98 protein-coding genes (2 of these 98 only partly in view) are annotated in these 115,343 nt (G+C 59.1%); 55 read left to right on the top strand and 43 right to left on the bottom strand.

Going from position 1 to position 115,343, the window contains the following annotated elements; genetic code table 11:
• From AB4O05_RS04770 to AB4O05_RS04670, 21 genes are all read left to right on the top strand, one after another.
• Positions 1 to 839 carry the 3' portion of a hypothetical protein gene (locus tag AB4O05_RS04770; protein ID WP_460132609.1) on the top strand. It extends 391 nt beyond the left edge of the window, so the window shows 839 of its 1,230 coding nt (coding positions 392-1,230); its start codon lies off the left edge, out of view; it ends in the stop codon at positions 837 to 839.
• A gap of 11 nt (positions 840 to 850) precedes the next feature.
• Positions 851 to 1,840 carry a pyridoxal phosphate-dependent aminotransferase gene (locus AB4O05_RS04765; protein ID WP_460132611.1) on the top strand — a complete coding sequence of 330 codons (990 nt, stop codon included), beginning with the start codon at positions 851 to 853 and terminating at the stop codon, positions 1,838 to 1,840.
• Positions 1,837 to 3,693 (top strand): alpha/beta hydrolase family protein, encoded by a 1,857-nt coding sequence (locus tag AB4O05_RS04760; protein ID WP_460132612.1) that lies wholly within the window; start codon positions 1,837 to 1,839, stop codon positions 3,691 to 3,693. Before AB4O05_RS04765 ends, AB4O05_RS04760 begins: the two co-directional genes overlap by 4 nt.
• 20 nt (positions 3,694 to 3,713) lie before the next feature.
• Positions 3,714 to 4,868 carry a phosphonopyruvate decarboxylase gene (gene aepY / locus AB4O05_RS04755; protein WP_460137669.1) on the top strand — a complete coding sequence of 385 codons (1,155 nt, stop codon included), beginning with the start codon at positions 3,714 to 3,716 and terminating at the stop codon, positions 4,866 to 4,868.
• Positions 4,868 to 5,986 (top strand): sulfotransferase family protein, encoded by a 1,119-nt coding sequence (locus tag AB4O05_RS04750; protein WP_460132614.1) that lies wholly within the window; start codon positions 4,868 to 4,870, stop codon positions 5,984 to 5,986. The genes aepY and AB4O05_RS04750 overlap by 1 nt, the downstream gene beginning before the upstream one ends.
• Positions 5,986 to 6,846, top strand: coding sequence for a TauD/TfdA family dioxygenase (locus AB4O05_RS04745; RefSeq protein ID WP_460132616.1), 861 nt, complete (start codon positions 5,986 to 5,988; stop codon positions 6,844 to 6,846). The genes AB4O05_RS04750 and AB4O05_RS04745 overlap by 1 nt, the downstream gene beginning before the upstream one ends.
• A gap of 33 nt (positions 6,847 to 6,879) precedes the next feature.
• Positions 6,880 to 7,068 carry a hypothetical protein gene (locus tag AB4O05_RS04740; protein WP_460132617.1) on the top strand — a complete coding sequence of 63 codons (189 nt, stop codon included), beginning with the start codon at positions 6,880 to 6,882 and terminating at the stop codon, positions 7,066 to 7,068.
• Between the two features lie 208 nt (positions 7,069 to 7,276).
• Positions 7,277 to 8,329, top strand: a complete 1,053-nt coding sequence (locus AB4O05_RS04735) for a hypothetical protein (protein ID WP_460132619.1) — start codon at positions 7,277 to 7,279, stop codon at positions 8,327 to 8,329.
• Positions 8,330 to 8,346: 17 nt separating this feature from the next.
• Positions 8,347 to 8,946 (top strand): adenylyl-sulfate kinase, encoded by a 600-nt coding sequence (cysC, locus tag AB4O05_RS04730; protein WP_460132620.1) that lies wholly within the window; start codon positions 8,347 to 8,349, stop codon positions 8,944 to 8,946.
• Entirely contained in the window at positions 8,940 to 9,677 is a 738-nt protein-coding gene (locus AB4O05_RS04725; protein ID WP_460132622.1) for a TSUP family transporter, read from the top strand. The genes cysC and AB4O05_RS04725 overlap by 7 nt, the downstream gene beginning before the upstream one ends.
• 7 nt (positions 9,678 to 9,684) lie before the next feature.
• Positions 9,685 to 10,758, top strand: coding sequence for an aldehyde dehydrogenase family protein (locus tag AB4O05_RS04720; RefSeq protein WP_460164841.1), 1,074 nt, complete (start codon positions 9,685 to 9,687; stop codon positions 10,756 to 10,758).
• Between the two features lie 35 nt (positions 10,759 to 10,793).
• Positions 10,794 to 11,123 (top strand): aldehyde dehydrogenase family protein, encoded by a 330-nt coding sequence (locus tag AB4O05_RS04715; protein ID WP_460132626.1) that lies wholly within the window; start codon positions 10,794 to 10,796, stop codon positions 11,121 to 11,123.
• 31 nt (positions 11,124 to 11,154) lie between these two features.
• Positions 11,155 to 12,372: an MFS transporter gene (locus tag AB4O05_RS04710; RefSeq protein WP_460164840.1), complete on the top strand. Its 1,218-nt coding sequence runs from the start codon at positions 11,155 to 11,157 to the stop codon at positions 12,370 to 12,372.
• The gene (locus AB4O05_RS04705) at positions 12,350 to 13,534 is read left to right on the top strand and encodes an ATP-grasp domain-containing protein (protein ID WP_460132629.1); all 1,185 of its coding nucleotides are present in this window, start codon (positions 12,350 to 12,352) and stop codon (positions 13,532 to 13,534) included. The genes AB4O05_RS04710 and AB4O05_RS04705 overlap by 23 nt, the downstream gene beginning before the upstream one ends.
• A gap of 284 nt (positions 13,535 to 13,818) precedes the next feature.
• Entirely contained in the window at positions 13,819 to 15,246 is a 1,428-nt protein-coding gene (locus tag AB4O05_RS04700) for a 4-hydroxyphenylacetate 3-hydroxylase family protein (protein WP_460132631.1), read from the top strand.
• Positions 15,247 to 15,430: 184 nt separating this feature from the next.
• Positions 15,431 to 16,639, top strand: coding sequence for a M24 family metallopeptidase (locus tag AB4O05_RS04695; protein WP_460132632.1), 1,209 nt, complete (start codon positions 15,431 to 15,433; stop codon positions 16,637 to 16,639).
• A gap of 25 nt (positions 16,640 to 16,664) precedes the next feature.
• On the top strand, positions 16,665 to 17,672 hold the full coding sequence (locus AB4O05_RS04690) for a pyridoxal-phosphate dependent enzyme (RefSeq protein ID WP_460132634.1): 1,008 nt from the start codon (positions 16,665 to 16,667) through the stop codon (positions 17,670 to 17,672).
• 63 nt (positions 17,673 to 17,735) lie between these two features.
• Positions 17,736 to 18,413 carry an orotate phosphoribosyltransferase gene (pyrE, locus tag AB4O05_RS04685; protein WP_460132635.1) on the top strand — a complete coding sequence of 226 codons (678 nt, stop codon included), beginning with the start codon at positions 17,736 to 17,738 and terminating at the stop codon, positions 18,411 to 18,413.
• Complete coding sequence (locus AB4O05_RS04680) at positions 18,410 to 18,973, top strand: LOG family protein (protein WP_460132637.1); 564 nt, start codon at positions 18,410 to 18,412, stop codon at positions 18,971 to 18,973. The genes pyrE and AB4O05_RS04680 overlap by 4 nt, the downstream gene beginning before the upstream one ends.
• Positions 18,964 to 19,500, top strand: coding sequence for a flavin reductase family protein (locus tag AB4O05_RS04675; protein WP_460132639.1), 537 nt, complete (start codon positions 18,964 to 18,966; stop codon positions 19,498 to 19,500). The genes AB4O05_RS04680 and AB4O05_RS04675 overlap by 10 nt, the downstream gene beginning before the upstream one ends.
• 69 nt (positions 19,501 to 19,569) lie before the next feature.
• Positions 19,570 to 20,595: a quinone-dependent dihydroorotate dehydrogenase gene (locus AB4O05_RS04670; protein WP_460132641.1), complete on the top strand. Its 1,026-nt coding sequence runs from the start codon at positions 19,570 to 19,572 to the stop codon at positions 20,593 to 20,595.
• Positions 20,596 to 20,699: 104 nt separating this feature from the next.
• Here the strand turns inward: AB4O05_RS04670 and pbpC are convergent, their stop codons facing one another.
• The 3 genes from pbpC to AB4O05_RS04655 form a co-directional block, all read right to left on the bottom strand.
• Positions 20,700 to 22,997 carry a penicillin-binding protein 1C gene (gene pbpC, locus AB4O05_RS04665; RefSeq protein WP_460132643.1) on the bottom strand — a complete coding sequence of 766 codons (2,298 nt, stop codon included), beginning with the start codon at positions 22,995 to 22,997 and terminating at the stop codon, positions 20,700 to 20,702.
• Complete coding sequence (locus AB4O05_RS04660; RefSeq protein ID WP_460132645.1) at positions 22,978 to 28,788, bottom strand: alpha-2-macroglobulin; 5,811 nt, start codon at positions 28,786 to 28,788, stop codon at positions 22,978 to 22,980. Before AB4O05_RS04660 ends, pbpC begins: the two co-directional genes overlap by 20 nt.
• 77 nt (positions 28,789 to 28,865) lie before the next feature.
• Positions 28,866 to 29,495 (bottom strand): LysE family translocator, encoded by a 630-nt coding sequence (locus tag AB4O05_RS04655; protein WP_460132646.1) that lies wholly within the window; start codon positions 29,493 to 29,495, stop codon positions 28,866 to 28,868.
• 136 nt (positions 29,496 to 29,631) lie between these two features.
• Here AB4O05_RS04655 and AB4O05_RS04650 point away from each other — a divergent pair, with 136 nt between their 5' ends.
• A complete protein-coding gene (locus tag AB4O05_RS04650; protein WP_460137671.1) occupies positions 29,632 to 30,105 on the top strand; it encodes an Lrp/AsnC family transcriptional regulator in 474 nt (157 codons plus the stop codon).
• Between the two features lie 10 nt (positions 30,106 to 30,115).
• Here the strand turns inward: AB4O05_RS04650 and AB4O05_RS04645 are convergent, their stop codons facing one another.
• The 9 genes from AB4O05_RS04645 to AB4O05_RS04605 all read right to left on the bottom strand — a co-directional run bounded on the left by AB4O05_RS04645 (position 30,116) and on the right by AB4O05_RS04605 (position 37,155).
• Positions 30,116 to 30,262, bottom strand: a complete 147-nt coding sequence (locus AB4O05_RS04645) for a hypothetical protein (protein ID WP_460132648.1) — start codon at positions 30,260 to 30,262, stop codon at positions 30,116 to 30,118.
• Complete coding sequence (locus tag AB4O05_RS04640; RefSeq protein ID WP_460132650.1) at positions 30,263 to 30,850, bottom strand: mobile mystery protein B; 588 nt, start codon at positions 30,848 to 30,850, stop codon at positions 30,263 to 30,265.
• Positions 30,841 to 31,305, bottom strand: a complete 465-nt coding sequence (locus AB4O05_RS04635) for a helix-turn-helix domain-containing protein (RefSeq protein WP_460132652.1) — start codon at positions 31,303 to 31,305, stop codon at positions 30,841 to 30,843. Before AB4O05_RS04635 ends, AB4O05_RS04640 begins: the two co-directional genes overlap by 10 nt.
• Positions 31,306 to 31,468: 163 nt before the next feature.
• Positions 31,469 to 32,401 carry a phosphatidate cytidylyltransferase gene (locus AB4O05_RS04630; RefSeq protein ID WP_017528659.1) on the bottom strand — a complete coding sequence of 311 codons (933 nt, stop codon included), beginning with the start codon at positions 32,399 to 32,401 and terminating at the stop codon, positions 31,469 to 31,471.
• Position 32,402: 1 nt separating this feature from the next.
• A complete protein-coding gene (locus AB4O05_RS04625; protein ID WP_460132654.1) occupies positions 32,403 to 33,023 on the bottom strand; it encodes a lysophospholipid acyltransferase family protein in 621 nt (206 codons plus the stop codon).
• Positions 33,024 to 33,032: 9 nt separating this feature from the next.
• A complete protein-coding gene (locus AB4O05_RS04620; RefSeq protein WP_460132655.1) occupies positions 33,033 to 33,476 on the bottom strand; it encodes a hypothetical protein in 444 nt (147 codons plus the stop codon).
• Positions 33,466 to 34,764 (bottom strand): phosphatase PAP2/dual specificity phosphatase family protein, encoded by a 1,299-nt coding sequence (locus AB4O05_RS04615; RefSeq protein ID WP_460132657.1) that lies wholly within the window; start codon positions 34,762 to 34,764, stop codon positions 33,466 to 33,468. The genes AB4O05_RS04620 and AB4O05_RS04615 overlap by 11 nt, the downstream gene beginning before the upstream one ends.
• Before the next feature lie 2 nt (positions 34,765 to 34,766).
• Positions 34,767 to 36,521: a bifunctional alpha/beta hydrolase/class I SAM-dependent methyltransferase gene (locus tag AB4O05_RS04610; protein ID WP_460132659.1), complete on the bottom strand. Its 1,755-nt coding sequence runs from the start codon at positions 36,519 to 36,521 to the stop codon at positions 34,767 to 34,769.
• 10 nt (positions 36,522 to 36,531) lie between these two features.
• Complete coding sequence (locus tag AB4O05_RS04605; RefSeq protein ID WP_460132660.1) at positions 36,532 to 37,155, bottom strand: CDP-alcohol phosphatidyltransferase family protein; 624 nt, start codon at positions 37,153 to 37,155, stop codon at positions 36,532 to 36,534.
• 276 nt (positions 37,156 to 37,431) lie between these two features.
• On the opposite strand from AB4O05_RS04605, the gene hflK (AB4O05_RS04600) reads away from it, so the two are divergent.
• The 8 genes from hflK (AB4O05_RS04600) (at position 37,432) to cfaB (ending at position 46,590) form a co-directional block, all read left to right on the top strand.
• The gene (hflK, locus tag AB4O05_RS04600; RefSeq protein ID WP_460132661.1) at positions 37,432 to 39,363 is read left to right on the top strand and encodes a protease modulator HflK; all 1,932 of its coding nucleotides are present in this window, start codon (positions 37,432 to 37,434) and stop codon (positions 39,361 to 39,363) included.
• Positions 39,364 to 39,372: 9 nt separating this feature from the next.
• Complete coding sequence (hflC, locus tag AB4O05_RS04595; protein WP_460137673.1) at positions 39,373 to 40,353, top strand: protease modulator HflC; 981 nt, start codon at positions 39,373 to 39,375, stop codon at positions 40,351 to 40,353.
• Complete coding sequence (hflK, locus tag AB4O05_RS04590; protein WP_460132663.1) at positions 40,350 to 41,384, top strand: protease modulator HflK; 1,035 nt, start codon at positions 40,350 to 40,352, stop codon at positions 41,382 to 41,384. Before hflC ends, hflK (AB4O05_RS04590) begins: the two co-directional genes overlap by 4 nt.
• On the top strand, positions 41,381 to 43,267 hold the full coding sequence (locus AB4O05_RS04585; RefSeq protein WP_460132685.1) for a cation-translocating P-type ATPase: 1,887 nt from the start codon (positions 41,381 to 41,383) through the stop codon (positions 43,265 to 43,267). The genes hflK (AB4O05_RS04590) and AB4O05_RS04585 overlap by 4 nt, the downstream gene beginning before the upstream one ends.
• 117 nt (positions 43,268 to 43,384) lie before the next feature.
• On the top strand, positions 43,385 to 43,636 hold the full coding sequence (gene bufA2, locus AB4O05_RS04580) for a BufA2 family periplasmic bufferin-type metallophore (RefSeq protein ID WP_027608195.1): 252 nt from the start codon (positions 43,385 to 43,387) through the stop codon (positions 43,634 to 43,636).
• A gap of 59 nt (positions 43,637 to 43,695) precedes the next feature.
• Entirely contained in the window at positions 43,696 to 44,541 is an 846-nt protein-coding gene (gene bufB / locus AB4O05_RS04575; RefSeq protein WP_460132688.1) for an MNIO family bufferin maturase, read from the top strand.
• Positions 44,532 to 45,320, top strand: a complete 789-nt coding sequence (locus AB4O05_RS04570) for an HvfC/BufC family peptide modification chaperone (RefSeq protein ID WP_460132689.1) — start codon at positions 44,532 to 44,534, stop codon at positions 45,318 to 45,320. Before bufB ends, AB4O05_RS04570 begins: the two co-directional genes overlap by 10 nt.
• Positions 45,321 to 45,405: 85 nt before the next feature.
• Positions 45,406 to 46,590 carry a C17 cyclopropane fatty acid synthase CfaB gene (gene cfaB, locus AB4O05_RS04565; RefSeq protein ID WP_460132690.1) on the top strand — a complete coding sequence of 395 codons (1,185 nt, stop codon included), beginning with the start codon at positions 45,406 to 45,408 and terminating at the stop codon, positions 46,588 to 46,590.
• Positions 46,591 to 46,654: 64 nt separating this feature from the next.
• Here cfaB and cls read toward each other — a convergent pair whose 3' ends face one another.
• Positions 46,655 to 48,094, bottom strand: coding sequence for a cardiolipin synthase (cls, locus tag AB4O05_RS04560; RefSeq protein WP_460132692.1), 1,440 nt, complete (start codon positions 48,092 to 48,094; stop codon positions 46,655 to 46,657).
• A 130-nt stretch (positions 48,095 to 48,224) separates the two neighbouring features.
• Here cls and AB4O05_RS04555 point away from each other — a divergent pair, with 130 nt between their 5' ends.
• Entirely contained in the window at positions 48,225 to 48,746 is a 522-nt protein-coding gene (locus AB4O05_RS04555; protein WP_460132694.1) for a DUF3617 domain-containing protein, read from the top strand.
• Between the two features lie 89 nt (positions 48,747 to 48,835).
• Here AB4O05_RS04555 and AB4O05_RS04550 read toward each other — a convergent pair whose 3' ends face one another.
• The 6 genes from AB4O05_RS04550 to folE2 are packed head-to-tail and all read right to left on the bottom strand — an operon-like array spanning position 48,836 to position 53,126.
• Positions 48,836 to 49,396, bottom strand: a complete 561-nt coding sequence (locus tag AB4O05_RS04550) for a gamma carbonic anhydrase family protein (RefSeq protein WP_460132695.1) — start codon at positions 49,394 to 49,396, stop codon at positions 48,836 to 48,838.
• On the bottom strand, positions 49,393 to 49,818 hold the full coding sequence (gene hisI, locus AB4O05_RS04545; protein ID WP_460132697.1) for a phosphoribosyl-AMP cyclohydrolase: 426 nt from the start codon (positions 49,816 to 49,818) through the stop codon (positions 49,393 to 49,395). The genes AB4O05_RS04550 and hisI overlap by 4 nt, the downstream gene beginning before the upstream one ends.
• Positions 49,815 to 50,693, bottom strand: a complete 879-nt coding sequence (locus tag AB4O05_RS04540; RefSeq protein ID WP_460132698.1) for a metal ABC transporter substrate-binding protein — start codon at positions 50,691 to 50,693, stop codon at positions 49,815 to 49,817. Before AB4O05_RS04540 ends, hisI begins: the two co-directional genes overlap by 4 nt.
• Before the next feature lie 11 nt (positions 50,694 to 50,704).
• Positions 50,705 to 51,571, bottom strand: coding sequence for a metal ABC transporter permease (locus AB4O05_RS04535; RefSeq protein ID WP_460132699.1), 867 nt, complete (start codon positions 51,569 to 51,571; stop codon positions 50,705 to 50,707).
• Entirely contained in the window at positions 51,571 to 52,239 is a 669-nt protein-coding gene (locus tag AB4O05_RS04530; protein ID WP_460164839.1) for a metal ABC transporter ATP-binding protein, read from the bottom strand. Before AB4O05_RS04530 ends, AB4O05_RS04535 begins: the two co-directional genes overlap by 1 nt.
• Positions 52,236 to 53,126, bottom strand: coding sequence for a GTP cyclohydrolase FolE2 (gene folE2 / locus AB4O05_RS04525; protein ID WP_460132701.1), 891 nt, complete (start codon positions 53,124 to 53,126; stop codon positions 52,236 to 52,238). The genes AB4O05_RS04530 and folE2 overlap by 4 nt, the downstream gene beginning before the upstream one ends.
• Positions 53,127 to 53,254: 128 nt before the next feature.
• On the opposite strand from folE2, the gene AB4O05_RS04520 reads away from it, so the two are divergent.
• Positions 53,255 to 54,466, top strand: coding sequence for an N-acetylmuramoyl-L-alanine amidase (locus AB4O05_RS04520; RefSeq protein WP_460132703.1), 1,212 nt, complete (start codon positions 53,255 to 53,257; stop codon positions 54,464 to 54,466).
• Here AB4O05_RS04520 and AB4O05_RS04515 read toward each other — a convergent pair.
• Positions 54,463 to 54,831: a glutamine synthetase gene (locus AB4O05_RS04515; RefSeq protein ID WP_460132704.1), complete on the bottom strand. Its 369-nt coding sequence runs from the start codon at positions 54,829 to 54,831 to the stop codon at positions 54,463 to 54,465. The genes AB4O05_RS04520 and AB4O05_RS04515 overlap by 4 nt on opposite strands.
• Positions 54,832 to 54,958: 127 nt before the next feature.
• Between AB4O05_RS04515 and dksA the strand changes: the two genes are divergently transcribed.
• The 4 genes from dksA to AB4O05_RS04495 are packed head-to-tail and all read left to right on the top strand — an operon-like array spanning position 54,959 to position 58,247.
• Positions 54,959 to 55,363, top strand: a complete 405-nt coding sequence (gene dksA, locus AB4O05_RS04510; RefSeq protein ID WP_460132706.1) for an RNA polymerase-binding protein DksA — start codon at positions 54,959 to 54,961, stop codon at positions 55,361 to 55,363.
• 27 nt (positions 55,364 to 55,390) lie between these two features.
• Positions 55,391 to 56,596, top strand: a complete 1,206-nt coding sequence (gene zigA / locus AB4O05_RS04505) for a zinc metallochaperone GTPase ZigA (protein WP_460132707.1) — start codon at positions 55,391 to 55,393, stop codon at positions 56,594 to 56,596.
• Positions 56,596 to 57,240: a DUF1826 domain-containing protein gene (locus AB4O05_RS04500; RefSeq protein WP_460132709.1), complete on the top strand. Its 645-nt coding sequence runs from the start codon at positions 56,596 to 56,598 to the stop codon at positions 57,238 to 57,240. The genes zigA and AB4O05_RS04500 overlap by 1 nt, the downstream gene beginning before the upstream one ends.
• 44 nt (positions 57,241 to 57,284) lie before the next feature.
• Positions 57,285 to 58,247: a CobW family GTP-binding protein gene (locus AB4O05_RS04495; RefSeq protein WP_460132711.1), complete on the top strand. Its 963-nt coding sequence runs from the start codon at positions 57,285 to 57,287 to the stop codon at positions 58,245 to 58,247.
• Here AB4O05_RS04495 and AB4O05_RS04490 read toward each other — a convergent pair.
• Positions 58,241 to 58,636: a DUF3301 domain-containing protein gene (locus AB4O05_RS04490; protein WP_460132712.1), complete on the bottom strand. Its 396-nt coding sequence runs from the start codon at positions 58,634 to 58,636 to the stop codon at positions 58,241 to 58,243. The genes AB4O05_RS04495 and AB4O05_RS04490 overlap by 7 nt on opposite strands.
• A gap of 116 nt (positions 58,637 to 58,752) precedes the next feature.
• Between AB4O05_RS04490 and pdxY the strand changes: the two genes are divergently transcribed.
• Complete coding sequence (gene pdxY, locus AB4O05_RS04485) at positions 58,753 to 59,625, top strand: pyridoxal kinase PdxY (protein WP_460132714.1); 873 nt, start codon at positions 58,753 to 58,755, stop codon at positions 59,623 to 59,625.
• Positions 59,626 to 59,655: 30 nt separating this feature from the next.
• Here the strand turns inward: pdxY and AB4O05_RS04480 are convergent, their stop codons facing one another.
• Positions 59,656 to 60,141, bottom strand: coding sequence for an acyl-CoA thioesterase (locus AB4O05_RS04480; RefSeq protein WP_003177014.1), 486 nt, complete (start codon positions 60,139 to 60,141; stop codon positions 59,656 to 59,658).
• 291 nt (positions 60,142 to 60,432) lie between these two features.
• Here AB4O05_RS04480 and AB4O05_RS04475 point away from each other — a divergent pair, with 291 nt between their 5' ends.
• Entirely contained in the window at positions 60,433 to 62,196 is a 1,764-nt protein-coding gene (locus AB4O05_RS04475) for a cation:proton antiporter (protein ID WP_460132716.1), read from the top strand.
• Positions 62,197 to 62,212: 16 nt separating this feature from the next.
• On the opposite strand, the gene AB4O05_RS04470 is transcribed toward AB4O05_RS04475, so the two are convergent.
• From AB4O05_RS04470 to uvrD, 3 genes are all read right to left on the bottom strand, one after another.
• Complete coding sequence (locus tag AB4O05_RS04470) at positions 62,213 to 62,620, bottom strand: SMI1/KNR4 family protein (RefSeq protein ID WP_460132718.1); 408 nt, start codon at positions 62,618 to 62,620, stop codon at positions 62,213 to 62,215.
• Between the two features lie 134 nt (positions 62,621 to 62,754).
• On the bottom strand, positions 62,755 to 63,624 hold the full coding sequence (locus AB4O05_RS04465) for a Tim44 domain-containing protein (protein ID WP_460132719.1): 870 nt from the start codon (positions 63,622 to 63,624) through the stop codon (positions 62,755 to 62,757).
• Between the two features lie 302 nt (positions 63,625 to 63,926).
• On the bottom strand, positions 63,927 to 66,110 hold the full coding sequence (gene uvrD / locus AB4O05_RS04460) for a DNA helicase II (protein ID WP_460132721.1): 2,184 nt from the start codon (positions 66,108 to 66,110) through the stop codon (positions 63,927 to 63,929).
• 279 nt (positions 66,111 to 66,389) lie between these two features.
• Here uvrD and AB4O05_RS04455 point away from each other — a divergent pair, with 279 nt between their 5' ends.
• From AB4O05_RS04455 to AB4O05_RS04445, 3 genes are all read left to right on the top strand, one after another.
• Complete coding sequence (locus tag AB4O05_RS04455) at positions 66,390 to 69,263, top strand: putative bifunctional diguanylate cyclase/phosphodiesterase (protein WP_460132723.1); 2,874 nt, start codon at positions 66,390 to 66,392, stop codon at positions 69,261 to 69,263.
• A 160-nt stretch (positions 69,264 to 69,423) separates the two neighbouring features.
• A complete protein-coding gene (gene hexR, locus AB4O05_RS04450) occupies positions 69,424 to 70,290 on the top strand; it encodes a transcriptional regulator HexR (RefSeq protein WP_003187110.1) in 867 nt (288 codons plus the stop codon).
• Between the two features lie 164 nt (positions 70,291 to 70,454).
• Positions 70,455 to 70,652, top strand: a complete 198-nt coding sequence (locus AB4O05_RS04445) for a PA3496 family putative envelope integrity protein (protein WP_460132725.1) — start codon at positions 70,455 to 70,457, stop codon at positions 70,650 to 70,652.
• Here AB4O05_RS04445 and AB4O05_RS04440 read toward each other — a convergent pair.
• Positions 70,582 to 71,556: a LysR family transcriptional regulator gene (locus tag AB4O05_RS04440; RefSeq protein ID WP_460132727.1), complete on the bottom strand. Its 975-nt coding sequence runs from the start codon at positions 71,554 to 71,556 to the stop codon at positions 70,582 to 70,584. The two genes, AB4O05_RS04445 and AB4O05_RS04440, sit on opposite strands and share 71 nt — an antisense overlap.
• Positions 71,557 to 71,751: 195 nt before the next feature.
• Between AB4O05_RS04440 and AB4O05_RS04435 the strand changes: the two genes are divergently transcribed.
• Positions 71,752 to 73,167, top strand: coding sequence for an acetyl-CoA carboxylase biotin carboxylase subunit (locus tag AB4O05_RS04435; protein ID WP_010565910.1), 1,416 nt, complete (start codon positions 71,752 to 71,754; stop codon positions 73,165 to 73,167).
• A gap of 102 nt (positions 73,168 to 73,269) precedes the next feature.
• A complete protein-coding gene (gene oadA / locus AB4O05_RS04430; RefSeq protein WP_460132729.1) occupies positions 73,270 to 75,078 on the top strand; it encodes a sodium-extruding oxaloacetate decarboxylase subunit alpha in 1,809 nt (602 codons plus the stop codon).
• An 81-nt stretch (positions 75,079 to 75,159) separates the two neighbouring features.
• Here oadA and AB4O05_RS04425 read toward each other — a convergent pair whose 3' ends face one another.
• The 3 genes from AB4O05_RS04425 to AB4O05_RS04415 form a co-directional block, all read right to left on the bottom strand.
• Entirely contained in the window at positions 75,160 to 76,470 is a 1,311-nt protein-coding gene (locus tag AB4O05_RS04425) for an autotransporter outer membrane beta-barrel domain-containing protein (protein ID WP_460132730.1), read from the bottom strand.
• A gap of 168 nt (positions 76,471 to 76,638) precedes the next feature.
• Positions 76,639 to 77,409 carry an amino acid ABC transporter permease gene (locus AB4O05_RS04420; protein ID WP_460137675.1) on the bottom strand — a complete coding sequence of 257 codons (771 nt, stop codon included), beginning with the start codon at positions 77,407 to 77,409 and terminating at the stop codon, positions 76,639 to 76,641.
• 31 nt (positions 77,410 to 77,440) lie between these two features.
• Positions 77,441 to 78,262 (bottom strand): ABC transporter substrate-binding protein, encoded by an 822-nt coding sequence (locus AB4O05_RS04415; RefSeq protein WP_460132732.1) that lies wholly within the window; start codon positions 78,260 to 78,262, stop codon positions 77,441 to 77,443.
• Between the two features lie 112 nt (positions 78,263 to 78,374).
• Between AB4O05_RS04415 and AB4O05_RS04410 the strand changes: the two genes are divergently transcribed.
• Positions 78,375 to 79,274 (top strand): homocysteine S-methyltransferase family protein, encoded by a 900-nt coding sequence (locus AB4O05_RS04410; protein ID WP_460132734.1) that lies wholly within the window; start codon positions 78,375 to 78,377, stop codon positions 79,272 to 79,274.
• A 128-nt stretch (positions 79,275 to 79,402) separates the two neighbouring features.
• Here AB4O05_RS04410 and AB4O05_RS04405 read toward each other — a convergent pair whose 3' ends face one another.
• From AB4O05_RS04405 to AB4O05_RS04395, 3 genes are read right to left on the bottom strand one after another with little or no spacing between them, the layout of a single operon-like run.
• Entirely contained in the window at positions 79,403 to 80,074 is a 672-nt protein-coding gene (locus tag AB4O05_RS04405; RefSeq protein ID WP_460132736.1) for a GNAT family N-acetyltransferase, read from the bottom strand.
• Between the two features lie 10 nt (positions 80,075 to 80,084).
• The gene (locus tag AB4O05_RS04400) at positions 80,085 to 80,531 is read right to left on the bottom strand and encodes an N-acetyltransferase family protein (RefSeq protein WP_460132738.1); all 447 of its coding nucleotides are present in this window, start codon (positions 80,529 to 80,531) and stop codon (positions 80,085 to 80,087) included.
• On the bottom strand, positions 80,528 to 81,166 hold the full coding sequence (locus AB4O05_RS04395) for an FMN-binding negative transcriptional regulator (protein ID WP_460132740.1): 639 nt from the start codon (positions 81,164 to 81,166) through the stop codon (positions 80,528 to 80,530). Before AB4O05_RS04395 ends, AB4O05_RS04400 begins: the two co-directional genes overlap by 4 nt.
• A 90-nt stretch (positions 81,167 to 81,256) precedes the next feature.
• On the opposite strand from AB4O05_RS04395, the gene pdxR reads away from it, so the two are divergent.
• A complete protein-coding gene (gene pdxR / locus AB4O05_RS04390) occupies positions 81,257 to 82,813 on the top strand; it encodes a MocR-like pyridoxine biosynthesis transcription factor PdxR (RefSeq protein WP_460132742.1) in 1,557 nt (518 codons plus the stop codon).
• A 9-nt stretch (positions 82,814 to 82,822) separates the two neighbouring features.
• Here the strand turns inward: pdxR and AB4O05_RS04385 are convergent, their stop codons facing one another.
• The 8 genes from AB4O05_RS04385 to aspA all read right to left on the bottom strand — a co-directional run bounded on the left by AB4O05_RS04385 (position 82,823) and on the right by aspA (position 99,816).
• Positions 82,823 to 87,355: a hypothetical protein gene (locus tag AB4O05_RS04385; protein ID WP_460132744.1), complete on the bottom strand. Its 4,533-nt coding sequence runs from the start codon at positions 87,353 to 87,355 to the stop codon at positions 82,823 to 82,825.
• Positions 87,356 to 87,492: 137 nt separating this feature from the next.
• Positions 87,493 to 88,584: a polyamine ABC transporter substrate-binding protein gene (locus AB4O05_RS04380; RefSeq protein WP_460132746.1), complete on the bottom strand. Its 1,092-nt coding sequence runs from the start codon at positions 88,582 to 88,584 to the stop codon at positions 87,493 to 87,495.
• Positions 88,581 to 89,615 (bottom strand): histone deacetylase family protein, encoded by a 1,035-nt coding sequence (locus AB4O05_RS04375; protein ID WP_460132748.1) that lies wholly within the window; start codon positions 89,613 to 89,615, stop codon positions 88,581 to 88,583. Before AB4O05_RS04375 ends, AB4O05_RS04380 begins: the two co-directional genes overlap by 4 nt.
• A 135-nt stretch (positions 89,616 to 89,750) precedes the next feature.
• Complete coding sequence (locus AB4O05_RS04370) at positions 89,751 to 90,743, bottom strand: AraC family transcriptional regulator (protein ID WP_460132750.1); 993 nt, start codon at positions 90,741 to 90,743, stop codon at positions 89,751 to 89,753.
• 38 nt (positions 90,744 to 90,781) lie between these two features.
• Positions 90,782 to 95,386 carry a hypothetical protein gene (locus AB4O05_RS04365; protein ID WP_460132752.1) on the bottom strand — a complete coding sequence of 1,535 codons (4,605 nt, stop codon included), beginning with the start codon at positions 95,384 to 95,386 and terminating at the stop codon, positions 90,782 to 90,784.
• Positions 95,387 to 95,494: 108 nt separating this feature from the next.
• Entirely contained in the window at positions 95,495 to 96,472 is a 978-nt protein-coding gene (locus AB4O05_RS04360) for an asparaginase (protein WP_460132753.1), read from the bottom strand.
• Between the two features lie 77 nt (positions 96,473 to 96,549).
• Complete coding sequence (locus AB4O05_RS04355; protein WP_460132754.1) at positions 96,550 to 98,001, bottom strand: alanine/glycine:cation symporter family protein; 1,452 nt, start codon at positions 97,999 to 98,001, stop codon at positions 96,550 to 96,552.
• A gap of 390 nt (positions 98,002 to 98,391) precedes the next feature.
• Complete coding sequence (gene aspA / locus AB4O05_RS04350) at positions 98,392 to 99,816, bottom strand: aspartate ammonia-lyase (RefSeq protein WP_460132756.1); 1,425 nt, start codon at positions 99,814 to 99,816, stop codon at positions 98,392 to 98,394.
• A 182-nt stretch (positions 99,817 to 99,998) separates the two neighbouring features.
• Here aspA and AB4O05_RS04345 point away from each other — a divergent pair, with 182 nt between their 5' ends.
• Entirely contained in the window at positions 99,999 to 100,910 is a 912-nt protein-coding gene (locus AB4O05_RS04345) for a LysR substrate-binding domain-containing protein (protein WP_460132758.1), read from the top strand.
• Between the two features lie 56 nt (positions 100,911 to 100,966).
• On the opposite strand, the gene AB4O05_RS04340 is transcribed toward AB4O05_RS04345, so the two are convergent.
• Positions 100,967 to 102,835, bottom strand: coding sequence for a zinc metalloprotease (locus AB4O05_RS04340; RefSeq protein WP_460132759.1), 1,869 nt, complete (start codon positions 102,833 to 102,835; stop codon positions 100,967 to 100,969).
• A 368-nt stretch (positions 102,836 to 103,203) separates the two neighbouring features.
• Here AB4O05_RS04340 and purE point away from each other — a divergent pair, with 368 nt between their 5' ends.
• The 4 genes from purE to AB4O05_RS04320 all read left to right on the top strand — a co-directional run bounded on the left by purE (position 103,204) and on the right by AB4O05_RS04320 (position 105,761).
• Positions 103,204 to 103,695: a 5-(carboxyamino)imidazole ribonucleotide mutase gene (gene purE, locus AB4O05_RS04335; protein ID WP_003213411.1), complete on the top strand. Its 492-nt coding sequence runs from the start codon at positions 103,204 to 103,206 to the stop codon at positions 103,693 to 103,695.
• An 11-nt stretch (positions 103,696 to 103,706) separates the two neighbouring features.
• The gene (locus AB4O05_RS04330; protein WP_460132761.1) at positions 103,707 to 104,792 is read left to right on the top strand and encodes a 5-(carboxyamino)imidazole ribonucleotide synthase; all 1,086 of its coding nucleotides are present in this window, start codon (positions 103,707 to 103,709) and stop codon (positions 104,790 to 104,792) included.
• 106 nt (positions 104,793 to 104,898) lie between these two features.
• Entirely contained in the window at positions 104,899 to 105,144 is a 246-nt protein-coding gene (locus AB4O05_RS04325) for a GlsB/YeaQ/YmgE family stress response membrane protein (protein ID WP_460132763.1), read from the top strand.
• A gap of 80 nt (positions 105,145 to 105,224) precedes the next feature.
• Positions 105,225 to 105,761, top strand: a complete 537-nt coding sequence (locus AB4O05_RS04320; protein WP_460132764.1) for a DUF3299 domain-containing protein — start codon at positions 105,225 to 105,227, stop codon at positions 105,759 to 105,761.
• 117 nt (positions 105,762 to 105,878) lie between these two features.
• On the opposite strand, the gene AB4O05_RS04315 is transcribed toward AB4O05_RS04320, so the two are convergent.
• Together AB4O05_RS04315 and AB4O05_RS04310 are read right to left on the bottom strand one after the other, a co-directional pair.
• Entirely contained in the window at positions 105,879 to 106,778 is a 900-nt protein-coding gene (locus tag AB4O05_RS04315; RefSeq protein ID WP_460132766.1) for a D-hexose-6-phosphate mutarotase, read from the bottom strand.
• A 57-nt stretch (positions 106,779 to 106,835) separates the two neighbouring features.
• Positions 106,836 to 107,240 (bottom strand): acyl-CoA thioesterase, encoded by a 405-nt coding sequence (locus tag AB4O05_RS04310; RefSeq protein WP_003176975.1) that lies wholly within the window; start codon positions 107,238 to 107,240, stop codon positions 106,836 to 106,838.
• A gap of 409 nt (positions 107,241 to 107,649) precedes the next feature.
• Between AB4O05_RS04310 and AB4O05_RS04305 the strand changes: the two genes are divergently transcribed.
• From AB4O05_RS04305 to pstB, 5 genes are all read left to right on the top strand, one after another.
• The gene (locus AB4O05_RS04305; RefSeq protein WP_460132767.1) at positions 107,650 to 108,939 is read left to right on the top strand and encodes an MFS transporter; all 1,290 of its coding nucleotides are present in this window, start codon (positions 107,650 to 107,652) and stop codon (positions 108,937 to 108,939) included.
• Between the two features lie 257 nt (positions 108,940 to 109,196).
• Positions 109,197 to 110,183 (top strand): phosphate ABC transporter substrate-binding protein PstS, encoded by a 987-nt coding sequence (locus AB4O05_RS04300; protein ID WP_016978637.1) that lies wholly within the window; start codon positions 109,197 to 109,199, stop codon positions 110,181 to 110,183.
• Between the two features lie 483 nt (positions 110,184 to 110,666).
• A complete protein-coding gene (locus AB4O05_RS04295; protein ID WP_460137677.1) occupies positions 110,667 to 112,700 on the top strand; it encodes an ABC transporter permease subunit in 2,034 nt (677 codons plus the stop codon).
• Positions 112,701 to 112,715: 15 nt separating this feature from the next.
• Positions 112,716 to 114,386, top strand: a complete 1,671-nt coding sequence (gene pstA / locus AB4O05_RS04290; RefSeq protein ID WP_460132768.1) for a phosphate ABC transporter permease PstA — start codon at positions 112,716 to 112,718, stop codon at positions 114,384 to 114,386.
• Between the two features lie 177 nt (positions 114,387 to 114,563).
• Positions 114,564 to 115,343 carry the 5' portion of a phosphate ABC transporter ATP-binding protein PstB gene (gene pstB, locus AB4O05_RS04285; RefSeq protein ID WP_460132769.1) on the top strand. The gene runs 54 nt beyond the window's last position, so 780 of the gene's 834 nt are visible here — the first part of the coding sequence; it begins with the start codon at positions 114,564 to 114,566; its stop codon lies beyond the right edge, outside the window.

Raw genomic sequence — 115,343 nt, 5'->3', positions numbered from 1 at the left:
GCAATAAAACCGGTAGGAATAGCTTTCAGTGTGCCAACCCTATATTGAATGATAGCTTGTATTTCAGGTTGCAACTTGGCAGCGACGTATTGGCTTGTAAGGAGGAGCTTAAGTTATTTTTCAAGATGCCATCTTATATCCTTTACGGTAAGCCAAGTTACTTAATTCATCTAAGAAAAATATTGTTAGCATTAGGTTTGGAGAAGTCTCCTTGGACCCCTGGCTTTGTGTTGACGAGTGGTGAAAGCCTCTATACGGATCAAAAGATCAAAATCGAGCATTTTTTTGGGGCTCCCGTGGTCGATGCGGTGTCATCGAGCGAAAGCGGATTGATGGCGTTGAGGCATGGGTCGCAAGACACCTACAAAATCGTAGATAAGAACCTTTCCGTCGGCTTACAAAAACAACGGGACAGTGGCCAACAGGCGTATGGGTATGTCATCAGCTCAAATTTGGCATACACCGGTACCGTTTTTTTAAATTACCTGACCGAGGACTTAGTAAAGTACGACAAGGATACAAAAGATATACATTGGTTTTATGGGAAAAACCTGAGTCACCTAGAGACGCCCAACGGACTATTGGACACGATGTTAGTTGAACGCGCCCTGAGCACAGAGCGTTATTTAGAAGATTATCGCATTTTCAAAAATGGCGTTGAATGGGTGTTCGAGTACTCGTTGGAAAAAAACGCTGAAGATGTACATCGTGGAAATATTTCCGACGCTGTGAAACATCTACAGGAAGTACTCGAATCGACTTCAATTAGACCTATACAGCGAGCGTGTGTCGTTCCAAATGGAGGTAAGAGCGTCCGCTACCCTTCAATAAAAATATAATAGGGATATACATGATAGATCTAACATGGACTGGCAATGTTCTTATTGATGTTGAAGAGCATAATAAACGAATAGCGGCGCTGGCGGGAAGTATCGACTTTTCAAAGAAAGGGAGTCCCGACTCGTCAAATGTCAAGGCGTCTCTCGCCAACTACTACGACATCCCGGTTGAGTATGTCGAGGTCGGCGCGGGAGCGACTCAACTTATTGAGCTGTTCCTGCGTGGTAACTATAAGTCGAAAATTCTGGATATCGTACCAAATTTCCATTTGGTCAGAACAGTCTCAAGGCAAGAAGGTTTTGACTACACGCCTCTGACCGTCAGTGGTGACGATGACGTGCTGTCAATGCTGAAAAAAATCGAAGTTGATAACGGGTGTATTCTTTCTCTGTCTTCGCCACGAAACCCTTTAGGGTATTCTTGGACGATAGAGGCGTTGAAAGAAATTGTTGAGCACTTTCCGGGTTTAGTTCTGGTCGACCAAGTCTACGCAGAATTCGATGATGATTCTATTGTTCCATTAGTGCATAACTATCCGAATCTGGTCATTATCAGAACGTTCTCCAAAGCCTGGGGAATGGCCAATATGCGTATTGGCTATGCCATTAGTTCCGGTTTTAAAAACGGTATAAGCCTTTCTGTTCTACCCAATAGCGTAAACGGGTTGGCACAGAAGACGGCAATTATGTTGTTGGAGCAGAATGATCTAGTTGCTGACAGCTTGAAGGTGAACAAAGAAAACAGAGCCTATTTGGAAGATGAACTAAGTCAGGTCGATGGATTATTGCTCAGGCCTTCTCAAGCTAATTTTATATGCTTCGAATCAGACAAATCTGATCTCTGGTTCGAGTCCCTGTTAAAAGTAGGGATCATGGTACGTAAACTTCACGACTTGAAAGACTATCCGCTTCACTGGCGCAAGGGCCTAAGAATAACGGTTCCAAATCGTGCGGTCTGCAAAGTTATAGTTGAGGTTATAACTGCAGGTGAAGTCGCTTGATTAAAGAATTTGACGTTCAGGTTCACTTGCCGCCTGATGCACAACCGTTTTTATGTAACTACGGTAGTCATGTAGCGTGGCTGAGTTCAGTTAATACTGCTGTGCAACTTGTTGTGTATGACATTGACACGAACGCGTTGAAATATATTGCAGCGCCTCGTGGCTTGATTATGACGAACATTCATTCCCTGAAGCACTGCACCGGCTTTTTGATTGAAACGGATACCGTCGGCAATGAAAACATAAGCCTCTACCTGTTGGATCATGCTACAGAGGTGTGGACCTGTATGAATTTACCGGGTTTGCATAATATGAAATTCATCTGTCAGCATTCTACGACTGCAAACGTAGTGGTGCTGTCTGCCTGGGATGAAAATAATGTAAAGAAATACTATGAATACAATCTATTTACCTACGAACGCAGAGTCATTGAGATAGCTGGTAATCGATCGAATAAGATCTACTTTAATCATGCGTGTGAGCCCGTTATCTATGAGCAATACACCGAATTAGGCGGGATAGACTACTATGACTTACTCGGAAAGTGCCTTTTAAGCATTCCTGCTAGTGGCGATCTGATGGTCAAAATTCTCGAGTGTGACGTAACTGATCGTGCCTTTTTATGTGTGACTGCCCACGGCAAAAAGGGAGCAAAATTGTCGCGTATTCCCTTGGATAATCGGTTTGCGGCTGAAGACATCTTTGTATGTGGGAAAGGCAGTATCAACGCAGTGGTATTAGACGAACAAGGCACGCCAGCGTTTGTCATCGTAGAGAAACAACGTTTCTTCTCCATTGCCCTATCAAAAAAGTATGCCCGTATATTAAAAATAATCCAGAACGCCATCGGCCGGGATGCTGTGATTATAGCAATCAGACATGGAAGCGTTTTTGCGAAAACATCGAACTTGGGCTTGAGATCCGCATATTTTATATTTGATCTTTTAAGAAGCCAATATGTAATTTTTACATATGCCCTGAATAGCGTTAATAGTCCTACCATTATTAATAAACACATAAAGGTCATTGCGCATGATGGGTACCCGGTTCCTGTTTATATTTCTTATCAACGGGAGTCCTATGACAAGCCGGGTACGGAATCGCTCGTCCGCCCAACTGTTGTGATTATACATGGCGGGCCCTGGAAGCGTGTCAGTTGGGAATTTAGTGACAAGCGCGATTGGTTGACGTCATTAGGTTACCTGGTCATCGAACCGAACTATCGCGGGTCTCTCGGGTTTGGTGAGGATCACCTCAATCAAGGAAACTTGGAGTGGGGTGGAAAAATGCGCACGGATATAGAGGATGTAATCCGTTGGGCGATAGATGAGCAATACACAGACAAGGCATGTATAGCGCTTTACGGAGGAAGTTATGGAGGGTTTGCCGCTCTGAATTTGGCGGTCAATCCACTTTTTGAATACGCCTGTATTGTCGTCATGTCGCCTATCGTTGACGTCAATCATTTTTTAAAAAACATCCCGGTCACGTGGAGCGACGTCGGAAGTATGTTGGATCGTCGGGTTGCGCAACCCGGGTTGGCTGGAGGAGGCAGTAGTATTTCTCCTGCTGGGCAGGTTGAACATATCAAGGTACCGGTACTGATAGGGCATGGAAAGCACGACCCGCGGTTAGCGGCAAAAAACACGGTCGATTTTTTTCTAAAGATGTGTGAAGTAAATAACGATGCGAAATTTTTGTTTTTTTTAAATGAAGGACATTCTTTAGCCAGATCGGAAAATAAAGAATTTTTTCTCGATCAAGTTAGAGTTTTTTTGAGTAGCTATATGACCGGGAATTCGCTAACTCCCATGGTCGACCAGCCTGCCCATTGCAAATTGTATACATCCTAAAAATTAGTGAGACCAACGTGATGATAGATTCAGGGACTTTTCTGTCAAGCCTAGTCGACAGCGGAATACACCGTTTTATTGGAGTGCCGTGTTCTTACATTTCCGGGGTCTATACACGGCTTGAAGCCGAGCATCAGAACGAATATTTATCGGCTACTTCAGAAGGAGAGGCCGTTGGTATTGGTGCTGGGGTTTGGCTCGGGGGTAAACAAGCCTGCGTTATGGGACAGAATTCTGGCCTTGGGAACATGGTCAATCCACTGACATCACTTATACAATCTTACAATATACCATTACTTGTCCTCATCTCGCGGCGTGGTTGGCCGGTCGGCACAGATGAAGCCCAGCACAAGTTAATGGGAGAGATCACGTCCAACATGCTTTTACTCATGCAGTTAGACGTTAATGATCTACCCAGTGCCCAACCTGACTATGCTTCTGCGCTTAAAAAAATCACGCGCTCACTTTCGCTGAGAGTTAGCCAGGCGCTAATAATAAATAAGGGAACAATCGATAATCGAGATACGTCTATACCGGCCTTTTCTAAAAAACATGCTTGCACCGTTTATGCGGATATCATAAGCGTCGCCGGGGGACGAGCGCCGACCAGAACAGAGGTGATGTCGTGCTATCTAGAGCAGGGACTGCCGAATAGAATAATCGCTAGCACTGGTTACAACGCCAGGACACTGTTTGGTCTAAACGACTCAGCAGACAACTTCTATATGGCGGGGTCTATGGGGTGTGCTTCCTCCATCGCTTTGGGTTATGCGCATTCTACTTTGTCGCCGGTCACGGTCTTCGATGGCGACGGCTCCTTATTAATGAAGCTGGGTAACTTGTCAACGGTGGGACGGTACGTCTCTTCCCATTACGTCTATATATTGCTGGACAACGGTGCCCACGAATCTACCGGAGCGCAGAAGACCAACGCCGGCGGGGTGCGGTTTGCAGAAATTGCAAGGGCTTGTAATTTTAAGCATGTCTATGAATGTGACGGCATTGAGGCAGTTCATTCGGTAATGGCAGAGCTCAAAAATACGACTGGAACAGTATTTATACACTGTAGAACGGCCATCAGCCCGAACGAGGTCTTTCCTAGGCCGGAAATCCCACTTGACGACATTGCATTAAGGTTTAGACACAAAACCTTGGAACTAACGGAGGTTAACTGATGGCCATCTATTTTCCAGATCAAAATGCTCTACTGCTACTTGTACCTAAGACTGGCAGTACTTGGGTGCGCGCCGTACTTGAAGATATGAATTTGAATATAGAGATTGTCGGCGATGCCAAGATGCGGCATCACGACCAACTCAACTATTTTGATCGAGATAATTATAGTTTTGTGGGCGCGTTCATCAGAAATCCGATCTCTTGGTACCAGTCGTACTGGTCTTATAGAATGGAGAAAGGCTGGCGTCCTCAGTATGAAATTGACAGCCTATGTGCAGATGATAATTTTGAGCAATTTATACGAAACGTAACAACGAAAATGCCCGGTGCCTTGACGAATATTTATAGCTCATATATTTCGTCAGCGGATGAACCCATTGATTTTATTGGCAAACAAGAATCTTTGTCAGAGGATCTATGCGCGTTCCTGCGATTGATTGGAATATCCGTGGATGGGTCTTTTTTTCAAAAGTATGGATTGATCAATAATACCAATACCAAGGCCGACCTCACCAGTGAACTGGAAGAGCTCATCACGCTTTCCGAATGGGAAACCATGAAGCGTTTTAACTATTTGGAGGACCGACTTGATTGTTTCGGCCTTAGACAGATGGAGGCTGCTTATCCGGAAAAAGCTGGAGATCTACGTCTGCTGGCCCTATGGACAGAGCAAATCCATTGGGTTCATGACGATCGAAAAAAACACGTGGGGGCTTATATTAATCCCCGAACACGCTACGCACGCGTGTGTTCGAATTATGCGCTCTTCGCCCAGCACGAACAGAAAGACCTCGAGATGGCCGAAGCAAAATTTCTAGAAGCGCTGGAACATGATCCTCGTCATCCTCGAACGTTGTGTAATTACGCCTTGTATGTATGGCGTCATTTACAAGACGCGCCACGAGCAAAAACAATCATGTTGCGTGCGTTGGAAGTCCGACCTAATCACCCTTATACGCTGGGTAAATTAGCCAGGTTTGTAAGAGTAGTGGAAAATAATTTTGCGCTTGCTCATGAATATTATAATAAAAGCCTCGAACTTTCGCCTACGCAGGACGCGTTAAGGGAAGAGTATTTGCTGTTTTCCAAAAAATACCAACGCTTGGAGAATGTTTAATGCTTACTTCAGAAAAGGCCTGTTTTGAAGAGATCACCTACGCTCCCAACGCGTGTTTTTTTGAGGAAGTAAAAGAACACTTACTACGCAATGGATTGGCCTATGTCAAAAAATTTCCTTTAGACGCGGACGTCTATTTATCACTGGTGGAAATGTACGGTAAGCCATTAGTTAACTATTCTTCCAAAAGCCAGCTAGATGATGGGAGCCCTAACCCCTATATAAACAAGGTGAAATTTAAGTTACCAAAGAAAGATGAGGCGGTATCGGTTCACTATGTAGGTGCTGAGCTAAAGCCTCATAACGCCAGGTCTTGGCTAAATCCGAGACCGAAGTATTTCGCGATGCTAATGGTGGATCCAGGCTGGCGAAATACTGATGTGGGCAGCCGGGGCGAGTCGAAGATTGTCGAGTGGGCCGAATTTTTTTACCACCTTCACAAGGCAGATCCGCACACTTATGCTCGTCATATGCATACGTTACTAACGACCAACATTAGATTCACTGCGGATAATGTAAAAGAAGAGGTCCTGGATTCACCATTAGTTTATGAGTTGGAAGATAAGAAGGGACCGTTCGATTTCGGTGTCAGGCTAAAGCAAGACTTGCTCGAGCGGTATGCTGGATTTAGTAATGAAATAGAAGATAGTGATTGTTATCTCTCTGCGTTGACGTATTTAGTAACTGCGGTCAGAGCTGCCAACGCGCACAAACATTATGTGATGGAGTCCGGTGACTTGATCATAATGGATAATAACAGATTTGCTCATGGCCGCTATCCGATTGTGGGGCAGCGTACCGGGCAAAGTGGCGAGATAGTATCTAACCCAAGAGAGCTCTGGAGCTTGAGCCTGGCTTGAGCATAACTGACATCAACATTCGAGAGAATCGAAATGACTGAAGACAACCAAAAACAGAATGAGATCGAAAGGCAGGCAGCGTTAGAGGATATGAAACAAGAACTGCAGGACTTATTGCTCAGCGATGAGCAAACCGTCACCAGTTCATTAAGTTCAGCTATCGCCAAACTGAAGAATGTTGAAGAAAATAACGTGTCTTCAGTGCAGCTCGTTGCCCTGTAAAAAGTGAATATACGGAAACACCGCCGGCAGTGCTGGGCGTCTCAACGTGTGGTTTTTCGTTCTCGGGTAGTGCGGGTGAATACCGGCCAACTATGACTTTACGTAGGGCCGCACGCAGCGGGAAAACCTGAACCCGCTTGTGTGTTCATCGCGTTGTTGCGTCCGGAAATAGGCGGCGCTTATCTACGTTATTTAACAAGGAGTTAAAATGAATAATGTCAAGGGTTTGCATGGGGCGAAGGTCATTTCGGGTTGTGCGAGATTTGTGCCCGTAGACGTTTTGGAGCGCAGTATTGTGTGCCCTAAACCGAAACTGCTGAAGGCGGGGGACTTGGTACTTTGCCAATCGCAGGAAGCGAAGGGGGTCTACCAGCATGTCGAAAATTTTCAAGGGCTCTCTGTAAGGATATTTGAAGGTGACTATTTTGTCGGGGTGATTGCCAACCGATATTCGGGAACTAATGTGAATGGTTGTGTGCCCGAGGGTGAGATAGGCGAGAACCATGCCCTGTACTTACTGGCTCAAGGGGGCATCATCGGCGACGTCATCCGTTATGACACCGTCGAAGCGTTGCCGATGCGACTGAGGGTTGTTGGGACGCTGGCGACACCGGCGACCTTGAGTACAATTAACGTTGCAGAATATCAAGATCTTGCGCCGGTCGTTAACTTTGATTTTGCCACGCTTAATAAAAAAGTCATTTTAGTTTGTGGGACTTCGGCAGAGTCAGGGAAAACAACATTTGTCAGTAACATAAACCTAGTTGCTAAAAGCATTTCGCCTGAAATAAAGACCGCGGCAATTAAGGTATGTGGCACAGGCCGCATGAAAGATTATTTAAACTTTGCAGGCGCTAACTATGATGTGGTGCTGGATTTTGTGCACTGCGGATTGGCCACGACCTATGGCGTAGAAGAAGATCTCATCTGCAGCTCGTTTATCACACTGCTCGATGCCGCGGCGCAATCAGCTGATTTAATCGTGATAGAAATAGGCGGTGATCTACTAGAGGCAGGGGCAGATCTTATTTTGCCATTGATTACAAAAATCGACGGGCTGCGTATCGTACTGCTGGTCAATGATGCGATGGGTGCCCAAGAGGGTGTGCGGATATTCAGAAGTCTTTCCAACGCTCCAGACGTGATTGCCTCTTACCGGCAAAATCTATCAGCGCTGTCTGCTCGACTGGACCTTGCCGATACCAAAATTATGCACCCCATGGATGTGGATAACATAAAAGGCTTTCTTCAAGCATTATGAGAACAGGAGTTGTCATTATGAGTAACATTGTTGGCACTCGCCATTTTATATCGACTGCACAGCGCGAACAAAAACAGAAGCACAGGTCTGGCGTCTTTTGGTTTACGGGCCTATCTGGCGCGGGTAAAACAACGCTGGCCATGTTGCTGGAGCAAACTCTTTTTGATATGCACAAAAATGTATGTGTCCTTGATGGCGATAATGTCAGGTTGGGCATAAATAAAGACTTAGGGTTTTCCAGTGATGACAGGTCTGAAAATATTCGAAGAGTTGCTGAGCTTTCAAAGATATTGGCCCGGCACGGATGTATTGTGATTGTCTCGCTTATTTCTCCCGCCGCTAACGATAGACAATCGGCACGTGAGATTATTGGAGAGAACTTCTTTGAAGTATTTATTAATGCCAGTTTAGACGTCTGCATTGATAGGGATACCAAAGGCCTTTACGCCAAAGCCCTTAAGGGCGAAATCGAGGGCTTCACCGGAGTTAGTTCTCCCTACGACGTACCCTCGCTGCCTGAGGTGATCGTCAATACGGCTGAAATCAGTATCGAGGAAGGTAAAAACCTGCTGTTGGATTTTATCCTGGGTAAGACGGTGGGGGCACCATCATGTTGAGTGGGATTTATCTGCCACTGTTTATTTGTGCGCTGACGGCTGTTCAATCGATATTCGGCGTCGGGCTACTATTTTTTGGAACACCGCTGCTGCTGTTATGGGGATACGAGTATATTGATGCAATTAATATATTGTTGCCCTGCTCGTTGTTCTTAAGTTGCTATCAAGTTTTTGAAAGGCGGATTCGGTTACGCACGTTTGAAAAGAGGTTGATACCGTTGATTCTGGTATGTGTCTCATTCGGAATGGTTACGGCTTCGGCGTTGACGGACACCGAATTTTTAAAGCCTTTCATCGCCGCATTGCTGATATTGGTCGCACTGCTTCGACTCAACCCTAAACTATTGGAGCTTTTCAGGCGGGTGTGTCGACGTTATCAGCGTCAATCATTGGCTATTATCGGTGTGGTGCATGGGTTGACCAATATGGGTGGCGGGCTGCTGACCTCATATGCTTCTTCAACCTTCTCGCAAAAAGAAGAGGTTTCTGGTTATGTTGTTGTGGTGTACACATTATTTGCGGCCACGCAAATAGCCACACTGGCATACTTAGGCAAACTTACTATCCTTCAGGTGCAAACAGTTATATTGATAGCCTGTGTCTATTTGGTCCATAGGTTTATTGGCCGAGCATTATTTAACAGCTTCAACAATTTGGCTTATCAAAAAATGTTTTCTGTCTTTTTACTCCTCAGTTCGATGATGCTCAGCTATCAATATTTCTATAAGTGAGGTGGTTATGAGTGTTATTTTCGAAATGACGGCGGTGGTCGCGGGTAACGAAGTAGCAAGTGAGCCCAGCATAGATGTGTTTAACCCCTATGATAATGAGCTCGTGGGGAGCGTACCCTCGCTTGACGCCAACGTTATCATTGAAACTATTGATTATGCGAATAGTTACAAAGTTAATTTAAAGCGCTCTGAGCGATTTGACATATTGATGCTGGCAAAAGACTTGTTAATGCATCGAAAGTATGAATTTGCACGGCTCATTACATTGGAGTCTGGGTTGTGTTTGCACGACACGTTGCATGAGGTGGACCGCGCCTGCGATGTGCTGCTTTTTTCAGCACAGCAAGCCTTGAGTGATGATGGCGCGGTTATACCCTGCGACGTGACAGCCTCAAGAAATAATCGCGTGATTTACACTAAACGTGAGCCATTGCGAGGTGCCATCGTCGCTATCACACCATTCAACCATCCGTTGAACCAAGTTGTGCATAAGGTCGCCCCGGCGATCGCCAGCAATAATAGAATCATCGTCAAGCCTTCAGAAAAGACGCCGCTCACCGCAGTGCTATTTGCAAAATTGCTCTATGAGGCTGGGCTCCCTACCCATATGTTGCAGGTCGTCACTGCTAAAGCCGATGTGTTCGCAGATATCGTAATGAATCACGAAGGCGTTGACCTGATTTCCTTTACCGGTAGCTCGTCCGTGGGCAAGACCATTTCCAAGGCTGCCGGCTACAAGCGCTTGGTGTTGGAGTTGGGTGGGAATGATCCATTGATCGTGTGCAACGATGCAGACCTTAAGATCGCGGCTGCGTTGGCGGCGTCAGGTTCTTTCGCTAATTCGGGCCAGCGGTGCACAGCGGTCAAAAGAATCTTGGTCGACAGCAAGGTAAAGTTGGAATTTATTGAGCTTTTAAAAATTGAGGCAATGAAGTTCAAAAGCGGAGACCCAATGGATGAATCAACCCGCGTGGGGTGTGTAATTGATAGGCAGAGTGCGCTGAGTATCTTTGACCGAATCGATTCTGCGATTGCCGGTGGAGCAAAATTGGTTTTTGGGGGGAATGTTCGGGCGCTTTGATCCCTCCAACTATCATCAGCAACGTTAACCCGAGCATGGCATTGGTCGCGAATGAAACCTTTGGGCCGACGGCACCTGTCATGGAGTTCAGCTGCATTGATGAAGCTATCAGCATGTCCAATAGCACTCGATTCGGACTATCGGCCGGCGTGGTGACGAACAATCTAAATTACATATCCAAATTTGTGAATGAACTTGAAGTCGGTACCGTAAATTTTAATGAGGTACCCGGATACCGAACGGAATCTTCGCCTTTCGGCGGTATCAAGGACTCGGGCCTAGGCTACAAAGAGGGCGTAGTTGAAGCGTACAAAGGATACACCAACATAAAAACGTATTCGTTACCGTGGGAACAAAACTATTAAACGTGATTTATAACTTTTTGGGGTATACCTTGTGCGGGCGAGTAGAGATAGGCAGAAAATAACGCAGTTTTTTCTTTTCAGCGCTTTTTTTCTAATGGCCGTGCAATGCGCGATAGAGCCATTTCTTGCATTTTTTTTGCTCCGGCTGCCTAACGTTAACGAACTGGCTGTGATTCTCATCGTTTCGTTTCAGCCATTAGGTGCGCTGCTGAGTGGTGTCGTGGGCGGAGCGATGTCTGATAGATTTGGCAGGAAGCTGATCTCGAATATCGGTATCTGCGGTGTTTCACTGATTTTCTTTACGTTATACCTGGTCAGTGTGAGCTGGTCCGATACCGATTTTTATCCGTACTTTGTCGCTTCCGCGTTGTTTTTATCAGGCGTTTGTTTTTCCTTGTATTGGCCTGTGTCCCAAGCGCAGTTGGCAGATGTTTTGCCGATAGAAGAAAGGCATTCTGCATTCAGGAAGCGATATGTCGCTATTAACATAGGCGCCGCGCTGGGCCCTCTGGCAGCGTTATACACCGGTTTTGCTGCGTCCAAGGCAATGTTCCTTGTAGCGTCTATTGTCTATCTTGTGTATTTGTTGGTCCAACTCGTTTTGGCAAGGTATATGACGAGACTTGACGTAGCCGTTAGCGCTGAAAATAAGTCTTTGACCAATGTGGCTCAGGTACTTAAGGATACTAAGTTAGTATACACGCTGCTCGGCGTCATATTCTTTTTAATGACGTACTCCCAGCTGGAAACTAATATTGCTTTGCTCATTCGAGATATGTTTTCTGCGGACAGTCTTACCTTTTATACACAGCTCGTGAGCCTGAATGCTATTAGTATATTTTTACTACAGCCAGTGTCTTCTTTTTTGGAGCGCCGGCTTAGCAAGCAAATCACGCTGGTCGTCGGAGGTTGTGTGTCACTGCTGGCCTACGGGTTGTTGGGCACGGCTGAAACCAGCAAGTACGTATTGTTTGTATTTGTCGCACTTCTGAGTCTTGCGGAGGTGCTGATTATTCCAACAGCAGCGGCTTATGTCGATTCCTTGGCACCCCCGAATATGCGCGGCACCTACCTTGGGCTCATGACCTTGAAGCGGATTGGTAATGTCACGGGGCCCGCAATCGGGGCGTTCGTTATCGCTAAAGGCGGGCCGATTGCATTTTCGTTAGCGATGGCAGCGTTCTGTCTGTTATCGATGTTGTCTTTCAAGTTATCTGGAGAAAAGCGTGAATATACTAGTTATACATAAAAGCGAGTTTTCCAACATGCGCTACGATGTGGCCATTGATCATGCTGAACACGCGGTCGTTTATTTTGGTGAGCAGGCGTATTTGGATAATGTTCCGGCAAATTTACGCTGCACTAAGGTGTGCGGTGGCGCAGAGGAAGACCTCGGCGCTGCGTTGGATAAATACCTGAGCTCGGCAGTACCGATTGATCGGATTATCGCTCGACATGAATTGCTTATAGAGTTGGCGGCTGAGATGAGGCTCAAGTATGGCATTCCAGGGATGCTTCCCGACACAGCCATCAATTTCAGGTCCAAGGTGCGGATGAAGGAGGTTTTATCCGAGGCGGGAATCCCAGTACCACGTTTTATTGATGCTCACGCCTATGATCAAATTGGCTGGACGGGACGAACGATTATCAAACCGAAGGATGGCAGTGCCAGCCGTGGGGTTATCGATTTTGCTTCCGTCGACGCTGCCGTTGAGCATTTGACGCATTTGGATCCCTCTACCTTATCTCAACTGGAAGTTGAGGAGTTCATTGAAGGGCAGATATGGCATGTTGATGGATACCTGCACGACGGCGAAGTAGTTGTTGCGGGCACGTCTCGCTACTTCGGCACTTGTTTGGAGTTCATGGACGGCCGACCCTTTGGGTCGATTCAATGCGATAACTCGGAACTGGAAAGTCTGGCCATTCGGTGTGTAAAAGCGTTGGGCGGTGTGACACTGACATTTCATTTGGAGGCCATAGAATCTTCTCGCGGGTTTATATTTCTTGAAGTGGCGGCAAGAGCGGGTGGGGGGTACATCGTTGAGATGTTGGAGAGGCGTACCGGTACCCATCTCCATACGCTGGCAGTAGCCTCCGAAGTAAAGGGGAGTGTAGATGAACAGTTTGTCAGCTCTGCGGAAAATGGCTATGTGTATGGCGACTTTATGTATCCGGGTCATATATACGAGGGCGTTCCCGTCAGAGTGGATACCGCTGCGCTTTCCATGGCTGATACCAATATCGTCAAACACGTCGTCAATGAGAACGTGCCTTTGACGACTTCAGCCACCTATAGACCGAAAAACTTACCCTTTTCGGGTGTTGTTCAAGGGCGCACATCAGAGGCGGTGATAGAAGATATTAAAGCCATATTCGACACAACCGCGATAACGCCTGTTGAGTCTTAAAGGATCAAGTTGTCCCTTATTAGAGTTCGGGCTGGATGTTGTTCAGCGTGATGAACGTTAATTTTGTATTTCAGATGCAAATAGGACATGCCCAAAATGCCTGCATTGTTGCGCCGTTACTTGGGTGGTTTACAACCTTTGGGGTATTTTATTCACGTAAGCGTTGAAAAATACGGTGGTTAATAGTAGTCGCGCTGAAACATTTTGCAAAAAATAATAGATTTTTTTTAAACGATGTTTTAGGCTTGCTGCCTACGAAATATTAGACCGAGCAAGGATGCCAAATGAACGCAAGAGAGAAGTATCTCGCACGCCTGAAAAAACCTCGCCCTGTATGGGTCAATGGGCAAAAGGTAACGCAGCTCGAAGCTGAGCCAAGCTTCAAAGGTGCGATAGACATCATCCTTCGTTACTACAAGCTTTTAGAGTCTGACGGATTCCATTTCGATTATGCCGGCGGTGTTTCTGCCATCAGCTTAATGACGCCACGGTCACCTGCTGATTTAGCGAAGAAGAGAGTTGCATACCAGGCGGTCGCTAACCTCTCTTTCGGCATGCTCGGCCGTACACCGGACTTTATGAACGCGGCATTGTGTGCAATGAAATCGCACAAAGATTTCTTTGGCACGGGCGAGTTTACAAATTTCAGCGACAACGTTGATAACTTCTATGAACGCTGCGCTCGCGATAATTTGTTTATCGGGCACGGCGCGATAAATCCGCAAATTGACCGATCGAGAAGCTTGGCACTTCAAGAGAATGCCTATGTGGGCGTGGCGTGCACGAAGACAGAACCCGCAGGTATTCGTGTGTCAGGGGCCAAGATGATCGTTACGCTTGCGCCTATCGCCGATGAGCTACTGATTTTTAATATGCCGGGTCTGACAAGTGCAGACACCGACTACGCGTTGGCGTTTACGGTGCCTACCAACGCGGAAGGGCTCAAGATCATTTGTCGTAAACCGTTGACCCATGATTCAAGCTCAGCGTTCGACTACCCGCTTTCAAGCAAGATCGATGAGATAGATTCCTACCTCGTGTTTGAAGACGTTTTTATTCCTTGGCAAGATGTTTTCATCTTCAAAGATGTCGAGAAATCCAATCGATTTTACGACGTTACCAAAACCCGGCATCACACTGGGCACCAGGGCATTGTTCGCGGGTTGGCGAAGGCTGAACTCCTTATCGGTATTGCAGATGCGCTCGCAAAAAACCTCGGGCTTAACCAATTTATCAATATCCAAGAGAAGATAGGTGAACTCACCACCGCTTATGAGTTGATTAGAGCCGCGGTCATTGTTACCGAAGTCGAATCTGAAATGGATTCGCAGGGCGTCTGCAACCCTCGCATTACGTCGATCCAGGCTATCCGCTACCACTTTCCCAAGTGGTACCAACAAATGATTACCACTATTCAATCACTTGCGGCGGGTTCAATGCTCGCCGTGCCACATAGCCAAGACTTTGTGAACGAAAATGAAGTATGCCTGACCTCTGCCTTGCAGAACCCGTTCCTTTCGGCAAAGGATCGCAGTCATCTGCTTAACTTGGCATGGGATGTGACGGGCGATGGTTTTGGCCAACGGCAGATGGTGTATGAGAACTACCACGCCGGTGATCCGATGCGAATCGCGGCGACCCATTATGTTAACTACGATAAAACCGCAATGGTCGATGCTGTTGCTCTGGCACTCAAAACTAACAACGGTTAATTACCGCACACGTTCATCTATCGATTGACGTGTGTTTTAACGTGTATCGAGTCTGGAGTTTCGGTACTTGGTTAGTTTCTTGTGCTTGGGTGGCAGGCTGTATTTATCTGCTGGTCAAAGGCTATGACGATTGTTATGGTCGCTGCTGGCCGCATGTCATATAGCTTAGAGTAAGGTGCGCGCAGTGATAATTTATAATGCAGACAGACTGTCGAAATTAATGACGGCCAATAACCTAGAGTTGTTAGTAGTCTCTTCCCTCGAGAATATCAATTATTTTTCGGGGTTGCGTCCAGTGATAAAGACGCTGAATAAATATTATGGTGAGTGCTATATCGTCATTCATGTGAGTGAACCTCATCTATTGAATTTTGTGCACTCTTGCGGTGAGTGTGACCAATTGACCGAGTGTATGTCCAGCCTCGGCCATGTGTTTACCTACGGTACCTTTTACAGGGAAAGTGGCGCGAACTATGAGCCCCAGGGTGATGAGGCTGATATTTTAAAATGGACGATGGATTCGCCGCGCCATGCTAATGGCAGGGAGGCCCTGTTGGCATTGATCGCGACCCTTGCCCCCACGCGTTCGCCACGTATAGGTTATGACCAAGATGCTATGCCCAAAGCGACGATAGAGGCGTTGAGCAACTATGTAGGGGAGGAAGGTCTTTTTGAAAGCGCGGCGCTTATCCGCGATGTCCGTAAGGTCAAAACGGCTTCAGAAATAATTGGCTTGAGTCAAGCAGCGCGCATCAACGAACAGGCGATACATCGCGTCACTGAGGCGCTGCAGATCGGTATCTCGGAATATGAGCTAAAACAAATTTTCGAGTCCGAAGTAGTCAAGCAAGGCGGTCGTCCAGAGTTGACGATGCTTAAAATTGGTTTAAATGCGGTCGGTGGGCAGCGACAACAGAAGAAGGACATCACGTTGAGTCCGGGCGATTTGGTGTGGTTTGATTCCAATACGTCGTATCAGGGCTATTGGGCGGATTTGGCGCGTGTTGTTGCGTTCCAGGATGTGGACCCTGACACGTTGTTGAAATATAACGCACTGCGCAGTGGCATGTACCATGCCTACGCTATTGCTAAGCCTGGGGTCTCTGGCGCAGAAGTATTTAATAGCACAATGGCGTTCATTCGGGACCAGGGATTTTCAGGTTACCGCAGGCATCACATAGGTCACGGAATAGGCTTTGAAGCGTATGAGCGACCGATCATGTCGCCCGACGAGCGCTGCTGCCTTGAAGAGGGCATGGTCGTCTCACTTGAAACGCCGTACTACGAGTTTGGGCTCGGTGCCCTGCATATTGAAGACCCGGTATTGATTGGTGCGCAACAGAATACGTTCTTGACCCTGGACCCATGTCCGCAGCTTAAAGTTATAAACTGATATACAACATTGAAGGGAATCAAACATGTTAAATATCGTCGAATCGATAGGCTGCACTCCTGTGCTGGAGTTGCGTCACTCACTGGTGCCGAAAAACAAAAAGCTTTTTTTGAAACTTGAGCAATTCAACCCTAACCTCAGTATCAAAGACCGAACTGCATTAGGGTTGATCCAGTACGCATTGAAAGCTGGAAAGTTGCAACCTGGTGGCAGGATCATCGAGTCCACCTCCGGTAACCTGGGTAAATCTCTCGCCATGATAGGGGCTGCGATGGGATTTGGGGTGACTGTCGTTGTCGACCCAAAGGTGAGCAGCAGTGCACTTAACTGGTATAGAGCGTATGGCGCAACCGTCGACATGGTCACTGAGCCAGACCAATCAGGTGGGTACCAGCAGTCGAGGATTGCACGCGTTAAAGAGCTGCTTGAACTTGATCCCACTGCTTACTGGCCGAACCAATATGACAACCCCGATAACCCCGATTATCATTGCGAGACGACCTCCAAGGAATTTCTGCAATACAACTATGATGTTCTGGCTGGGTGCGTCAGTACGGGCGGGCATTTATCGGGTATCGCAAAAGGCTTGAAAAGCCATATCCCTAATATCAAAGTGCTTGCCTGCGATGTTAAGGGCTCTGCGGTGTTGGGTGGCAATTTTTCCCCCTATTTGCTCAATGGTGTTGGTCTGGCTTGGCGCTCATCTAATACCCATCTTGAGTACTTCGACTACACCGTTGTTGTTGAAGATAAGTACGCTATTTCCATGTGCAGAATGTTAGCGCGAGAGTGCGGATTGCTGCTGGGTGGTTCGGCCGGCCTGGTAGCATTTGCAGCACTTCAACTACTGCACACCAGTGACGTCAACAGCATTCTTGCGATTATGCCGGATTCGGGGACCAACTACCTGGATACACTCTACGACGATAATTGGGTCCGCGAGAAGGGCGTTGTCATTCAAGATACAGCCAAACTTCGTAAGTTTCTTAGCGCAACGACAGACGCGCAGCCGGAGCGTTTGGCTCACGCCTAGTGAGCCTGTTTAAAAGCGTATTGGCTGCCTTTTACATTGATGATGTCGAAGAAGGGAACGGAAATGAACTCTAAAGAATTGCTGGCAAAATTTATCGTTGATGAAGAAATCATAAGATTCGGCTCTTTCAAACTGAAGTCTGGACGACTCAGCCCTTATTTTTTCAATTTTGGCGGGCTGAGTGACGCGGGTTTGCTTTTTCGTCTGGCCAACTATTACGCCGCGCACATCAAACATTCGGGCGTGGAGCGTTATGAAGTTCTATTTGGGCCAGCGTACAAAGGGATTCCGTTGGTTGTGTCGACGGCTATCGCACTCTCGAAAGAGGACGCCCCCCTGCCTTACGCCTTCAATCGCAAAGAGGCAAAAGCCTATGCAGATGGAGGCCTGATCGTCGGGAGTGACTTGAACGGCAAAAAAGTTCTGGCTGTGGATGATGTCATTACCTCCGGCAGAACAATACAAGAGTCTAAAGCTATCGTTGAAGGCGCAGGCGGGCAATTGGCTGGCTACTTGGTCGCGCTGGACCGTTGCGAAAAAATGATCGATTCGGATGACTCGGCAGTGTCAAGAAGCTACGAACAATATGGTGTGCAGTGCACCGCGGTCAGTGATATCTGGACTGTACTCAACTATATGCGCAGCTTGACCAAGCATCACGATAACGTCGCGCGAATGGAAGATTACCTTGAGCAATACGCTGCCACCCCAATTGACGCCTCACGTGGAGTTGCATCATGAAGTCATTGGCACTTTTCTGTGGGTCCAGCCTGGGCGTTAAGGACGAGTATGCGCTGGCGGTGGCGCAGCTTGTATCGACCCTTCATGCCAAAGGGCATGGCGTTGTCTATGGCGGCGGGAAGGTTGGGTTGATGGGCGTTGTGGCGGAGTCTGCAAAGTCTATCGGTTGTCAGGTTGTTGGCGTTATGCCGCAGTTTTTAATCGACAAAGAATTGGCCTGCTCCGACCTCACTGATCTGGTGATCGTTGCCGATATGCATGAGCGCAAGAAAACCATGATTGAACTATCGTCTGGTTTCATCGCATTACCAGGCGGGACGGGCACTGCCGAAGAGTTTTTTGAGGCTTGGACATGGGGGCAGTTGGGGCTGCACGCTCATCCCTGCGCGCTTTACAATGTTGAAGGGTGCTACGACTCGCTTATTCGCTACTTTGAAGACCTTGTCACCAATGGATTCATGAACCGGGTATTCCTCGATTCGTTGATTATCTCCGATTGCCCTGAGGTTATTTGCTCTCGAATCGACAGTTTCAAGGGAGTTGGCGCTAAATGGAGCTAATGCCTGCTGATCGGGTCGAGGCCAACACTGTTGACAGTCAATTAGCTGCTCGCTCTGACGCTGCGCAGTTGTTTTGCAATGCCATGGCGAAGTTGGTGTCGGGTGTTTGTGTCGTCACCACCGGCGACGAGGCAGGAATAGCAGGGTGTACTGCGACGGCGATCTGTAGTGTTTCCGATACCCCGCCAACCCTGTTGGTCTGCATTAATCGCCTTTCTGATACTCGTCATACGGCGGTTCGTAGTGGGTCGATGTGTATCAATATTCTTTCGGCCTATCAGCAGCACATCAGTGAGCTGTTCAGTAGGCGTGCGACTGCCGACAAGTTCTCTTCTATTGAATGGCATCGAGGTACGTCGGGAGCGCCCATTCTGGATGGGGTGCTGATGTCCTTGGATTGTGAAGTGTCGACTGTTCAAGACTGTAATACCCACACTATTTTTTTCTGTCGACCATTATCAATTGCATCTGGGGAGGCGACAGACCCGCTCTGTTATTACGGCCGGGCGTACCAGCAACTCGCCTGACTATTGTTACGTGAGGGCCGTCTCCTCGGCGGCGCCCCGAATTCAACTTCTCAAGAGTCTCACCTGTCTATGTATAGCCTGGCCCGCAAGATGCTCTTCACGCTTTCTCCGGAAACTTCTCACACGCTTGCGCTTGATGTAATCGGTGCGGGGGGACGTTTGGGGCTCAACGGTTTGTTAAGCAAGGCGCCGGCACGCCTGCCGGTGAAGATCATGGGGCTTGAGTTCCCCAACCCGGTGGGGTTAGCGGCTGGGCTGGACAAGAACGGTATTGCCATTGACGGTTTGGCCCAGTTGGGTTTCGGCTTTGTAGAAGTCGGCACGGTGACTCCTCGCCCACAGCAGGGTAATCCCAAGCCGCGGCTGTTCCGCCTTCCGCAGGTGCAGGCCCTTATCAATCGCATGGGCTTTAACAATGAGGGCGTAGATCAACTGGTGAGCCGTGTGCAGGCTGCGCGTTATACCGGCGTTCTCGGTATCAACATCGGCAAGAATCTTGATACGCCGGTTGAGAGGGCCGTTGAGGATTACTTGATATGCCTGGACAAGGTTTATGCCCACGCAAGCTACGTGACGGTCAATATCAGTTCACCCAATACACCGGGCCTGCGTAGCCTCCAGTTTGGCGATTCATTTAAACAGTTGTTGGACGCCCTGAAGATTCGCCAGCGGATGCTGGAGCAGGAGCATGGCAAATACGTACCCTTGGTCATCAAGATTGCGCCGGATATGAGTGACGAAGAAACGGTGCTGGTTGCAGGCGCACTGATGGCGTCCGGGATGGATGCGGTGATCGCCTCCAACACCACCGTTTCCCGCGCCGGCGTTGAAGGCTTGCAGCATGCAGACGAGTCCGGCGGTTTATCGGGGGCGCCTCTTCGCGATAAGAGCACGCATGTTCTCAGGGTTCTGGCCGATGAGTTGGCGGGATGCCTGCCGATCATTGCGGACGGCGGTATTACTGAAGGCCGGCACGCGGCGGAGAAAATCGCAGCGGGCGCGAGCCTGGTGCAGATTTATTCCGGCTTCATCTATAAAGGCCCTGCGCTGATTCGCCAATCGGTTGATGCCATTGCGGCCATGGCAGCGTCCTGAATCGGCGTACGGTCCAGGACCTGGATGTGATGCATTTGCCTGGCCCCGATGCGGGGCAAGCCCGCTCGCCACGCGTTTTTCGCTGACTCACTCCTCTAGGCTGATCACGGTACAAACTCCACCTTCAACCCCCGACTCGCACTGCGTCCCTGATCATCACTGACCCGCAACCGATACTCCCCCGATTTGCCCGGCCGCCAGTTCAGCGTGGTTTGCGGCGGGCCCTGGCCGATCAATGTCTGGTCGGCGAACCAGTACAGGGTTGCCGCATCGCTGGCCGCGTTGGCGTTCAGCGGGATGCTTTCCTGCGGCTGGGACAGGCGTAGCTGGTAGCTCACCTGAGTCAGCGGTGAGCGAATCTGCGGTGCTTCGCTCTGATCGCTGATGCGGTTGGGCTGGCAGTTTTTCATCACATTGGGCGGTGTGCGGCGGGGCAGACCGGCCGCTCGGTACAGGCGTTGTACGTCGCTGGGCCAGAATTCGAACACTTCTTCGCGGGTGTACTGCGCATCGTACGGCGGGCATGCGGCCTTGCCGGTTCGGGTGTCGATCAGCACCGGGCGGTGCAGGTTGGACACGCGAATTGGTGAGACTCCGGGGATATACCAGGTCTTGCGCGTTTGCGGGCACCAGCGGTTCGGCAGTTCGCCGGAAGCCGCGCAGACCTCGATGCGTACCAGCCCGGCGGGCGGCTTGTCGGCCTTGATCGCGACGTTGGGTAAGGCCAGCGGCAGGGCGTCGGCGATGCGGAAGAACAGCGGCGCGGCGGTCTTGGCGCCGATAAATGCCGGGTTCGGCCGACCGTCGAAGTTACCCACCCACACCACCAGCACATAGGGGCCGACGAGGCCGGCGCTCCACGCATCGTGAAAGCCCCACGAGGTGCCGGTTTTCCATGCGACGCGCCAATGCCGGGCGGGCAGGCCATCCGGGCGCGGGTTACGGCGCAGCATGTCGCGCACCATAAACGCCGCCTGGGGCGTGAGCAGTTGCGCGCCGGTGGAGGGCGGTTGTTCCTGTAGATAACGCAATGGCCGCAGGTGCCCGTCGCCCGCCAGCATCACATACAGCCGCGCCAGCTCCTCCGGAGTCATCTCGCCGCCGCCAAGTGCCAGGGCCAGGCCGTAGTGGCTTTCGTCGCGCAGGCCCTTGATACCGGCGCGTTGCAGCAACCCATACAGCGAAGGCGATTTAACCTGGCTGGCCAGCCACACCGCCGGGATATTGCGACTACGGATCAATGCGTCGCGTGCTGTCAGCGGTCCGACAAAACTGCCGTCGAAATTTTCCGGCTGGAAGTAGCCGAAGTTGCTGGGCAAGTCCTTGAGGATGCTCATGGGGTGGATCACCCCCTGGTCCAGCGCTAACCCGTAGAGAAACGGCTTGAGCGTCGAGCCCGGCGAACGGCGCGACAGCACACCGTTCACTTGCCCGTGGATGCCTGTGGATAAGTAATCCGCCGAACCCACCAGGGCCTTGACGCTCTGATCGCGGCTGTCGATCAGGATCGCCGTGGCGTTTTCCACACCGGTGCTGCGCCGCTCGGCAACAAAGCCGGTGATCAGGCGTTCGAGCAATTGCTGCAAGGGCAGGTTAAGGGTGCTGTTGAGTTCGTTGCCGGCCTGGGACGCCAGCAGTTGTTCACTCAGGTGGGGCGCCAGGAACGGAATCTGCTGGCGGTTACGTGCTTCGAGGGGCAAGTCCAGCAAACTGTCGTTGCGCGGGTCTTGTGGATAAGTCTCGCGCCAATCATTCATCAAGCGCTGCCGCGCGTTTTGCAGCGAGGGCCCGAAACGTGCTCGTCGGCCAGGCTGTTGCGGGATCACCGCCAGCGCCAAGGCTTCGGACAACGACAACTGCGCCGCCGCCTTGCCAAAGTAGATGCGGCTGGCGGCCTCGGCACCTTCGATATTGCCACCCATGGGCGCCAGGTTCAGGTAGGCCTCAAGAATGTCGTGCTTGCTGTAGCGTGCCTCCAGCCACAACGCCAACGCCATCTGCTGCAACTTGCCGGGGATCTGGCGGGTATTCAGGTCCCATAGGCGTCGCGCCAGTTGCATGCTCAAGGTCGAGCCGCCCTGGCGCTGGCCACCGCTGTAGGTGGCCATGGCCGCGCGCAACAATGCCGGGGGATTGATCCCCGGGTGCCAGTAGAAATTGCGGTCTTCCTTGAGCAATAGCGCTTCGACCAATGACGGGGAAATCCGCTCCAGCGGCAGCCACAGGCGGTATTGGCCGTCATCCGCGAGGGTCATGCGCAACAGCGAGCCATCGTCAGCCAGCACCACCCTGGAGGAGGTGACGGCCTGTTCCAGTGGGGCATGGGGCCACAGACGCAGCCCCACCAGTATCGCCCCCGCCGCCAATAGCGGCGTCAGGCGTTTAAGGCTTGGTAATTTCAAGCTGGCCTACTTTGCCGCGTCCTTGCAGGGTGGTTTCGTACATGCCTTCGGCGTAGGCCGGTGGCGTATTGAACGTCCCTGCGTTGGTAGCGCGCACGCGGTATACGAAAGTGCCTACATCGCGCAATGCGGTGCCGTACAGCACCACGCGGTCATCACGCACATCTACGTAGTCCGGCTGCCAGTTGCTCAGCTCGGTTTCACCGATGGGCGCTTGCCAGGTGTCGGCGTCTTCTTCGCTGGCTTCCACGTACTCGGAGTCCTCGCCTTCGCTTTCCTCGCTGCTGTCGGTTTGCGGCTCCGGCTCCGGCGGCAAGTTATACACAGGCTCGACACCACCGGGCAGCAGGTCGACGACCGCCACTTGCTGCACTTGATCACGGTCGGTAGCGCGCAGACGCAGGCGCACCAGGAACTCATCGCCCACCGCGACTTTGCTTACCGGCTCGCCTTTGAGGTCGAGGTACTCGTGAATGATCTCCAGGCCGTGATTGATGGCCTTGAGCTTGGCGCCTTTATCAAACCCGGCTTCGCTGAGCATGTAGAACGCCGCTGGGCCGTCGGATTTTTCCATCACCAGCTTTTGCGTGGCGTTCGGCACGGCGGCACGCGGCGGCTGGCCGGCCATTTCCAGCAGTTGTTGCTGTTTGTCGCCCAGCCAGGCGGTGGCCTTGAGGGTCATGTCGCTTTGCGCACGCTGGCCATAATTGTCCAGGGCGCGCAGCAACAGGGCCGCCGACAGCGAGTTGTAGCGTTGCTCGTTGAGACGCTTGCCGAGCTTATCCAGCAGCGCCGTGGGCACCTCGTCCATCAGTTCAGGGAAATGGCGCGCCAACAGGTGCAAGTGTTCGGCATCGTGTACCAGCGGGTCGTAGTACAGGCCGTCGCTGTCCCACTTATCCACAAGCGAACGCCAAGGGATTTTGCGGAACAGGGTATCGGCCTGGCGATCCTGCTTGAGCAGCTTGTAACTGGCGGCCAGGTAAGCGGCGCCCAGGTCGTTCTGCCAACTGTCCTTGAAGTAGCTTTCGTAGCGTTCGCGAATATCGCTCAAGGCACCGCTGACCAGAATCCCCTGACGGCTCAGCAGGTAACTGGCATAGGCACGGTTGCGCAATTCCGACAGGCCTTCGCTCGGGCCGTTGGCCAGGTCTGTCAGATACGTATTGGCGCGCACCAGCAGATCTTCCGGTACCGGCAGCCCGCGCTCCTTGGCTTCGATCAGGAAGTCGGTGGCGTACAGGCTGGCGTACGGCGCCACGTCCGGGTTGGCCGCCCACAAACCGAAACCGCCGGCCTGGTTCTGGCGTTGGCGCAGCATGCGCGCCGCGCTGCCGAAGGCTTGTTCGGCCTCGGGTGCGGTGCCGCCCCAGATCAACGCCGGCATGGCCTTGGACACCAATTGCTCGGTGCACGCGTAGCCGTAGTCATCCAGGTAATGCTTGAGGCCGTTGGCCCATACCAGCGGTGAAGCGGCTACGCCCAATTGCACATCACGCAGCTGGCTGAACAGTTCGCGCGTTGGCTTGAGCTCTTTGCTGGCGCTGTCGAAACGGCCCAGGCTCAGGGCGACGCGATGTTCGCTCAGTGGGCGGATCGAGGTGGTTTCTGCCACCTGGATGCGCTTGCCACCCGGCAGTACCGCGACAAATCGCAGGTCCGCCGAACCGAGGGTTTCACCGACCTTGATCTTGAACTCGGCGGTACCTTCCTTGCGCGGTTGCAGCGACAGGGTGCTGCCCTTGTCGCCCTGCACCACAAGGCCGGCGCTGGTTTGCACTTCAAACTTCACATCGGCCGCCGCGTCGAGGTTACTGAACACCCCGGCGCTGACATTGAACACATCCCCAGGTGCGACGAAGGCCGGTACGTTGGGCGTGATCACAATCGGCCCACGCACGTCGGTAGTCGCCTCGCTGACGCCCACGCTGTCGGTATCCACCGCCACGGCAAACAGGTGCAACTTGCCATTGAAGCTGTCCGGCACCTGGTAATGCAGCACGGTTTCACCGGCCGGCAAATCCACCAACCCGGACCACCAGGCCACTGGCGGCTGATGTTTACGCTTGAACGGGTTGAGGTGGTTGGCCAAGGCGCCTTCCGTATCGCCACCAGGCGCCGCCCCACTGAGCAGACGGGAAAATTCCGGCAGGATCAGGTCAAGGATCTGACTGGTACCCACCTCCAACGCGCGCTTCTGGAAGAAGAAGCCCAACGGGTCCGGTGTCTGGTAACGCGCCACCTGCAGGATGCCTTCGTCCACTGCGTACACCACGGCACGGCCCGGTCGGTCGGCGTTGACCTTGATATCCAGGGTCTGCCCCGGTTCGATCTTCGCCGGGCCGTCGACCTTCAGCGCCATGCGCCGCGCATCCAGGTTGATGCTGAATGGCACCACGCCGTAGGACAGCGGGCTCATATAGACCTCGGACGAGCCGATGTCGCGCACAAACTGCACGTTGACGTAGGCATTGCCTTCAAGCCCCGCAGGCACGCGGATATGTTGCACGCTGTTGGTGCTGTCAGCCTTGAACCACTGTTGGGTGTAGACCTTGTCGCGCTCGATGGTGATCAAGCCCGCGCCGGTGTACGGCGCGCGGATGCTGATGGCGATCTCGTCACCGGTGGCGTAGCTGCGTTTATCCAGGCGCAGTTGCAATTCGGCGTTGCGTTCCAGAGAGCGCGAAGTATTGCCGCGTCCGGCCACGCTGTAGTCGATCTGGTTGAGCAGGTTGCCGTTGGCGTCCTTCAGTTGCAGGGTGAAATCCCCCGGCGTAGCGGTGTTCAGGCTCTGCTTGGCGCCGTCCTTGGTCATCACCAGCGGTGAGGCCGGTTGGCTGATGTTCTTGATGCGCGACTCGTACTTGTAGGTGCCGTTGGACTGCTTCACCAGCACCGACACATAGCGGTGCTCGACCACTTCGCTGGTCAGGCCGTCCACCGCCAGCGGCGTCAGGTCCGGCGCGACAGCCAGCCAGTGCACCTGGCGCGGGGCGTCCTTGGCAACATACGACAGCGAATCCTGACTTTTCACACCTACCAGGTAGGGCGCGGACGACACCAGCAACGCACTTTGCGCGGCCACGTTACGCCCGCCTTCGGCCTCGTACACCTGGGCCATCACTTGCAGGCGATAGGTGCTGTTGGCAAAACGTTGCAGGTTGAGGTCGAGTACGGCCTGGCCGTTGTCGTCGACAGTGGTTTCGGCCAGGTCTTCAGTGCTGGCGTCTTCCAGGGCGTCGTTGAGACGGAAGCGGTAATCGGGGTAGCGCTCGAAGGCCGCGAGCGTCGGGCTCAGGGCCATCTTCGCAGTCACGCGACGGCCGGCCGCCGGGGCGCCGAACAGGTGCATCGCGGTAACTTTGGCCACCACCTGGTCCGGGGCAATCCAGCCCTGCACCGGTGTGTCGTGCAGGCTCAGGCTGACTTTCATGCGGTCCGGCTCGAAGTCGCGGACCTTGAAGCTGACACTGCCCAGGTCGGTGCGGGTCTGCTTCTGGCCAATCAGTTGCAAGGTTGCGGTGTACTCCCCGGCGGGGCTGACTTCGCTGCTGGGGAAATCAAAGGTTTCAAAACCGCTGGCCGACAATTTCAGCGGTTGACGAATCACTTCCAGGCCACGTGGGTCAGTGATTTGCAGCTCCACCGGCAGGCCCTGCAAGGCGCCTTTCCAGTTGCCGCTGCGCACGATCATGCCCAAGTGCGCGGTTTCGCCGGGCCGGTACAGGCCACGGTCGGTAAACAGGTAGGCACTGAGGCGATCAATCGCGCCGTCTTCTTCCAAACCGCCTACGTCGAAGCGCGACAGATCCAGCTGTTGGGACTGACGGGCAATCGGCAGGAACGACTGGTCATTGCCGCGGCTGACCACATACATCAGCGGCGTTTTCTCACGGCGCAGTTCGTCCAGCTTGGCGAAATGCACGTGGCCTTCGCCGTCGGTATGCCCACTGCTTACCGGCAGACCGTTACGACCAATGATGTCGACCTGTGCATCGGCCACGGGTGAGCCGTTGCCGATGGACTGCACATACACATCGTGGCTGCCATCACTGGAACGCTTGGCGATGATGCCGAGGTCGGTCACTACGATAAAACGCAGGTCGCTGGTACTGCTGCGGTTGTAGTCGAATGTGCGTTCGGCCGGTTCATCCTGCGGGCTGAGCTTGAGCACAAAAATACCGCGCCGGCCACCGTTGGCAGTGAGGTAGTGGCTCAGGTCTACGTTGTCATAGACGGTTTTGGCCGGGTCATTGGACGACAGCGGGATGTCCAACGTCTGACGCTCAACCATGCGATCGAAGTATTCGTTGCCGAAGTTCGGCCGGGCAAAGCTGCCGCTGCTCTGGTCCACCAGATGTTGCAACTGGTTGGGTAACAGGCGGGCGATTTCCACATGGGCACCGGGCACGCCACGGGCCATGAAACCCAGGCGTTTTTCGCCATTGAGGCTGAGCAATGCGCCGTCAGACAAGAACTGCAGCGTGCGCGGATACGCCGGCATGCTCACCAGCGAGGCCGTAGGATTCTTCGCCAGATAGCCGCCGATGGCCTCCAGGTTGGCGGGTACGCGCACATATAGCGCGCGGCCGGCCGGGGCCTTGAACTTGAAGGCATGCAGGGTGTTCAGCGGTTCGACGCTGGGCACGTGGGTCAGCGTGACCTTGGTGCTGCGGGCCAGCAAGGCGTCGTCGATTTCGTTGGTGTTATAGGGGCGGGTATCGTCCTGGGCTTTTTCCGGCAACAGCCAGGCTTGCACCTTACCGGCGATGGTCTCATCGGCCACGGCGCTGGAGCTGCTGAACATCAGCACCGGCTCGGGCTCGCCGCGCTCGTTGTCGACAAAACTGACTTCGGCGCCGGTAAAGGTCAGGCGATAGCGACCAGGCACGGTGACTTCCGCCACCAATGGTGCGGTGCTGGCGTTGCCGCCGTCACGCGCCTTGATGCCTTCATCGAGTTTGGCGCTGACCGGGGTACTTTCCAGCGGCGTGGCCAGGGCGGCGGAGCGTACGTAGGCGTTGAGTTTTTTCTCGTCGAAGGTGATTTCCGGACGGTTGGGCAACTGGGCGTCACGGTAGGCCAAGCCTTTGCCGAGGGTGACTGTTACGCGTTTGCGTAGGTTGTCTTCATCTACCGGGTGGGAAAAATGGAAGGTCGCCACCAGCTGTTTCAGCGTCGGATTGGACGGGTCCTGGTACAGCTCGTTCTGGGCCAGGGTGGCGCGGAACGGTTGGGTGGAAAATTGCGCGCTGTATTGGTCGAGCAATACGCCGTCGGCCAGCAGGTTTTTCTTTGCCAGGTCGAGGGTGTAATGGGTGTCGATGGGCCAGTCTTTTTCCGGTACGAACATCAGGCTGCGGTCATCCGCCCAGCGCCAGGTGCCTGCAACCTCGGGTTTGAGGGTAATGCCCTCGGTCACCGGTTTGCCGATGGCCGCCAATGGCGCCACGGATTCGCCGAAACGCACCTGCAAGTTATCCACAACCGGCGTTGGCTGGGTGTAGTCGGTCAGGTTCGGTTTATGCAGTGAATAACTCGCGGTGTGCGGCTGCGGCAGGTTGGAATACCAGTGCCAGCCGTAGAAACCTGCTGCGGCGAGCAGTACGAGGCCGAGCACACCGGCACCGGTCTGGCGCGGGTAGGCGCGGGCTTTACCCCCCAGGTTCGCCACGCCACGGCCGACGGCGCGCAGCCATTGCGGCGGCTGCCATTGACCGAAAACGGCCCCCACCACGGTCAGAAACACACCGACAACACGACGGCTGATGGCTTTGAGCGAATCGAACATGGTGAGCATCCCTGGCTAAGTGCGGCGTATCTTACACGCGTCTTTGCTACAAGAAATGTCGTCGATACGCTGTATTGCTAGGCGTGTTGCACAAAAGTGAGACGCACCGCAAAACCGATCAAAAGGCTGCCGAATAACCACTGCTGAATACGCTGTGCCGAGCGATTGCGCGCCAGCCACTGGCCCATACGCGCACCGGCCAGGGCATAGCCGCAGTCGAAGATAAAACCCACGCCCACCAGGATCATGCCCAGCAAGGCGAACTGCGCCGCCACCGAACCGGTTTGTGGGCTGATGAACTGTGGTAGCAATACCGAACAGAACAACAGCGCCTTGGGGTTGAGCAGGTTGGTCAGCAGGCCGCGTTGAAGGGCCGTGCGCCAGGCTCTTGTTGAAGGGGCGCCTTGTGCCGGATCAAGGTTGGGCAGCATCGTCGCGCGCAGGCACTGAACGCCCAGCCACAGCAGATAGGCCGCGCCCCCCAGGCGCACCACATCGAAGGTCCAAGGCGCCACCTTGAATAAGGTCGCCAGGCCCAGCCCCGCCACCGCCACATGGCATGCCCGGGCGATGCCCAAACCGATCGCGGTGGTCAGCGCCAAGGCCTTGCCCTGGCGCGCGCCGGTTTGCAGCAGCAGGATCATGTCCGGCCCCGGCAACAGATACGCCACCGACAGCGCCATCAAAAACAACCAGAGTTGCGTCATATCTCACCCCCATGATGTGTGGGCCCATTCTAGGTCCAGAGGGCAGGGCAGGTGCTTGCGTAATAACTCGGAAAATCGTCTATGGTTGGTACTTCCTGCCATTTTGTACGCTGCTGGCCGTTCACTTATGCCAAATCTGAAACTCGATGCGTTTGACCGAAAGATCCTTGAAGCCCTGCAACGGGATGGCCGTCTGAGCAATGTGCAACTGGCTGACGAAATCGGCCTGTCCGCGTCACCCTGCCTGCGCCGTGTTCGCCTGCTCGAAGACGCCGGGGTGATACGCGGCTACCAGGCGACCCTGGACCGCGATGAAGTGGGGCTGGGGATGATGGTGTTCGTGGGGGTGAAGGTGGAGCGGCATAACGACACCGAAGCGAATGCCTTTCGCAAGGCGGTGACCGCGTTGCCGGAAGTGATCTCGGCGTTCCTGGTGTCGGGAGAGTCGGATTTTCTGTTGCAGGTGGTGGTGCCGGATCTGCGCGGGTATGAGCGGTTTGTCACCGGCAGTTTGTTGAAGCTGCCGGGGGTAAGGGATATTCGCAGCAATTTTGCGATTCAGACGGTGAAAACCCCAGGGGCGTTGCCGCTGGGGCATCTACCAGAATAAATGTATAGGGCTATTGCGGGTTCATGCGGTCCAGCGAGCGGTCCACCATGACCTTGGCCATCTCGACCAGATGGCCGGCAGCCTGCCGGGAGTCGAGTAACTGCTCGGCGCAGTGCAGCAGGTCGGAGGCATAGGCCAGGGCATCCTCAATCAGCACTCAGCTGCGCACGAACGCCAACAGCGGAGCGTATTCATTGGCGTCGGCAGCGCGAAGCGCCTGGATGTAGCGTTGACGAACTTCGTTCGCGGTCACCAAGTTAGCGCGGCCCCAGGAGAAGGGAGCAAGACCACATTGCCTCAGCAGGCAGTCGGTCATGAGGCGAGCATGTCTACCGTTGCCATTTGGGAAGGCGTGTAGCCAAACAAGTCGATGATGAAAGCGCACGGCAACCTCTTCTGGCGGGAAGACGTTGTGCTCCAGCCAATAAGCCATGTTGTCGAGCAACTGACGCAAGTTGACGGCAATCTGCATCCAGTCACAACCAATATTCTTATCGGATTTGCGGAAAGTGCCGGCCCATTTCCAAGTGTCGTCGAACATTTTCACGTGGAGTTCACGGCAGAAATGATCGTTCAGCACATCCAGCTTTTTTTGCCGAGCCACCCAACGTGAGGCTTTGAGGATGTTTTGCGCCTCCCACTCATCCAATTCGCCTTGGGTGGCGATGTGTCTCGGTTTTAGGCCAGCGACTTCGTCGGGGTCGAGCGGGGTTTGGCCTGGTTTAAGTTCCAGTTCTATTGCCATAGACGTGTCCATGAACCGTCGAGCAGTTCTCTGCGGCGTTCATCAATCTGACGTTCGATGAAGGCATCAGAGGGGCGTTGATCTTCGAGGCTCATGGAATGTGTGACGCCTAGGATTTCTTGCTTGGCCATGAGTTCGGCGCGGTCTTGGATGACTTCATGCAGAGGCTTTTTGGGGACAAGGCCGTAGACGAGTTCACAGTCCAGTGCTGCCGCCAGTTTTCTCAGCTGTGCCAGCGATATTCGATCTTCAGCCTCGGAGCGCTCGGACTTGGTCAAGGTGACTGAAGAGACGCCCGCCATTTCGGCTTGGGCTTTTAATGAGCGACCTAACGATTCTCTGATAGACCGCAGCCAACCGCCTGGCGGTACGGGGGCGCCTTTAACGGCATTAAAAGGTTCAATAGCGCGCTCTACTTGAGAGAGGCGCAGCTTGTAGAGGGTGGATTTATTCATGATAAAAGACCTTTGTAAGCTTATAGGCTATCAATATAGGAATAAATATTAGCCTATAGGCGTACAAAAAATATAAAAAATAAGCCTATAAGCTAACAAAATACATGATTCTGTTTGCCGATAGGCTTACAAATGAATTCAGGTTGTTAACGTTTCAGGAAGCTTAGGTCCACCAGTACCGCACCAGGTGAAAGAAAATCGGCGCCGCAAAACACACCGAGTCCAGCCGATCCAGCATACCGCCGTGCCCTTCGATCATATGGCCCCAGTCTTTAACCCCCCGATCACGCTTGATCGCCGACATCACAATCCCACCGGCAAACCCCAGCAGGTTGATCAACAGCGCAATCAAAAACGACTGCCACGGGTTGAACGGCGTGGTCCACCACAGCGCCGCGCCGATCAGGGATGACAGCAAAATCCCGCCGACAAAGCCTTCCACGGTTTTCGACGGTGACAGGTTGGGTGCGATCTTGTGTTTGCCGAACAGCTTGCCGCACACGTACTGCAGCACGTCCGACAGCTGCACCACGATCACCAGGTAGGCGATCAGCAGCAGGTTGCGGCCTTCGTAGCCGGGGATGTCCAACGTTAACAAAGCCGGGACGAAGGACACGCAGAACACTGCGATCATCAGCCCCCATTGCACCTTCGAGGCGCGTTCCAGGAAGTGCGTGCTGTCGCCGCCCAGCGAGGCAAGGATGGGCAGCAGCAAAAACACATACACGGGGATAAAGATCGAGAACAACCCGTACCAATCGGAATAGATCAGCAGGTATTGCAGCGGTAGCGCCAGGTAGAACGCGGCCACCAGCGCCGGGTAGTCGCTGCGCCGGGTCGGGGTGAGGGTGAGGAATTCGCGCAGGGCGTAGAACGACACCGCGTAGAACAGCAGGATCACTGCACCGGTGCCGAGCCAGAAGGCGATGCCGATCACCACCACCATGACCCACCAGGCGTTGATGCGGGCGTTGAGGTTGTCGATCACCGCGTTCGGTGTGCCGCGGGTGCGCAGTTTGAGGATCAGGCCGATCAGCGAGGCGAGCACCAGGATCGCGCCGATCCCGCCGAACAACATCAGGGTTTGGCTATCCATGTCAGGAATGCTCCGGGGCGAGGGCGAGCAGGGCATCGCGGGTGCGCGCAAGGAACAGCGCCTTGTCTTCGCCATCTTCCAGTTGCAGCGGTGCGCCGAAGCTGGTGGTGCACAGCAGGGGCAACGGCAATACGCGGCCCTTGGGCATGACGCGATTCAGGTTGGCTATCCACACGGGGATCAGCTCGGCCTGTGGGTAACTTTTCGCCAAGTGATACAAGCCACTTTTGAACGGCAGCAAGCCGTCTTCAAGATTGCGCGTGCCTTCGGGGAAGATGATCAGCGAATCGCCACCTTCCAGGGCTGCCAGCATCGGTAGCAAGGGGTTATCCACAGGCTCCTTGCGCTCGCGGTCGATCAGCACGCCATTGAACACGCGGTTGATGATGTAGCGGCGCAATGCACTTTTGTTCCAGTAATCGCTGCCGGCCACCGGGCGCGTGAATTTGCGCAGGTTTTGCGGCAGCGAGGCCCACAGCAGCACGAAGTCGCCGTGGCTGCTGTGGTTGGCGAAGTAGATGCGTTGCACCGGTACTGGCGCGCAACCGAGCCACAGGCTGCGGGCGCCGGTGACGGTACGGGCCATGGAGGTAATCAGCGTGGCAACCACGGGTTCGAACATGGGGATTCCTTATCCGGCGAAAGGCAGCCAAGGGCTGGCGAGGATCACGCCCAGGGTCAGCAGCGCTTGCGCGCCCAGCAGCCAGGCTTGTTTGCGCAACAGTTTAAGGGCGCCGCGACGGCGCTCGCTCCAGGGCCGGCCTGCGCGCTTGGGCGATTGCAGGCCGAGGGTGTGCAGAGCCTGGTCGAGGTCTGCGGTGCGTTCGGTGTCACGGGCCAGCAGGGTGAACAGGTCGGCATCGAAAGCCACGCGCAGCGCCCAGTACTTTTGCAACAGTCCGAGGATAATCATCCACAGGCTGAGCAGCAGGCAGATCGGTGCGACACTTACCATCAACAGCTGAGCAAGGCCGAACAACACGCCGAGCAAGGTCAGGCCTGTGGATAACTGATCCAGAGAACGACCACGGCGCAGCAGGCTGGCGACCACTTGGAGTTCCATATCAGCGGGCATGGGCTAGACCCTCCAGTGCTTTGCGGTGAGCGGGGTGCAGGACCACATCGGTACGCGCTGTACGAATAATAGTCAGTGCATCCTCCACGGTCGCGGCGCGTCCGTTGTGCAAGAGCCAGGCGGCGACAGCGGTGGCGCTGCGCGAGTAGCCAAGGGCGCAACACACCAGCAACGGGCCGCTGGAGCGCAGACGTTCGATGGCTTCTGCGGCGCGCAGGCATTCGGTGGCGGTCGGTGTGGTCAGGTCCAGAACGGGAACGCATTGATAGGCGCGGCCCTGTGGATTAATCGGCAATTCGGCGCACAGGTCGACGATGGCCTTGAATGAACCCAACTCGCTCGTTGTGGGAACGCGCCCCAGCCACACGTTATCCACAATCTGATCCGCCTGGGGATGCTTGCGTGTCCATAGCCGCGAGTTGACCCATGCGGCCGCCAGATAAGGCGCGTACAGCCAGCGCGCGGCGGGGGTGAGCTGGCCATCGGCGCGCTTCTGAAAGCCCACCGCACCCACTGCGCAGTAATTTGCCGTGATCAACCCGAGGGAAACCGCCGGCCATAGCAGCCACAACCACCACCCGCCCAAGGTAAAGGCCGGGACGGCCAGTGCCAGCGTGCCCAGGCCATAGCGCATACCCAGCCGCCAGCGCTTGGGGTCCTGCGTCAGACGCGCATTCAGTAATGGGCTCGGATGTTCCACCGGCCACAACCATACGCACAGCCAACCGGCAAGGGCGCCTGTGGGTAAGTCAATAAAGTGATGTTGATAAGTGGTCAGCACCGAAACCCCGATCAGCGCGAACCAGCCATGCACCACCCAACGCCACACGCCCTGGGTATGCCGTTGGTACATGACCCATAGAATCACCAGCAATGCGATGTGCAGCGACGGCGCCTGGTTGAACGGCTTGTCGAAGCCTGCCAGCACCGCAAACAGCCAGCCGAATACACCATCCAGCGCTGGCCGCTCGAAGGTGAAACGCAGCGGCCAGATCAGGAAGCAGCTCACCGCAATCAACTGCGCACTCAGCAGGCGCAGCGCATGTTGCTTGAGTTCATGCCGCGTGCTGGGCAGCAGCAGGGAGAAACCGTAGAGCAGGTCGATGGACCAGTAGGGCACGATGGTCCAGGCCAGGAACGGCATATGGGTTTCCCAGCCGAACACCAGCGTACCCACGTCGACGCGCTGGCTGGTGACCCAGGTGGCAAAGCCGTAGGTGCCGAAAAACAGCGGCGCCAACAGCAGCAGCCACAGGACTGCCGGTTTCAATAAGCCGGGTTCGCGCATGCTCAGATCTTCTGTGCCAGGGACACGGTAAAGATGCCCCACTCATCCACACGCTGGGTGATCTTGCGGAACCCGGCGGCTTCCACCAGTTGGTCCATCTCTGCCTGGCTGCGTCGGCGCATCACCCAGGCCTGGCCTTGGCGATGGCTGGTGAGGGCGCGGGCGATCAGCTCCAGCTGCGGGTGCCAAGGCTGGCCGGTGTACACCAGGTAACCGCCGGGTTCGACGGCTTCGGCCAGGCCTGCCAACGAACCGCCGACCATGCCGTTATCGGCAAACAATTCATACAACCCGGACACCACCGCCAAGGTCGGCTTTGGCTCCAGCGCAGCCAGGTCCGCGCGATCAAACGCATCGCCTTTGACGAACTGGGCGACATCCCCCAGGCCTTTTTCGCGGATCAGCGCAGCGCCGTCGCGCACGTTGATATCACTGTAGTCGCGCAGCAGGATCGATTCCGGCAGCGGCGACACGCCCTGCAAGGCTTCGAGGATGTAACGCCCGTGGCCGGCGGCGATGTCGACGATACGCACTTCTCGATCATCCGCACGCAACTTGGCCATGGCCAGGCGCAGCAGTTCTTCGACGTTCAGCTTGCGCTGACGAATGCCGCGCCAGCCGATGGAGTTGAGGTAGTTGGTGTCGATCATCCGCCCCAGCCCGCCCTTGCCGGTGGGCGTGTTGCGGTACACGTAGTCGAGGGTACTGCCGGAGTCGAAACCGGTGTCGAAGCCCAGCTTTACACCGTCCGACAGGTTCTTGCCCAGGCCCATGCTGGCGCGGGTCATGCGCCAGTACAGATCGCGCAGGGAGTTGCGCGGCAGCGGCGCGGCGAGGGATTCGGACTCGGCGCAAGTGGCGCCCAGTTTGTCGGCGTCCAGCAGTGAGGCGCGATCCAGCGGGTGCGCGAAGTTCTGCAGGATAAAACGCCGGGCGCTGCTAACGGCCACGGCGCGGTCGCGTTCACCGAGGGTGTCATGGAAGAAACCAGGGAGGATGTGCAGTTCTTTTTTCAGGCTGCCGAGGCGGTCGAAGAATTGCTGCTGGGGTTTGCGGTGCACCACGAAGTCTGAGCCGGAGACGAGCAATTGGGTCGGTACCTGGATCGCCTGGGCATCGGCTACAACCCGATCGGCTGCTTCGTACAGGCCCAGCAGCACATTTACCGAAATCGCCTTGGTGATCAGCGGGTCGCTGTCGTAGGACGCCACGCGCTCCTGGTCATGGCTGAGGAACTTGGCCTTGACGTAGCTGTTGACGAAAAAGTTGCCGCGAAACCTGCGCATCAGCGCCAGGCCCGTGCGGGCGAACGGTACGTACAGCTTGACCTTGAACGCTGGCGACGCCAGCACCAACGCGCGGATTTTTGGCGCGTAATCGTGCACCCAGGTGGCCGCGATCACCGCGCCAACGCTTTGCGCGATCACCGCGAAGTTTTCTTCCTCGATGCCATAAGTCGCGCCGATATGGTCACAGAAGGTCTGCACGTCACGGGCGCTGGTGGCGAAGCTGGGGCTGTCGCCGCGTTCGCCGGGGGATTGGCCGTGGCCGCGCGCGTCCCAGGCGAAGAAGTCAAAGTGCGGCAGGTTCAGTTCATCGACCAGGTGGGCGATGCGCCCCGAATGCTCGTGGCCGCGATGGAACAGCACGATCGCCTGGCGTGGCTCGCCGTCCGCTGAGGCGGTGGCCGGCCAGTGCCGATAGAAAAGCTCGACGCCATCATGGGTACTGAAGGTGTGCTGTTGCTGTTCGCGCATCGCAAAATCCTTATGCAGAAGGGGTAATGGATTGTTCTTCTTTGAGACCCTGACGCACCCGGTTGACCAAGGTGTAAGCGAGCAGGGCGGCGACCAGCCACATCACCGTGTCGACCCAACCGGCACCGAGCCAGCCCAGCGCGACGCCGGTGGCCAGCACGCCGAGTACAAAAGCGCGATCGCTCTTGCCCATCGGCCCGTCGTAGCGCCGCGAAGCGCCGACCATGGGGCCGAGCACGCCGGCGTATTCGCTGAATACCGCGAGCAGCGCCACCAGCAGCACCGGCGCCTGGCTCACGCCAGGGATCAGTGCAAACGGCAGGATCAGCGCGCTGTCGGCGATCACGTCGCACAGTTCATTAAGGTAGGCGCCCAAGCGCGACTGCTGGCCGAATTCCCGGGCGAGCATGCCATCGATGGCGTTGAGGGCCATGCGCACAATCATCCACAGCGGGATCAGCGCAAACAGCCACAAGTGCTGGGCGAAGCTGGCAATCAGCAGGCCGACCAGCAGCGAAACCACACCGGCCAGTACCGTGATCTGGTTGGCGGTGGTGCCGTTGTCGTAGAGACGCTGCACGAGAGGGCGCAGCAGGTTTTGAAAACGCGGTTTGAGCTGATAGATCGAAATCATGAGGGTGACGCTTCCTTGTCCGTGAGCCCGCGAAAAACTGCTCTGGAGTGTGCCGATTAACCTCGGGTTGCACCAGTGATGGCGCGTGTTTATGGGGGGTTAGTCACGATCTGGAGAGCACTGAGGGGCAAATGTGGGATCTGCTTGCCTGCGATGACGGTTGATCAGCCAGCACATGCAGGGATCGGTGGCCTGCTTAAAGACGGTGTTTAACGAACAAAAATTTCACGCCGCGTGTTATATCGTAACGAATTGTGTGTAAGTGGGCGTGTTGGGATGCGTGTGGATCTAGCAGATGAGGCCGCTTCGGTGGAAGGCCTTCCGCGTTTTCAGCAGGGGCTATTCCATGCCCGCCGGCTGCGCCAGGCCGGTATCAGCCTGACGGTGCTGGGCGTCGGCGCTTGGGTGTTGGCGCTGTTTGTCGCCCTGTTTGCGCCGCTGTCGATCTGGCCGGTGGTGTTGATCAACTGCGCATCGGCGTTGCTGGTGCTGGTGGCCGGTTTGCAATCGGCGTGGTGGGTAGCCGATTGGCGTGCCCAGGCGTTGGAGTTGGAAGAGCCGGCATTGGAATTGATTGCGCCGCCGGCTGAAGACACCGGTTGGTATGCGCGCCTGCTCGGGCGATTGGGCAGCGGCTTGCTGGCGCAGATCGGCATACCGGTGTTGTGGCTCTCGGGCTGGTCGCTGCTGGCGCTGCTCAGCATTATCGAATTCTGGAACCTGGGGTTGCCGGCTGCGGCTTTAGGCCAATCCGCCAGTATCGGCGCGGCGTTGGCGTTGGCGCTGGCCTTTGGTTTGCTGGTGTTCGAGCGGCGCCTGGCCCAGGGAACCGCCGCGCAATGGCCGGAAGCTTCGCAACTGGCGCAATTGAGCCGGGTAGCGATTGCTTGCCTGGTGGTCAGTGCCATTTGCCTGCTGTTCGCCGGTGCCGAATCGGTGTGGCCGTTGCGCCTGGCGGTGCTGATCGGCCTGTTGCCGGCGTTGGTCGCCGTGGAGTTTTTACTCCGCGCCGTGCTGTCGCTGTTCAGTCCCCGCCAACCCCGTCTTGAACCGCGCCTGATGGCCCAGAGTTTCATCGCCGGCTTGCTGCGCTGGCCGCCCCAACCCTTGCTGGCGTTGCAGCACGAATTGCATAACCGTTTCGGCATCGACCTGCGCCAGATCTGGGCGTTTACCTACATGCGCCGCGCCTTTGTGCCGGTGCTGCTGGTGGTGCTGGCCGTGGGATGGGCGCTGACCGGCGTGCATGAAGTGCCTCTGCAAGGTCGTGGGATTTATGAGCGCTTCGGCAAACCGGTGCAGGTGTTCGGCCCGGGGCTGCATGCCGGGTTGCCGTGGCCGCTGGGTCGCGTGATAAGCGTGGAAAACGGCGTGGTGCATGAACTGGCCACCAGCATCAGTGAAGCCGCCGCGCCTGAGCTGGCCCCCGCCGAAGGCCCGCCGCCCGCCATCGCCAACCGCCTGTGGGACGCCAGCCACGTGAATGACAAATCCCAGGTGATCGCCAGCAGCAGTGGCGACAAGCAGGGCTTCCAGATCGTCAATATGGATGTGCGCTTCGTCTACCGCATCGGCCTGACCGACCAGGCCGCGCTGGCCGCCACCTATCACAGTGCGGATGTGCCGACCCTGATTCGCAGCACCGCCAGTCGTATCCTGGTGCACGACTTTGCCTCGCGCACCCTCGACGAGTTGCTCGGCGAACAGCGCACCCGTCTCGCAGATGAAATCGGCCGCGCCGTGCAGGCCGATCTGCAAAAACTCGACAGCGGCGTGGAAATCCTCGCCACCGTGGTAGAGGCCATCCACCCGCCCGCCGGTGCCGCCAATGCCTACCACGGCGTGCAAGCCGCGCAGATCGGCGCCCAGGCCCTGATCTCCCGCGAACGCGGCGCCGCCAGCGAGCACACCAACCAGGCCTTGCTGCAAGCCAGCACCGCCCGCGACCATGCCTTGGCCACCGCACGGGAAGTGAATGCCGGTGCCCAAGCGGCGAGCCTGCGCTTTGCGGCCGAACAAAAGGCCTACGCCAGCGCGGGCCAAGCCTTCGTGCTGGAACAGTACCTCGGCCAACTCAGCCAGGGCCTGGCCCACGCCAAACTGCTGATTCTGGATCATCGCCTGGGTGCCGATGGCGCACCGACGATCGATCTGCGTTCTTTTACCTTGCCGGCCGATCCTTCGGTGCCGCGTAAAGCCGTTCAATAAGGAGTCTGTCTGTTGAGCGCTCATTCTCACGATCACGGTCATCACCACCATCACCATCACGGTGATGAACACGCCGCAGGCCCCTTCCCTTGGCGGCGCATGGCCTGGGCGGTATTGCTGGTGCTGTTTGCAGTGGCGGCGGCCAGCCTGGTGCAGGTGCGTTCCGGTGAAGCCACGGTGATTACGCGGTTCGGCAACCCGTCGCGGGTATTGCTGGAGCCTGGCCTGGGCTGGCGCTGGCCGGCCCCGTTCGAAGCGGCGATCCCGGTGGACCTGCGTCTGCGCACCACCTCCAGCGGTTTGCAGGATGTGGGCACCCGTGATGGCCTGCGCATCATCGTGCAAGCCTATGTGGCGTGGCAGGTGCAGGGCGATGCCGATAATGTGCAGCGCTTTATGCGCGCGGTGCAGAACCAGCCGGACGAAGCGGCGCGGCAGATTCGCACGTTTGTCGGCTCGGCGCTGGAAACCACGGCGGCCAGCTTTGACCTGTCCAGCCTGGTCAACACCGACGCCAGCCAGGTGCGCATCGCCGATTTCGAAGCGCAGCTGCGCCAGCAGATTGATCAACAATTGCTCACCACCTACGGGGTGCGCGTGGCTCAAGTGGGTATCGAGCGCCTGACACTGCCGTCGGTGACCCTCACCGCCACCGTCGATCGCATGCGGGCCGAGCGTGAAACCATCGCCACCGAGCGCACGGCCGTGGGCAAGCGCGAGGCGGCGCAGATCCGTTCCGCCGCCGAGCGTGATGCGCGCATCGTGCAGGCCGACGCCACGGTGAAAGCCGCCGATATCGAAGCGCAATCGCGGGTCGAAGCGGCGCAGATTTACGGGCGGGCCTACGCCGGTAATCCGCAGCTGTACAACCTGCTGCGCTCGTTGGATACGTTGGGCACGGTGGTGACGCCGGGCACCAGGATCATCCTGCGTACCGATGCGGCGCCGTTCCGCGCGCTGGTGGATGGGCCGAAGGACGTCCAGCCATGACCGAGCGTGACAGCCCGGACAGCCCGTGGATCCAGGCCGGGCGCCTGACGTTCCTGGCGCTGTACGCGGTGACGGTGTTGGCGGCATTGGCTTGGGCGTTTTCCAATGTGCGCCAGATCGACCCGCAAAACCGGGCGGTGGTGCTGCACTTCGGCGCCCTTGATCGTATTCAGAATGCCGGGCTGTTAGTGGCCTGGCCGCAACCGTTCGAGCAGGTGGTGCTGTTGCCCGCGGCCGACCGGGTGATCGAGCGCCGGGTGGAGAACCTGTTGCGTTCGGATGCGGCCATCCAGGCCGACCGCGTGGCCAGTTTCGCCACGCCGCTGAGCGATGCGCTGGCCGGTTCCGGTTACCTGCTGACGGGAGACGCCGGGGTGGTGCAGCTGGATGTGCGGGTGTTCTACAAGGTCACCGAACCGTATGCCTTTGTGTTGCAGGGCGAGCATGTACTGCCGGCCCTGGATCGCCTGGTCACCCGCAGCACCGTGGCCCTTGCCGCGGCGCGCGACCTGGACACGATCCTGGTGGCGCGCCCCGAGCTGATCGGCACCGACAACGGCGCCGCCGAGCGCCGTGAGCGGTTGCGCGGTGACCTGGTGCAAGGCATCAATAAACGCCTGGCGCAGCTGAGCTCCAACGGCGTGGGCCTGGGCATCGAAGTCACCCGCGTGGATGTGCAATCGAGCCTGCCGAGCCCGGCGGTGAATGCGTTCAACGCCGTGCTCACCGCCAGCCAACAGGCTGACAAAGCCGTGGCCAACGCCCGCACCGACGCGGAAAAACTCACCCAGACCGCCAGCCAACAGGCCGATCGCCTGGTGCAGGTGGCCCACGCCCAGGCCAGTGAACGCCTGGCCAATGCCCAGGCGCAAACCGCCACGGTGGCCAGCCTGGCCCAGGTGAAGGACCCAGGCTTGCTGTTGCGCCTGTACCGCGAGCGCCTGCCGAAGATCCTCGGCCAGGCCGGCTCCGTGACCACGGTCGATCCTAAAGACGACTCCCGCTTGATCCTCCAGGGAGCCGAACAATGAGCGCACCCATGCTGACCTCCGCCGAGCAGCGCAGCGCCGCTCGGCAATTGACCCTGGCCATGCTGGCGCTCGGCCTGCTCGTGCTGGGCCTGGTGTGGCGCTGGCGGGCACCGGATCAGAGCGGTGTCAGCCAGTTGCTGCTCGGCGTAGCCTCGCTGCTGGTGGCCGTACCGGTGATGCGCTCGGCCTGGTACAGCCTGCGTTTCCCCAGCCTGCATGGCATCACTGACCAACTGATCGCCCTGGCCATGCTCGGTGCCTGGGCCACCGGTGATTTACTGACCGCCGCGCTGCTGCCGATCATCATGATCTTTGGCCATGTACTGGAAGAACGCAGCGTGATCGGTTCCCAGGAAGCGATCCACGCCCTGGGCAAACTGACCCGCAGCCATGCGCGGTTGGTGCAGGCCGATGGCAGCATTGTCGAGGTGGACAACGGCACATTGAACACGGGCGATATCGTCGAAGTGCGCGCCGGTGACCGGGTGCCGGCGGATGGCGTGGTGTTGTCGGGCCAGGCGAGCCTGGATACGGCGCCGATTACCGGTGAATCGGTGCCGTTGGAAGCCAGCGCTGGCGTGCAGGTGTTTGGCGGGGCGATCAACCTCGACGGCCTGTTGCGTCTTGAGGTGACCCGCACGGGCAACGAATCGACCCTGGGCAAAGTGATCGCGCTGATGCAGAACGCCGAGCGCTCCAAACCACCGATCACGCGGCTGCTGGAGCGCTATGCCGGCAGCTACATGGTGCTGGTGCTGTTGCTGGCGGCGGTCACCTGGTTTGTCACCAACGATGCGCAGGCGATGCTCGCCGTGCTGGTAGCGGCGTGCCCGTGTGCGCTGGTGCTGTCGGCACCGGCCACGGCGATTGCCGGGATCGCCGTGGCGGCGCGCCATGGGATTCTGATTCGCAGCTCGGCGTTCCTCGAAGAACTGGCGGACTTGACCTCGCTGGTGGTCGACAAGACCGGCACCCTGACCTTTGGCACCTTGCGCCTGCAGTCCATCGAAACCGCCTTTACCGATCGCCAGGCGCTGCTGAACCTGGCGGCCAGCCTTGGCTCGACCAGCAGCCACCCGGTCAGTCGCGCGTTGGCCGGGTTGGCGACTCAGGAACAAATGCTGGTGTTGACCGACATCCGCGAACGCCAGGGCCTGGGCGTGGTAGCGCAGACCGACCAGGGCGAAGCTGCACTGGGGCGGCCGGAATTGTTCGCGCAACTGGGGATTGCTACCCGCACCGTCCCCACCCATGACGGCCCGATAGCCGGGCTGGCGCTGAACGGGCACTTCCTCGCCTGGCTGCTGCTGGCCGACAGCGTCAAACCGGAGGCCCGCCAAGCCCTGCAAGAACTGCGCGAGCTGGGCCTGGGCCGCCAGTTGTTGCTGACCGGCGACCGTCAAAGCGTGGCCGATAGCCTGGCCCTGGACGTGGGGATCAGCGATGTCGCCGCCCAGGCCTTGCCCGAGGACAAGCTCAACCGCGTGCTCGGGGAAATCAGCAGCGGTTTCCGGCCGATGGTGGTGGGCGATGGGATCAACGACTCCCTGGCGCTCAAGGCCGGCGTGGTCGGCGTGGCCATGGGCGCGGGCGGCGCGGATATCGCCTTGGCCTCGGCGGACGTGGTGTTGATTGGCAGCGACCTGCGCCGCTTGGGCACCTGTGTGCGCTTGAGTCGCCAGTGCCGGCAGACCTTGCAGGTCAATGTGATCATTGGCCTGGGCTGGACGCTGGCGATTGTGGTGTTCGCGGCGTTTGGCTGGTTGGGCGCGGCAGGTGCCATGATTGCGGCGGTGTTGCACAACGTCAGCACCTTGCTGGTGCTGGGTAACGCCGGGCGTTTACTGCGCTTCCAGGAGCCGCTGTTGAAGCTCGACGAATAATGTTCAGAAATATTTGCCGAGGGCTGTAACGCCGGCGGGGGGCCTCACTCTAGTGGTGTGTCGAGACTGAACACTCCGTTCAGACCGACGCCACTACCGATCATGAGGACTACGACAATGAAGATTAAATCCGCCGCTGCTGGTGCCGCCCTCGCAATGGCCGCCGCTACGATGTTTGCCGGTGTTGCCACCCAGGTACAAGCTGCAGACGCCCAAGTGCACTGCTACGGCGTGACCTCCTGCAAAGGCATGAACGACTGCAAGACCGCCGAAAATGCCTGCAAAGGCCAGGCGGTCTGCAAGGGCCACGGCTTCAAGGCCATGACCAAGGCTGCCTGCGACGCGGCTGGCGGCAAAGTCGGCGAATAACGGCAACGCGTGTACCCGCAGCGGTGCCCCCGCTGCGGGCACTTGCCCAGGAGTGAGTCATGTCCGCTTCCCTTCCAAGCCTGGGTTACGGGCTGGGTCTACGCAGCGAGTACTACCAGCAGATCCTTGAACAATCGCCGGCCGTGGATTGGTTCGAAGTGATCTCCGAGAACTATCTGGTGCAGGGCGGTAAAGCCCTGTACTTCCTGGACGCGATAGCCGAGCGCTATCCCCTGGTAATGCACGGGGTGTCCCTGTCCATCGGTGGGCCGCATGCCCTCGATATGAACTACCTGAAACAGATTCAACAGCTCGCTGCGCGTATCCAGCCGGCATGGATTTCCGATCACCTGTGCTGGAGCCGTGGCAGCGCGCACCAATTGCATGACCTGCTGCCGCTGCCGTACACCGAAGAGAGCCTCTACTACGTGGCGAGCCGCGTTCTTCAGGTGCAGGACATGTTGCAGCGCCCGCTGGTGCTGGAAAACGTTTCCAGCTATGTGCGCGCCAAGGCGGATGAATTTACCGAGTGGGAATTTCTCAATGCCTTGGCCCACCTCACCGGCTGCCAGTTGTTGCTGGACGTGAACAATGTGTATGTCAGCTCGCGCAACCATGGCTTCGATGCCTGGACCTTTATTCACAACCTGCCGCCGGCAAGCATCCGCCAACTGCACTTGGCGGGGCATATGGACTACGGCGACTACGTGGTCGATACCCATGACCATCCGGTGTGTGATCCGGTGTGGGCCTTGTATCAACAGACTCTGGAGCACGTGGGGGCGGTTTCGACGCTGTTGGAGCGCGATGATCATTTTCCACCGTTCGAAGAGCTGCTCGCCGAATTGGACAAAGCCCGTGAACTGGGCGCCAGTGCTTTGGGCAGGAGGGCACTATGCGCCTGATCGACTGGCAATTGGCTTTTGAACAGCACCTGTTAGCCGATACGCCTGACGCCGACAGTGGGCTTGCCGCCACCTTGCTGGGCGGACCGACGCTGGATGTGGACACGGGCCTGGCGATTTACCACAACGCCTACCGGGCAAGGTTGCAGGAAGTGCTGCGCCATGACTTCGCTGCCATCCTGTATTGGCTGGGGGATGAGGAGTTTGCGGCACTGGCCGACGCCTATGTGCGCTGCTATCCGTCGGCTCATTACAGCCTGCGCTGGCTGGGCGAACGGTTTGCGGCGTTTATCGTTGAACACCTGACGGCGGAACAAAGCGCGCCGCTGGCGGAGCTGGCGCGGTTGGAGTGGGCCTTTACCCTGGCGTTCGACGCGCCGCAGGGGCAGCCGTTGGGCCTGGATGAGATGGCGCTGTTGCCGCCCGAGGATTGGCCGTGCTTGCAGGTCGAGCTGACACCTGTGGTGCAGACGTTATTGTGCCGCTTCAACACGCTGGCGATCTGGCGTGCGAGCAAGCAATCGTCAGCGTTTCCCGATAGCCACGCCTTGGATGTTGCGCAGATTTGCCTGGTATGGCGTCAGCAGCATGTGTGCCACTACCGTAGCCTGGAAGCCGCCGAGGCCTGCGCCCTGGCCGGCATGGCGACGACCGGTTGGACCTTTGCAGAACTGTGCGAACAACTGGCAGTCACTTATGCTGAGGGTGCCCCGCTGCAGGCTGTTACGTGGCTGAAACAGTGGGTCCAGGAGGGCTTGCTCCAGCGCCGAGGCCCATAGAAGCGGGCTATTAATCGATAGCCTCCTACTTTGTCTTGGATGGTCTACCCTCACAGCAGACGTCTGAAACAAGGGGGGACTACTCATGCTCGCGCAACTTCCACCGGCCTTACAGAATCTTCAGCTACCGCTGCGTCTTCGACTCTGGGACGGCCATGAATTCAACTTGGGCCCCGAGCCCAGTGTGACCATCGTGGTGAAGGACCCCACGGTCGTCTCGCAACTGACCCATCCCACGCTCGATACACTGGGCGAAGCCTTCGTCGAGGGCAAACTGGAGCTGGAAGGCTCCATCACCGAAGTGATCCGGGTATGTGATGAGTTGAGTCATGCCCTGGTCGAGGACGACGAGGGCAGTCGTCCGGTGCGTTCGATCCACGACAAGGCCACTGACGCAGCGGCGATTTCCTACCACTACGACCTGTCCAACGAGTTCTACCAGCTGTGGCTGGACCAGGACATGGCGTACTCCTGCGGTTATTTCGAAACCGGCAGCGAATCGATCGACCAGGCCCAACAAGACAAATTTCGCCACCTGTGCCGCAAGTTGCGTTTGCAGCCGGGGGACTATTTGCTCGACGTCGGCTGTGGTTGGGGCGGGCTGGCGCGTTACGCGGCGCGGGAATTCGGGGCGAAGGTATTTGGCATCACCCTGAGTAAAGAGCAGTTGGCGCTGGCCCGCGAACGGGTGAAAGCCGAAGGCCTGGAAGACCAGGTTGACCTGCAACTGCTCGACTACCGCGACCTGCCCCAGGACGGCCGCTTCGACAAAGTGGTGAGCGTGGGCATGTTCGAACACGTCGGCCACGCCAACCTGGCGCAATACTGCCAGACGCTGTTTGGCGCGGTGCGCGAAGGCGGCCTGGTGATGAACCATGGCATTACCGCCAGACATACCGACGGTCGCCCGGTGGGCCGTGGCGCCGGCGAGTTTATCGAGCGCTACGTGTTCCCCAACGGCGAGCTGCCGCACCTGGCGATGATGACCGCCGAGATCAGCGAAGTAGGGCTGGAAGTGGTCGATGTGGAAAGCCTGCGCCTGCATTACGCGCGCACCTTGGACCATTGGAGCGAACGCCTGGAAGACAACCTGGAAGCGGCGGCGAAGCAAGTGCCGGAGCAGGTACTGCGTATTTGGCGGCTTTACCTGGCCGGCTGCGCGTATGCGTTTGCGCGGGGCTGGATCAACCTGCATCAGATCCTGGCGGTCAAGCCCCATGCCGATGGCAGCCATGAACTGCCGTGGACGCGGGAGGATATTTACCGCTGAACTGATGTTTGAAGACAGTTGGAGATCCAAATATGGGAGGGAGCAAAAGCCCCCTCCCATATTGTTAAAGAATCGGTGAGATCAAGCGTGCCACCCTCATGCCCAATTGTCGTAGGCGACGGGTCTCGCGGCTTTCTTCCTGGCTGACTTCATGGGCCAGGGCGAAGTCGTCCAGCAGCATATGCTCGACCTCCTTGGCAAAGGCTTCATCGACGGTCAGCAGCATCACCTCGAAATTCAGCCTGAATGAACGGTTGTCCATGTTCGCACTGCCAATGGCGCTGATTTCATCGTCCACCAACACCACTTTCTGATGCAGGAACCCCGGCGTGTAGCGGAACACCCGCACCCCGGCGCGCACGGCTTCGATCGCGTAGAGGCTGGAGGCGGCATACACAATGCGGTGGTCGGGCCGCGACGGCAGCAGCAGGCGCACGTCGACCCCGCGCAGCACCGCCAGGCGCAAGGCGGCGAACACCGCTTCATCGGGGATGAAATACGGGCTGGTGATCCACACGCGTTCAGTCGCCGCGTGAATGGCCTCGACGAAAAACAGCGAGCAGGTTTCATAAGGGTCGGCCGGGCCGCTGGCGAGCAACTGGCAGAGCACACCATCTTCGGGGTAAGCGTCCGGCAGGATCAGCGGCGGCAGTTCGCGCGCGGCCCAGAACCAGTCTTCGGCAAACGACTCCTGCAGGCACGCCACCACCGGGCCCGTGACCTGTACGTGCGTATCGCGCCATGGCGCCAGCGGTGGTTTTTTGCCCAGGTATTCGTCTCCCACATTGTGCCCGCCGACAAACCCGGTGATGCCGTCCACCACCACGATCTTGCGGTGGTTGCGGAAGTTGACCTGGAAGCGGTTCAGCCAACCGCTGCGGGTGGCGAAGGCCTTGACCTTGACCCCGGCGTCACGCAGCGATTGCACATAGCGATGGGGCAGGGCGTGGCTGCCGATGCGGTCGTAAAGCACGTGAACAGCCACGCCTTCGGCGGCTTTTTGCTTGAGCAGGGCATGCAACTGGCGGCCGAGTTCATCGTCATGAATGATGAAGAACTGGAACAGCACGGCGGTATTGGCGCTGCGGATGGCATCGAAGATCGCGCTGAAGGTGGCTTCGCCATTGACCAGCAGGCGCACTTGGTTGTTGGCCAGGCATGGCATGCGGCCCAACTTGGGCATCGCACGCAGTGAGGCGTAGGCGCTGGAGTTGCGGGCGGCCAGGGCCTCCTCGACCCAGGGGCGCCAGTTCAGCTCGGTGATGGCGGTGTGCATTTCCTGGTTGGCCTGGCGACGGGCCTGGATATACGCATCGAACGTACTGCGGCCGAAGATCAGGTAGGGAATCAGCGTGAGGTAGGGCATGAACATCAGCGACAAGGCCCAGGCGATCGAGCCTTGGGCGGTTCTGACGGTCAGCACCGCATGGATCGCGGCGAGGGTCCCGAGAAAGTGCAGCGTGGCGATGAAGTAGGCGAGCAGGTGCGGGCCAAAGAAATCCATGGACGACATTACTCCAGGCGATCCAGTGCTTAACAGACCATGTCTGGCGGTGAATGTCGCTATTTTATTTGCCGTGCAACACTGGCACTTTTGCGGCGTCTAACGCCCACAATTACCCAGGAGTTACCCAATGAATGCTCGTCTGCTAGGTTTGGCCATGGTGGTTGGTTTGGCGTTGCCCGTGGCGGCGCAGGCGCAGATGCTGGCGCCGGGCTTGTGGGAGCTGACCACCAGCAATATGAAAGTCGATAACCAGGACCTGCCGGATCTGTCGCTGATCCTCGGTCAGCTCAAGCAACAGATGACCCCCGAACAGCGCGCCATGCTCGAAAAACAGGGCATCACCATGGCCGGTAAAGGCGTGCAGGTGTGCCTCACACCCGCTCAGGTTGCCTCGGATTCAATCCCCCTGACCGACCCGCAGTCGGGTTGCAGGCAGGAGGTGACCGACAAGACCGGCAACCAGTGGAAATTCCGCTTCAGTTGCCCGAAAGCCCAGGGCACTGGCGTGGCGACCTTCCAGAGCCAGAAGGCATTCACCACCACCGTCAACGGTACTTTCAACGCCACCGGTATCCAGCAGAAGGGCAGCCTGGACACCCATGCCCAGTGGCTGGGCAACGAGTGCGGTACGGTCAAGCCCCGCGCCTGACGTTCAAAAAGCAACGGTGCACCCTGGTAGCTATCGACCACCTGGCCTTCGTTGACCAGGGTGTTACGGACCAGCAGGCGACTGATGGCTCAGAACTCGTTTTGCAGGGCTTTGTAGCCGCGCACCAGGTCAACGTTGGTACGCGCCACGTCTTCGGAAAACTCCGAGGCGCTGACGCTCACCGGCGGGTATTGCGACAAGTCGGTGTTGGGCCCGATTCGGGTGGTGGAGGGCACGTAGAACGCGTCGGGCAAGTCGCGCCCGTCGACCACCGAGTTGTGGCGAACCACACAGCCGTTGCCCACGACGCAGTTGAACAGCACGCTGTTGAAGCCGATGAAGACGCGGTCGCCGACCGTGCAGGGACCATGCACGATGGAGCGGTGGGCGATGGAGGTGAACTCGCCGATGGTGACGGCCGCGCCGGATTTGGAGTGGATAACCACGCCGTCCTGGATATTGGAGTTGGCGCCGATGGTGATCGGGTCCATGGCGCCGCTGGCATCGATTTCGTCGGCACGGATGACGGCGTAGGGGCCGACGAAGACGTTCTCGCCGATGATGACCTTGCCGCAAATAATGGCGGTCTTGTCGACGTAGGCCGATTCGGCAATTACCGGCAGATCGCCGGAAGGGTTCTTGCGGATCATGCTGGAGTTTCCTTGAGAGGCGCGCTGATGACGCGAACGTGGTCGCCGTCGATGGCGTTGTAGAAACAGGTCGGCCGCCCGGTGTGGCAGGCCGGGCCTCGCTGGTCGACGGTCAGCAGCACCGCATCGCCGTCGCAATCCAACCGCGCCTCGACCAACTGTTGCCAGTGGCCGGAGGTTTCGCCTTTGCGCCACAGCTGCCGCCGCGAGCGCGACCAGTAACAGACATGCCCGCTGGCCAGGGTTTCGCTGAGGGCCTGGCGGTTCATCCAGGCCAGCATCAGCACTTCACCGCTGCCGTGTTGCTGGGCGATGGCCGCGATCAGGCCATCGCTGTTCCAAGGCAGGGCGTTCAGCACGGCATCGAGTGGAAAGCGGCTGCCAATGGCAGCCCCTTCCAGGTCGAGCATGCTCAGGCTCATGGCTTGCTCAGAGCGGCGCACAGGGTGTTGAGGTTGTATTCGAACAGCCCGGTAAACGTGCTGGCCGGGCCTTCGGCAGCGAGGGCGTCGGAGTACAACGTGCCACCGATCTGTGCGCCGCTTTCGTCAGCGATCTGCTTGAGCAGGCGCGAGTCCTTGATATTTTCCATGAACACGGCCTTGACCTTGTCTTTGCGGATCTGGGTGATCAGCGCAGCGACTTCGGCAGCCGATGGCTCACGTTCGGTGGACAAACCCTGCGGCGCCAGGAACTGAATGCCATAGGCCTGGCCCAGGTAACCGAAGGCGTCATGGGAGGTCACGATGCGGCGATTACCCGGTGGCAGGGCGCCAAACTTGGCCTTGGCTTCGGCCAGCAGGCGGTAGATTTCTTTCAGGTAGGTTTGGCTGTTGCGCTGGTAGTCGGCTTTGTTGGCCGGGTCGGCCGCTACCAACGCCTTGGTGATGTTGTTCACATAGATTTCGGCGTTTGCCAGGTTGTGCCAGGCGTGCGGATCGGGAATGGTTTCGCCGTCTTCCTCCATGGTATGGGAGATCACGCCTTTACTGGCGGTCACCACCGTGGCCTTGGTTTCGGTGCTGGCCACCAGGCGATCCAGCCAAGGCTCGAAGCCGAGTCCGTTCTTGATAATGAGCTTGGCCTTGAGCAGCGCCTTGGCGTCGTCCGGCGTGGGCTCGTAGGTATGGGCGTCGGCGTCCGGGCCGACCATGTTGCTGATCTGGATGTGATCGCCACCGATCTGGTGGGTGATGTCATCGAGAATACTGAAGCTGGTCACCACCTGGAGTTTGTCGGCGGCCTGGGCCATCGACAACGGTAGCAACAGGCTGAACAGCACGAGTAGAGCGCGCATCGATAAATACCTCATTGGGATGTAAGCAAGGGCGGGCGGCGCAGTAAGCCGTGCACCGGACCGAAGACCACGGACAGCAGGTAGCCAGCGCCGGCTACCAGCACAATCGCCGGCCCACTGGGCAGCGAGTAGTAGAACGACAGCAACAAGCCCAGCCACACCGACAGGCATCCCAGCACTGCCGATACAGCAATCAACACCGGCAGGCGCCGGCTCCAGAACCGTGAGGCGATGGCCGGCAGCATCATCAAGCCCACCACCATCAGCGCGCCGATGGCTTGGAAACCGATCACCAGGTTCAGCACCACCAGGGTCAGAAACAGCCCGTGGGCCAGCGGCCCCAGGCGGCTGACGGTTTGCAGGAACAGTGGGTCGAGGGTGTCCAGCAGCAGCGGTTTGTAGATCAGCAGCAGGGCGATCAGGCTGAACCCCGAGACCCAGAGCATGCCGGTGAGGGTGGTTTCGTCCACGGCCAGGGCCGAGCCGAACAGCAGGTGCAACAGGTCCAGGCGTTTGCCGGCGATGCCGAGGATCAGCACGCCGGCGGCGAGGGAGATGGGGTAGATGGCGGCCAGGCTGGCGTCTTCGCGCAGGCCTGTGCGACGGGTAATCCACGCCGACAAACCCGCCATGCCCAGGCCGGCGCCGAGGCCGCCGATCGTCAGCGCCGGCAGGCTGAGCCCGGCGAACCAGAAGCCCAGGGCGGCACCGGGCAGGATGCCGTGGGCCACGGCGTCACCGATCAGGCTCATACGCCGCAGGATCAGGAATACGCCCAGCGGCGCAGTGCTGCACGCGAGTACCAGGCCGCCGATCAGGGCGCGGCGCATAAAGACGAAGTCGAGGAAAGGCATCCACAGGTGGGCGGCGAAGTGCATCAGGCCACCTGCATCTGGGGCTGCGGGCGGATCAGGTCTTTGCTGGGGCCGAACACGCAGCCCGTGCTTTTGATGTGCAGCACTTGCCGGGTGTGTTGACGCACTGACGCCAAGTCGTGGCAAACGATAACCAGCGTGCGGCCTTCGGCGTGCCAGGCGTGGATATGTTTCCAGCACAGCGCCTGGCCATCTTCGTCGAGGGCGGCGTGGGGTTCGTCGAGCAGCAACACCGGGGAGTCGGCCAGGCTCATGCGGGCGAGCAGGGCGCGCTGCAATTGACCGCCGGACAAGGCTATCAATGGGCGGTGCTCCAGACCACCGAGGCACCATTCGTCCAGCACCGCTTGCAAGCGTTGGCTGCGCTGGTGCGGGCTAAGTCGAGTGCCCCAGAAACCGGCGGCGACCAGTTCTTGCAGGCTGATGGGGAATTGGCGGTCGAGGTGTTGCTGCTGGGGCAGAAACGCCAGGCCGCCGCGCCGTGGTACATCCACGGCAACTTTGCCGGCCAGCGGCCTTTGCAGGCCGGCGATGACCTTGAGCAAGCTGCTTTTGCCGCAGCCATTGGGGCCGATCACACCGGTGAGGCTGCCTTTTTCCAGGGAGAGATCCACGGCGGGGGTCAGGGGTTGCCCGGGGGTACCCCAGCGCAATTCGGTGCAGGTGATCATGCAGAGTGTCTCGTCCAGCGGCTTTCAGCCACGGCATCGTGCGCGTGCAGGCTTTCGGCGTGGATCACTTTGAGGTGGAAGGCTTTGACGGCATCCAAGCGTTTCAAGGCGAGGTTCAGGCGGCGGGCGGCGTCTTCGCAGAACATCAGGTTCTGCCCGTTGGCCAGCGCGAAGGCTTGTTCGTCCGCACGTTTCACCGCCGTTTGCACGGCGGTACCGAGGGCGGCTTCGGCGTTGTCGATCAGCTCGGCCAGCGGCAGTTGGTCACCTTGCAGCTGGATGTGTAATTGCGCGCTGCTGCGCTGGCTGTGTGGGGTGGCAACCACGCCGTTGGCACTGCCGAGCCAGGCCAGCACGTCTTCATGCTGCAACGGCGTGTTGCCGAAGTCTTCGAGAAATTGCTGCTGAATCAATTGCCTGGCGAGGGCGGCTGAGCAGGGGCACGTTGAGGAATAAGTAACGTCAATTTTTAGTTCCACGTGGAACATCTGGCTTTTCAGATGCGCTTCGATGCTGATCGGGTAGCGTTTCCAACCGGACAACGGGCTGACCAGCGCCGGGCGTTTGAGCAGTAAATCGGTGTGAATACACAGATAGGCGTTCTTAGATAAATCTTCATGACTGTCGAGAAAGCGCTGCAGTACATTGCGAAGAAGTGCGGGCGTGAGGGGCTGCTGCTCCAGCATCTCCAAGGCCAGGTACAGGCGTGACATATGAATGCCACGGGCCGTGCCGTCGTCCAGGCTGACGCCTGCATCGGCGGTGGCGGTCAGGCGCTGTTCGTTAAGCAGGATGGGAAGAGCGATGCCGCACATGCCCACCCAGTCGAGAGGCAAGGCTTGGCGTGAAGCCTGCGCGGCGATATCCGGCAGAGTCAGCGCATTCATAAGCAGGTCCATCGTTGGAAATATTTCGACATGTTATAGTATAACAGTAAGATCGACGATGAATTTTCTGCTCCAGCCTTTGTTCAGTCATGTCGAGCAGGGACGCTCCTTCATTTGCGGTATCAGTCATGCACAGACGTCAGCTCCTCAACCTGCTCCTGGTCAGCCCGCTGTTCACCTTGTCGTTCGGGGCGAGTGCCACGCAGATTCGCAACGCCCGCCTGTGGCGCTCGGAAGACAAGCTGCGGCTGGTGTTCGACCTCAGCGGCCCGGTGCAATACAAGACCTTCTCCCTGACCGCGCCAGACCGCTTGATCATCGACCTGAGCGGCGCGGGCCTCAGCGGTGATTTTTCTCAACTGGTGTTGAAGAACAGCGGGATCACCTCGATTCGCTCCGGGCACTTCGGCAAGGCCGATACGCGGATCGTGTTGGACCTGGTTGCACCGATGCAGCTCAACAGCTTTCTATTGCCACCTCAGGAAGGCCAGGGGCATCGCCTGGTGCTCGACCTCACGAGCGCCACCCACGCACCTCGGCAAATCGCCGCCGAGCCCACGCCCTTGGTGGCGCCGATCGATAAGGCACACCCCAAGCGCGACATCATCGTGGTGGTCGACCCCGGTCATGGCGGCAAGGACCCAGGCGCCATCGGTTCCAAAGGCCAGCGTGAAAAAGACGTGGTGCTGTCGATCGCCCAGTTGCTGGCCAGGCGCCTCAAGCGCGAGAAAGGGTTTGACGTGAAGCTGGTGCGCAACGACGACTTCTTCGTGCCGCTGCGCAAGCGCGTGGACATCGCTCGTCAGCACAAAGCCGATATGTTTATCTCGGTGCACGCCGATGCCGCGCCACGCCTCACGGCCTCGGGGGCCTCGGTGTATGCATTGTCTGAAGGTGGCGCGACGTCCGCCACGGCGCGCTTCATGGCCCAGCGCGAAAACGGTGCCGATTTACTGGGCGCCACCACCTTGCTCAACCTCAAGGACAAGGATCCGATGCTGGCCGGGGTGATTCTCGACATGTCAATGAACGCCACCATCGCTTCCAGCCTGCAACTGGGCAGCTCGGTGTTGGGTAGCCTGCAAAACATCACCAGCCTGCATCAGAAGCGCGTGGAGCAGGCCGGATTCGCGGTGCTCAAGTCACCGGATGTGCCGTCGATCCTGGTGGAAACCGGTTTTATCTCCAATGCCCAGGATGCCCAGCGGCTGGTCACCGCACGTCACCAACAGGCCGTGGCGGATGGCTTGTTCGAAGGCCTGAAAAAATACTTCCAGAAGAACCCGCCGATGAACAGCTATATGGCCTGGGTTCAGGAAAGGAAGAACGGCCAGGCTTAACAGCCGGTGATGCGGCTGCAGGTGAACTTGGCGCTGGCGCCGCCGGAACTGGAAAACCGGTTGATCGTGGTCCAGCCCACCCGCCGTGTATAGCCGACCCATGCCTCCCCGTCCGATGCCAACCCGGTAAAGAACGTCAGTTGCCCATAGCGGCTGTTGGTCTGCGCCCAGTAGCGTTTGCCGATCACCTCGAAACCTCTCAAATACGTGGTGCTGCCGACGGTCGCCACGCTGTAGGCATTGCCTTGAGGGTCCACGCAGGCCAACAGGTTGGCGCTGCGCGTGCAGTTGGCCAGCAGACTCGGCGCTTGGGCGCAGGCAGGCCCGGCTGTTGCCAGTAACAGGGCGCACAACAGGCGTTTCATAGGGTTTCTCGGGGCTGGGAAGCGTTCAAGCATTGCGCCCTTCGTCGTAAGGAGCAAGGAGGGATTGGCTTATTTGTGTTGTTATACTATAACATTAATACACCGCCTGACCCGTGAACCGCTGCCCATGACCGAACAAGATCTCCTGGCCCAACCGCCTGCTGACTACATGAACGACGCCCAGCAAGGCTTCTTTCGCGCGTTACTGCTAACCCAGCGCGCTGAGCTGCAAGCGCGTATCGAGGGCGAGTTCCTGGTGCTGCGCGAGCAGGAACCCAACAGCGACCCAGCCGATGTGGGCAGCGCCGAAGAACAGCGCCAATGGCAGCTGCGTCTGCTGGAGCGGGAAAAGAAGCTGTTGGACAAGATCGACGACGCCTTGGAGCTGCTGGCCCGCGGCGAATACGGCTGGTGCCGTGAAACCGGCGAGCCTATTGGCTTGCAACGCCTGCTGCTGCGCCCCACTGCCACCCTGTGTATCGAAGCCAAAGAACGTGAAGAGCTGCGCGAACGCCATAAACGGGCGATTTGACCGGCCACCCCTGATGAGGACCACCTGATGCCCAATCGTCTCCCCGTTACCGTGTTGTCCGGCTTTCTCGGCGCGGGTAAAAGCACGCTGCTCAACTACGTCCTGCGCAACCGCGAGAACCTGCGCGTGGCGGTGATCGTCAATGACATGAGTGAAATCAACATCGATGGCAGCGAGGTGCAGCGCGACGTCACGCTCAATCGCTCAGAAGAAAAACTGGTGGAGATGAGCAACGGTTGCATCTGCTGCACCTTGCGTGAAGACCTGCTCGAAGAGGTCGGAAAACTCGCCAAGGAAGGTCGCTTCGATTACCTGCTCATCGAGTCCACCGGTATCTCCGAACCCCTGCCGGTGGCCGAGACCTTCACCTTCCGCGATGAAAACGAACAAAGCCTGGCCGATATCGCCCGGCTGGACACCATGGTCACCGTGGTCGACGGCATGAACTTCCTGCTCGATTACCAGGCCGCCGAAAGCCTGGCTTCACGGGGTGAAACCCTCGGAGAAGAGGATGAGCGTTCCATCACCGACCTGTTGATCGAGCAGATCGAATTCGCCGACGTGATCCTGATCAGCAAGATCGACCTGATCAGTCGCCCTGAGCGCGATGAACTGATGGCTATCCTTGAGCGCCTCAACGCCCAGGCGGAAATCATCCCCATGGTCATGGGCGAAGTGCCGCTGGACAAGATCCTCAACACCGGCCGTTTCGACTTCGAGCGCGCCGCACAAGCGCCAGGCTGGTTGCAGGAAATGCGCGGTGAACATGTACCGGAAACCGAAGAGTACGGCATTGCCTCTACCGCTTATCGCGCGCGCCGGCCATTCCATCCGCAGCGCTTCTTCGACTTTATCGACCGCCCTTGGGTGAACGGTAAATTGCTGCGCTCCAAGGGCTTTTTCTGGCTGGCCAGCAAGCACCAGGATGCGGGCAGTTGGTCCCAGGCCGGTGGCCTGATGCGCCACGGATTTGCCGGGCGCTGGTGGCGCTTCGTGCCGAAAAGCCAGTGGCCCCAGGATGAGGAAAGCGTCGCGGCGATCATGAGCAATTGGCAACTGAGCACCGGCGACTGCCGCCAGGAGCTGGTGTTTATCGGGCAGAACATCGACTTTGAGCGCATGCGCGCAGAGTTGGACGCCTGCTTGCTCACCGATGAAGAAATGGCCCAGGGCATTGAGGCTTGGCGCCTGCTGGCCGACCCCTTTGGCCCTTGGTATGAGCAGGTAGCCTGATGCTGGCCCCGGTCATTTCCCTGCGCCCGGTGATCCGCCAGACCCGCGGTGAAACCCCGCTGGCACTCTCCGAAATCCTCGAAGACGGCGTAAATCTGGCGCTGTGGCAGCGCCAACTGCCGCTGCACATCGCTGAGTTCGGTGCCTTGCTGGTGGCGCTTAACGAGCCGTTGGCCGATTCCATGGTCATCGAACTCAACAATGAAGACGCCGAGCCTAACTTGCAGGGTCTGGCGTCCAACTGTCGTGATCTTGAAGGCTACGAAGGGTTTATCGCCGATGTGTCGTGGCTGGTCAGCGCCTTTTCCTGCCTGCTGGGCGCCAAGCGTATCGGCGTACGCCTGCGGCTGTTGGATAAAGCCATGTGCCCGCGTTTTCATGTCGATCACGTGCCGGTGCGGCTGATCACCACCTATGCCGGCATCGGCAGCCAGTGGTTGCGTGAAGGGGTCATGGACCGGCGCAAGCTCAGCCAGCCGGATGCCGAACCCAAGGCGCATATCGAGCAGATCCAGTGCGGTGAAGTGGCGCTGCTCAAGGGCAGCAAATGGCACGGCAACGAAAACCACGGCCTGATCCATCGCTCGCCCGCCCTGAAAGCGGATGAACGCCGCTTGATCCTGACGCTGGATTGGCTGGCATAACCGCGTAGGATCAAACCCTCTACACGGTCTGAACGAAGCCACTGATGCTGCAGAACATTCCCACCCACGTGATTGCCGGGCCGTTGGGCGCCGGCAAGACCAGCCTGATCAAGCACCTGCTCGCCCAACGCCCGGCCAACGAGCGCTGGGCGGTGTTGATCAACGAGTTTGGCCAGATCGGCCTGGATGCAGCGCTGTTGGCTCAGGATGATGACGGCATTGCCCTGGGCGAAGTGGCCGGTGGCTGCCTGTGCTGCGTGAATGGTGCTCCTTTCCAGGTAGGCCTGGGCCGACTGTTACGTAAGGCCAGGCCGGATCGGCTGTTTATCGAGCCTTCAGGCCTGGGCCATCCCGCGCAATTGCTTAAACAGTTGCGCGAAGCGCCGTGGCAAAACGTGCTGGCCGTGCAGCCCTGCGTGCTGGTGCTGGATGCGCAGGCGCTGGCGGCGGGCAAACCCATACCGCAGGCGCAGCAACAGGCTCTGGCCAGTGCCGGCTTGCTGGTATTGAACAAGGATGAGGCGCTCGACGCCACGCAACGCCAGCGGGTCGAGCAGCAATTGCCCGAGTGCCCGCTTTATTGGACCCGTCACGCGCAGTTACCTCTGGCGCTGCTACCCGGCGTGGCTAATAAAGCGGGTGCTGCTGTGGATAACTTCGACGTGCCCAAAGGCTTGGCGCAGATGCCGGCTATCTGGACCGACCCCACGCAACCGATTTGCTTGAGCCAGGCCCAGGAGGGCGGCTGGAGCATTGGCTGGCGTTGGCACCCCAGCCAGTCATTCGATCCAGAGCGCCTGGCGCAGTGGCTCAAGCACCTGAAGTGGCGCCGCGCCAAGCTGGTTATCCACGGCCGTGTTGGATGGCTCAGCGCCAACGCTGTGGATAACAGCCCGCTCGCCTGGCAGCCCAGCGAATGGCGTCGCGATTCGCGTATTGAGTTGATCTTCAGCGCACCACAGGATGTGGCCACCTTGCAGACCGCACTGACGGCGTGTCGTTACTGACGGGTCTTGGTCGCGTGATCCTGGCGCCATTGGCTCAGCTCGATCACTTCGGCGCTGGGCAGCGGCGCCTTTGCCTCGAAGGGGTAGGGCGCCAGTTCGATCTGCGCGCTGTGGGCGCCGAATTGGGTGATGGTGCCACTGTGACGCGTCTCGCCGGTGACGGTGAACTCGAAATTGTAGACGCGCGCCAGGCGCCGGCGGCCATTGGCGTCCTTCACAAAACCGATGCGCTTCAAGGCCACCGCGCCGTCGAGCAACTCGATATCAAGCTTGGCGCAATGTTGCTTGACCCGTGCCAACGCCCGCTCGCGCAGGCCGTGGTTGTGCCATACCCAGGCGGCGCACGTCGCCAGCAGCATTAACACGAAGATGTTTCCCAGGGTCAGCATGCGAAAAACTCCAACAAAGTGAGAGCAGCTTAACTGTGTCGCCGGTCTGTCGTACAGGCTGCGTTTAGTCGCATACTGCTCGGCCAGAATTTCAATGGTTTACGGAAAGCCCCTGCATGAAACGCACACCTCATCTGCTTGCGATCCAGTCTCACGTGGTCTTTGGTCACGCCGGAAACAGCGCCGCCGTGTTCCCCATGCAGCGGATCGGGGTGAACGTCTGGCCGCTGAACACGGTGCAGTTCTCCAACCACACCCAGTATGGCCAGTGGGCGGGCGAAGTGTTGGCGCCGCAGCAAATTCCGGCACTGGTGGAAGGCATTGCGGCCATTGGTGAATTGGGCAATTGCGACGCCATCCTGTCCGGCTACCTGGGCAGCGCGGACCAGGGGCGAGCGATCCTCACCGGCGTGGCACGTATCAAGGCCATTAACCCCAAGGCCCTGTACCTGTGCGACCCCGTGATGGGCCACCCGGAAAAGGGCTGTATCGTGCCCCAGGAAGTCAGCGATTTCCTGCTCGACGAGGCGGCGGCCATGGCCGACTTCCTCTGCCCCAACCAGCTGGAACTGGACAGTTTTGCCGGGCGTAAACCGCAGTCGCTGTTCGATTGCCTGGCCATGGCCAAGGCGTTGCTGGCGCGCGGGCCGAAGGCCGTACTGGTCAAGCACCTGGATTACCCTGGCAAGCTGCCGGATGGCTTCGAGATGCTGTTGGTCACCGCCGATGGCAGCTGGCACCTGCGCCGGCCGCTGCTGGCCTTCCCGCGCCAGCCGGTGGGCGTGGGTGACCTGACTTCGGGGCTGTTCCTGGCGCGGGTGTTGTTGGGCGATAGTCTGCTGGCGGCGTTTGAGTTCACCGCAGCGGCCGTGCACGAAGTGCTGTTGGAAACCCAGGCCTGCGCCAGTTACGAGCTGGAACTGGTGCGGGCTCAGGACCGCATCGCCCATCCGCGTGTGCGATTCGAAGCGACGCCGATCGGTCTATAAGCACGCGCAACGCAATGTGGGGTCTGGGTTTTACAGCGCGTCAGCCTTGATTTCCTGGTAGCGCTTTTCCAGCTCCTGGCGAATCTGCCGGCGTTGTTGAGCCTGCACGAATCGACGCTTGTCTTCGCTGTTATGCGGTTGCAGCGGGGGCACGGCGGCCGGTTTGCGCTGGTCGTCGACCGCTACCATGGTGAAGAAGCAGCTGTTGGTATGGCGCACCGAGCGCTCGCGGATGTTCTCGGTCACCACCTTGATGCCCACTTCCATCGATGTATTGCCGGTGTAGTTGACCGATGCCAGGAACGTCACCAGTTCGCCGACGTGGATTGGCTCGCGAAAAATCACCTGATCCACCGACAACGTCACTACATAGCGACCGGCATAACGGCTGGCGCAGGCGTAGGCCACTTCGTCGAGGTACTTGAGCAGGGTGCCGCCGTGGACATTGCCTGAGAAGTTGGCCATATCAGGGGTCATCAAGACCGTCATCGACAGCTGGGCGTTTCCGGGTTCCATAGCACACTCACGGGTTGTAGGCATTGGTTGGGGAGCACCTCTGCGGGTGCTGAACTCTTTGCGGCGCCATCCCTTACGGGACGCCGGCGGGTGGCTTGCCGTCACGCTTTCAGCGATCTGTTTCCATATATTGCACCGGCTTCGCGGTGGAAGTCGCGGTGTTAACCTTCAAAAGCCCATCCCAGGGCATTTCTTACGATTAAGGCAGACTTTTCCTTCCGCTCTTTGCGCCTTGTCATGTGCGCGGACGGAAGTGGGAAAAGCGCCAATACCCTCAAGGAGCCCCTCGCCATGCACGCCATCAGTTTTATCCAGGACTTGGCGGTGATCATGCTGGTGGCGGGGGTAGTCACTGTCCTGTTTCACCGCCTCAAGCAGCCGGTGGTGCTGGGGTATATCGTCGCCGGCTTTATCATCGGCCCGCACACCCCGCCGTTCGGCCTGATCCACGATGAAGACACGATCAAGACCCTGGCCGAGCTGGGCGTGATCTTCCTGATGTTTTGCCTGGGCCTGGAGTTCAGCCTGCGCAAGCTGTTCAAAGTGGGCGCCACGGCGTTTATCGCAGCCTTCCTGGAAATCATTCTGATGATCTGGATCGGCTACGAGATCGGCCGCTGGTTCGACTGGAATACCATGGATTCGCTGTTCCTCGGCGCGATCCTGGCAATTTCCTCGACCACTATCATCGTCAAGGCGCTCAATGACCTGAAGATGAAAAACCAGCGGTTTGCCCAACTGATTTTTGGCGTGCTGATCGTCGAGGATATTCTCGGTATCGGCATCATCGCCTTGCTATCGAGCATCGCCGTCAGCGGCACAGTGAGCTCCGGTGAGGTCTTCTCCACGGTCGGCAAGCTGTCGCTATTCATGATCGTGGCACTGGTCATCGGTATTTTGCTGGTGCCACGTTTATTGGCCTATGTGGCCAAATTCGACAGCAACGAGATGCTGTTGATCACCGTGTTGGGCTTGTGTTTCGGCTTCTGCCTGCTTGTGGTCAAGCTGGAATACAGCATGGTGCTGGGCGCCTTCCTGATCGGTGCGATCATGGCCGAGTCCCGTCAGTTGATTAAGATCGAGCGCCTGATCGAACCGGTTCGCGACATGTTCAGCGCAATCTTCTTCGTGGCGATTGGCTTGATGATCGACCCGCAGATCCTGCTGCAATACGCCTGGCCGATCGCGGTGATCACCATGGCCGTGGTCCTTGGCAAGATGTTGTCCTGTGGCCTGGGCGCATTTATCGCTGGCAATGATGGGCGTACCTCACTGCGGGTGGGCATGGGGCTGTCACAGATTGGCGAGTTTTCCTTCATTATCGCCGCGTTGGGCATGACCTTGCAGGTGACCAGCGATTTCCTCTATCCGGTCGCGGTCGCGGTGTCGGCGATTACCACGTTGCTCACACCGTACCTGATTCGCGGTGCCGACCCGTTGTCGTTGAAGATTGCCGCCGTGATGCCCAAGCGCATGAGCCGGGTATTCGGCATGTACGGCGAATGGCTGCGCAGCATTCAGCCTCAGGGCGAGGGCGCGATGCTGGCCTCGATGATCCGCAAGATCATCCTGCAAGTGGGGGTGAACCTGGCATTGGTGATAGCGATCTTCTTCGCCGGCAGCTTTTTTGCCGTGCGCATAGGTGGCTATCTGGAAGGTTGGATCAGCGATCCGAGCTGGCAGAAGGCTTTAATCTGGGGTGGGGCGTTGCTGTTGTCGCTGCCGTTTCTGATTGCGGCATACCGCAAGCTCAAGGCGCTATCAATGCTGCTGGCCGAGATGAGCGTGAAGCCGGAAATGGCCGGACGGCATACCCAGCGTGTGCGACGAGTGATCGCCGAGCTGATCCCGATTTTGTCGCTGCTGGTGATCTTTGTGCTACTGGCAGCCTTGTCCGCCAGTATCCTGCCGACCAATAAGTTGCTGGTGTTGATAGCCGTGGTGGCGGCGGCGGTAGCGGCCGTGCTCTGGCGCTGGTTCATCCGCGTGCATACGCGGATGCAGGTCGCCTTGCTGGAGACGCTGGATAACCACAAGGATACGCCGGAGCACTAGAGGGCTGGGGAGGGGCTCAGCTTTCCAGCCAGACGTCCCGCGCCCAGTGCCACACCGACTCCCAGGACTCTTCAGTGACGATTTCTTCCTCGGTGCACCACAGCACCACGGTGCCGTCTTCCTCAACGCAGTAGTAGTCGTCGCCGTCCTGGCAGATCGGGATCAACTCCCGCGGTACGCCCAAGTCCCAAGCTGTGGAGGCCACGTCCGGCAGGTAAGTGTGTGAACCCGGGTCTGTCACGGTCACCGGCTCAAGGCTGCCGTACACCACATCGCTGACATTCAGCAGAAACTCCTTGAAGACGAATGGAATATTGATGAACAGTTCTTCCTCCGTCTCCACCAGTTGATCTTCATCAGGCAGTTCCAGAGGAACCGGGACCGATTCGTTGGCTTCACGCAGTTGTTCGATAATTTCTTCCACGGCCGGGATCCTCTTGCTAGATGGCGCGGTTAATAGGGGCGTTTTATACAGTAGCTCGCTATAAGTGCAACCGTGAAATAGAAAACCCCGGAACATGTCCGGGGTTTTGTTACAGCTTGCGCAAGCGTGCGGGATCAGCCGTTCTGGCGGATACCGGCGACCAGCCAAGGCTGGTTGTCGCCTTGGGCGCGTTCCATGTTCCAGCTTTCGCTGAACACTTCGCCCTGGTCGAAACGCGAGGTTTTCGACACGCCACTGAAGGTCAGGGTGGCGATGGTCTTGTCGGCGCGATCATCCACACCGTCCAGCTGGACGCGCAGGTCGTCGATGTAGGTCGACTGGAAGCCGTCGCCCAGGTCGGCACGTTCGCGCTTGAGGAACTCCAGCAGTTGTGGGGTCACGAACTCGGAGATCTTGTCCATTTCGTTGGCGTCCCAGTGCTGCTGCAGGGACTGGAAGTGGCTGCGGGCCGCTTCGACGAAACGCTCTTCGTTGAACCAGGCCGGTGCGTTGATCACCGGGCGGGCTGCGGCGGGGGCTGCCGAACCACCGAAGATCGAACCCATGGCAGGTTTCTGCTCGAACGCTTCACGCTGCATCGGCGCGCCGGCTGGAGCCATTTGCTCCTGCTGCTTGCGACGACGGGCGGCGATAAAGCGGAAGACCAGGAAGGCGATGACCGCCATGATCAGGATGTCGAAGATCTGCATGCCCTGGAAGCCGCCGCCCATGAACATGGAAGCGAGCAGGCCACCGGCCGCGATACCGGCCAGAGGGCCCAACCAGCGCGAAGCACCGCCGGCCTTGGCGGCAGCGCCAGCGGCACCGGCTGCGCCCGCGGTAGCCGCAGCACCGCCCGCACCGGTGGATGGTGCCATTTGGCTGGTCTGGTGAGTCGGTGCCGCGCCCGAGCTTTTGCCGCCACCGAAGCGTTTGGCGTTGGCGTCGAGGCTCATCGTCAGGCCGATGCACAACGCCATGGCGATGCTAAGAAAACGTTTCATAAAGGGAATTCCCATTTGTGGATTGCACGCGCGCCATGTTGCACAGGAGTAGTGACAGTGGCTAGCGGCATAATGTTTCGGGCTTTTGCGTAAGACCGATTCCGAAGGGTCTGTAGGCCTAATTACACATATTGGCCCGCACGCGTCAAAAACAAGGGTGGACGCGAAACCTTCATGCGCAATCACCCCCCGTAGGAGCGAGCTTGCTCGCGAAAAAACCTCGGACAACGCGCTCATCCAGGATGCCGGCGTTATCGTTGGCTCGCTTCGCGAGCAAGCTCGCTCCTACAGAGGGGAGCGGGTCAGACCGCTTCGAGCTTGGCGTAGCCCATCATCAGCCACTTGCTGCCTTCGGCGAAGTTCACCTGCACGCGTGCCTGGGCGCCGGCGCCTTCGAAGTTGAGGATCACGCCTTCGCCGAAGATCGCATGCTTGACCTGTTGGCCCAGGCTGAATGGCGTTTCAGGAATCTCGGAGCCCGCAAACATGCTGCTGGAGTTCTGCTGCTGGCCGCCGCCGAACGGGCGGCTGACGCTGTTGGACAGGCGCACTTCCTGGATCAGGCCTTTCGGCACTTCACGTACGAAGCGCGACACTTTGTTGTAGGTCTCGCTGCCGTACAGGCGTCGGGTCTCGGCGTAGGTCATCACCAGGTTCTGCATCGCCCGGGTGATGCCCACGTAAGCCAGGCGGCGTTCTTCCTCAAGGCGGCCAGGCTCTTCCAGGCTCATTTTGTGGGGGAACAGGCCTTCTTCCATGCCCACCAGGAACACATAGGGGAACTCCAGGCCCTTGGCGCTGTGCAAGGTCATCAGCTGGATGCTGTCTTCATGCTCATCGGCCTGGGTATCACCGGCTTCCAGCGACGCATGGCCAAGGAACGCGGCGAGCGGTGTCAGCTCTTCGTCTTCCTCGGTGTTTTCGAACGCGCGGGCGGCGCTGACCAGTTCCTCAAGGTTTTCCACCCGGGCCTGGCCTTTCTCGCCTTTTTCCGCTTCGTGATAGGCAATCAGCCCGGACTGCTCGATGACCGTCTGGGTCATTAAGTGCAGGGGTATTTCCATGCACTTGGCGGCGAGATTCTCGATCAACTCGACAAATGCACCCAAGGCGCCTGCAGCACGGCCGGTCAGGCCTTTATTGGCGATAAGCAGGCGCATGGCCTCCCACATCGACACATCCATATGGCGCGCATGCTCGCGAATCGCTTCAACGGTCTTTTCGCCAATGCCACGCGCCGGGATATTGATTACCCGTTCGAGCGCCGCATCGTTGCCACGGCCTTCCAGCAAACGCAGGTAGGCCATGGCGTTCTTGATTTCTGCGCGTTCGAAGAAGCGCTGACCGCCATAGATGCGGTACGGGATGCGCTCGCGCAACAGAGCCTCTTCCAGCACCCGCGATTGGGCGTTGGAGCGGTACAGAATCGCGATATCGCTGCGCGCAAGGCCGGTTTTCAACGCGCTTTCGATGGTTTCCACCACGTAGCGCGCTTCGTCGTGTTCGTTGAAGGCCGCGTACAGGTTGATCGCTTCGCCTTCGCCGCCGTCAGTCCACAGCTCTTTGCCCAGGCGTCCGGTGTTGTTGGCGATCAAGGCGTTGGCGGCCTTGAGGATGCCAGCGGTGGAGCGATAGTTCTGCTCCAGGCGGATGGTCACCGCGTCCGGGAAGTCTTCGGAGTACTGGTAGATGTTCTCGATTTTCGCGCCGCGCCAGCCGTAGATCGACTGGTCGTCATCGCCCACCACCATCAGGCTGTCGCCGCCCTTGGCCAGCAGGCGCAACCAGGCGTACTGCACGGCGTTGGTGTCCTGGAACTCGTCCACCAGGATATGCCGGAAGCGTTTTTGGTAGTGGGCCAGCAAGCCGGGATTGTCGCGCCACAGATCGAGGGCTCGCAGCAACAGCTCGGAGAAGTCGATGACGCCGGCGCGCACGCAGGCCGCTTCGTACGCTTCATAGATGCTGCGCATGGTGGCCAGGAACAGATCGCCGCTGGCCTGGATATGTTGCGGGCGCAAGCCTTCGTCTTTCTGGCCGTTGATAAACCACTGGGCCTGGCGTGCCGGCCAGCGTTGTTCATCAAGGCCCAGCTCGCGGATCACACGCTTGACCAGGCGTTGCTGGTCGTCGCTGTCGAGGATCTGGAACGTCTGGCTCAACCCCGCTTCCTGCCAATGTGCCCGCAACAGGCGATGCGCCAGGCCGTGGAAGGTGCCCACCCACATGCCGGCCGGGCTGATGCCCATCAACTGCTCGATACGGTGACGCATCTCGGCAGCGGCCTTGTTGGTGAAGGTCACCGACAGGATGGAATGCGGGGATGCGTTCTCGACCTGGATCAACCAGGCGATACGGTGCACCAGCACTCGGGTTTTACCGGAGCCAGCACCGGCCAGGACCAACTGACGGCCAACGGGGGCCGCTACGGCCTGGCGTTGGGCATCGTTGAGGGAGTTCAGCAAAAGAGAGAGATCATCGCGCATCGGCGCATTCTATGGCCCGCAGGGGAGTGGGGCAAATATCAATGCCGGGTGGTCGGTGGAAAGTCGCCAATGTGGCTTGTGTCGCGCCAACATTCTGCCCGGGGTGATGACCGGTCGGTCAACGGCCGTAGCCCGCGCAGTGTCTCGCTCAAGCTGTCTGGCCCAAAGGTTTGCGATGGATACCCCAACCGTTTTTATGACGTGGAGCAGTTTGGCCCGAGCGCTTGCTTGTGTATGCTCCGTCGACGTTTCGGGCTCACCATTATAAGAACACTACCTATGACCCTTAGCATCGACCTGCTCGGCCCCTCCATGGTACCCGCGCAGGTTATCCGTAAACACTACGCCACTGAGATGGCGGTCGAGCGCACACGGCTGTTGTATCAAGGCTCGTTGCTGCCGACCCTGTTGATGCTGGTAAACGGTCTGGTCTGCGCCTGGCTGCTGTGGAACCCCAAGCAATATGTGTTGGACAGCATCTGGCTGGTGTGGCTGCTGGCCTTGGTGGCCATGCGCGTGATCCAGGTGGCGGCCTTCGACTCGGCCATGCCCAGCCGTCAGGCCCACCCGGTCTGGCGACGTATGTTCATGCTCGGTTCGGCTGTCAGCGGCCTGACCCTGGCCACCGCTGCCATCGCCCTGGCGCCGGTGAACAGCTTCATGCAGCAAGCCTGGGTGTTCGGTCTGATCGGCGCGGCGACGTTGTCGGCCAGTGTGGCCTACGCCGTGAGCCTGCCGGCGTTTCTTTCCTTTGCCGTGCCGTGCCTGGTGCCGTCCATTGTCTATCTGTTGTGGGATGGCAACCCGCAGCAGCAAGGTTGGGGCGTGCTCGGCCTGATCCTGCTGGTGTCGCTGAACCTGGTGGCATGGCAGGTCAACCGCCTGATCCAGCGTGAACTATTGCGGCGCTTCCAGAACCAGGCGCTGATCGAACACCTGCAACAGGCGCAGCAGCGCAGCGAGCAGTTAAACCAGGACCTTATGCGCGAAGTCGAGCAGCGTCGTCAGGTCGAGGAGGAACTGCGCGAAGCGCAAATCGGCCTGCAGGACCGCGTGGCTCAACGCAGCCAGGAGCTGGACGCCGCCAGCCTGGCCCTGAACAAAAGTGAAGCGCGCCTGGCCATGGCCCTGCAAGCCAGTGAACTTGGGTTGTGGGACTGGAACCTGCAAACCGACGAAGTCCACCACACCCAGCTCAAGGAGCTGTTCGGCCTGGAGCCCGAATACGTTACCGCCATGCTCGGCCACCTCAAGCCACGCCTGCACCCTGACGACTTGCCGTTGCTCAAGCGCGCGTTGGTGGAGCATCTCAAGGGGCGTACCGAGGACTACCTGGTGGAATACCGCGTGCGCCATGGCGATGGGCACTGGGTATGGATCGAAGACCGTGGCCGCGCCGTGGAGCATGCGCCGAACGGGCGGGTGATTCGGATGCTCGGCACGCGCCGTGACATCAGCGCCGGCAAGGCCCTGGAAGAACAGCAACGGCTGGCCTCGACGGTGTTCGAGGCCGCCAGCGAGGGCATCGTGATCCTCGACCCGGACTATGCGTTGATCGCCGTCAACCAGGCCTTCAGCCGCGTCACCGGTTTTGACATCGACGACATGCTCGGTCGCAATGTGGTGGAGCTGCCCAGCAGCCGCGATGCCCGGCGCCACTTCCCGGTGATCCGCCAGGCATTGCTCAGCCACGGCACCTGGCAGGGCGAGTTGGTGGAAACGCGCAAGAACGGCGAACTGTACCCGCAGTGGCTGCAGTTGAATGTGGTGCGCGATGTTCGGGGAAATGTCAGCCATATCGTGGGCTTTTTCGCCGATCTGTCGGCGCGCCGCGAATCCGAGGAGCGCATGCGCTACCTCACGCACTACGACGAATTGACGGGCCTGGCCAACCGCTCGCTGTTTCGCGAACGGCTGCGTGAAGCCCACCAGCGCGTACGCCAGGGCGGGCGCAGCCTGGCGCTGCTGCATATCAACCTGGACCGCTTCAAGTTGCTCAACGACAGCCTGGGCCATGAAGTGGCCGATCAATTGCTGCAAAAGATGGCCCGCCGCTTGATCAATGCCTTGCCGGAAGCCGACACCATCGCGCGCCTGTCCGGGGATGAATTCGCCGTGCTGTTCGATGCCTACGGCAACCTGTCGAGCCTGGCGCGAGTGGCCACGCGGCTGTTGGCCAAGCTACGGGTGCCGGTCACCGTGGAAGGGCATGAATTGGTGGTCAGCGCCTCGATGGGCGTCAGCCTGTTGCCGGACAATGCACGGGAAATTTCCGCGCTGGTCAGCCAATCGAACATGGCCATGCAACACGCCAAGCATTTGGGTGGCAATAACTTCCAGTTCTACACCGACAGCCTGCAAGCCAGCACCCTGGAGCGCTTGCAGCTGGAAAACCACCTGCGCAAGGCCATCGACGAGCGCCAGCTCAGCGTGTTCTACCAGCCGAAACTGTGCCTGGTCAGTGGCAAACTCAATGCGGCCGAGGCGTTGATTCGCTGGGAGCATCCGCAGTGGGGCATGGTGCCGCCGGCAGACTTTATCGGCCTGGCTGAAGAGACCGGCCTGATTGTGCCGCTGGGCGAATTCGTGCTGCGCGAGGCGTGCTGGCAAGCCTGTGAGTGGCAGCGCCAGGGGCTAGCGCCGATACGCGTGTCGGTGAACCTCTCTGTGCACCAGTTGCGCCAGGGCAAGCTGGTCAGCCTGGTGCGCCAGGTGCTCGAAGAAACCGGGCTGGCCCCGCAATACCTCGAACTGGAGTTGACCGAAAGCCAGCTGCTCGACAGCGTCGAACACATCATCGCCACCTTCCAGCAACTGCGCGATTTGGGGGTGAAGCTGGCCATCGATGATTTCGGCACCGGCTACTCGTCCCTCAGTTACCTCAAACGCATCCCCGTGGACTACGTGAAGATCGACCAGACCTTTATCCGCGGTCTTGGCCAGGGCCGCGAAGACGCCGCTATCACTCGCGCGATCATTGCCATGGCCCACGGGTTGGCGCTCAAGGTTGTGGCCGAAGGTGTGGAAGATCGGCAGCAGTTGGATTTCCTGCGGGCGGAACATTGCGACGAAGTGCAGGGTTACCTGATCAGTCGGCCGATGGCGGCCGAGGGGTTGGCGGAAGTGTTACGCAAAAATGCGGATTTTCCCTAGCGACGCCAGGCGCGCACTTGTGGCTACAAAGCGCGCGCCCTCTGAATCTGAGGGCAGCAGGGCGATTTAGTGACGCGTCGGACGGGCAAAGGCTAATTCTTGTAGTATAACTACAAGCTTGCTACATCCCTGGCCCCGCCAATAACAAGAGTCTTGCCCTTTGAACCTGTTGCAACATATCGCCCAGTCGCGCCACCTGTTACGCAAATCGGAGCTCAAGGTTGCCGATCACGTGCTGCTTGACCCTGCGGCTGTGATGCACAGTTCCATGGCCGACCTGGCCCATAGCGTGGGCATCAGCGAGCCGACCATCGTGCGCTTCTGTCGTGCCATTGGTTGCTCCGGGTTCCAGGACTTGAAACTCAAACTGGCCCAGAGCCTGGCCGCCGGTGCCAGTTTCGGGCAGTTTGCGATCCATGAAGACGACTCCGTTGCCGATTACAGCCTGAAAATCTTCGACACCACCTTGCACACCCTCATGGAAGTGCGCGAGAAGCTCGACCCGGTGGCGCTGCAAAAGGCCGTGACCGCCATGTCCCAGGCCCAGCGTGTCGAGTTCTATGGTTTCGGCGCCTCGGGCGCCGTTGCGGCGGATGCCCAGCATAAATTTTTCCGCCTGTTGCTGACGGCGGCGGCCTACAGCGACCCGCACATGCAGGCAATGTCGGCGGTGACCTTGAAGCCGACCGACGTGGCCATCTGCATCTCCCAGTCCGGGCGCTCCAAAGACTTGTTGATCACCGCCAACCTGGTGCGTGAAAGCGGCGCATCGCTGATCACCCTGTGTCCGAGCCAGACGCCGTTGGCGGAACTGTCCACGGTCAACCTGGCGATCGATGTGCACGAAGACACCGAGATCTACACCCCACTGACCTCGCGCATCGCCCACCTGGTGGTGATCGACGTGCTGGCCATGGGCGTGGCCATGGCGCGTGGGCCGAGCCTGGTCAACCACCTCAAGAGTGTGAAGCGCAGCTTGCGCAGCCTGCGGTTGTCGCCCAAATCCGTCAAAGCCCTCGACGACTGACTCAAGGTCTTACTCGGTCAAATTGGGGAGCGGCAGGCAAGCCAACTGCCACATGGGTTTTGCGCCCATTCAGGAAGATTCATCGTCCTGTAACCCCCGCGCCGCCAAACCGTCATCCCCCAGGGCCATCCTGTACTCCCCGTACTCGCATTGGGAGACTCCAAATGGCCCGTCCCTACGAAGACTGCAACAGCGCCGTAAAGACCCGTCGTCAGCAGGAAGACCAGCGCCGCATGGCGTTCCGTCGCGCAATCGAAGATCGCTGTGATCAGCGCCAACTGCTCCAGAGCATCAGTGACTACCCCGAGCTTCACTGGCAGGCACCCTCGGCTGCCCAGCGAAGCGCTCAGCCAGCACGCTGATCTGCGCCCGCTCGCTGCGGATAAAGCCCAGGAACGCATGGGCCACGGGTGACAGGCGCTTGGCCTTGGCCTGCACCAGGCACCAACTGCGGTACAGCGGCAATTCTTCCACCGGCAGCTCCTTGAGCCCGCCGGTGGCCAGCTCCAGGTTCAGGGCGTGACGCGTCAGTAGCGCTACGCCCAGGCCTGCCACCACGCATTCACGCTGCGCCTCGGCCGAGGCCACTTCCACCGTCTGGGTGAAGTGCACGCGTTTCTCCTTGAAGTACTCCTCGCAGGCCAGTCGCGTGCCGGAGCCCGGTTCGCGGATAAGCAGCGGGTAGGGCTCCAGGTCTTGCAGGCGCAGCGGGCCTTGCAGGCTCAAGGGATGATCGGGCAGGGCCACGGCGACGATCGGGTTGTTGAGAAACGGCAGGAATTCCAGGCCCATGTCCTGAGGCACCATGGACATGATCACCAGGTCATCACGGTTGTCGGAGAGGCGACGAATCACCTGCGCGCGGTTGACCACTGTCAGGTGCAACTGCACTTCGGGGTGTTGGCGCTTGAACGCGGCAAACAGATGCGGCACGAAGTATTTGGCGCTGGATTCGATCGCGAGCTTCAGCTGGCCCTGCAGCGAACCCTGCATGTCCGAGAGCTGCATATCAAGGTTTTCCAGGCGCCCGAAGATGTCACGACTGGCCCGTTGCAGGGCTTCGGCGGCCTCGGTCATATAGAGTTTTTTGCCGACATAATCGAACAGCGGCTGGCCGATCAGCTCCTCCAGTTGGCGAATCTGCAGGCTCACGGCCGGTTGCGTGAGGGACATTTCCTCGGCCGCCCGGCTGTAGGAGCGCAAATCACACACTTCATTGAAAATCTGCAATTGACGCAATGTCATACGCATCAATGACTTACGCATTTTAGAACTCCACTCGCCGCGGCTGGTCCGCCAACTATAAGTCTTTGCTTATGAGCGACCCAATAATTATTGATTTTTGTTAATCCCTCTGCGGGCTTAGTGTGTGTCTCGCGACTGTCATGAAACATTTAGTCACGCGCCGACCCGGCTTCAGCGGGTTGAAGAACGCAGCAATCGGCTCAAGGGAATTTCCAAGTGATAAAAAAGATCCTGATCGCCAACCGTGGTGAAATTGCCGTACGAATCGTGCGTGCGTGCGCCGAGATGGGCATTCGCTCGGTCGCGGTCTATTCCGACGCCGACCGCCATGCGCTGCACGTCAAGCGTGCCGACGAAGCCCACAGCATTGGTGCCGAGCCCCTGGCCGGTTACCTGAACCCGCGCAAGCTGGTGAACCTGGCCGTGGAAACCGGCTGCGATGCGCTGCACCCCGGCTATGGCTTCTTATCGGAAAACGCCGAATTGGCCGATATTTGCGCCGAGCGTGGGATCAAGTTCATCGGCCCCGCCGCTGAAGTCATCCGGCGCATGGGCGACAAGACCGAAGCCCGCCGCAGCATGATCAAGGCCGGTGTACCGGTGACCCCAGGTACCGAAGGCAACGTTGCCGACATCGCCGAAGCCCTGACCGAAGGCGACCGTATCGGTTACCCGGTGATGCTCAAGGCCACCTCCGGTGGTGGCGGTCGCGGTATTCGTCGTTGCAACAGCCGCGAAGAACTCGAACAAGCCTTCCCCCGCGTGATCTCCGAAGCCACCAAGGCCTTCGGTTCGGCGGAAGTGTTCCTGGAAAAATGCATCGTCAATCCCAAGCACATTGAAGCGCAGATCCTCGGTGACAGCTTTGGTAACGTGGTGCACCTGTTCGAGCGCGATTGCTCGATCCAGCGCCGCAACCAGAAGCTGATCGAAATCGCGCCCAGCCCGCAGCTGACCCCTGAACAGCGCGCCTACATCGGCGACCTGTCGGTGCGCGCGGCCAAGGCCGTGGGCTACGAGAACGCCGGCACCGTGGAGTTCCTGCTCGCCGAGGGCGAGGTGTACTTCATGGAGATGAACACCCGGGTGCAGGTGGAACACACCATCACCGAGGAAATCACCGGCATCGACATCGTCCGCGAGCAGATCCGCATCGCCTCCGGCCTGCCGCTGTCGGTCAAGCAGGAAGATATCCAGCACCGTGGCTTCGCGTTGCAGTTCCGTATCAACGCCGAAGACCCGAAGAACAACTTCCTCCCCAGCTTCGGCAAGATCACTCGTTACTACGCGCCCGGCGGCCCCGGCGTGCGTACCGACACGGCGATCTACACCGGCTACACCATTCCGCCGTTCTACGACTCCATGTGCCTGAAGCTGGTGGTGTGGGCGTTGACCTGGGAAGAAGCCATGGACCGCGGTCTGCGTGCCCTGGACGACATGCGCCTGCAAGGCGTGAAGACCACCGCCGCCTACTACCAGGAAATCCTGCGCAACCCGGAATTCCGCAGCGGTCAGTTCAACACCAGTTTCGTGGAAAGCCACCCTGAGCTGACCAACTACTCGATCAAGCGCAAACCCGAAGAGCTGGCCCTGGCCATCGCCGCCGCCATCGCCGCCCACGCGGGCTTATAAATAAGCAGCCGCCAGTTGCCAGCGGCAAGCTACAAGTAAAAGCAGATTGGCTTTTTCTTGCCGCTTGTAGCTTGAAACTTGCCGCTATGAGGAGTCCCGAATATGACTAAGAAGATCTTCGTAACCGACACCATCCTGCGCGACGCTCACCAATCGTTGCTCGCTACCCGCATGCGCACCGACGACATGCTGCCGATCTGCGACAAGCTCGACAAAGTCGGCTACTGGTCCCTGGAAGTCTGGGGCGGCGCGACCTTCGACGCCTGCGTGCGCTTCCTCAAGGAAGACCCATGGGAGCGTCTGCGCAAGCTGCGTGCTGCGTTGCCCAACACTCGCCTGCAGATGCTGTTGCGTGGCCAGAACCTGCTGGGCTACCGCCATTACAGCGATGACGTGGTCAGAGCCTTCGTCGCCAAGGCCGCCGTGAATGGTATCGATGTGTTCCGTATCTTCGATGCGATGAACGACGTGCGTAACCTGCGCGTAGCCATCGAAGCGGTCAAGGCGGCCGGCAAACATGCCCAGGGCACCATCGCCTACACCACCAGCCCGGTGCACACCGTCGAAGCGTTCGTGGCCCAGGCCAAGCAGTTGGAATCGATGGGCTGCGACTCGATTGCGATCAAGGACATGGCCGGCCTGCTGACCCCGTACGCCACCGGCGAACTGGTCAAGGCGCTGAAAGCCGAGCAGAACCTGCCGATCTTTATCCACTCCCACGACACCGCCGGCTTGGCTGCGATGTGCCAACTCAAGGCTATCGAAAACGGTGCCGACCACATCGACACCGCCATCTCCAGCTTCGCCTGGGGCACCAGCCACCCGGGCACCGAATCGATGGTTGCCGCCCTCAAAGGCAGCGAATTCGATACCGGCCTCGACCTGGAACTGCTGCAAGAGATCGGCCTGTACTTCTACGCCGTGCGCAAGAAATACCACCAGTTCGAAAGCGAATTCACCGCGGTCGACACCCGTGTGCAGGTCAACCAGGTACCGGGCGGGATGATTTCCAACCTGGCCAACCAGCTCAAAGAGCAGGGTGCGCTCAACCGCATGAGTGAAGTGCTGGCCGAAATTCCACGCGTGCGTGAAGACCTTGGCTTCCCGCCGCTGGTCACCCCGACCTCACAGATTGTCGGCACCCAGGCGTTCTTCAACGTGCTGGCCGGCGAGCGCTACAAGACCATCACCAACGAAGTGAAGCTGTACCTGCAAGGCGGCTACGGCAAGGCGCCGGGTACCGTGAACGAGCAACTGCGGCGCCAGGCCATCGGTAGCGAAGAGGTGATCGACGTGCGCCCAGCCGATCTGCTCAAGCCGGAAATGACCAAGCTGCGTGGCGAAATCGGCGCGTTGGCCAAGTCCGAAGAAGACGTGCTGACCTACGCCATGTTCCCGGACATCGGGCGCAAGTTCCTTGAAGAGCGCGATGCCGGCACCCTGGCCCCTGAAGTGCTGTTGCCGATTCCTGAAGCGGGCGGCGTGGCACGTGCCGGTGGCGAAGGCGTACCGACCGAGTTTGTCATCGACGTGCATGGCGAGAGCTACCGCGTCGACATTACCGGTGTCGGCGTGAAGGCCGAAGGCAAGCGTCATTTCTACCTGTCCATCGACGGCATGCCGGAAGAAGTGGTGTTCGAACCGCTCAACGAGTTCGTCGGGGGCGGCAGCAGCAAGCGCAAGCAGGCCAGCGAGCCAGGCCATGTCAGCACCGCGATGCCGGGCAATATTGTCGATGTGCTGGTCAAGGAAGGCGACGTGGTCAAAGCCGGCCAGGCCGTGCTGATTACCGAAGCCATGAAGATGGAAACCGAAGTGCAGGCCGCGATTGCCGGCAAGGTGACCGTTGTTCATGTGGCCAAGGGCGACCGGGTCAACCCTGGCGAAATCCTGATTGAAATCGAAGGCTGATACAGCCTTCGACACCACTGTTTAATCCTCGGGGGAGCGGGTGCTCCCCTTTTTTTGCCTGACGATCAGGCATTCACTGCCTCAGAACGCCATTGCCCACTGCCCCGTCAACCCTTGGTTGCGGCTGTGGCTACCGAAGTCGGCGGTGTAGGCCAGGCCCACGCTGTGTTCAGCCGACAGCGCTACATCCAGGCCAGTGCGCAGCGCCAGGCTGTTACGGTCCAGGGAGGTGCCGCCGATGGTGAATTCACTGTTGAAGTCCTCGCGGGCTTCCCAGGCAGAGGATTGGCGCACACGGCTGCTGACGTCGCCATACAGATGCTTCCAGCTGGTGCTCAGGTGCGGTTTGAGGGTTATTTGGTTGCCCAGCGTAAAGTCGTGGGTCAAGCGAACGCCCAAGGTGCTGCTGAGATTTTCCTGGGTCTGCGCTCCGACGTTCAGCGCGCTGTAACCGCCTTTTTCCTGGAAGCGCTCGCGGTGATAACGCTGAAACCCGATGCCGGCAACCGGCTCGATGCGCAAGCCGCCGCTGTCGAACTGATAGCCCAGTTCAGCGAATGCGTTTTGGCTTTGGGCGTTGTACTTGCCTGTGAGGTGTTCGCGGTAATTGATGAAGTCGAAATCGACATCGCGTGTGTTTTGCCCGGTATGGCGGCTGTACAGCGCGCCCAGGCGTAACGCCAGGGGCCCGTCCTGGCGTACCGCATAAGCGCCCAGGTGCCAGCTGTCCAACTCGCCCTTGAAGCGCCTGGCGTTGAGATCGCTGCCCGACTTGCCGCCCACCACGCCGATGCGCCAGGCGTGGTCGATTGACCAGTCGGCACCCAGTAAAAGCCCTTGGCCGCGCTGGTTCAGGCCGGCGCTGCCGTGCCGGGCATCGAGGTGGCCGGCACTGCCCAAGGCCTGCACCCACACACGAGCGCCCTCGGCGGTATCGTTATCCACCTGACGTATCGCCGACAGCAGGCTGGCGTTCAGCTGTTTCAGGCTGTTTTGGGTGGCAGTGCCCAGGTTGGCGTTCTGGCTGCCAGCCAATTGTTCAAGCACCGCACCCACGCGGCCCGGTTCCAGGCTTCCCAGATACAGGCCGTAATTTTCAAGTTGAGACTGTTCCCACTCGCTCAGTTCACCCGATGCCAGCAGTGCATCCACAGCCGAGTCCAATACGCGTGCCACGCTCAGGCCATTGCGGCTGGTGGCATGGTCGGCGAAGTAGAAGTCTCCGGGTGCCGGAATGGCCGGCTCGAAACGCGTTTTCTCGCTGTTCATCTCGGCCTGGTCAAGCCACTCGCTGTCTGGCTCCATGTCGCCACGTGCCTGAGCGTATTGAGCACCGGCGGCCCCCAGCGTCAGGGTGATAGCCAGTGCGAGTTGTTTCTGTATAAACGCCATCTAAACCCACCTCTTGATATATGAGGCGGTGGAATTTAGCGGGGGGCTGGAGGGATAACTGTCAGGCCAGGTACGCCTCGTTTGCGGGAGATGTCTCTAGTCTGCTGCGATTAAAACCTCAGCCCATTGGCGCGGTCGGGTTGAGATCGGGTGTTACTCTCATGACCTTCATCCACGCCTTACATAGCCCTTGCCGTAATGCCGCTCCAGACGTGCCTGGATCAACTCCAGCCCCAGGGACATGACCCAGTAGATGATCGCAGCCGTTGTCAGCATCTCGATGTAGCGATAGCTGGAACGACCGTAGGATTGCGCGAGGAACATCACTTCCCATACCCCCATCACCGAGATCAGCGACGAGTCTTTAAGCATGGAGATGAACTGGTTGGTGGCGGGTGGAACAATGGTGCGCATGGCCTGGGGCAGGGTGACGTGCCAGAAGATCGCACTGTCGCGCATGCCCAGGGCCAGGGCGGCTTCGCGTTGACCCTGGGGCACACCCAGGATACCGGCGCGGAAAATCTCGCTCAGGTAAGCGCCATAGTTCAGCGACAACGCGATGATTCCGGCGACGATGGCACCGGGCACCAGGCCCAGTTGCGGCAGGCCCAGGTAGATCAACAGGATCTGGATCAGCAGCGGCGTACCGCGAAAGAATGAGGCGTAGAAGCTGGCGATACCAAAGGCCACGGCGCTTTTCGACAAGCGCCCGAGGGCAGTGATAAAGCCCAGCAGCGATGAAGCGAGCATCGAACACAGGCACAAGAACACCGTCAGCGCAGCGCCTTGCAGGAAGCCATTGGGTGCCAGGTGAACGCCAACCAGATTGGGCAGCTTGTCGAGGATGATCGAGAACTTCAGATCAAAGCTCAGGAAGAAGCTGGCAAACAGGGCGAACAGTGCCGCCCAGGTCAGGTAAAGCCGTGTGCGAAAGCCCAGCAGGCGGTGCAGTAAGGGGGGTTGGACGGTGTCATCGGCTGATATCGGCGCCGATCCACTTTTGCGACAGTTTGCTCAAGGTGCCGTCCTGTTTGAGCTGGGCAAACACCTCGCGCACTTTGCTGTCCCACGCGGCGTCGCCTTTCTCGATGGCCACCGAGTTCGGCTCCGAGTACAGCGGCTCGCCAGCCAGCTTGAAGCGCTTGTCCTGGGTCAGGCGCGGCTGCGCGGTGACCAGGTTGGTGAGGATCGCGTCCAGACGCACGCCCGCGCCCAGGCCGAGGTCTTGAAAGGCCACGTTGTCGGTGTCGTACGGGGCGATCTGCACGTTCTCGAAAGGGTATTGCAACGGGGTGTCTTCGGCGCCTTCGATCACCAGGTTCTTGTTCAGGTAGCTTTCATAGCTGGAGGCGCTGGTGAGGCCGACTTTCTTGCCGCTCAGGTCCTTGGCGGCGTGGATGCGATCGTCCTTGGCATTGACCACGATCACCGCCGGGGAGGCGTAGTACTCCACCGGGAAGTCGAACACCTCGGCGCGCGCCTTGCTCGGGGTCATGGAGCAGATGCAGATGTCGTAGCGCCCGCTCCAGCGGCCGGCGGCGATCACGTCCCACGAGGGGGTTTCCAGGCGCAGCTTCACACCCAACTTTTGCGCCACGGCCTTGGCCACGTCCACATCGAAGCCGTCGAGCTGGTTCTGGTCATTGAGGAACGAGAACGGCGGATAGCTTTCCATCAGCACGCCCACCAGTTCCTTTTTCTGTTCGATGCGGTCCAGCGTGGCACCCCCAAAGGCCTGGGTGGACGCGGCCAGTGTCATCAGGCACAGGGCCACTAACGGTTTAAGTTTCAAGCAGCGCACCTTTAGAAAAAAGAGTTGGTATGAATCGAATTGAACGTATTAAATAGTTATAAGAACGACTCTCATAGTGAGTTATTTTCATAAGCTTATGAGTAAAAGGCATATGGGCGCAGAAACAGTAATTCTCGATGGTGGCATGGGCCGTGAACTGCAACGCCGTGGCGCGCCGTTCCGCCAGCCGGAGTGGTCGGCGCTGGCCTTGAGCGAGGCGCCGCAGGCGGTAGAAGCGGTGCACGCTGCTTATATCGACAGCGGTGCCAACGTGATCACCAGCAACAGTTATGCGGTGGTGCCCTTTCACATCGGTGAAGCACGGTTTGCGGCAGAGGGCCAGGCCCTGGCGGCGTTGGCGGGGGAGTTGGCGCGACGGGCTGTGACGGCTTCGGGCAAAAATGTGCGCGTCGCCGGCTCACTGCCGCCGCTGTTTGGCTCCTACCGTCCTGACCTGTTTGAAGCGCAGCGCGCAGCAGAGTTGCTGGCACCGCTGGTGCAGGGGTTGGCGGCCCATGTCGACCTGTGGCTGGCGGAAACCCAGAGTTCCATCGTCGAGGCGCGGGCGATCAAGGCGGGTCTGCCTCAGGACGGCAAGCCATTCTGGCTGTCGTTTACCTTGAAAGATGAAGACACCGACGACGTCCCGCGCCTGCGCTCCGGCGAGCCGGTGGCGGACGCCGCCGAGGCGGCTGCGCAGTTGGGCGTGCAGGTGTTGCTGTTCAACTGCAGCCAGCCGGAAGTGATCGGTGCCGCCATCGATGCCGCGCGCCAAACCTTCGAGCGACTGGGCGTCGCGATCCAGATCGGCGCCTACGCCAACGCCTTCCCGCCGCAACCCAAGGAAGCCACGGCCAACGACGGCCTGGACCCGCTGCGCGAGGACCTCGACCCACCTGGCTATCTGCACTGGGCGGCCGATTGGCAAAAGCGCGGCGCCAGTCACCTGGGCGGTTGCTGCGGGATCGGGCCGGAGCATATTGCCGTGCTGGCCGAGAAACTGAGGGGCTGAGCCACCGCAGTTCAAAAATGTGGGAGCCGGTTTGCTCGCGAAAGCAGTGTCTCAGTCAACTTGAAACCGACTGACACGGCGCATTCGCGGAGCAAGCCCGCGCAGGTGTCAGGTGCCTGTTGTGAGGTCTACGCCCGGCATTCGGCCAGCGTTTTCAGTTGCCCCGAACCGCTCTGATTCGCCTCCGACAACCATTCCTCAAAGGCCGCCCCCACCGCTGGCCATTCCCCATCCAGGATCGAATACCACGCGGTGTCGCGGTTCTGCCCCTTCACCACCATGTGCTGGCGGAACACCCCCTCAAAACTGAACCCCAGCCGCTCGGCTGCATATTTGGAGCGGGCATTGCCGTTGTTGCACTTCCATTCCAGGCGGCGGTAGCCCTGTTCGAACGCGTACTTGGCCAGCAGGTACACCGCTTCCGTGCTTTTCGGTGAACGCTGCATCGGCGCGCCGAAGGTGACGTGGCCGATTTCGATACGGCCCTGGGCCGGGACGATGGACATCAGGCTGAGAATGCCCTGCACTTGGCTGCTGGCGCGGTCGACCACGCAGAAGAAGTATGGGTCGCTATTGGCCGCGTGGTTGTTCAACCAGGCATCGAAGGCGGCGCGCTCGGCAAACGGGCCGTAGGGCAAGTAGTCCCACAGCTTGGGGTCGGCACCGGGGCCTTCGAGGGCTTGCCACAACTGATCGGCGTGGCGTGCGGGGTCGAGTTTCTCCAGGCGGATGAAGCGCCCTTCGAGCAGGTGCGCGGTGGGCGCCGGGGCACCTTTCCAGTCGGCGAGGGAAGTGGTCATGCTGTGCTCCTTAAAGGCCTTTGCGAAATTGGATGAAGCCTGGGCGTTCGGCGATGCGTTCGTACAGCCGGATCGCCGTGGCGTTGGTCTCGTGGGTCAGCCAGTGCACCTTGCAGCAGCCGTCGGCCTTGGCGGTGGCGTAGACGAACTCGATCAGTTTGCGGCCCACGCCGGTGCCGCGTTGGGCCGGGTCCACCAACAGGTCTTGCAGGTAGCAGGAATTCTCGATGCTCCAATTGGAACGGTGGTAGATGAAATTGACCATGCCCACCGCCTTGCCATCCTGCCAGGCCAGCGCGGAGTGGGTCGGTTCGCTGGCATCGATCAGGCGTTGCCAGGTGCTTTGGCTCACCGCGTCCGGCAACTCGGTGTTGTAGAACCTCAAGTACGCCTGCCACAGCGGCAGCCACGCCGCGTGGTCGGCGGCGGTGACCGGGCGGATGTCGATCTGGCTCATTCTGAAACTCCTTGGGGAATAAAACGCGCGAGGGTCTGGTCGCGTACGTCCTGGCTGGCAGCCAAACCTTCGCGCACACCGGCGATGTCCGCCGCGCTGCGGTTCTGGCTGAGTTTGCGCTTGCCGATCAAGCGATCCATCGGCAGGGCGAAACCGACAATCGCCTTGAGCATGCCCTCGATATAGTCGGCCGGAGCATCGCTGACGGCCCAGGGTTGGGCGCGACCGGCTTCGTGCCGATCAGTCAGGGCGCTGACCAGGGTGAGCAGGCGCTCGGCATCGGTGAACACCTCGGCCTTGCCGTATGCGTGGACGGCCATGTAGTTCCAGGTCGGCACCACTTTGCCGTGTTCCGCCTTGGCCGGGTAGAACGCCGGGCTGATATAGGCCTCGGCGCCCGCAAAGATCACCAGAGCGTCGCTGCCATTGCGCAAGTCATGCCATTGCCGATTGGCTTTGGCCAGGTGCCCATAAAGCGTGCCATTGGGCCCTTCATCGGGGTTGAGCAGCAGCGGCAAGTGGCTGGCCTGCAGGCCTTGTTCGCCAAAGGTCACCAACTGCGCCAGGCGCGTGTGCTGGATCAGTTGCTGGATTTCGGGCAAGTCGTCGAGGGCGAAGGCGCGTGGTGTGTACATGAATATTTTCCTTGGCGAATGCCAGCATCCTAGGCAGGCTAATGGTTCGTTGTAAGAGCCATCTAACGCTCATTTCATAGGTCCAATTCCGTGCCGACCCTCCAACCTCCGTTGTCGTTCAACCCTGCCGGTATCGAGCTGGATCGCCGCCAGGGGCTCACTCGCCAGCTCTACCAGGCGCTGCGCCAGCGGGTACTGGACGGGCGCCTGGTCAGTGGCACGCGGTTGCCGGCCAGCCGCGATCTGGCGGCGGCTTTGGCGATTTCCCGCAACAGCGTGGTGCGGGCCTACGATCAGCTATACGCCGAAGGGTTTATCGAAGGGCGGGTCGGCGACGGTACCTATGTGGCGCAATTGCCGACAACCGAAGACCTAGGCAAAAAACTATCCACAAAAGTATCCACAGGGTTTTCAACAGGCTTATCCCCAGGTTTATCCACAAAACGTCCCTTTTCAGTGGGCGATTCCATCCAGGAAGTTATCCACAGCCCGGCCCTGGGCCGCTTGCAAAGCAACCATTTGCCTCTGCCTCCCGGCGGCCCACCACGGGCGTTTCGGGTCGGCGTACCCGCATTCGATCTGTTCCCGTTCGACGTCTGGGCCAAGCTGAATGCGGCTTTCTGGCGCAAGCCGGACTTGCAGCAACTCTGCTATGGCAACCCGGCAGGGGATGAGCGCTTACGTGGCCTGATTGCGGCCTACTTGCGCAGTTCGCGGGGCATGCAGTGCACGGCTGAACAAATAGTGATCACCTGCGGCGCGCAACAGGCGATAAGCCTTTGTGCACAGTTGCTGGTGACGCCAGGGGACACGGTGGCTGTGGAAAACCCAGGCTATCGGGCGGCCGGGCATGCCTTTGCGATTGCGGGCGCGCAACTCCAGGGTGTGGCGGTGGACAACGACGGCATCGACTGCGCCGCCCTCAATGCGCTCGATGATTGCCGCCTGGTCTACGTCACGCCGTCCCATCAGTACCCTACCGGCGTGGTCATGAGCCTGGCCCGGCGCCTGGAGTTGCTGGCGTGGGCCGAGCGCACGGGCGGCTGGATCATTGAAGACGACTACGACGGCGAGTACCGCTACAGCGGCGCGCCGCTGGCGCCGTTGGCCGCACTGGATCGCAGTGGGCGGGTGTTGTACGTCGGCACCTTCGGCAAAGTGGCTTTTCCGGCGCTGCGCCTGGGCTACCTGGTATTGCCCCGCAGTTGTGTGGAGGCGTTTACCCGGCGCCGCGCGGTGGACGTGAGGCACTCGGAGGTCAGCACGCAAGCGGTGATGGCGGAGTTTATGGCGGCAGGGCATTTCCAGCGCCACATCCGGCGCATGCGCCGCGCCGCGTTGAGCCGGCGTAACGCCTTGCTGGCCGGCTGGCCGGCTGAAATACCGGGCGTGGGCAGCCTGCCCAGCGTCGCGGCGGGACTGCACCTCACGGTTCGGGTAGACAGTCTGGCCCGCGAGCAGCAACTGCTGGCCCAGGCCCGTGCGGTCGACGTCGAGGTCAATGGCTTGAGCAGCTATTGGCTGCCGGGCTCCAGCACTGCGCCGGATCAACGCGCCGGCCTGGTGCTGGGGTTCGCGGCAGTGCCCGAGATCGCTATCGGTGAAGCGTTGGCACGCTTGCGCAGGGCCTGGCAACTCGAAGCCTGAAGCGCCGGGTCAGCGTCGGGAGGGCTCCAATTTCAGGAATTCAGCCTGCAACAGCGGGTCAGTGAGTTTGCGCAGCTGGTTGTCCCAAGGGGTGCGGGTGGACAAGGCTTGCCGGGTCTCGTCGGAGAACTGCTGCAAGTGTTGCTCGGCGATTTTCAGGTGCGCGGCGCTAAAGCGGGAGGCCGGGGTGGTGAGCGCCGGGTAGTGAAAGTGCGCCAGCCACAGGGGTTGGTCGCGGTTGGCAGTGTCGAGAATCTGATACTCCTGGAAATAATCCTGGTATTGGCGGGTTTTGATTCGGCCGGCGTCGTTACGCACCAACCGAACCTGGCCGTGCTCCAGCAACCAGTGAAAGTCTGCCTGGCGCGGCTTGCGGGCCTTGAGCATCTTCGCGCGCAGGGCGATACCTTCGCGTCGCATCCGGGTGGCGCCTTCGCGCAACTCCGTCGGCAATAACGTGATCGGCAGCAGCTTATTTTTCCGTTGAGCGTCGGCATCCAGCCTATCGATGATGTCGGCGGCCTGCTCCAGCCGCGTGGCTTGCTGCTCGAGAATATCCTGCATGTCCACCGGGACACGTTTGGGCCTGAGCGCATCCTGCTGCGTTCGCTGGATAAACCCGTGGATGTCCAGGCTCAGGTCCAGCGCGGCGCGCACCGCCTCGGTGTAGTCGCTGCTGGGTATCGCCGGGCGGGGAGGTCTGGGTTGGATCACGCCCAAGGGTTCCTGTTTAGGCGTATCACTGGGCTTGGCCGGCAAGTCGCGAGGCCGGGTTTTGCTGACGCTGACCTTGGCACGCGAGCGTGACGGCCCTGCAATGGCGGGCTTTCCAGGCCGGCTTGTGAGTTGTTCGGTCTGTGAGAGCAGCTCGTTGAGTCTCGTCTGCGTCAACGCTTGAAACTCGCCCACCAGGGTTTTAAGGCGCAACAGTTGGGCGGGCTCTACCAGCTCGGGAAAATCCACAGGCAGCTCGTCGATACGCTGGCTGACGCTGACGTATTCATCAAGGATATTGAGCAAGCGTTCGCCGCGTTCTTCAGGCACGGGCTGTACGTCGGTTTCGCGCACCATCAGGGCCATTTCTTTGCTGGCCTGCGCGGCACGCTCCACCACAAAACCCACGGCTGTGCGCGCCTCTTCCATGTTTGCCGCGGCTTGTTCTCGCACGCAGAGCTCGAGCATCGTCGACATTTCGTTGGTCTTGAAATCCCACTGAGTGAAGCGCGGTCCCAGGGCGTTCAACCGCTCGGCCGCAATGATGCCTGCCGCGCCCACCGCCGGTAGAAGCTCGAGTGACTGGTTCAAGCCTGTCAGCCGGGTCGTCATGGAATTACCCAGCTCGGTCATGCGTGTGATGTTGCCCACCAGCACCGGCATCTCGACCGTTTCGTCACCCAGGCTGAGCATCACCTGTGTCATGGCCTCTACATAGCGATTGCGTTGGACTGACAGCCACAGGTTGAGGTGCTTGTGGTGTTCGGCGCTCAAGCGGAACAACTCTTGGGCATAGCCCAACGTCCCGCCAGCTTCGCGCCATGCTTGCAGTTGAGTCAGCGATTGCTGGTAAAGCTCTGCCAGGGCATCGAGCTGGTCCAGGTAGCGCTGTTCTGATGAGGGGTCTTGACCGGAGGTGAATTGCTTACGCGCGGTACTTAACTCTTGCTGCGCGCCGGCTTCCTGTTCGCGCAGGGTCTTGAGCTGTTGCTCCAGCACCTGTCGACGTTGCGTCTTGGCCAGCCGTGACGCCCTGAGTTGGCTTTTCAGGCTTCGGCCGCTGCCCAGCAAACGCAGTTCGGTATTGATATGCCACGTTTCGTTGTCGTGATGAACCAGCCGGGGGCCACTGCGGGATGGGTGCTGAGGGTTACGGATCAGGATAGTTTCATCGGCGTCTTCGATCACCTCGAACCAGCGTTGCTCGACCTGGGCGAAGGCTTTGTTGTGCAACTGATACAGCGGTGGAATGGTCGGTGAGGCGACGGTGCTGAGCTGCGGATCGTTGAGGTCCGGTGGCGTGACCTTGAGGGTGTCGAGGAAGCTGTCCAGTTGTTCGGGCGTACGCCGTGGCACCGAGCCGTCCAGGGCGATGGTCGCGTATTCGCTGTGGGGCAACTCGCCGTCGGCGGCAAGGGTGGGTAACACCGTGAGCGCGGGATTGGTGACGGGCGAGGCGGGTTTGGTGGCGATGAGCTTCTCGGCTACGGTCCCGGTCTGGCGGCGCTGGTTGGCGTGATGGATCAGGAGTATCGCCAGGGCCATCAGTACATCTCCCACCCGTGTCCATTCCACCAACGTATTGCCTTGCTGGTGAGCGTCGAGGGCTTGCTGGACTTCATTGATGGCCTGCCAGGCCCAGACCGCCGCGCCGGCATAGCCATTCAAGAAACCCGACGCGGCATTGAACACCGCCCAGCCGCTGTCTTGCAGCAGCGCCCAGCGCCTCTCGGCATTGGACAGCGATTGGCGATCAGCCAGCTCGATCATGGCCAGGGTATTGGCGTCATAGAAGGCCGCAAATACATCGCCGGTCAGCTCCGTGGTCAACAGGAACACCGGCCCCGACCACTCCAGCAGGCTCAACGGCTCCGACAGGTTTTGCATGGCCAGCCACGGAGACGGCAAGCCAACCGGGAAGACATATTGTGAATAATTGAAGCTCAAGGCTCTATTCGGCAGCCAGGCGAGCACCGAGTCGCGTAACTCTCCGGGCTGATGCACGGCATACAACAGGTTCTGGAACGATTGGAACTGCAACAGCGGCCGCTCCATCAGCGGCCGGTAGAGCAGGCATGGGCCGTCATCCGGGTCCCTTGGACCAATCACGAACATGTTGAGGACGTTGTCGTTGGTGCTGCTGATGCGGTGTTGGGGGTACAGGGTCAGCGGCCTGACCACAATGGGGCGTCGACTGTCTTGGCCGGGCTGCAGCAGTGTATTGATATAGCCGTAGCCCTGTTCATCGACATCGCCCAGTTGCCGGACTTTGCATTCGAGCGCCAGCAACGGTAGCAGCGAGCGCAACTGACGCTGGTACATCTGCTTTTGCAGCGGGGCTTGAACCGGGTCATCGAGCAGTTTGCTTTTGATCAGTTGCGGGTACGCCTCACCGATGTTCACCTGCTTGGCGATGCCTGTCAGGTACTCCGGCGTCAGCCAGTCGGGAACGCTTTGGCCGTGCGTGAAGCGGATGCTGGCCAGGTACGGGGGCGAGTTGCTCAAGGCGTACTCACCCAGGGTCTGGGTATGGCGTTCAAGGGGGTTGGGCAGGACAAGCGCCCCCACCGTGAAGCTTTCGGTGCGCGTGATCTGCAGTGTGTCGAGCGGCAGGGTATCGGCGCTTTGCGTGGCCTTGTCGGCGATGATCGCCTCGCGCATTTTCTGTTGCGCAAAGGCATTGATCGATGGGATTTCGAACAGGTCACCATGCGCCTTGTTGCGCACGGCGCTCAGCTCGATCAAGTATTGGCTGTAGGCGTTCAGGTCTTGCACGGAAGCATCGCGCAACCACTCCGGGATCGCGGCGCGAAGCTTGTCGACGCGCGCCTGCACGACGGCATGGTGGGGGCTTGTCTGTGACAGGTCGAGGCTGAATACGTCCTGCGTCGCTTCCTTGAGATCGAGGGTCTCGATGGTTCGCAATTGCAGGTCGATCAGCGTCCAGGCCATATGATCGAAAAAGTTGCCCTCGGGCTCAACCAGACGCCAGGACAGTGGTTCCGAGGCCTGCGCGGGCACCAGTCGCTGGCGTATCAGATTGCTGAGGGTCTGCATGGAATCGAAGGTTTCATACCCGTACTCGACGGTATACATCAGCAGCACGTCGCGCTCGCGATAACGCCCCGCCATGACTGCTACACCGAGCAGCAGCATGTGTGTGAGCAGCGCCTGGCTTGAGCGGTCAACATCTATCAGGCACACCTTTATGTCGGCCATCTCGGGGCGATGGATATCGCGCTGCTGTTTGTCGGGATAGGCCGAGACAGCCTGGGCAATCGCGCAGGCATCGGCGTTCCAGTCTCCGATCGGCGCGACATTCAGGGCCCGTCTTAGCCCCTCGGACAACTGATGCCAATGCGGATCGCCCTGGCTGCTCGCGTTCCAGAACGCCAGTTGTTGCTCTTTGAATTCAAAGCTGAACACCGGCGCGAGCTCGTTGAGCAGGTTGGCAACCCGCTCAATGCTGACCTCCAGGTGAACGGGCGTTTGCGACAGCGGCGCATGGGCCAGAAAGTGCTCGCCTTCGACGTAGTTGGCCTGGGTTTTGTCCAGGAATTGGCGGAGCAGGACCTGGGTCAAGGTCTCGTAGGCCATCTCCTGGCAAAACAACTCGTCCTCGACAAGTGTCCAGAGTGGGGTCACCACCAGCGTGGTATCGGGGTCGAGGTCCAGGTTTGGATAAAGCGCCTTGAACTCTCGGGTCAACAACGCTTTGGCGACGTCCTGAATGCTCGGCCCGCCGCCGCCGAGAGCCTTGAGGAGCGTTTGCTGGCGCAGGGCGGCGGTGGGGGTGGCGGTTGTCGATGGTGAGGGGAGTGCGCTCATGGTTTTTCCTGGCTGTGATCGGCGCCAGCGGGCGGCGCCCTTGCGACGGAAAACTAACCAGGCGGGGCAGGCATCGGGTGGTGATTAGATAGCGCCGCGCAGGGCCAGGGAGGGTATAGGCTGCGCGGCGCCTGGGTTCAGGTGCCGGACTTGATCTTGGTCCAGGCCCGGGTTCTGGCACGCTCGGCCTTGCTGTCCAGCGGCTTCAAGGTATACAGCGTGGCCATCGCCGCCTCGGTGGGATACAGGTTGGGATTGTTACGAATGGCCAGGTCGACCAACTCGGTAGCGTCTTTGTTCGGGTTGGGGTAACCGACGAAATCGCTGATTGGCGCAATCACCTGAGGTTGCAGCAGGTAATTGATAAAGGCGTAGGCGTCCTGTGGGTTTTTCGCGCCCTTGGGAAGGGCGAGCATGTCGAACCAGATCGGCGCGCCTTCCTTGGGCAAGCGCATGTCCACGTGTACGCCGTTCTTGGCTTCCTTGGCACGGTTGGCGGCCTGGGAGAAGCTGCCGGAGTAACCCACGGCCACGCAGATGTCGCCGTTGGCGATGTCGGCCATGTACTTGGAGGAGTGGAAGTAGGTGATGTAGGGGCGGACCTTGAGCAGCAACGCTTCGGCTTTTTCATAGTCCTTGGGGTTGTTGCTGTTGGGGTCCAGGCCCAGGTACTGCAGGGCCAGCGGCAGGATTTCCGACGGCGAGTCGAGCAGGGCCACCCCGCATTGCTTGAGCTTGCTGATGTTCTCCGGCTTGAAGATCAGGTCCCAGCTGTCCACCGGTGCGTTTTCACCGAGTGCGGCCTTGACCTTGTCCGGGTTGAAGCCGATCAGGATGGTGCCGTACATGTAGGGCACGGCGAACTTGTTGCCGGGGTCGTTGGCCTCGATCAGCTTCATCAGCTTGGGGTCCAGGTGGTTCCAGTTCGGCAACTGGCTGCGGTCCAGGGGCTGGAACACGCCGGCCTCGATCTGCTTGGCCAGGAACATGTTGGACGGCACCACCACGTCGTACCCGGAGTTGCCGGCCAGCAGCTTGGCTTCCAGGGCTTCGTTGGTATCAAAGATGTCGTAGATCAGTTTGGTCTGCGGGTTTTGCGCCTTGAAGTCCTCCAGCGCCTTGGGCGTGATGTAGTCGAACCAATTGTAGACCCGCAGGGTTTTTTCCTCGGCATGGGCTGCGCTGCCGAAAACGGCTGCGCAGAGGACGAGTGACTTGAGCATGTTCATTGGGCGTATCCCTCAAAACCTTCGAGAACGTTGACGGCGTTGATGCCGATTTCTTCCACGGCGTAACCGCCTTCCATCACAAACAGCGTCGGCTTGCCCAGGCGTGCGATGCGTGCGCCCATCGCCAGGTAGTCGGGGCTGTCGAGCTTGAACTGCGAAATAGGGTCGTCCTTGAATGTGTCCACGCCCAGGGACACGACGATGACGTCGGCGCCATAACGCTCGATTTGCCCGCAGGCTTGATCCAGCGCCGCACTCCAGGGCTCCCAGCCCGAGCCGGCCGGCAAAGGGTAGTTGAAGTTGAAACCTTCGCCGGCGCCTTCGCCCAGCTCATCGGCATAGCCCAGGAAAAACGGAAATTCTGCCTCGGGGTCGCCGTGAATCGAGGTAAACAGCACATCGCTGCGCTGATAGAAAATCGACTGGGTGCCATTACCGTGGTGGTAATCCACATCCAGGATCGCGACCCGCGTATGGCCTTGGTCGAGAAATGCCTGGGCAGCGATGGCGGCGTTGTTGAGGTAGCAATAACCGCCCATCACATCGCTGGCCGCATGATGCCCCGGCGGGCGACACAGCGCGAAGGCCGCGGGTGCGCCTTGCTGGATCGCCTGTTGTGCGGTCAGCGCGACCTGGGCCGCGCTGTAAGCGGCTTGCCAGGTGCCGGCGGTGATCGGTGCGCCAGCGTCGAAGCTGTAATAGCCCAATTGCCCGTGCAGGCTGCTCGGTATCACCTGGCGCAACGTACGGGCGGGCCAGGTGTAGGGCAGCAGGTCACCGTCCTGACCGTAGGCGGTCCAGCGCTGCCAGGCGTCTTTGAAGAACGCCAGGTAGGCCGGGTCGTGAATGCGTTGCAGCGGTGCGAGGCCAAAATCCTGCGGGGCCTGCACCGGGCCCAGGTGGCGCTCCTTGACCCGTTGCAGGACGTGGTCGGCGCGCGACGGCATTTCGAAACACGGCATCAATTGCCCGTCCATCAATTCGCACCGGCCGTGGTGCAGATGATGATCGTGGGAATAGATCGTCAGCATCTTGTTGTTCTCCGCAGGCTGATTGGCATGCCTTGCAGTGTTGCGATGCGCCGGGTTCTGGAGAACGACAGGAGCGGCCAAAAGGGGATAAATGTGGCCAGAATATGTGTCCGCGGTGACGTCCCTGCCGGATGATCAGCTACGGAACTGGCTCGGCGTCACGCCACTCCAGCGCACAAAGGCGTGACGGAAGCTGGCGGTTTCGCTGAAGCCCAAGGCTTCGGCGATGCGGTAAATCGGCCATTCATCTTCAGCCAGCCACTGTTTGGCGCGTTCGAAACGCAACTCATCGAGCAGTTCCTGATAGCTGCAGCCCAACGCGTGCAGGTGGCGACGCAAGGTGCGCGGCGAGCAGTTCATCTGTAGCGCCAGGCCTTCCACACCCGGCGCGGCATGAAGTTGTGCGGCCAACAGCTGGCGGATACGCCCGAGCCACGCCTGGCGCCCGGTGAGTTCGGTGTTTTGTTTGCGGCAGCGCTCGACCATGGCGCGGTGGGTGACGGCGTCGGCCAACGGCAGGGGGTACGCCAGCCAGTGTCGGTCGAACGCAAAGGCATTGGTGCCGGCGTCGAAGTGCACCGGGCATGCGAAATGTTGACGGTAGTCGGCGGCATACTCCGGTGCAGGGTAATCGAACCGCGCGCCGCGCAGGGGCAGCGCGCGGCCCAGCAAGTCATTGCAGATGACGTTGAGCGACACCACGCAGAACTCGACATTGAAGGCTTTGAGCGCCGGGCTCTCGCAGTAATCGTCCGCGCGCAGCCAGAGCTGGTCGCCAGCTTCCTCCAGGCTCAGGCTGAACAGTGTTCCCAACAGCGCCGGGTAGCGCAGGGCCAGGCGCAAAGCGTCACCGAAGGTGGCACTGGTGAGCAAGGCATAGCCCAGCAAGCCATAGGACGACACGTGCATGCGCCGGCCCAGCTCCAGGCCGATGTCGCGGCGCAAGGCTACGGCATTGGCGCACACCTGCATTTCCTGCTGGGCGGTGATGCGGCTGTCGGCGCGGCTCAAGTCGATGCTGGCGATACCGCTGCCGGCCAGCAAGGCGTCACGTACCGTGCCCTCGGCGTTGAACGCGTTGAGTACCAGGGACACGGCATTCAGGGTGGTGAGGTGCGTGTGCAGCATGCTCGGTTCCAGCCGTTGAGGTGCTGGAGCCGAGCAAGTTACGTGCCGCTGGCGGGCTTGAAGAACAACGCCAGGGCCTGCTGTTGGCTGATTTCGCTGCGCAGGAAGTCAATCTGCTGCTCGGGCGTGAGCTTTGCGCTGAGGTCCGCCGCTGCGCCCAGGCCGTGCTCCTGTGGCGTTTTCAAGCGCGCACTGAGGAAACTCCTGGCGTTTGCCCACGTGCTTGAGTAATGAAAGTGGGCATACCACAGCGGCTGGCGCGTGGTGTTATCGGTGAGGGTGTACTCGTCGAGATAATCCGGTTTCGGCGATTTGATGCGACGCCGCTTGATCGATCGCTTGATGGTGATTTCATTGCGCGCCTTGAGCCATTCCACGCTTGAAGGGGTAGGAGGCTGTTCCTTGAGCATCCGTATGACGTGGAGGTTGGCCTGTTGGTACAGCGTCTGTGCGGCCTCGCTGAGCTGTCGGCTGAGGCTGGCGGCCAAGGGCTGGCTGCTGCCGGTGTCGTTGCTGCGGGTCAGGGCCTCTTCAATCGCACCGCTGGCTTGCTCCAGATGCTGGGCATGCTGGTGATACAGATGTTCGATGCCGATCGCCGTGCGTTTGGGTTGGCCCGCCAAGGCAGTGGCGCGCGCTTTGAATGCCACCAGCCCATTGAGCAACTGTTGGCCTTCGTTGAGGCTCACTGAAAGGTCGACCGTGGGAGGCGGTGTGCGGTGGTCGCTCACGCGCTGGACCCAGACACCGGGTTGTTTTTCGTGGAAGGTGGCGACGACTTTGTGGGTCAGCGGAGAGTGCACATCCACCAGCCCGGTATCCAGCCCGACCTCGGAGAGCCGGGGCTCACCAATAAGCATGCCGTTGAAGCGCGTGCGGATAAACCGCTTGCGCGGCCTGGGAGGCGTCGGTGGCGGCGTGGGCCGGGTGCGTACATGGCTTCTTTCTGCGGCGAGTGTGGCCAGGTGGCTCGCGGCCCGTTGCCGGAACTCACGCAGTTGTTCGCGTAATTGGTTCAGGGGTGACTGCTGCACGGGCTCGCCGAACTCGTCGGGAAAGTCCTGCAGGCGTTCGTCGAGTACGCTGAATTGCTCAAGGAGGCTGCCGAGTGTATCGATACGTTCATCCAGGCGCGTTTCGCTACGCTCTTGCAAGGTATCGCGCAGGCTCTGAATGGCGATGTCGGCGACGTCGACGATTTGATCCAGTGCTGACCAGGCGCTGTGGACGGTTTGGGTGGAGTGTTCCTGCAGGCACAGGTTACGTGAGAGCGTCACTCGCAGGGCCTTGAGGTCATCGACGGTGTAGGACGGCAACTGCCGAGAGGCACTCACCATCAGCTCCAGGCCTTCGCGCGACAGCTGTTTGAGCTCGGTAAAGCGTGTTTGCACATACTCCAGGCGGTTGATCATGTCCTGGCTCAGCTCACTCATTTCCCGCGCGTCACCAATATGACGCTCTGTGGGCACCTCGGCTTGGCGCTCGATCTGTTCCAGGACGGTTTCGATCTTGGGCGTAAAGCGTTTGAGCGACTCCTGGATGCCTGCCTGGCTGAGGCTCAGTTGGGCCTTGAGGTAGCCCAGGGAGCCTTGCAGAAAGTTGGAGGTGGGGGTGAACACATTCAGGGCCTTGAAGTTTTGCAAGGCGGTTTCGTAATCATTGCGCTGCGTTTCCAGCGTCTGCAGGTAGTGTTGGCGTTGCGCCTCTTGCGAGGTCGACGGAGCATCCTGCATGGCTTGCTGGGCAAGTTGCAGTTGCTCTTGCGCGGATTGTTTCTGGCTTTCGAAGGCGCTCAGGCGTGTGCGCAGCACCTGGGCTTGCGTCTCGGCTTGGGTCTTGGCTTTGGCGATGAGTTTTTTCGGCCCACCCCCCAGCAGGCGCAGGCGTGTATCGATAAACCATTCGCCGCGGCGATTTGCGATCAGCAGAGGACCGAGGCGGGTGGGCTGCTCCGGGGCCTGGACACGTACGTTGTCGTTGTCATCCACGATGACTTCGAACCACCGCGTGCCCACTGGGGCGTACCACTTTCCAGCGTGGGGGTAGAGATGCCTGTGCAGGCCGGCTTCAGCCTGAGCCCCCAAATCGACGGGCTTATCGACCTTGAAACTGTCCAGGGCCTGCGCCAATTGCCGTGCGTCACGGGTCACGGCGCCAAAGCTGTGCAGCCCCTGGCGATGGCCGGCGGGCAGTTCATGGGCCGGCAAGGTCGGCAGTTGCCTGGATACCTTGGGTGGCGCCGGCAACTCGGGCGGCTGCGTTTGGATGACTTTGCCCTGTTTCGACGGCGGCGGTTGATCGCGCCGCGCGGCATGCAGCACCAAGGCCATGCCGAGGTTGAGGAGCACGGCGGTCAGCGCCGCCCATTCGGCGGGCTTATCCTGTTGTTCCTCGGCGTCGACCACCGCTTGCCACTGGTCGATGATTTGCCAGATCCAGGCCGCGCTGTTCACGGTTCGCCCCAGGAACGGCAGCACCGCACTGAATGCCAGCCAGCCCGCTTGTTTGAGCGTCGCCCAGCGGCTCTCGGCGTTGGAGACCGATTGCTGGTCCGCCTGTTTCACCAGCGCATTGGCATTGGCCTTGAACAACTGCTCGAACAGGTCGCCTTCCAGCGTTTGTTGGCCGAGGCTCAGCGTTCCACCCATGCTCCAAAGCTTGAACGGGTCGGCGAGAAAGTCGACCACGGTCCACGGTGATAAATGCTCACCAGGAAACACGTAGTGCAAATAGTCCTCGCGCACGTCGTCCGCCAGCCAGGCCAGGACCGAGCGGCGCAGCGCTGGAGACTGCTGGATGTCATACAGCAGGTTGGCTGGCGATGGGTATTGGCTCAGTGGTGGCTCAAGCATCGGCCGGTACAGCAGGCAGGGGCCCGCCGCCGGGTCCTGCGGGCCGATGACAAACATATTGGCGACGCTATCCGCCGCACTCCCTGGGCGGTTTTCCGGGATGAACGCCAAGGGGCGCAGCACAATCACCTGGCCCTGCACCTGGCGTTGGGTCGGCTCGGATGCGAGCACGGCGACGACATAGCGGTAGCCCAGCTCATCGACACCGGCCTGCTGGCGGATCTTGTATTGCAAGGCCAGCAATGGCAGCTGGATGCGCAGATGGCTGGTAAACAAGCCTTGGCGGCGCTCGGATTCGTGCGCGTCGTCCAACAGTGTGCGTTGTACCAGCGCCGGGTAGTGTTTGCCGATATCCACCTGCTTAACCAGGTTCTCCACGTAATCGACGGTCAGCCACGCAGGGGGTGTGCCGCCGTTCTCCTGGCGAATGCTTTTGTTGCCCAGCGGCAGGCCGGCCAGGTTCTGCAGGGCCAGCTCCACCAGGCTGTAGGTATGGGTGTCGACTTGGCCGGGCATGGTAAAGCTGCCCAGCACCACAGGGCTCTGGATTTGAAAACGGATTGCGTCGAGGTTAAGTCGGCCGGCATCGGCGTGGTCCTTGAGCAGCTGGCTACGCAGGGCGTCCAGGGTGTATTGCGCGATAGGGGCAATCCCGTCCTGGAACGATTGGCCGCCGTGCAGGCTATGCAGAGCTGCCAGGTCCTTCAAATGGCGTGCGTACACGACCTGGTCGTTGGACGATGCCTTGCGCAGCCAATCCGGCAGGGTGCTGTCGAACCAGGCCGGCCCAGGTATCGGCTCCGCTGGCCTGGCCATTGCGCCCGGCGGCGTGTGCAGCGCCGAGTCCATCGGATCGACGACTTGCAGGTCCTGGGCGTCCAGTTTGTCGACCATTGCCACCTGCAGGGCTATCCATGCACAGGCTTGGTGATCGAAGAAGTCCCCGGCGGGCTCCACCAGGCGCCACTGCAGTTCATGACTCCCCCCGAGTTTTTGCAGCAGTGCCTCCAATGAGCGGCCAATCGCCTCCAGCGAGTCGAATTTTTCGTACCCGTGCAGCAGTGAATGGCTAAGGATGATTTCGCGTCCTTGCCGGCGCCCTATCAGGACTGCGATGGGGAGCAAGAACAAATGCTTGACGGCGGTGCCATCGATTTCATCCACATCGATCAAATAGGCCCGTGGCTTTTCGTTTCCGTCGACGTTGTCGGGCCTGTCGGCCACGTCGGGGGCCGCGAACAGTTGGCGCGCCAGGCTGCAATCGGTTGCATCCCAGCCTTCGAGCTGATGGACATTCCAGACTTTGCGCAAGGTATTGGACAACTCTCGCCAGCGCGGCCCGGAACGGCCGTTGGTGTCGTTCCAGAATTCGACTTGCTGCTCCTGATACGCTTTGAGCATGGCTGGTGCGAGCAGGTTTATCTGATTGCCGATCTGTTCAATTCGCACCGGCAGGTGCTTGGGTAAACCGGGCGTCTGGTCCTGGATGAGAAAGTGGTTGCCCTCCAGGTAGAGCGTGGGCGTGCCCATTATCGCCTGGCGTACGAGTACACCCGTCAGGCTTTGATAGCGTGGCGCCAGGGCGATGACCTGGTCGCCCACGATGGTCCAATCCGGCGCGCCCACCTGGGCCACGGTGGGGTCGATATTCAAGTGAGGGTAGAGGGTTTGCAACGCGTCGCGCAGCAGCACCCCGGCGACCTCTCGGAACGCCGGGCCGACGGACAGTTGGGTGAGCAGGGATTGGGTGACGGTTTGTGCGGGAGGGGACACGGAAGGGAGTGAACGCATGGAAATTCCTGTCTTGCCAGTTCATGAGGCTGTCGGATGAACAGCTACGGCATGCTAGAACTGGCAAGACAGACAGAAGGGTAACTATGTACTTTCAGTCAGCGGGGTTCAGCGCAGCTCGCCGCACAGGTCCAGTTCCACCAGGCGGCGGACTTCCTGGGTGTCGAGCCCGGCCCCGATCAGGGCATTGAGCTTGCCGAACGCCGCTTCACGGGTCATGCCGCCCCCCGACAGCACGCCGACGCCACGCAGGCGGCTGCCGGCCTCGTAGACATCCAGCTCCACGCCGCCTTCATGGCATTGCGTGATCGCGACCACTACCACACCTTGATCCTGCGCGCGCTTGAGGCTGGCAAGGAAGGCGGGGTTATCGCTCGGTCCGGTACCGCTGCCGAAGCATTCCAGCACCAGTGCCTGAATGCCGCTGTTGATCAGGCCGTCCAACTGCGCGGCGCCAATGCCTGGCACCAATGGCAGTACGCCGACAGTTGCCAGCCCTTTGCCCTGACGATAGCCCAAGGCGTGCGGGATCGAATCGGCCTTGGCCGCGCCGCCATTGCGGCGCAGCGCGGCAAACGGATGGCGACCGAAACTGCGGATTTTCGCGCAGCGGGTCGGCGCCATCAGCTCGCCGTGGAAATACAATTGCACACCTGCCTCCAGGCCGCCGCCGAGGGCGACCAGCGCGCCGCTGACGTTTTCCCAGGCATCGCTGTCGGGCACGCCGGCCGGCAACATCGAACCGGTGAACAGCACCGGTGCCGGCAGCCCCAGCAGTTGGAAGCTCATGGCGGCCGCGCTGTAGGCCAGGGTGTCGGTGCCGTGCAGGATCAGCACCGCGTCGCAGCCCGCGTCCACCGCTTCAACCACGGCGGTGCGCAGACGCTGCCAATAGGCGGGGGTCATGTTGGCGCTGTCGATCAGCGGAGCCATTTCCCGGAAACGCCAGGCGGGTACCTGCAGGTGGGCAAGCTGTTCACGCATGCGCGCTTCGAATCCGGACGCGGGGGCCAGGCCATTGGCGCTGGCCTGCATGCCGATGGTGCCGCCGGTGTAGAGCACCATGACGTTGTTAGCTGGTTGCATCGAAGAATCTCCTGAACGAAAAACGCCGCCGGGCCCAGAGCATGCCCAAGGCCGGGCGGCGTGTCATCTATCTACACTCAGCGTTGCGTTTGAGCGTTCAGTTCAGCCGATGCTTGAGCCGCTGGCTCAGACTTCACTGGGTTGGCCGGCCAGGCCTTGCGGTCCAGGTCCAGGTCCAGGAACTGGCTGGAATCGAACACCGGGGTCTTGATGCCCGCCGCGCGCTGGCTGTCGTAGTCGTTCAGGATGCGCATGGCGATCTTGAACAGGAACGCCAGGGCGAACAGGTTAACGAAGGCCAGCATGGTCATGGTGATGTCGGCAAAGGCGAACACGGTGCTCAGGTTCTCGATGGAACCCCAGAAGATCAGCACCAGCACCAGTGCGCGGTAGCCCATCAGCACTTTACGGTTGTTACCCACCAGGAAGCGCAGGTTGCTCTCGCCGAGGTAGTAGTTGTACATGATCGAGGTAAACACGAACAACGCCAGGGCCACCGAGATGAACATGCGGCCCCAGTCACCCACGACCGCGGCCAGGGAATTCTGGGTCAGCGCAATGCCGTCGCCTTCAAAGCCCGGGGTGTAGAAACCGGAGAGCAGGATCAGCAGCGCGGTGCAGGTGCAGATCACGAAGGTGTCGAGGAACACACTGAACGCCTGCACCACGCCTTGGGCGATCGGGTGTTCCACCGAGGCCACTGCCGCCACGTTGGGCGCACTGCCCAGGCCGGCTTCGTTGGCGAACACACCGCGCTTGACGCCCATGATGATCGCACTGCCCACCAGGCCACCAAAGGCTTGGTCGAGGCCGAAAGCGCTCTTGACGATGGTCGCGAGCATGGCCGGTACGTGGTCGAATTGCAGCACGATCACGTACAGGGTCACGGCGATATAGACCAGAGTCTTGACCGGCACCAGCAGGTCGGCGATCGAGGCAATGCGCTTGATCCCACCGATGAACACCAGGCCCAGCAATACCGCGAGCGCCAGGCCGGTGTAGGTGGTGTCGAGGCCAAAGGCGTTGTTCAGCGAGTGGGTCACGGCATGGGCTTGCAGGCCGTTGAAGGCAAAGCCGAACGTCACCAGCAGCAGGAACGCCATGACCATACCCAGCCAGCGCTTGTGCAAACCGTGCTGGATGTAATAGGCCGGGCCGCCACGGTAGGTGCCTTCGGCGTCGGTGCGCTTGTACAGCTGGCCGAGGGAGCACTCGATAAAGCTCGAGGACATGCCCACCAACGCGGTGACCCACATCCAGAACACCGCACCGGGGCCGCCCAGGGTCACGGCAATGCCGACACCGGCGATGTTACCGGCACCTACGCGGCCGGCCAGGCTGAGCATCAGCGCCTGGAACGAACTGAGTTGGCCGGCGCTGCTCTTGAGGCTGTCGCGAAACACCGCGAACATGTGGAAGAAGTGACGAAACTGAACGAAACGCGAGCGGATCGTGAAATAACCGCCGAGCCCGACAATGAGCACGATCAGTACTTTCCCTGAGAGGAAGTCGTTGATGACTTCTAGCATGGAGTGTTCCTCGCTGATTTTTCTAATGACAAACGCAGGACGGTTCGACGCATCGCTCAGCACCAGGCAGTGCACGACGCTTCGATGCCAATCCTTTTGCGGGTGTTGTTATTCATGCGCTTTCGCTGCGTGCTAGCCGCGTTGTCGACGGCCGCAGATGCGAAGAGGGGCGGCACTATACCTAGGCGAACGTGATCCGTCTGCCCGGGCCGATTAAAGGTTTCAGCCAAGCCGTTACAGGGGAGGTGGGTTTGTGGTGCGATATTGGATTTTTTATGGGCGTCATTTCACAACCTCGAAGCAAAAAAAGGGCCTGAAGAACGAGCCTTCAGGCCCTCAAAAGGTGAGAGGTGTCTAGTCCCTCAACCTGGTGAGCGGTGCAACAAACGCTTAGGCCTTCAGTGGGACTAGGCGTGGGGCAATCATGTTTTCGGGGCGCAGGATGTCGTCGAGCATGGCGTCGTCGAGCAAGCCTTCTTCACGCACCAGTTCCAGCACGCCGCGGCCGCTTTCAAGGGCGATACGCGCGATGCGGGTGGCGTTTTCATAGCCGATGTACGGGTTCAGTGCGGTGACCAGGCCGATGGAGTGCTCCACCAGTTCGCGGCAGCGCGCTTCGTTGGCGGTGATGCCGACGATGCAGTGCTCGCGCAGCATGTCCATGGCGCGCTGCAGCAGGCGGATCGAGTCGAAGATCTTGAAGGCGATCAGCGGCTCCATCACGTTCAGTTGCAGTTGGCCGCCTTCGGCCGCCATGGTCAGGGCCAGGTCGTTGCCGATCACTTGGAACGCGACCTGGTTGACGGCTTCCGGGATCACCGGGTTGACCTTGCCGGGCATGATCGAGCTGCCTGGCTGGCGCGCTGGCAGGTTGATCTCGTTGATGCCGGTGCGTGGGCCGCTGGACAGCAGGCGCAGGTCGTTGCAGATCTTCGACAGCTTTACCGCGGTACGCTTGAGCATGCCGGAGAACAGCACGAACGCGCCCATGTCGGAGGTGGCTTCGATCAGGTCGGCTGCCGGAACCACGGGCTGGCCGCTGATGATCGCCAGGCGTTGTACGGCCAGGGCCTGGTAACGCGGGTCGGCGTTGATGCCGGTACCGATGGCGGTGCCGCCCAGGTTGACTTCGGTCAGCAGCTCCGGCGCCAGGGTTTTCAGGCGCGCCAGGTCTTCACCCAGGGTGGTGGCGAACGCGCGGAATTCCTGGCCGAGGGTCATCGGCACGGCGTCTTGCAATTGGGTGCGGCCCATTTTCAGCACATGGCCGAACTCGACGCCTTTGGCGGCGAAGGCTTGGATCAGGCTGTCGAGGCTGGCCAGCAGCGCGTCATGGCCCAGCAGCAGACCCAGACGGATCGCGGTCGGGTAGGCGTCGTTGGTCGACTGCGCCATGTTCACGTCGTTGTTGGGGTGCAGGTACTGGTATTCGCCCTTCTGGTGACCCATGGCCTCCAGCGCGATGTTGGCGATCACTTCGTTGGCATTCATGTTGGTTGAAGTGCCGGCGCCACCTTGAATCATGTCCACCACGAACTCTTCGTGGAAATCGCCGCGGATCACACGGGCACAAGCTTCGCTGATGGCAGCGTGCTTGGCTTCGCTGAGCTGGCCCAACTCACGGTTGGCATCAGCGGCTGCTTGCTTGACCATTGCCAGACCGACCACCAATTTCGGGTAATGCGAAATCGGAACGCCCGAGAGGCGGAAGTTATTCACCGCGCGCAGGGTCTGGATGCCGTAATACGCTTGAGCAGGTACTTCGAGTACGCCAAGCAGGTCTTTTTCTGTACGGAAAGATGCAGCAGAGGACATGACGGAAATCATCTCGATAGGGACCCGGAACTGGCCGGAACGCTGCGAATGCTAGGCCTGTACGAATTTTTGGGCCAATGCTGTTAAACACTGGCCTATGCATAAACGGCATAATGCCGGTGTGACCCGGCTATCATGGCGGGCGTGTGTGCCAAAATGGTGCGTATCCGTGGGAGGCAGTGATGAACCTTGAGAGCAAATGGCTGGAAGACTTCAGCGCCCTGGCAGCCACGCGCAGCTTTTCCCAGGCGGCGGAACGGCGCTTTGTCACCCAGCCGGCGTTCAGTCGGCGCATCCGTAGCCTGGAAGCGGCCTTGGGCCTGACCCTGGTCAACCGCTCGCGTACGCCGGTTGAGCTGACGGCGGCGGGGCAGTTGTTCCTGGTGACTGCGCGCACGGTGGTCGAACAGCTCGGTGAAGTACTGCGCCATTTGCATCACCTGGAAGGCGGGCAGGGCGAAGTCATGCAAGTGGCCGCCGCCCACTCCCTGGCACTGGGCTTCTTCCCACGCTGGATCGCGCAATTGCGCAACGAAGGCCTGAACATCGCCACGCGCCTGGTCGCCACCAACGTCGGCGACGCCGTGCACGCCCTGCGTGAAGGCGGCTGTGACCTGATGCTGGCCTTCTACGACCCGGACGCGGCGATGCAGATGGACGCCGAGATCTTCCCGTCGCTGCACTTGGGCGACACCGAAATGCTCCCGGTGTGCGCTGCCGATGCCGACGGCAAGCCGTTGTTCGACCTGGAAGGCGAGGGCAGCGTGCCGTTGTTGGCCTACAGCGCGGGCGCGTTCCTGGGCCGCTCGGTGCACCTGCTGCTGCGCCAGCGTGCGCTGCGCTTTACCACGGTGTATGAAACCGCGATGGCTGACAGCCTCAAGAGCATGGCCCTGGAAGGCCTGGGCATCGCCTGGGTGCCGCAACTGAGCGTACGCGCCGAACTGGCTCGTGGTGAGTTGGTGGTGTGCGGCGGGCCGCAATGGCATGTGCCGTTGGAGATTCGTTTGTATCGCTGTGCGTTGGTGCGCAAGGCGAATGTGCGGTTGTTGTGGCGCAAGCTCGAAGGTGGCGCGGCGAATACCACGGGCTGAAAGGGTGAAAACCGCTATTGGGCCTTCACCCTTATTTGGCCGGACGGTGGCGCTAATCAATCAAATTGATTGAGGTAAGTTTTGATGTGTTCTCTGTTCCTGTCGCTGAATCGATAGGCATTGAGGCGTAGAAATGAGAGGTGGTCCACCTCTCTCATCGTGGTTTGGCTCCACCAACCATTGTAGATAATTTCCCCTGCGTCATGCTTCGCCCCCAGCATGTGACCTACTTCGTGCGCGGCTGTCTTGCGGTTGGTGATTGCCGCGATTGCAAAATCACCGCCAAGGAAGTTGGCGAAACCCGCTACCTGATAAGGAATTATGTCGTGGCGAGTGAGCAGGATAAATTTGTCGAGGGGCGAAGTGGTTAGCGATATTTTATTTAAATATTCGGTCATCGCACTCACCCACCGATGGCTGACGTCTTCAAGAGAGTTTCCGATGTAGCTGAAGTTGTGCAGTTCGGGCGCCGCCTCCTTTTTGATTTCTATAAGCTCGACGGTGCGACCCGAGAGTTGTTCAAGTTCGCTGATCATCCAGGAAAAGTAATCTCTTTTTATTGAGTCGAATGTGTGCGTTCCGACGGACCAGTTAAAGTAAAGTTCTGATAAAAGTTCCCAGGGGTCAAGCGCCAGATCGTGGTGAAGAATAACATGCAGTTTAATGGGCTGTAATGATCTTGGCTGGTTGTCTGGTGTTGTGATGGTTGGCACGGAGGGTGATTCAGAGGGGGAGTTATTCTCTGGCACCACGATAGGGACAAGACCTTTTTGCCAGGCCTCTAATGCAGGGATCGCATGGTTGTTCACAGTGCTGCCGAAAAAATCGAACGCGCCGGGATCTATCCAATAACGCGGCAAACGTCCCTGCAGTTCTGTAGGGGCTCCCGGGAAGTGCGTTTGTGACCACAGATAGGTGATGTTCTGTTTCTGTTGGTCGATCAGCAACTGGATGTGATTGCTGAAAAAATCAGGGGTCACGTCTAAAGGCGTCAGGCTGATATTGCGCTCATTCAATGCGCCTTGTTGGGTCAGGTTCCACAGGACGCTGTGCTGGGATAGAACTACGCAAGGGGGTAGAGGGTTTGGTGACACCAGCGGGTTGATCAGATGGGTCGCCAAATAGAGTTTCATTTGGGCGATAGAGTCAAATTGTTGTATCTCGCTACCGGGTATATACAGCACACAGGGGTTCATATTCCCTGGAGAGTCTTCAGCCTCATTCGAGATCAGAAACACACCGATGAGCGAAATATTGGTGTTGTGCGCTTGTTGAGTAAGCGCCACCCTATAAAAGTGAGCATCAGGTTTTATGCCGGGGTAAGCAAGGCGTAGTATTAAGGAAACACTCTCTAGGGTCAGAGAATGATTTTCTGCTCTTAGGTTGCTGGCACATTGCAACTGGACCGCCATCGACCGAGCCATATACTCTTTATTGGTCAGGTGTGAAAAATAATGTGGGGCAGCCCAAAAATTATCGATGTGATCCAAGTAGTACAGCACGCTCCGAATCTCAAATAGTATATTTTCAAGTGCGTGCTGATAAGGAGCGGACAGTCGGTACAACTTTTCGTTTGTATAGCGGAAAAAAACACATTCTCTGGTGTAGTGGGTGAGGGTGGTCGTCATGAACAGAGCTGAGTCAATAACCTTGGTTAGTTTTTTTGGAACCGGCGCAGGTGCATCATCTTCAAGCTCTTGCGGAGTCAGGTAAAAAATTTCTTCCAGCGCGGCTTCGCTCGCGAAAGGGCTGATGGCCCTGTTCAGCGCTTCGAAGGCATGCTCTACGAAGTTGAATGCGGCACTCAGTGAGTGTTTTGCGTTTTCGCTCAGACTGTTCAATATCATCGCCGGTAGAGGCGATTCCAACGTAATGATTTCCTCCGGGTATGGCAATATAGGTGTTTCATATGTCAGTTCAGTCATTTTATCTTCCTTAATTTTTACTGGGCCATGCATGGTAAGTAAGAGGATAAGGATTATTTTGTTGAGTGCATCGACGAATAACGGGCATGTGTTGTAGTGATTTTCTTAAATCAATGAATAAAAAGCATATGAGGTGTTTGGCGTTGTCATGACCGTCGACATATTGACTTTGAAGTCAGAAGGGCAGGTTTAACCCAGCAAGACAGATGGTCGCCAAGGGGGCTGTTTATCTGTTTTATTACGGTATACTGCGCGGCCTTCGGCCGGTCCAACCGGCCAAATTTCGTACAACAAGCCACGCCGGATTTCCCGCGTGGCTTGTTGTTTTTTGACGCGCCTGCGGGCGCCCAGAGAGAAGAGGCACGACGATGAGTGCATTGGTTGGCGTGATCATGGGCTCCAAGTCCGATTGGTCCACCCTTAGCCACACCGCCGATATGCTGGAAAAACTCGGCATTCCGTATGAAGTGAAGGTGGTCTCTGCCCACCGCACCCCGGACCTGCTGTTCCAGTATGCCGATGAAGCAGAATCCCGTGGCATCGAGGTGATCATCGCCGGTGCCGGCGGTGCAGCGCACCTGCCGGGCATGTGTGCGGCCAAAACCCACCTGCCGGTGCTCGGTGTGCCGGTGCAGTCGTCGATGCTCTCGGGCGTGGATTCGCTGTTGTCCATCGTGCAGATGCCAGCCGGTATTCCGGTGGCCACCCTGGCGATTGGCAAGGCCGGCGCGATCAACGCAGCGCTGCTGTCCGCCAGCATCCTGGGCGCCAAGCACCCGCAGTTCCACGCGGCGCTGAAAAAATTCCGCGCCGAGCAGACAGACAGCGTGCTGGACAATCCAGACCCACGTATCGCCTGAGGTTGTTGACGATGAAAATCGGTGTAATCGGTGGCGGCCAACTGGGCCGCATGCTGGCGCTGGCGGGAACCCCGCTGGGGATGAACTTCGCTTTCCTGGACCCGGCGCCGGACGCTTGTGCGGCCGCCCTGGGTGAACACCTGCGGGCTGACTACAGCGACCCGGACCACCTGCGCCAGCTGGCTGACGAAGTCGACCTGGTGACCTTCGAGTTCGAAAGCGTCCCGGCTGAGACCGTGGCGTTCCTGTCGCAGTTCGTGCCGGTGTACCCGAGCGCCGAAGCCCTGCGCATCGCTCGCGACCGCTGGTTCGAGAAGAGCATGTTCAAGGACCTGGGCATCCCGACGCCGGCCTTCGCCGATATCCAGTCCCAGGCAGACCTCGACGCCGCCGTCGCCAGCATCGGCCTGCCGGCTGTACTGAAAACCCGCACGCTGGGTTACGACGGCAAGGGCCAGAAAGTCCTGCGCACCGCGGCTGATGTGGTGGGCACCTTTGCCGAACTGGGCAGCGTTGCCTGCCTGCTGGAAGGCTTTGTGCCGTTTACCGGTGAAGTCTCGCTGATTGCCGTGCGTGCCCGTGATGGCGAAACCCGCTTCTACCCGTTGGTACACAACACCCACGACAGCGGCATCCTCAAGCTGTCCGTGGCCAGCACCGATCATCCGCTGCAGGCGCTGGCCGAAGACTATTCCAGCCGCGTGCTCAAGCAGCTGGATTACGTTGGCGTGATGGCGTTCGAGTTCTTTGAAGTCGACGGTGGCCTCAAGGCCAACGAAATCGCCCCGCGCGTGCATAACTCCGGGCACTGGACCACCGAAGGTGCCGAGTGCAGCCAGTTCGAAAACCACCTGCGCGCTATCGCGGGCTTGCCGCTGGGCTCCACGGCCAAGGTGGGCGAGAGCGCCATGCTCAACTTTATCGGTGAGGTGCCGCCGGTGGAGCGCGTGATTGCGATCGATGATTGCCACCTGCACCACTACGGCAAAGCCTTCAAGGCCGGGCGCAAGGTCGGCCACGCCAACCTGCGCTGCCAGGACCGTGCGACGCTGCAAGCGCAGATCCTCAAGGTCGAAGCGTTGATCGCCGAGAGATAAGCCTCGCAATGGCGGGAACCATTTGGTAGTCGCCATCCTCTGATTGCAGGATGCCAAAGCCTGTCCAGGCTTTGGCATAGTTCACCTACATTCAGAGGGAAATGCCATGGGTATCATCGGAACCATCTTTATCGGCTTGATCGTCGGCCTGCTCGCGCGTTTCCTCAAGCCTGGCGACGACAGCATGGGCTGGATCATGACCATCCTGCTGGGTATCGCCGGTTCCCTGGCCGCGACCTACGGGGGTCAGGCACTGGGGATCTACCAGGCGGGTCAAGGTGCGGGCTTCCTTGGCGCATTGGTCGGTGCCATTGTGCTGCTGGTGCTCTACGGCCTGATCAAAAAGAACTGATCAGCCGACAAAGTCCTCTGCGCTGCGCAGGCGCAGCGGGCTAGAATGCTCGGCACTTGTACTTGCCGAGCTTCTTCTTCATGCGCCGTCTACTCTTGACTCTCCTCCTGCTGGGCGCTGGCCTGGCGCACGCCGGTGAACTGCCGGAAACCGACTGGCTCGACCTGATGCCGCTGTCGGACCAGAAAGCCCTCGAGGCGATGCCCGAAATTGATCACAACTCCCCCGAAGCCCAGGGCACCTTTACCGAAAAGGGTGGCTTGAAGCAGAGCAAAGGCCTGCCGGCGGTGATGTATTCCACCAAAACGGTAGCCGCCATGAATGGCAAGAACATCCGCATCGGCGGCTACCCCGTGCCGTTGGAAACCGACGCCAAGGGCCGCAGTACGCTGTTCTTCCTGGTGCCGTACCCAGGTGCGTGCATCCACGTGCCGCCACCGCCGCCTAACCAGTTGGTGCTGGTGCGTTATCCCAAGGGCTTGAAGCTGGACGATATCTACACACCGCTGTGGGTCACCGGCACCTTGAAGGTTGAAAAGGTCAACAACGACCTGGCGGACGCGGCGTATGCGCTGGATGCGGGGAAGGTGCGGGTGGTGAAGGAGTCCGATCTCTAGATCACACCGCAAATCAATGTGGGAGCTGGCTTGCCTGCGATACAGACGACTCGGTGTATCAGTTGTACCGAGGCGATGCTATCGCAGACAAGCCAGCTCCTACATTTTTGATTGGGTTTACAAGGCGATAGCGGTGATGCTCACGCTCAGGGTGTGGCTTTCACCGGGAGCCAGGTTTATCACATCGCCCAGCACATTCGCTGTCTCGACGCACAGCATGCCCTGCCAGCCGTCGTCGGCCATGTCGTCGAAGGCCTTGGCGCGTTCGGTCCAAGGGTTCCAGACCACCGTCGACCTCGAGCCTTCGCTGGTGAGTTGGATACGGCGTTGCCAGTCCTTGTCGATGATGTTCAGCTGCGCGGGCGTATCGAGGTAGATGCGGTCGGTCTCGGCGCTGAAGTGCAGCAGGCCGGCTTGTGTCTTCTCGCTCCAGCCATCGGCGGTATCGATGTACGCCGCTCCCTCCAGACCCTCGACCTGCACATTGCGCACATCGCTCACGGCGAAGTAGCTGTGCAGTGCCTGGCTGAGAGTCACGGTGTCGGTGCCGCAGTTGTGGCTGGTCAGGCGAATATGCAGTTGCTCGTCCAGCTGCAGGCTCAGCTTCAGGTCGACCTGATGGGGCCAGCCAGGGAAGCCGCCTGCCGGCACTGGCAGTCGCAGGTCCACGCGCAGTGTTTCGCCTTCAAGCGCGGTCTCGGCCAATTCCCACAGCGCAGTACGCGCAAAACCATGGGCGCCGGCCGGCTGGTCGCTCTGACGCATCGCCTTCACGCTGTGCGGGTTGCGGTCAAACACGCCAAACCACGGCCAGCACACCGGGACGCCGGTCCGGATACCTTTGCCTTGCTTGAAGACGGCTGCCGCGTTCTGCCAGATCAACGGCTGCTCGCCGTCACGTTGGTAACTGAAGATATGCGCACCCTGGTGGGCCACCATCAGTTCGGCGCCGTTGTGGCGGATGCGCCAGCAGTCCAGTTCGTCGATTTTCACGGTTTCAACGTGGGGCGTAGGCATACACAGCACTCTCAATGGCAGGCAATGGGGCAATTGACCGTCAAAACCCGGCGAGGTTTAACGTGCGCGCGAGGGTACCGAGCGTGTGCGACCACTGCCGTCGATGGCGACGAATACAAAGACCGCTTCGGTCACCTTGCGCCATTCGCTGGACAGCGGGTCATCGCTCCACACTTCGACCATCATCTGGATCGAGCTGCGGCCGATTTCCAGGGCCTGGGTATAAAAGGACAACTGCGCGCCCACCGCGACCGGTACCAGGAACGCCATGCGGTCGATAGCCACGGTGGCGACGCGTCCGCCGGCGACCTTGCTGGCCATGGCCGTGCCGGCCAGGTCCATCTGCGCGACCAGCCAGCCGCCGAAGATGTCGCCAAAACCGTTGGTTTCGCGCGGAAGCGCAGTGATTTGCAGGGCGAGGTCGCCTTGCGGGATAGGATCTTCTTGTTCGAGTTCGATCATGCCGGGGGGCCTCTGACCCGTGACGCTTTTATAGGTGGAGCAAGGTGGATAGCCGACTGTTAGAAAAACGTTTCAGCACAAACATACTCCGTTCGATACGTTTCTCGTAAGGCGTACTAAAGGGAAACTCTGCCAAATCGGCTGGATGGCGCCCAACGGCGGTTTGGCACAGCAGCCCCTCAAGACTGCGGGTCTTGCGCTTGCAAGGGCCGAGTATATCGACACCCTGGCGTCACGACGACCTCCCGGCGCTCATTTGGTCGGTAAATAGAGGCTGTATCGGGGCTTTAGCGGGCAACTGTTCTCATGGCGCTGTGCTTTTTCAGGCGATTTGCTATCTTGCCAGACCCGCCGCCAGTCACGGGCGTGCCGTCCTTATTACGTTGATTACTATAAGAGAAGCCTTGCCATGTCCTCCGTGCCCGCAAGCAGCGCGCAACCGACGCGCCCGCTGACCCGCAACGACTACAAAACCCTGTCGCTGTCTGCCTTGGGCGGGGCGCTGGAATTTTATGATTTCATTATTTTCGTGTTTTTCGCCACCGTGGTCGGAAAACTGTTCTTCCCCGTCGACATGCCCGAATGGCTGCGCATGATGCAGACCTTCGGCATTTTCGCCGCCGGTTACCTGGCACGCCCGCTGGGCGGCATCATCATGGCGCACTTCGGCGACCTGCTGGGGCGCAAGAAAATGTTCACCTTGAGTATCTTCATGATGGCCGTGCCGACGCTGATCATGGGCCTGCTGCCGACCTACGCGCAGATCGGCCTGTGGGCACCGCTCCTGCTGCTGCTGATGCGCGTCATCCAGGGTGCGGCGATTGGCGGCGAAGTCCCGGGCGCCTGGGTGTTCGTCTCCGAGCACGTGCCGCCGCGCCATATCGGCTACGCCTGCGGCACTCTGACCAGCGGCCTTACCGCCGGTATCCTGCTGGGTTCGCTGGTGGCCACGGCGATCAACACGCTTTATAGCCCGGAGCAGGTCTCGGATTACGCCTGGCGCATCCCGTTCCTGCTCGGCGGTGTGTTCGGCCTGTTGTCGGTGTACCTGCGTCGCTGGCTGCATGAAACGCCGATCTTCGCCGAGATGCAGCAGCGCAAGACCCTGGCCGCCGAACTGCCGTTGCGCGCGGTACTGCGCGACCACCGCGGCGCCATCGTGCTATCGATGCTGTTGACCTGGTTGCTGTCGGCTGGCGTGGTGGTGGTCATTCTCATGACCCCGACCGTGCTGCAAACCGTCTACCACTTCAGCCCGACCGTTGCGCTGCAAGCCAACAGCCTGGCCATCGTGACCCTGAGCCTGGGCTGCATCGCCTCCGGTGCCCTGGCCGACCGCTTCGGTGCGGGCCGCGTACTGGCCGGCGGTTGCGCACTGCTGCTGGCCACGTCCTGGACGCTTTATCACAGCCTCATGGCCCACCCGGACTGGCTGTTCCCACTCTATGCGCTGACCGGCTTGTTTGTCGGCACCATCGGCGTAGTGCCTTACGTAATGGTCAAAGCCTTTCCGCCGGTGGTGCGCTTCAGTGGTTTGTCGTTCTCCTACAACGTGGCCTACGCGGTGTTTGGCGGCCTGACGCCGCTGGCGGTGTCGCTGTTGATGAAGGAAAGCGCGATGGGCCCCGCTTACTACGTCGCTGCCCTGTGTGTGATGGGGATGGTGGTGGGTGGGTATCTGTGGAAGCGTGGGCGGTAAAACCAGCCCGGCTCCCGTTGGCGAGGGCGCAAGTTCCCTCGCCACGGTAAATGTGCTCACTCAACGATTACAGAGTGTTTCTGAATTACCGCGTTACCCGCGTATTACCCCGTGTTTCCAAGCCTTTCTCCCTCCCGCCAGCGTTTTCTCTCAATGCTGGCCTTTCATCTAATTGTCATATTTCAGACATAGAGTGTTCACACGGCCTACTGATACTTGGCCCCGATCCAACTATCCCTATCTGCTAGGAGTAAGGCATGAAACTGAAGCGTTTGATGGCGGCAATGACCTTTGTCGCTGCTGGCGTTGCGACTGCCAACGCGGTGGCCGCTGGTGTTGACCCGGCAATCCCGGCTTACGTTAAGACCACTGGTGTGTCGGGCAACCTGTCCAGCGTCGGTTCCGATACCCTGGCTAACCTGATGACCCTGTGGGCTGAGGGTTACAAAAAGGAATACCCGAACGTCAACATCCAGATTCAAGCTGCCGGTTCCGCCACCGCGCCACCTGCGCTGACCGAAGGCACCTCCAACCTGGGCCCGATGAGCCGCAAGATGAAGGACACCGAACTGGCGGCCTTCGAACAGAAGTACGGCTACAAGCCAACCGCTATCCCGGTTGCCGTGGATGCCCTGGCCGTGTTCGTGCACAAGGACAACCCGATCCAGCACCTGACCATGGAGCAAGTCGACGCGATCTTCTCCTCGACTCGTCTGTGCGGTGGCAAAGCTGACGTGAAAACCTGGGGCGACCTGGGCGTGACCGGTGACCTGGCCAACAAGCCAGTGCAACTGTTCGGTCGTAACTCGGTGTCCGGCACCTACGGCTACTTCAAGGAAGAAGCCCTGTGCAAAGGCGACTACAAGCCTAACGTAAACGAACAACCAGGCTCGGCTTCGGTCGTGCAGTCGATCAGCTCCTCGCTGAACGGCATCGGTTACTCGGGTATCGGCTACAAGACTGCAAGCGTGAAGACGGTGGCCCTGGCCAAGAAAGGCAGCACTGACTTCATCGAAGACAGCGAAGAAAACGCCCTGAACGGCAAATACCCGCTGTCGCGTTTCCTCTACGTTTACGTCAACAAAGCGCCGAACAAGCCTCTGGCCCCGCTGGAAGCCGAGTTCGTGAAGCTGGTTCTGTCCAAACAGGGTCAGGAAGTTGTGGTGAAAGACGGCTACATCCCACTGCCAGCCAAAGTTGCCGCCAAGGCCCTGGCTGACCTGGGTCTGAAAGAAGGCAACTAAGTTGCCGGGCCGGGCAGACCGGCCATTCTGTAGGAGCGAGCTTGCTCGCGAAAGACGATAGAGCACCGCGTTTATTCAGAAGTGGCGCGTTATCGTTGACGATCTTCGCGAGCAAGCTCGCTCCTACAGAAACTCCTAATTTTTAGTCCGCTGCCGGCCCTGCCATGCGGCGGATTTCCTGCGTCACTGCATTGTCATCTTTCTGTCATACAGGATCGCTAGGGTGTGCGCATGAATGATCTGGCCAATTCCACCATGACGACGACTTCTCCTCCCAAGCGCATTGATTTCAATACGCCTGAGCTGCAACGCAAGCGCCGCATTCGCGCGCTCAAAGATCGACTGACCCGCTGGTACGTGCTGGTGGGCGGCCTCGCCGTCCTCGGCGCGATCACGCTGATCTTCTTCTTCCTGGGCTATGTGGTCGCCCCCCTGTTCCAGGGCGCCTCGTTGACCAAGGAAGAGGCGCTGACGCCCGCCTGGATCCAGGACGCCGGCAAGCCGCTGATGATTTCCCTCGAAGAACAGAACCAGGTCGCCATGCGGGTTTCCGACAAGGGCCAGGCGCTGTTCTTCGACCTGGAAACCGGTGCCGAACTCAAGCGCGTTGACCTGCCGTTGCCTGCAGGTGTCAGCGTGGCCTCCATTGGTGAAGACCAGCCGGGCAGCCCGCTGGTGATCCTCGGTTTGTCCAATGGCCAGTCCCTGGTGTTCCGTCACACCTATAAGGTGTCCTACCCGGATGGCAAAAAGACCATCAGCCCAGCGATCGAATACCCCTACGGTGAAACGCCGATCGTGCTGGATGAAGCCGGTCGCCCGCTGGAGCACGTCGCGCTCAACGCCACCGATTCATCGCTGGTGATTGCGGGCTCGGCCGGTTCGTACTTGAACGTGCTGAGCCTGAGCCACGAAGAAAACATGATGACCGGTGAGGTCACCAGCGAGCAGAAGCGTATCGAGTTGCCGCAAATGACCGAGCCGGTGAAGGCGATCTTCATCGACCCGCGCCAGCAGTGGCTTTACGTGATCAACGGTCGTGCCCTGGCCGATGTGTTCAGCTTGCGCGACAAGAGCCTCAATGGTCGCTACAAGCTGCTGGACGACGGTAACGCTGAAATCACCGCCAGCACTCAATTGGTGGGCGGTATCTCGCTGATCGTCGGCGATTCCAAGGGTGGCCTGGCCCAATGGTTCATGGCCCGCGACCCGGACGGCGAGCAACGCCTCAAACAGATCCGCACCTTCCAGATGGGCACCACGCCGATTATGGAAATCAGCGCCGAAGAACGTCGCAAAGGCTTTACTGCCCTCGACGCGTCCGGCAAGTTTGGCGTATTCCACAGCACCGCCCACCGCACACTGCTGGTGGAGCCGGTGGTCGACGGCCAAGGCTTGTTTGGCATGTCGCCACGGGCCAACCACGTGATCGTCGAAGCCGGAGGCAAGCTGCAGCCGTTGCTGCTCGACAACCCGCACCCGGAAGTCTCGTGGAGCGCGCTGTGGAGCAAGGTCTGGTACGAAAACTACGACGAGCCTAAATACGTCTGGCAATCGACCGCCGCCAACACCGACTTCGAACCCAAGATGAGCCTGGCACCGCTGACCTTCGGTACCTTGAAGGCCGCGTTCTACGCCATGCTGCTGGCTGCGCCACTGGCGGTTGCCGCCGCGATCTACACCGCTTACTTCATGGCCCCCAGCCTGCGCCGCAAGGTCAAGCCGGTGATCGAACTGATGGAAGCGATGCCGACGGTGATCCTCGGCTTCTTCGCCGGCCTGTTCCTGGCACCGTATGTGGAGGGGCATCTACCGGGGATTTTCAGCCTGCTGATGCTGCTGCCGATTGGCATCCTGGTCGCCGGTTTCGTCTTCAGCCGCCTGCCTGAATCCTTGCGCCTGCGCGTTCCCGATGGTTGGGAAAGCGCGATCCTGATTCCAGTGATCCTGTTTGTGGGTTGGCTGTCGCTGTACATGAGCCCGTACCTGGAGACCTGGTTCTTCGGTGGCGACATGCGCATGTGGATCTCCCACGACTTGGGTATAACCTACGACCAGCGCAACGCCCTGGTAGTCGGCCTGGCCATGGGTTTTGCAGTGATCCCGAACATCTACTCCATCGCTGAAGACGCCGTATTCAGTGTGCCGCGCGGCCTGACCCTGGGCTCCCTGGCCCTGGGTGCCACGCCGTGGCAGACCATGACCCGCGTGGTCATCCTGACTGCCAGCCCGGGTATCTTCTCGGCCCTGATGATCGGCATGGGCCGCGCAGTGGGCGAGACCATGATCGTGCTGATGGCCACCGGTAACACGCCGGTGATGGAGATGAACCTGTTCGAAGGTTTGCGCACCCTGGCGGCCAACGTCGCGGTAGAGATGCCGGAGTCGGAAGTCGGTGGCAGCCACTACCGCGTGCTGTTTCTCTCGGCACTGGTGTTGCTGCTGTTCACCTTCATCATGAACACCCTCGCCGAGCTGATCCGTCAGCGTCTGCGCAAGAAATACTCGTCGCTTTAAGAAAGGTAGAAGTCTGTGAAACAGAACTCCCTGAATGGATGGTTCAAGAGCGGCGCCCCCGGCGTCTGGATCAGCGGTGGCGCGGTGTCCATCGCGGTCATCATGACCCTTGGTTTGCTGGCTGTGATTGCGGTGCGTGGTTTAGGCCACTTCTGGCCGGCTGACCTGATCCAGGCCAACTACAACGTACCGGGCCAGGAAAACCATATCGTCATCGGCGAAGTGGTGCAGAAAGAGGAAGTGCCGCGTGAGCGCCTGAAAAGCGCGGGCTTGCCCGTGCCGGACGAAGGCCCGGAATTCATGACGCGTGAGCTGATCAAGGTCGGCAACCGCGACCTGAACGGCAACGACTTCACGTGGATCGTCGGCGAATGGTTGAAAGACCAGACCAAGCCGACCAACCTGATGACCATCGAGCGGCGTGAATGGGGCAACTTCTACGGCACCCTGGTCAACGTCAAGCAGGATGGCAAGGTGATCGCCGAGGGCGAAGCCGCGTGGCCGGAGCTGCAAGCCCGCGTCGACCGCGTGAACAAGCTGGCCGCGCAGCTCAAGACCCTGGAGAAGTCCGATATCGGTGCGATCAACGCCGGCCTGGAACGCATCCGCCTGCACGGTCGCAAACTGGAGCTGGAAGGCAAGCTCGACGCCGCTGCCCAGGCCGACATGGACTCAGGCCGTGCCGAGCTGAACGCCCGCTACCAGGAGATCGAAGCCCGCCTGGCCGATCTGCATGCGCAGTTCAACCGCGACGCCCTGACCGCCCGCGATGCGAACGGCAAGGAAGTGGAAATCGGCATCGGCAAAGTGGTGCACGCCTACCAGCCGAACGCCATGGGCACGATGACCAAGATCGGCTTCTACTTCAGCAAGGTCTGGGAGTTCTTGAGCGATGACCCACGGGAAGCCAACACCGAGGGCGGGATTTTCCCTGCCATCTTCGGCACCGTGATGATGACCCTGATCATGGCGATGATCGTGACACCGTTCGGTGTGCTGGCGGCGGTTTACCTGCGTGAATACGCCAAGCAGAACACCCTGACGCGCATTATCCGTATCGCCGTGAACAACCTGGCCGGCGTGCCGGCCATCGTTTATGGCGTGTTCGGCCTGGGCTTCTTCGTGTATGTATTGGGTGGCTCGGTTGACCGCCTGTTCTTCGCCGAAGCCCTGCCGGCACCGACCTTCGGTACGCCGGGCCTGCTGTGGGCTTCGCTGACCCTGGCGCTGCTGGCGGTACCGGTGGTGATCGTGGCCACCGAAGAGGGCCTGGCGCGGATTCCTCGTACGGTGCGTGAAGGCTCCCTGGCACTCGGCGCGACCAAGGCGGAAACGCTGTGGAAGATCGTGCTGCCGATGGCCAGCCCGGCCATGATGACCGGCATGATCCTCGCCGTGGCCCGTGCCGCCGGTGAAGTGGCGCCGCTGATGCTGGTGGGTGTGGTGAAACTGGCGCCATCGCTGCCGCTGGACGGCAACTACCCATACCTGCACCTGGACCAGAAGATCATGCACCTGGGCTTCCATATCTATGACGTCGGCTTCCAGAGCCCCAACGTCGAAGCCGCGCGGCCACTGGTGTATGCCACCGCGCTGTTGCTGGTGCTGGTAATCGCCACGCTCAACCTGTCGGCGGTGTGGATTCGTAACCACCTGCGCGAGAAGTACAAGGCGTTGGACAGCTGATAACCCTGTAGGAGCGAGCTTGCTCGCGAGAAACGCAAGGGCGCCGCGTTCATCCTGGCTCCCCGCGTTATCGTTAACGACCTTCGCGAGCACGCTCGCTCCTACAGAAGAATGATGTAACCGCAGGCCCAATCGCCGCGGCTCACTGAAACGAATTGGTAGCACAGGGAGCATCCCATGCAACACGAAACCCATTCCCACGGCATCAACATGTCTGCCCTGGGTCGCGACAAGCAGAGCCTGAGCCTGGCTGAAGAAACCGTGGCCATCGAAGTACCGGGCCTGAGCCTGTACTACGGTGACAAGCAGGCACTGTTCGACGTCAGCATGAACATCCCCAAGCAGCGCGTGACGGCCTTTATCGGCCCGTCGGGGTGCGGCAAGTCCACGCTGCTGCGTACCTTCAACCGCATGAACGACCTGGTCGACGGTTGCCGCGTGGACGGTGCCATCAACCTCTACGGCACCAACATCTACCGCAAGGGCGAAGATGTGGCCGAGCTGCGTCGCCGGGTGGGCATGGTGTTCCAGAAGCCCAACCCATTCCCCAAGACCATCTACGAAAACGTGGTTTATGGCCTGCGCATCCAGGGCATCAACAAGAAGCGCATTCTCGACGAAGCCGTTGAGTGGGCCCTGAAGGGCGCGGCGCTGTGGGAAGAGGTCAAGGACCGCCTGCACGACTCGGCACTCGGTTTGTCCGGCGGTCAGCAGCAGCGCCTGGTGATCGCCCGGACCATCGCCGTGGAGCCGGAAGTGCTGTTGCTCGACGAACCCTGCTCGGCACTCGACCCGATCTCGACGCTGAAAGTCGAAGAGCTGATCTACGAACTCAAGTCCAAGTTCACCATCGTGATCGTGACCCACAATATGCAACAGGCGGCACGGGTTTCCGACTACACCGCGTTCATGTACATGGGCAAGCTGGTGGAGTTCGGCGATACCGATACCCTGTTC

Source organism: Pseudomonas sp. S1_G07 (assembly GCF_054668565.1).
The sequence above is the reverse complement of the archived record's forward strand: the minus strand, read 5'-3'. Positions and strand labels throughout refer to the sequence as shown.

Excerpts from the sequence above, each read along its gene's own strand:
- AB4O05_RS04720 (WP_460164841.1), top strand. The coding sequence starts at position 9,685 with ATGAGTGTTATTTTCGAAATGACGGCGGTGGTCGCGGGTAACGAAGTA.
- aspA (WP_460132756.1), bottom strand. The coding sequence starts at position 99,816 with ATGTCCTCTGCTGCATCTTTCCGTACAGAAAAAGACCTGCTTGGCGTA.
- AB4O05_RS04750 (WP_460132614.1), top strand. The coding sequence starts at position 4,868 with ATGGCCATCTATTTTCCAGATCAAAATGCTCTACTGCTACTTGTACCT.
- AB4O05_RS04340 (WP_460132759.1), bottom strand. The coding sequence starts at position 102,835 with ATGACTGAACTGACATATGAAACACCTATATTGCCATACCCGGAGGAA.
- zigA (WP_460132707.1), top strand. The coding sequence starts at position 55,391 with ATGCCCAATCGTCTCCCCGTTACCGTGTTGTCCGGCTTTCTCGGCGCG.
- AB4O05_RS04540 (WP_460132698.1), bottom strand. The coding sequence starts at position 50,693 with ATGCGCGCTCTACTCGTGCTGTTCAGCCTGTTGCTACCGTTGTCGATG.
- AB4O05_RS04675 (WP_460132639.1), top strand. The coding sequence starts at position 18,964 with ATGGAGCTAATGCCTGCTGATCGGGTCGAGGCCAACACTGTTGACAGT.
- AB4O05_RS04495 (WP_460132711.1), top strand. The coding sequence starts at position 57,285 with ATGCTGCAGAACATTCCCACCCACGTGATTGCCGGGCCGTTGGGCGCC.
- AB4O05_RS04610 (WP_460132659.1), bottom strand. The coding sequence starts at position 36,521 with ATGCGCGAACAGCAACAGCACACCTTCAGTACCCATGATGGCGTCGAG.
- AB4O05_RS04385 (WP_460132744.1), bottom strand. The coding sequence starts at position 87,355 with ATGAGCGCACTCCCCTCACCATCGACAACCGCCACCCCCACCGCCGCC.
- AB4O05_RS04765 (WP_460132611.1), top strand. The coding sequence starts at position 851 with ATGATAGATCTAACATGGACTGGCAATGTTCTTATTGATGTTGAAGAG.
- AB4O05_RS04620 (WP_460132655.1), bottom strand. The coding sequence starts at position 33,476 with ATGCCCGCTGATATGGAACTCCAAGTGGTCGCCAGCCTGCTGCGCCGT.
- AB4O05_RS04455 (WP_460132723.1), top strand. The coding sequence starts at position 66,390 with ATGACCCTTAGCATCGACCTGCTCGGCCCCTCCATGGTACCCGCGCAG.
- AB4O05_RS04400 (WP_460132738.1), bottom strand. The coding sequence starts at position 80,531 with ATGAGCCAGATCGACATCCGCCCGGTCACCGCCGCCGACCACGCGGCG.
- AB4O05_RS04690 (WP_460132634.1), top strand. The coding sequence starts at position 16,665 with ATGTTAAATATCGTCGAATCGATAGGCTGCACTCCTGTGCTGGAGTTG.
- AB4O05_RS04605 (WP_460132660.1), bottom strand. The coding sequence starts at position 37,155 with ATGATTTCGATCTATCAGCTCAAACCGCGTTTTCAAAACCTGCTGCGC.
- AB4O05_RS04480 (WP_003177014.1), bottom strand. The coding sequence starts at position 60,141 with ATGGAACCCGGAAACGCCCAGCTGTCGATGACGGTCTTGATGACCCCT.
- AB4O05_RS04300 (WP_016978637.1), top strand. The coding sequence starts at position 109,197 with ATGAAACTGAAGCGTTTGATGGCGGCAATGACCTTTGTCGCTGCTGGC.
- AB4O05_RS04445 (WP_460132725.1), top strand. The coding sequence starts at position 70,455 with ATGGCCCGTCCCTACGAAGACTGCAACAGCGCCGTAAAGACCCGTCGT.
- AB4O05_RS04320 (WP_460132764.1), top strand. The coding sequence starts at position 105,225 with ATGCGCCGTCTACTCTTGACTCTCCTCCTGCTGGGCGCTGGCCTGGCG.
- AB4O05_RS04615 (WP_460132657.1), bottom strand. The coding sequence starts at position 34,764 with ATGCGCGAACCCGGCTTATTGAAACCGGCAGTCCTGTGGCTGCTGCTG.
- AB4O05_RS04330 (WP_460132761.1), top strand. The coding sequence starts at position 103,707 with ATGAAAATCGGTGTAATCGGTGGCGGCCAACTGGGCCGCATGCTGGCG.
- AB4O05_RS04365 (WP_460132752.1), bottom strand. The coding sequence starts at position 95,386 with ATGCGTTCACTCCCTTCCGTGTCCCCTCCCGCACAAACCGTCACCCAA.
- AB4O05_RS04500 (WP_460132709.1), top strand. The coding sequence starts at position 56,596 with ATGCTGGCCCCGGTCATTTCCCTGCGCCCGGTGATCCGCCAGACCCGC.
- AB4O05_RS04655 (WP_460132646.1), bottom strand. The coding sequence starts at position 29,495 with ATGACGCAACTCTGGTTGTTTTTGATGGCGCTGTCGGTGGCGTATCTG.
- AB4O05_RS04585 (WP_460132685.1), top strand. The coding sequence starts at position 41,381 with ATGAGCGCACCCATGCTGACCTCCGCCGAGCAGCGCAGCGCCGCTCGG.
- AB4O05_RS04625 (WP_460132654.1), bottom strand. The coding sequence starts at position 33,023 with ATGTTCGAACCCGTGGTTGCCACGCTGATTACCTCCATGGCCCGTACC.
- aepY (WP_460137669.1), top strand. The coding sequence starts at position 3,714 with ATGATAGATTCAGGGACTTTTCTGTCAAGCCTAGTCGACAGCGGAATA.
- folE2 (WP_460132701.1), bottom strand. The coding sequence starts at position 53,126 with ATGAATGCGCTGACTCTGCCGGATATCGCCGCGCAGGCTTCACGCCAA.
- AB4O05_RS04715 (WP_460132626.1), top strand. The coding sequence starts at position 10,794 with ATGGCATTGGTCGCGAATGAAACCTTTGGGCCGACGGCACCTGTCATG.
- pdxY (WP_460132714.1), top strand. The coding sequence starts at position 58,753 with ATGAAACGCACACCTCATCTGCTTGCGATCCAGTCTCACGTGGTCTTT.
- AB4O05_RS04670 (WP_460132641.1), top strand. The coding sequence starts at position 19,570 with ATGTATAGCCTGGCCCGCAAGATGCTCTTCACGCTTTCTCCGGAAACT.
- AB4O05_RS04520 (WP_460132703.1), top strand. The coding sequence starts at position 53,255 with ATGCACAGACGTCAGCTCCTCAACCTGCTCCTGGTCAGCCCGCTGTTC.
- AB4O05_RS04425 (WP_460132730.1), bottom strand. The coding sequence starts at position 76,470 with ATGGCGTTTATACAGAAACAACTCGCACTGGCTATCACCCTGACGCTG.
- AB4O05_RS04680 (WP_460132637.1), top strand. The coding sequence starts at position 18,410 with ATGAAGTCATTGGCACTTTTCTGTGGGTCCAGCCTGGGCGTTAAGGAC.
- AB4O05_RS04660 (WP_460132645.1), bottom strand. The coding sequence starts at position 28,788 with ATGTTCGATTCGCTCAAAGCCATCAGCCGTCGTGTTGTCGGTGTGTTT.
- bufB (WP_460132688.1), top strand. The coding sequence starts at position 43,696 with ATGTCCGCTTCCCTTCCAAGCCTGGGTTACGGGCTGGGTCTACGCAGC.
- AB4O05_RS04465 (WP_460132719.1), bottom strand. The coding sequence starts at position 63,624 with ATGAAACGTTTTCTTAGCATCGCCATGGCGTTGTGCATCGGCCTGACG.
- AB4O05_RS04315 (WP_460132766.1), bottom strand. The coding sequence starts at position 106,778 with ATGCCTACGCCCCACGTTGAAACCGTGAAAATCGACGAACTGGACTGC.
- cysC (WP_460132620.1), top strand. The coding sequence starts at position 8,347 with ATGAGTAACATTGTTGGCACTCGCCATTTTATATCGACTGCACAGCGC.
- AB4O05_RS04380 (WP_460132746.1), bottom strand. The coding sequence starts at position 88,584 with ATGAACATGCTCAAGTCACTCGTCCTCTGCGCAGCCGTTTTCGGCAGC.
- cls (WP_460132692.1), bottom strand. The coding sequence starts at position 48,094 with ATGGATTTCTTTGGCCCGCACCTGCTCGCCTACTTCATCGCCACGCTG.
- AB4O05_RS04475 (WP_460132716.1), top strand. The coding sequence starts at position 60,433 with ATGCACGCCATCAGTTTTATCCAGGACTTGGCGGTGATCATGCTGGTG.
- AB4O05_RS04535 (WP_460132699.1), bottom strand. The coding sequence starts at position 51,571 with ATGCACTTCGCCGCCCACCTGTGGATGCCTTTCCTCGACTTCGTCTTT.
- cfaB (WP_460132690.1), top strand. The coding sequence starts at position 45,406 with ATGCTCGCGCAACTTCCACCGGCCTTACAGAATCTTCAGCTACCGCTG.
- purE (WP_003213411.1), top strand. The coding sequence starts at position 103,204 with ATGAGTGCATTGGTTGGCGTGATCATGGGCTCCAAGTCCGATTGGTCC.
- hflK (WP_460132661.1), top strand. The coding sequence starts at position 37,432 with ATGCGTGTGGATCTAGCAGATGAGGCCGCTTCGGTGGAAGGCCTTCCG.
- AB4O05_RS04490 (WP_460132712.1), bottom strand. The coding sequence starts at position 58,636 with ATGCTGACCCTGGGAAACATCTTCGTGTTAATGCTGCTGGCGACGTGC.
- hflK (WP_460132663.1), top strand. The coding sequence starts at position 40,350 with ATGACCGAGCGTGACAGCCCGGACAGCCCGTGGATCCAGGCCGGGCGC.
- AB4O05_RS04355 (WP_460132754.1), bottom strand. The coding sequence starts at position 98,001 with ATGCTAGAAGTCATCAACGACTTCCTCTCAGGGAAAGTACTGATCGTG.
- AB4O05_RS04735 (WP_460132619.1), top strand. The coding sequence starts at position 7,277 with ATGAATAATGTCAAGGGTTTGCATGGGGCGAAGGTCATTTCGGGTTGT.
- bufA2 (WP_027608195.1), top strand. The coding sequence starts at position 43,385 with ATGAAGATTAAATCCGCCGCTGCTGGTGCCGCCCTCGCAATGGCCGCC.
- dksA (WP_460132706.1), top strand. The coding sequence starts at position 54,959 with ATGACCGAACAAGATCTCCTGGCCCAACCGCCTGCTGACTACATGAAC.
- AB4O05_RS04310 (WP_003176975.1), bottom strand. The coding sequence starts at position 107,240 with ATGATCGAACTCGAACAAGAAGATCCTATCCCGCAAGGCGACCTCGCC.
- AB4O05_RS04725 (WP_460132622.1), top strand. The coding sequence starts at position 8,940 with ATGTTGAGTGGGATTTATCTGCCACTGTTTATTTGTGCGCTGACGGCT.
- AB4O05_RS04515 (WP_460132704.1), bottom strand. The coding sequence starts at position 54,831 with ATGAAACGCCTGTTGTGCGCCCTGTTACTGGCAACAGCCGGGCCTGCC.
- hisI (WP_460132697.1), bottom strand. The coding sequence starts at position 49,818 with ATGAGCCTGAGCATGCTCGACCTGGAAGGGGCTGCCATTGGCAGCCGC.
- AB4O05_RS04630 (WP_017528659.1), bottom strand. The coding sequence starts at position 32,401 with ATGGATAGCCAAACCCTGATGTTGTTCGGCGGGATCGGCGCGATCCTG.
- AB4O05_RS04375 (WP_460132748.1), bottom strand. The coding sequence starts at position 89,615 with ATGCTGACGATCTATTCCCACGATCATCATCTGCACCACGGCCGGTGC.
- AB4O05_RS04570 (WP_460132689.1), top strand. The coding sequence starts at position 44,532 with ATGCGCCTGATCGACTGGCAATTGGCTTTTGAACAGCACCTGTTAGCC.
- AB4O05_RS04370 (WP_460132750.1), bottom strand. The coding sequence starts at position 90,743 with ATGCTGCACACGCACCTCACCACCCTGAATGCCGTGTCCCTGGTACTC.
- AB4O05_RS04410 (WP_460132734.1), top strand. The coding sequence starts at position 78,375 with ATGGGCGCAGAAACAGTAATTCTCGATGGTGGCATGGGCCGTGAACTG.
- AB4O05_RS04635 (WP_460132652.1), bottom strand. The coding sequence starts at position 31,305 with ATGAATAAATCCACCCTCTACAAGCTGCGCCTCTCTCAAGTAGAGCGC.
- pyrE (WP_460132635.1), top strand. The coding sequence starts at position 17,736 with ATGAACTCTAAAGAATTGCTGGCAAAATTTATCGTTGATGAAGAAATC.
- AB4O05_RS04555 (WP_460132694.1), top strand. The coding sequence starts at position 48,225 with ATGAATGCTCGTCTGCTAGGTTTGGCCATGGTGGTTGGTTTGGCGTTG.
- AB4O05_RS04325 (WP_460132763.1), top strand. The coding sequence starts at position 104,899 with ATGGGTATCATCGGAACCATCTTTATCGGCTTGATCGTCGGCCTGCTC.
- uvrD (WP_460132721.1), bottom strand. The coding sequence starts at position 66,110 with ATGCGCGATGATCTCTCTCTTTTGCTGAACTCCCTCAACGATGCCCAA.
- oadA (WP_460132729.1), top strand. The coding sequence starts at position 73,270 with ATGACTAAGAAGATCTTCGTAACCGACACCATCCTGCGCGACGCTCAC.
- AB4O05_RS04440 (WP_460132727.1), bottom strand. The coding sequence starts at position 71,556 with ATGCGTAAGTCATTGATGCGTATGACATTGCGTCAATTGCAGATTTTC.
- AB4O05_RS04550 (WP_460132695.1), bottom strand. The coding sequence starts at position 49,396 with ATGATCCGCAAGAACCCTTCCGGCGATCTGCCGGTAATTGCCGAATCG.
- AB4O05_RS04395 (WP_460132740.1), bottom strand. The coding sequence starts at position 81,166 with ATGTACACACCACGCGCCTTCGCCCTCGACGACTTGCCCGAAATCCAG.
- AB4O05_RS04740 (WP_460132617.1), top strand. The coding sequence starts at position 6,880 with ATGACTGAAGACAACCAAAAACAGAATGAGATCGAAAGGCAGGCAGCG.
- AB4O05_RS04530 (WP_460164839.1), bottom strand. The coding sequence starts at position 52,239 with ATGATCACCTGCACCGAATTGCGCTGGGGTACCCCCGGGCAACCCCTG.
- AB4O05_RS04640 (WP_460132650.1), bottom strand. The coding sequence starts at position 30,850 with ATGGCAATAGAACTGGAACTTAAACCAGGCCAAACCCCGCTCGACCCC.
- AB4O05_RS04745 (WP_460132616.1), top strand. The coding sequence starts at position 5,986 with ATGCTTACTTCAGAAAAGGCCTGTTTTGAAGAGATCACCTACGCTCCC.
- AB4O05_RS04360 (WP_460132753.1), bottom strand. The coding sequence starts at position 96,472 with ATGCAACCAGCTAACAACGTCATGGTGCTCTACACCGGCGGCACCATC.
- AB4O05_RS04345 (WP_460132758.1), top strand. The coding sequence starts at position 99,999 with ATGAACCTTGAGAGCAAATGGCTGGAAGACTTCAGCGCCCTGGCAGCC.
- AB4O05_RS04700 (WP_460132631.1), top strand. The coding sequence starts at position 13,819 with ATGAACGCAAGAGAGAAGTATCTCGCACGCCTGAAAAAACCTCGCCCT.
- AB4O05_RS04305 (WP_460132767.1), top strand. The coding sequence starts at position 107,650 with ATGTCCTCCGTGCCCGCAAGCAGCGCGCAACCGACGCGCCCGCTGACC.
- AB4O05_RS04405 (WP_460132736.1), bottom strand. The coding sequence starts at position 80,074 with ATGACCACTTCCCTCGCCGACTGGAAAGGTGCCCCGGCGCCCACCGCG.